At 59.3% G+C, this 114,101-nt stretch carries 110 protein-coding genes, 2 pseudogenes and 1 riboswitch (1 of these 113 only partly in view); of the genes and pseudogenes, 86 read left to right on the top strand and 26 right to left on the bottom strand.

The features are described from left to right. The 45 genes from AB4O36_RS18830 to AB4O36_RS18610 all read left to right on the top strand — a co-directional run. Positions 1-1,009, top strand: the 3' end of a protein-coding gene (locus AB4O36_RS18830; RefSeq protein WP_460142160.1) for a glycosyltransferase. Its footprint begins 2,564 nt before the window's first position; 1,009 of the gene's 3,573 nt are visible here — the last part of the coding sequence; its start codon lies off the left edge, out of view; the stop codon is at positions 1,007-1,009. 73 nt (positions 1,010-1,082) lie between these two features. Further along, positions 1,083-3,842, top strand: coding sequence for a glycosyltransferase family 2 protein (locus tag AB4O36_RS18825; RefSeq protein ID WP_460139997.1), 2,760 nt, complete (start codon positions 1,083-1,085; stop codon positions 3,840-3,842). Beyond that, a complete protein-coding gene (locus AB4O36_RS18820; protein WP_460117169.1) occupies positions 3,839-4,618 on the top strand; it encodes a class I SAM-dependent methyltransferase in 780 nt (259 codons plus the stop codon). Before AB4O36_RS18825 ends, AB4O36_RS18820 begins: the two co-directional genes overlap by 4 nt. A 295-nt stretch (positions 4,619-4,913) precedes the next feature. Further along, complete coding sequence (locus tag AB4O36_RS18815) at positions 4,914-5,840, top strand: ketoacyl-ACP synthase III (protein ID WP_460117168.1); 927 nt, start codon at positions 4,914-4,916, stop codon at positions 5,838-5,840. Between the two features lie 274 nt (positions 5,841-6,114). Beyond that, positions 6,115-6,963, top strand: a complete 849-nt coding sequence (locus tag AB4O36_RS18810) for a flagellin domain-containing protein (RefSeq protein WP_460117167.1) — start codon at positions 6,115-6,117, stop codon at positions 6,961-6,963. Between the two features lie 73 nt (positions 6,964-7,036). Next, entirely contained in the window at positions 7,037-7,402 is a 366-nt protein-coding gene (locus tag AB4O36_RS18805) for a flagellar protein FlaG (RefSeq protein WP_460117166.1), read from the top strand. 82 nt (positions 7,403-7,484) lie between these two features. Next, the gene (fliD, locus tag AB4O36_RS18800; RefSeq protein ID WP_460117165.1) at positions 7,485-8,918 is read left to right on the top strand and encodes a flagellar filament capping protein FliD; all 1,434 of its coding nucleotides are present in this window, start codon (positions 7,485-7,487) and stop codon (positions 8,916-8,918) included. Between the two features lie 130 nt (positions 8,919-9,048). Next, a complete protein-coding gene (gene fliS, locus AB4O36_RS18795) occupies positions 9,049-9,444 on the top strand; it encodes a flagellar export chaperone FliS (protein ID WP_460117164.1) in 396 nt (131 codons plus the stop codon). Positions 9,445-9,454: 10 nt separating this feature from the next. Next, complete coding sequence (locus AB4O36_RS18790; protein ID WP_460117163.1) at positions 9,455-9,751, top strand: flagellar protein FliT; 297 nt, start codon at positions 9,455-9,457, stop codon at positions 9,749-9,751. 172 nt (positions 9,752-9,923) lie between these two features. After that, positions 9,924-11,399: a sigma-54 dependent transcriptional regulator gene (locus AB4O36_RS18785; RefSeq protein ID WP_460117162.1), complete on the top strand. Its 1,476-nt coding sequence runs from the start codon at positions 9,924-9,926 to the stop codon at positions 11,397-11,399. Between the two features lie 110 nt (positions 11,400-11,509). Beyond that, positions 11,510-12,733, top strand: a complete 1,224-nt coding sequence (locus tag AB4O36_RS18780; protein ID WP_460139996.1) for a sensor histidine kinase — start codon at positions 11,510-11,512, stop codon at positions 12,731-12,733. 5 nt (positions 12,734-12,738) lie between these two features. Further along, on the top strand, positions 12,739-14,124 hold the full coding sequence (locus AB4O36_RS18775; RefSeq protein WP_460117160.1) for a sigma-54-dependent transcriptional regulator: 1,386 nt from the start codon (positions 12,739-12,741) through the stop codon (positions 14,122-14,124). 119 nt (positions 14,125-14,243) lie between these two features. Then, entirely contained in the window at positions 14,244-14,573 is a 330-nt protein-coding gene (fliE, locus tag AB4O36_RS18770) for a flagellar hook-basal body complex protein FliE (RefSeq protein WP_460117159.1), read from the top strand. Positions 14,574-14,588: 15 nt separating this feature from the next. Further along, positions 14,589-16,376: a flagellar basal-body MS-ring/collar protein FliF gene (gene fliF, locus AB4O36_RS18765; RefSeq protein WP_460117158.1), complete on the top strand. Its 1,788-nt coding sequence runs from the start codon at positions 14,589-14,591 to the stop codon at positions 16,374-16,376. Further along, the gene (fliG, locus tag AB4O36_RS18760; protein WP_192302130.1) at positions 16,369-17,388 is read left to right on the top strand and encodes a flagellar motor switch protein FliG; all 1,020 of its coding nucleotides are present in this window, start codon (positions 16,369-16,371) and stop codon (positions 17,386-17,388) included. Before fliF ends, fliG begins: the two co-directional genes overlap by 8 nt. Positions 17,389-17,395: 7 nt before the next feature. Then, positions 17,396-18,190 carry a flagellar assembly protein FliH gene (gene fliH / locus AB4O36_RS18755; protein WP_460139995.1) on the top strand — a complete coding sequence of 265 codons (795 nt, stop codon included), beginning with the start codon at positions 17,396-17,398 and terminating at the stop codon, positions 18,188-18,190. Beyond that, a complete protein-coding gene (gene fliI, locus AB4O36_RS18750; protein WP_460117156.1) occupies positions 18,180-19,538 on the top strand; it encodes a flagellar protein export ATPase FliI in 1,359 nt (452 codons plus the stop codon). The genes fliH and fliI overlap by 11 nt, the downstream gene beginning before the upstream one ends. A 6-nt stretch (positions 19,539-19,544) precedes the next feature. Then, positions 19,545-19,994, top strand: coding sequence for a flagellar export protein FliJ (gene fliJ / locus AB4O36_RS18745; protein ID WP_460117155.1), 450 nt, complete (start codon positions 19,545-19,547; stop codon positions 19,992-19,994). A gap of 137 nt (positions 19,995-20,131) precedes the next feature. Then, positions 20,132-20,437, top strand: coding sequence for an STAS domain-containing protein (locus tag AB4O36_RS18740; protein WP_460117154.1), 306 nt, complete (start codon positions 20,132-20,134; stop codon positions 20,435-20,437). A gap of 5 nt (positions 20,438-20,442) precedes the next feature. Then, positions 20,443-22,149 carry an ATP-binding SpoIIE family protein phosphatase gene (locus AB4O36_RS18735; RefSeq protein ID WP_460117153.1) on the top strand — a complete coding sequence of 569 codons (1,707 nt, stop codon included), beginning with the start codon at positions 20,443-20,445 and terminating at the stop codon, positions 22,147-22,149. 30 nt (positions 22,150-22,179) lie between these two features. Further along, positions 22,180-22,542: an Hpt domain-containing protein gene (locus tag AB4O36_RS18730; protein WP_460117152.1), complete on the top strand. Its 363-nt coding sequence runs from the start codon at positions 22,180-22,182 to the stop codon at positions 22,540-22,542. 81 nt (positions 22,543-22,623) lie between these two features. After that, entirely contained in the window at positions 22,624-24,006 is a 1,383-nt protein-coding gene (locus AB4O36_RS18725) for a flagellar hook-length control protein FliK (RefSeq protein ID WP_460139994.1), read from the top strand. Positions 24,007-24,170: 164 nt separating this feature from the next. Further along, positions 24,171-24,674: a flagellar basal body-associated protein FliL gene (gene fliL, locus AB4O36_RS18720; protein ID WP_460117150.1), complete on the top strand. Its 504-nt coding sequence runs from the start codon at positions 24,171-24,173 to the stop codon at positions 24,672-24,674. A gap of 9 nt (positions 24,675-24,683) precedes the next feature. Then, positions 24,684-25,652 (top strand): flagellar motor switch protein FliM, encoded by a 969-nt coding sequence (gene fliM, locus AB4O36_RS18715; RefSeq protein WP_460117149.1) that lies wholly within the window; start codon positions 24,684-24,686, stop codon positions 25,650-25,652. 69 nt (positions 25,653-25,721) lie between these two features. Next, on the top strand, positions 25,722-26,180 hold the full coding sequence (gene fliN, locus AB4O36_RS18710; protein ID WP_460139993.1) for a flagellar motor switch protein FliN: 459 nt from the start codon (positions 25,722-25,724) through the stop codon (positions 26,178-26,180). After that, complete coding sequence (gene fliO / locus AB4O36_RS18705; RefSeq protein WP_460139992.1) at positions 26,181-26,624, top strand: flagellar biosynthetic protein FliO; 444 nt, start codon at positions 26,181-26,183, stop codon at positions 26,622-26,624. Beyond that, positions 26,624-27,382 carry a flagellar type III secretion system pore protein FliP gene (fliP, locus tag AB4O36_RS18700; RefSeq protein WP_053156624.1) on the top strand — a complete coding sequence of 253 codons (759 nt, stop codon included), beginning with the start codon at positions 26,624-26,626 and terminating at the stop codon, positions 27,380-27,382. The genes fliO and fliP overlap by 1 nt, the downstream gene beginning before the upstream one ends. Continuing rightward, positions 27,379-27,648, top strand: coding sequence for a flagellar biosynthesis protein FliQ (fliQ, locus tag AB4O36_RS18695; protein ID WP_460117146.1), 270 nt, complete (start codon positions 27,379-27,381; stop codon positions 27,646-27,648). The genes fliP and fliQ overlap by 4 nt, the downstream gene beginning before the upstream one ends. Positions 27,649-27,651: 3 nt before the next feature. Further along, positions 27,652-28,437, top strand: coding sequence for a flagellar biosynthetic protein FliR (gene fliR / locus AB4O36_RS18690; protein WP_460139991.1), 786 nt, complete (start codon positions 27,652-27,654; stop codon positions 28,435-28,437). Between the two features lie 3 nt (positions 28,438-28,440). After that, the gene (gene flhB / locus AB4O36_RS18685) at positions 28,441-29,580 is read left to right on the top strand and encodes a flagellar biosynthesis protein FlhB (RefSeq protein WP_460139990.1); all 1,140 of its coding nucleotides are present in this window, start codon (positions 28,441-28,443) and stop codon (positions 29,578-29,580) included. 221 nt (positions 29,581-29,801) lie between these two features. Further along, a complete protein-coding gene (gene flhA / locus AB4O36_RS18680; protein ID WP_460117143.1) occupies positions 29,802-31,931 on the top strand; it encodes a flagellar biosynthesis protein FlhA in 2,130 nt (709 codons plus the stop codon). A gap of 11 nt (positions 31,932-31,942) precedes the next feature. Then, a complete protein-coding gene (flhF, locus tag AB4O36_RS18675; protein ID WP_460139989.1) occupies positions 31,943-33,274 on the top strand; it encodes a flagellar biosynthesis protein FlhF in 1,332 nt (443 codons plus the stop codon). A 110-nt stretch (positions 33,275-33,384) separates the two neighbouring features. Then, complete coding sequence (gene fleN, locus AB4O36_RS18670) at positions 33,385-34,215, top strand: flagellar synthesis regulator FleN (protein ID WP_008001746.1); 831 nt, start codon at positions 33,385-33,387, stop codon at positions 34,213-34,215. After that, on the top strand, positions 34,212-34,952 hold the full coding sequence (gene fliA, locus AB4O36_RS18665; RefSeq protein WP_007894214.1) for an RNA polymerase sigma factor FliA: 741 nt from the start codon (positions 34,212-34,214) through the stop codon (positions 34,950-34,952). The genes fleN and fliA overlap by 4 nt, the downstream gene beginning before the upstream one ends. A 167-nt stretch (positions 34,953-35,119) precedes the next feature. Next, positions 35,120-35,491, top strand: a complete 372-nt coding sequence (locus AB4O36_RS18660) for a chemotaxis response regulator CheY (RefSeq protein ID WP_008006721.1) — start codon at positions 35,120-35,122, stop codon at positions 35,489-35,491. A gap of 22 nt (positions 35,492-35,513) precedes the next feature. Next, positions 35,514-36,302 carry a protein phosphatase CheZ gene (locus AB4O36_RS18655; RefSeq protein WP_460117140.1) on the top strand — a complete coding sequence of 263 codons (789 nt, stop codon included), beginning with the start codon at positions 35,514-35,516 and terminating at the stop codon, positions 36,300-36,302. 37 nt (positions 36,303-36,339) lie between these two features. Then, positions 36,340-38,601, top strand: a complete 2,262-nt coding sequence (locus AB4O36_RS18650; protein ID WP_460139988.1) for a chemotaxis protein CheA — start codon at positions 36,340-36,342, stop codon at positions 38,599-38,601. A gap of 50 nt (positions 38,602-38,651) precedes the next feature. Next, entirely contained in the window at positions 38,652-39,770 is a 1,119-nt protein-coding gene (locus AB4O36_RS18645) for a protein-glutamate methylesterase/protein-glutamine glutaminase (RefSeq protein ID WP_460139987.1), read from the top strand. After that, complete coding sequence (locus AB4O36_RS18640) at positions 39,770-40,510, top strand: flagellar motor protein (protein ID WP_192302110.1); 741 nt, start codon at positions 39,770-39,772, stop codon at positions 40,508-40,510. Before AB4O36_RS18645 ends, AB4O36_RS18640 begins: the two co-directional genes overlap by 1 nt. Positions 40,511-40,525: 15 nt before the next feature. Continuing rightward, positions 40,526-41,416 carry a flagellar motor protein MotD gene (gene motD / locus AB4O36_RS18635; protein WP_460117137.1) on the top strand — a complete coding sequence of 297 codons (891 nt, stop codon included), beginning with the start codon at positions 40,526-40,528 and terminating at the stop codon, positions 41,414-41,416. A gap of 43 nt (positions 41,417-41,459) precedes the next feature. Beyond that, positions 41,460-42,248 (top strand): ParA family protein, encoded by a 789-nt coding sequence (locus AB4O36_RS18630; RefSeq protein ID WP_460117136.1) that lies wholly within the window; start codon positions 41,460-41,462, stop codon positions 42,246-42,248. 1 nt (position 42,249) lies between these two features. Further along, the gene (locus tag AB4O36_RS18625) at positions 42,250-43,128 is read left to right on the top strand and encodes a CheW domain-containing protein (protein ID WP_460139986.1); all 879 of its coding nucleotides are present in this window, start codon (positions 42,250-42,252) and stop codon (positions 43,126-43,128) included. A gap of 74 nt (positions 43,129-43,202) precedes the next feature. Next, a complete protein-coding gene (locus AB4O36_RS18620; protein ID WP_192302106.1) occupies positions 43,203-43,688 on the top strand; it encodes a chemotaxis protein CheW in 486 nt (161 codons plus the stop codon). Next, positions 43,689-44,081, top strand: coding sequence for a DUF2802 domain-containing protein (locus AB4O36_RS18615; protein WP_460117134.1), 393 nt, complete (start codon positions 43,689-43,691; stop codon positions 44,079-44,081). A gap of 297 nt (positions 44,082-44,378) precedes the next feature. Then, positions 44,379-44,612, top strand: a complete 234-nt coding sequence (locus tag AB4O36_RS18610) for a hypothetical protein (protein WP_460139985.1) — start codon at positions 44,379-44,381, stop codon at positions 44,610-44,612. A gap of 1,534 nt (positions 44,613-46,146) precedes the next feature. On the opposite strand, the gene AB4O36_RS18605 is transcribed toward AB4O36_RS18610, so the two are convergent. The 4 genes from AB4O36_RS18605 to fliK form a co-directional block, all read right to left on the bottom strand. Beyond that, positions 46,147-47,565, bottom strand: coding sequence for a PAAR domain-containing protein (locus AB4O36_RS18605; protein ID WP_460139984.1), 1,419 nt, complete (start codon positions 47,563-47,565; stop codon positions 46,147-46,149). Continuing rightward, positions 47,565-48,053 carry a PAAR domain-containing protein gene (locus AB4O36_RS18600; RefSeq protein ID WP_460139983.1) on the bottom strand — a complete coding sequence of 163 codons (489 nt, stop codon included), beginning with the start codon at positions 48,051-48,053 and terminating at the stop codon, positions 47,565-47,567. Before AB4O36_RS18600 ends, AB4O36_RS18605 begins: the two co-directional genes overlap by 1 nt. A 183-nt stretch (positions 48,054-48,236) precedes the next feature. Further along, positions 48,237-48,566, bottom strand: a complete 330-nt coding sequence (locus tag AB4O36_RS18595; RefSeq protein WP_460139982.1) for an EscU/YscU/HrcU family type III secretion system export apparatus switch protein — start codon at positions 48,564-48,566, stop codon at positions 48,237-48,239. After that, complete coding sequence (fliK, locus tag AB4O36_RS18590) at positions 48,563-50,137, bottom strand: flagellar hook-length control protein FliK (RefSeq protein WP_460139981.1); 1,575 nt, start codon at positions 50,135-50,137, stop codon at positions 48,563-48,565. Before fliK ends, AB4O36_RS18595 begins: the two co-directional genes overlap by 4 nt. 196 nt (positions 50,138-50,333) lie before the next feature. Between fliK and ccmA the strand changes: the two genes are divergently transcribed. The 12 genes and pseudogenes from ccmA (at position 50,334) to AB4O36_RS18530 (ending at position 58,499) form a co-directional block, all read left to right on the top strand. Beyond that, the gene (ccmA, locus tag AB4O36_RS18585) at positions 50,334-50,969 is read left to right on the top strand and encodes a cytochrome c biogenesis heme-transporting ATPase CcmA (RefSeq protein ID WP_460117129.1); all 636 of its coding nucleotides are present in this window, start codon (positions 50,334-50,336) and stop codon (positions 50,967-50,969) included. Beyond that, positions 50,966-51,634: a heme exporter protein CcmB gene (gene ccmB, locus AB4O36_RS18580; protein WP_266018381.1), complete on the top strand. Its 669-nt coding sequence runs from the start codon at positions 50,966-50,968 to the stop codon at positions 51,632-51,634. The genes ccmA and ccmB overlap by 4 nt, the downstream gene beginning before the upstream one ends. Positions 51,635-51,728: 94 nt before the next feature. Beyond that, positions 51,729-52,484 (top strand): heme ABC transporter permease, encoded by a 756-nt coding sequence (locus AB4O36_RS18575; RefSeq protein WP_460139980.1) that lies wholly within the window; start codon positions 51,729-51,731, stop codon positions 52,482-52,484. Then, the gene (ccmD, locus tag AB4O36_RS18570) at positions 52,481-52,657 is read left to right on the top strand and encodes a heme exporter protein CcmD (protein WP_368553104.1); all 177 of its coding nucleotides are present in this window, start codon (positions 52,481-52,483) and stop codon (positions 52,655-52,657) included. The genes AB4O36_RS18575 and ccmD overlap by 4 nt, the downstream gene beginning before the upstream one ends. Then, a complete protein-coding gene (ccmE, locus tag AB4O36_RS18565) occupies positions 52,654-53,109 on the top strand; it encodes a cytochrome c maturation protein CcmE (RefSeq protein WP_460139979.1) in 456 nt (151 codons plus the stop codon). The genes ccmD and ccmE overlap by 4 nt, the downstream gene beginning before the upstream one ends. A gap of 3 nt (positions 53,110-53,112) precedes the next feature. Beyond that, positions 53,113-55,101 carry a heme lyase CcmF/NrfE family subunit gene (locus AB4O36_RS18560; RefSeq protein WP_460117126.1) on the top strand — a complete coding sequence of 663 codons (1,989 nt, stop codon included), beginning with the start codon at positions 53,113-53,115 and terminating at the stop codon, positions 55,099-55,101. Further along, positions 55,098-55,634: a DsbE family thiol:disulfide interchange protein gene (locus AB4O36_RS18555; protein ID WP_460139978.1), complete on the top strand. Its 537-nt coding sequence runs from the start codon at positions 55,098-55,100 to the stop codon at positions 55,632-55,634. The genes AB4O36_RS18560 and AB4O36_RS18555 overlap by 4 nt, the downstream gene beginning before the upstream one ends. Then, positions 55,631-56,104: a cytochrome c-type biogenesis protein gene (locus AB4O36_RS18550; RefSeq protein ID WP_460139977.1), complete on the top strand. Its 474-nt coding sequence runs from the start codon at positions 55,631-55,633 to the stop codon at positions 56,102-56,104. The genes AB4O36_RS18555 and AB4O36_RS18550 overlap by 4 nt, the downstream gene beginning before the upstream one ends. After that, positions 56,097-57,314, top strand: coding sequence for a c-type cytochrome biogenesis protein CcmI (gene ccmI / locus AB4O36_RS18545; protein ID WP_460139976.1), 1,218 nt, complete (start codon positions 56,097-56,099; stop codon positions 57,312-57,314). The genes AB4O36_RS18550 and ccmI overlap by 8 nt, the downstream gene beginning before the upstream one ends. 13 nt (positions 57,315-57,327) lie before the next feature. Then, a complete protein-coding gene (locus AB4O36_RS18540) occupies positions 57,328-57,732 on the top strand; it encodes a hypothetical protein (protein WP_460117123.1) in 405 nt (134 codons plus the stop codon). Between the two features lie 150 nt (positions 57,733-57,882). Further along, a pseudogene (locus tag AB4O36_RS18535) lies at positions 57,883-58,095 on the top strand (type II toxin-antitoxin system HicA family toxin). Beyond that, positions 58,095-58,499, top strand: a complete 405-nt coding sequence (locus AB4O36_RS18530) for a type II toxin-antitoxin system HicB family antitoxin (protein WP_460139975.1) — start codon at positions 58,095-58,097, stop codon at positions 58,497-58,499. The pseudogene AB4O36_RS18535 and the gene AB4O36_RS18530 overlap by 1 nt, the downstream one beginning before the upstream one ends. Before the next feature lie 21 nt (positions 58,500-58,520). Here AB4O36_RS18530 and AB4O36_RS18525 read toward each other — a convergent pair whose 3' ends face one another. Continuing rightward, positions 58,521-59,726 (bottom strand): MFS transporter, encoded by a 1,206-nt coding sequence (locus AB4O36_RS18525; protein WP_460139974.1) that lies wholly within the window; start codon positions 59,724-59,726, stop codon positions 58,521-58,523. A gap of 159 nt (positions 59,727-59,885) precedes the next feature. Between AB4O36_RS18525 and AB4O36_RS18520 the strand changes: the two genes are divergently transcribed. Next, a complete protein-coding gene (locus AB4O36_RS18520) occupies positions 59,886-60,812 on the top strand; it encodes a class I SAM-dependent methyltransferase (RefSeq protein ID WP_460139973.1) in 927 nt (308 codons plus the stop codon). 83 nt (positions 60,813-60,895) lie between these two features. Here the strand turns inward: AB4O36_RS18520 and AB4O36_RS18515 are convergent, their stop codons facing one another. From AB4O36_RS18515 to gcl, 8 genes are all read right to left on the bottom strand, one after another. Next, the gene (locus AB4O36_RS18515) at positions 60,896-61,891 is read right to left on the bottom strand and encodes a sulfate ABC transporter substrate-binding protein (protein ID WP_460139972.1); all 996 of its coding nucleotides are present in this window, start codon (positions 61,889-61,891) and stop codon (positions 60,896-60,898) included. A 93-nt stretch (positions 61,892-61,984) separates the two neighbouring features. Beyond that, entirely contained in the window at positions 61,985-62,809 is an 825-nt protein-coding gene (locus tag AB4O36_RS18510) for an ion transporter (RefSeq protein ID WP_460139971.1), read from the bottom strand. 21 nt (positions 62,810-62,830) lie between these two features. Then, entirely contained in the window at positions 62,831-63,745 is a 915-nt protein-coding gene (locus AB4O36_RS18505; RefSeq protein ID WP_460139970.1) for an urea transporter, read from the bottom strand. A gap of 102 nt (positions 63,746-63,847) precedes the next feature. Continuing rightward, complete coding sequence (pyk, locus tag AB4O36_RS18500) at positions 63,848-65,263, bottom strand: pyruvate kinase (protein WP_460139969.1); 1,416 nt, start codon at positions 65,261-65,263, stop codon at positions 63,848-63,850. Beyond that, positions 65,253-66,533: a glycerate kinase type-2 family protein gene (locus AB4O36_RS18495; RefSeq protein WP_460117116.1), complete on the bottom strand. Its 1,281-nt coding sequence runs from the start codon at positions 66,531-66,533 to the stop codon at positions 65,253-65,255. Before AB4O36_RS18495 ends, pyk begins: the two co-directional genes overlap by 11 nt. Before the next feature lie 173 nt (positions 66,534-66,706). Further along, complete coding sequence (locus AB4O36_RS18490) at positions 66,707-67,600, bottom strand: 2-hydroxy-3-oxopropionate reductase (protein WP_460117115.1); 894 nt, start codon at positions 67,598-67,600, stop codon at positions 66,707-66,709. 154 nt (positions 67,601-67,754) lie between these two features. Next, a complete protein-coding gene (gene hyi, locus AB4O36_RS18485) occupies positions 67,755-68,537 on the bottom strand; it encodes a hydroxypyruvate isomerase (RefSeq protein ID WP_460139968.1) in 783 nt (260 codons plus the stop codon). Between the two features lie 118 nt (positions 68,538-68,655). Beyond that, positions 68,656-70,431: a glyoxylate carboligase gene (gene gcl, locus AB4O36_RS18480; RefSeq protein WP_460139967.1), complete on the bottom strand. Its 1,776-nt coding sequence runs from the start codon at positions 70,429-70,431 to the stop codon at positions 68,656-68,658. Between the two features lie 268 nt (positions 70,432-70,699). Here gcl and AB4O36_RS18475 point away from each other — a divergent pair, with 268 nt between their 5' ends. Continuing rightward, positions 70,700-71,140, top strand: coding sequence for a GlcG/HbpS family heme-binding protein (locus AB4O36_RS18475; RefSeq protein WP_460139966.1), 441 nt, complete (start codon positions 70,700-70,702; stop codon positions 71,138-71,140). A 102-nt stretch (positions 71,141-71,242) separates the two neighbouring features. Here AB4O36_RS18475 and AB4O36_RS18470 read toward each other — a convergent pair whose 3' ends face one another. After that, entirely contained in the window at positions 71,243-71,851 is a 609-nt protein-coding gene (locus tag AB4O36_RS18470; protein WP_460117111.1) for a TetR/AcrR family transcriptional regulator, read from the bottom strand. A 135-nt stretch (positions 71,852-71,986) separates the two neighbouring features. Between AB4O36_RS18470 and AB4O36_RS18465 the strand changes: the two genes are divergently transcribed. Then, positions 71,987-72,901 carry a DUF808 domain-containing protein gene (locus AB4O36_RS18465; protein ID WP_460139965.1) on the top strand — a complete coding sequence of 305 codons (915 nt, stop codon included), beginning with the start codon at positions 71,987-71,989 and terminating at the stop codon, positions 72,899-72,901. Between the two features lie 128 nt (positions 72,902-73,029). Here AB4O36_RS18465 and AB4O36_RS18460 read toward each other — a convergent pair whose 3' ends face one another. Both AB4O36_RS18460 and AB4O36_RS18455 read right to left on the bottom strand, forming a co-directional pair. Next, positions 73,030-73,818 (bottom strand): MlaA family lipoprotein, encoded by a 789-nt coding sequence (locus AB4O36_RS18460; RefSeq protein WP_460117109.1) that lies wholly within the window; start codon positions 73,816-73,818, stop codon positions 73,030-73,032. Beyond that, complete coding sequence (locus AB4O36_RS18455) at positions 73,811-75,109, bottom strand: alpha/beta fold hydrolase (RefSeq protein WP_460139964.1); 1,299 nt, start codon at positions 75,107-75,109, stop codon at positions 73,811-73,813. Before AB4O36_RS18455 ends, AB4O36_RS18460 begins: the two co-directional genes overlap by 8 nt. Positions 75,110-75,333: 224 nt before the next feature. Between AB4O36_RS18455 and AB4O36_RS18450 the strand changes: the two genes are divergently transcribed. Continuing rightward, on the top strand, positions 75,334-75,693 hold the full coding sequence (locus tag AB4O36_RS18450; protein ID WP_460139963.1) for a hypothetical protein: 360 nt from the start codon (positions 75,334-75,336) through the stop codon (positions 75,691-75,693). 105 nt (positions 75,694-75,798) lie between these two features. On the opposite strand, the pseudogene AB4O36_RS18445 reads toward AB4O36_RS18450, so the two are convergent. Further along, positions 75,799-77,392 (bottom strand): annotated as a pseudogene (locus tag AB4O36_RS18445) (glycoside hydrolase family 17 protein). Between the two features lie 286 nt (positions 77,393-77,678). On the opposite strand from AB4O36_RS18445, the gene AB4O36_RS18440 reads away from it, so the two are divergent. From AB4O36_RS18440 to AB4O36_RS18430, 3 genes are all read left to right on the top strand, one after another. Beyond that, the gene (locus AB4O36_RS18440; protein ID WP_460117106.1) at positions 77,679-78,530 is read left to right on the top strand and encodes a glycine betaine ABC transporter substrate-binding protein; all 852 of its coding nucleotides are present in this window, start codon (positions 77,679-77,681) and stop codon (positions 78,528-78,530) included. A 255-nt stretch (positions 78,531-78,785) separates the two neighbouring features. Beyond that, positions 78,786-79,097 (top strand): DUF485 domain-containing protein, encoded by a 312-nt coding sequence (locus AB4O36_RS18435; RefSeq protein WP_008052644.1) that lies wholly within the window; start codon positions 78,786-78,788, stop codon positions 79,095-79,097. Beyond that, positions 79,094-80,752 (top strand): cation acetate symporter, encoded by a 1,659-nt coding sequence (locus AB4O36_RS18430; RefSeq protein WP_460139962.1) that lies wholly within the window; start codon positions 79,094-79,096, stop codon positions 80,750-80,752. The genes AB4O36_RS18435 and AB4O36_RS18430 overlap by 4 nt, the downstream gene beginning before the upstream one ends. Positions 80,753-81,052: 300 nt before the next feature. Here the strand turns inward: AB4O36_RS18430 and gltA are convergent, their stop codons facing one another. Next, positions 81,053-82,342 carry a citrate synthase gene (gltA, locus tag AB4O36_RS18425; protein WP_421140421.1) on the bottom strand — a complete coding sequence of 430 codons (1,290 nt, stop codon included), beginning with the start codon at positions 82,340-82,342 and terminating at the stop codon, positions 81,053-81,055. Between the two features lie 363 nt (positions 82,343-82,705). Between gltA and sdhC the strand changes: the two genes are divergently transcribed. The 12 genes from sdhC (at position 82,706) to AB4O36_RS18365 (ending at position 97,094) form a co-directional block, all read left to right on the top strand. Next, positions 82,706-83,080: a succinate dehydrogenase, cytochrome b556 subunit gene (gene sdhC, locus AB4O36_RS18420; protein WP_460117104.1), complete on the top strand. Its 375-nt coding sequence runs from the start codon at positions 82,706-82,708 to the stop codon at positions 83,078-83,080. Continuing rightward, the gene (gene sdhD / locus AB4O36_RS18415; protein ID WP_027922414.1) at positions 83,074-83,442 is read left to right on the top strand and encodes a succinate dehydrogenase, hydrophobic membrane anchor protein; all 369 of its coding nucleotides are present in this window, start codon (positions 83,074-83,076) and stop codon (positions 83,440-83,442) included. Before sdhC ends, sdhD begins: the two co-directional genes overlap by 7 nt. Before the next feature lie 3 nt (positions 83,443-83,445). Further along, entirely contained in the window at positions 83,446-85,218 is a 1,773-nt protein-coding gene (gene sdhA / locus AB4O36_RS18410; RefSeq protein ID WP_460117103.1) for a succinate dehydrogenase flavoprotein subunit, read from the top strand. Between the two features lie 11 nt (positions 85,219-85,229). Then, a complete protein-coding gene (locus tag AB4O36_RS18405) occupies positions 85,230-85,934 on the top strand; it encodes a succinate dehydrogenase iron-sulfur subunit (RefSeq protein WP_192302072.1) in 705 nt (234 codons plus the stop codon). A 262-nt stretch (positions 85,935-86,196) separates the two neighbouring features. Next, positions 86,197-89,028, top strand: a complete 2,832-nt coding sequence (locus tag AB4O36_RS18400; protein ID WP_460139961.1) for a 2-oxoglutarate dehydrogenase E1 component — start codon at positions 86,197-86,199, stop codon at positions 89,026-89,028. Positions 89,029-89,070: 42 nt separating this feature from the next. Next, on the top strand, positions 89,071-90,294 hold the full coding sequence (odhB, locus tag AB4O36_RS18395; protein WP_368553157.1) for a 2-oxoglutarate dehydrogenase complex dihydrolipoyllysine-residue succinyltransferase: 1,224 nt from the start codon (positions 89,071-89,073) through the stop codon (positions 90,292-90,294). A gap of 105 nt (positions 90,295-90,399) precedes the next feature. Then, complete coding sequence (gene lpdA / locus AB4O36_RS18390; protein WP_460139960.1) at positions 90,400-91,836, top strand: dihydrolipoyl dehydrogenase; 1,437 nt, start codon at positions 90,400-90,402, stop codon at positions 91,834-91,836. A 177-nt stretch (positions 91,837-92,013) separates the two neighbouring features. Then, positions 92,014-93,180, top strand: coding sequence for an ADP-forming succinate--CoA ligase subunit beta (gene sucC, locus AB4O36_RS18385; RefSeq protein WP_003223015.1), 1,167 nt, complete (start codon positions 92,014-92,016; stop codon positions 93,178-93,180). Next, the gene (sucD, locus tag AB4O36_RS18380; protein ID WP_068587916.1) at positions 93,180-94,061 is read left to right on the top strand and encodes a succinate--CoA ligase subunit alpha; all 882 of its coding nucleotides are present in this window, start codon (positions 93,180-93,182) and stop codon (positions 94,059-94,061) included. The genes sucC and sucD overlap by 1 nt, the downstream gene beginning before the upstream one ends. Positions 94,062-94,424: 363 nt before the next feature. Next, positions 94,425-95,738, top strand: coding sequence for a branched-chain amino acid transport system II carrier protein (brnQ, locus tag AB4O36_RS18375; RefSeq protein WP_460117100.1), 1,314 nt, complete (start codon positions 94,425-94,427; stop codon positions 95,736-95,738). 217 nt (positions 95,739-95,955) lie between these two features. Then, complete coding sequence (locus AB4O36_RS18370) at positions 95,956-96,693, top strand: DUF599 domain-containing protein (protein WP_460117099.1); 738 nt, start codon at positions 95,956-95,958, stop codon at positions 96,691-96,693. Further along, positions 96,693-97,094 (top strand): MAPEG family protein, encoded by a 402-nt coding sequence (locus AB4O36_RS18365; protein ID WP_460117098.1) that lies wholly within the window; start codon positions 96,693-96,695, stop codon positions 97,092-97,094. Before AB4O36_RS18370 ends, AB4O36_RS18365 begins: the two co-directional genes overlap by 1 nt. A 68-nt stretch (positions 97,095-97,162) precedes the next feature. Here AB4O36_RS18365 and AB4O36_RS18360 read toward each other — a convergent pair whose 3' ends face one another. Beyond that, the gene (locus AB4O36_RS18360; protein WP_460139959.1) at positions 97,163-97,396 is read right to left on the bottom strand and encodes a hypothetical protein; all 234 of its coding nucleotides are present in this window, start codon (positions 97,394-97,396) and stop codon (positions 97,163-97,165) included. Between the two features lie 160 nt (positions 97,397-97,556). On the opposite strand from AB4O36_RS18360, the gene AB4O36_RS18355 reads away from it, so the two are divergent. The 3 genes from AB4O36_RS18355 (at position 97,557) to htpG (ending at position 100,468) form a co-directional block, all read left to right on the top strand. Continuing rightward, positions 97,557-98,033, top strand: coding sequence for a PaaI family thioesterase (locus AB4O36_RS18355; RefSeq protein WP_460117095.1), 477 nt, complete (start codon positions 97,557-97,559; stop codon positions 98,031-98,033). Then, positions 98,030-98,482, top strand: coding sequence for a PaaI family thioesterase (locus tag AB4O36_RS18350; RefSeq protein ID WP_460117094.1), 453 nt, complete (start codon positions 98,030-98,032; stop codon positions 98,480-98,482). Before AB4O36_RS18355 ends, AB4O36_RS18350 begins: the two co-directional genes overlap by 4 nt. 81 nt (positions 98,483-98,563) lie before the next feature. Further along, positions 98,564-100,468 carry a molecular chaperone HtpG gene (htpG, locus tag AB4O36_RS18345; protein WP_460139958.1) on the top strand — a complete coding sequence of 635 codons (1,905 nt, stop codon included), beginning with the start codon at positions 98,564-98,566 and terminating at the stop codon, positions 100,466-100,468. Positions 100,469-100,859: 391 nt separating this feature from the next. Here the strand turns inward: htpG and AB4O36_RS18340 are convergent, their stop codons facing one another. Both AB4O36_RS18340 and AB4O36_RS18335 read right to left on the bottom strand, forming a co-directional pair. Further along, complete coding sequence (locus tag AB4O36_RS18340; RefSeq protein ID WP_460139957.1) at positions 100,860-101,720, bottom strand: pirin family protein; 861 nt, start codon at positions 101,718-101,720, stop codon at positions 100,860-100,862. 61 nt (positions 101,721-101,781) lie between these two features. Further along, complete coding sequence (locus tag AB4O36_RS18335) at positions 101,782-102,198, bottom strand: OsmC family protein (protein ID WP_460117091.1); 417 nt, start codon at positions 102,196-102,198, stop codon at positions 101,782-101,784. A 145-nt stretch (positions 102,199-102,343) separates the two neighbouring features. Here AB4O36_RS18335 and AB4O36_RS18330 point away from each other — a divergent pair, with 145 nt between their 5' ends. Further along, on the top strand, positions 102,344-103,354 hold the full coding sequence (locus tag AB4O36_RS18330) for an amidohydrolase family protein (RefSeq protein WP_460139956.1): 1,011 nt from the start codon (positions 102,344-102,346) through the stop codon (positions 103,352-103,354). A gap of 55 nt (positions 103,355-103,409) precedes the next feature. Here the strand turns inward: AB4O36_RS18330 and AB4O36_RS18325 are convergent, their stop codons facing one another. From AB4O36_RS18325 to purM, 3 genes are read right to left on the bottom strand one after another with little or no spacing between them, the layout of a single operon-like run. Beyond that, the gene (locus AB4O36_RS18325; RefSeq protein ID WP_460139955.1) at positions 103,410-104,123 is read right to left on the bottom strand and encodes a DUF3108 domain-containing protein; all 714 of its coding nucleotides are present in this window, start codon (positions 104,121-104,123) and stop codon (positions 103,410-103,412) included. A gap of 8 nt (positions 104,124-104,131) precedes the next feature. Beyond that, entirely contained in the window at positions 104,132-104,782 is a 651-nt protein-coding gene (gene purN / locus AB4O36_RS18320) for a phosphoribosylglycinamide formyltransferase (RefSeq protein ID WP_460139954.1), read from the bottom strand. After that, on the bottom strand, positions 104,782-105,840 hold the full coding sequence (purM, locus tag AB4O36_RS18315) for a phosphoribosylformylglycinamidine cyclo-ligase (protein ID WP_460139953.1): 1,059 nt from the start codon (positions 105,838-105,840) through the stop codon (positions 104,782-104,784). The genes purN and purM overlap by 1 nt, the downstream gene beginning before the upstream one ends. A 371-nt stretch (positions 105,841-106,211) precedes the next feature. Here purM and AB4O36_RS18310 point away from each other — a divergent pair, with 371 nt between their 5' ends. The 6 genes from AB4O36_RS18310 (at position 106,212) to AB4O36_RS18285 (ending at position 111,563) form a co-directional block, all read left to right on the top strand. Further along, positions 106,212-107,270, top strand: coding sequence for a DUF2066 domain-containing protein (locus tag AB4O36_RS18310; RefSeq protein WP_460139952.1), 1,059 nt, complete (start codon positions 106,212-106,214; stop codon positions 107,268-107,270). A 34-nt stretch (positions 107,271-107,304) separates the two neighbouring features. Next, complete coding sequence (locus tag AB4O36_RS18305) at positions 107,305-108,378, top strand: AI-2E family transporter (protein WP_460139951.1); 1,074 nt, start codon at positions 107,305-107,307, stop codon at positions 108,376-108,378. 229 nt (positions 108,379-108,607) lie between these two features. Then, a complete protein-coding gene (hda, locus tag AB4O36_RS18300; RefSeq protein ID WP_460117084.1) occupies positions 108,608-109,312 on the top strand; it encodes a DnaA regulatory inactivator Hda in 705 nt (234 codons plus the stop codon). A 213-nt stretch (positions 109,313-109,525) separates the two neighbouring features. After that, entirely contained in the window at positions 109,526-110,155 is a 630-nt protein-coding gene (locus AB4O36_RS18295) for a C40 family peptidase (protein WP_460117083.1), read from the top strand. Between the two features lie 205 nt (positions 110,156-110,360). Further along, on the top strand, positions 110,361-110,894 hold the full coding sequence (locus AB4O36_RS18290; RefSeq protein ID WP_460117082.1) for a C40 family peptidase: 534 nt from the start codon (positions 110,361-110,363) through the stop codon (positions 110,892-110,894). 15 nt (positions 110,895-110,909) lie between these two features. Next, entirely contained in the window at positions 110,910-111,563 is a 654-nt protein-coding gene (locus AB4O36_RS18285) for an O-methyltransferase (RefSeq protein ID WP_460139950.1), read from the top strand. 126 nt (positions 111,564-111,689) lie between these two features. On the opposite strand, the gene AB4O36_RS18280 is transcribed toward AB4O36_RS18285, so the two are convergent. Both AB4O36_RS18280 and AB4O36_RS18275 read right to left on the bottom strand, forming a co-directional pair. Further along, the gene (locus tag AB4O36_RS18280) at positions 111,690-113,003 is read right to left on the bottom strand and encodes a PQQ-dependent sugar dehydrogenase (RefSeq protein ID WP_460139949.1); all 1,314 of its coding nucleotides are present in this window, start codon (positions 113,001-113,003) and stop codon (positions 111,690-111,692) included. A gap of 68 nt (positions 113,004-113,071) precedes the next feature. Continuing rightward, on the bottom strand, positions 113,072-113,656 hold the full coding sequence (locus tag AB4O36_RS18275; protein ID WP_460117079.1) for a hypothetical protein: 585 nt from the start codon (positions 113,654-113,656) through the stop codon (positions 113,072-113,074). Between the two features lie 154 nt (positions 113,657-113,810). Then, positions 113,811-114,025, top strand: a riboswitch (cobalamin riboswitch). Positions 114,026-114,101 lie beyond the last annotated feature (76 nt).

Here is a 114,101-nt window from a genome sequence, read left to right as displayed (position 1 = left end):
GAATCCGCTGTGCATGCGCAATGTGCCGTCGATTCTCGGTTTGGCGCTCAACAGCTCGGCGATTGGTCATTACCGTGTCAGCCAACCGCTCTTCGAGTTGCAGAATGCCGGGCGAATTGTTGGACGAGTGGCGTATGACATGCCGTCGATCATTGAAGTCGAGCGCCAATCGCCAGACGTCATCATTCTTCAGGGGCGGTATAACCCCAACAAAATCAACGACGTCACTCAGGTGAAGAATTACTCCCGGGCCATGCGAATTTATGAGCTGGACGATTACGTCGTCCGGATTCCGGAGAAAAACGAACACACGCGCAACATGCCTGCAAATATCGAGGCAATGATGCGCAAAGGTATCGCCATGTGCGATCGGGTGGTCGTGTCGACCCATGCGCTGGCCGGTGCCCTGGCGGATATGCACCACAATATTCGCGTGGTGCCAAACATGTTGGCGCCGTATCTGTGGAGCCACCTAACCAGTCAGCGACGGACCTCAAGCAAGCCGCGTATCGGCTGGGGTGGAGGCACCAGTCACCGAGGTGACCTGGAACTGATCGCCGATGTCGTTCGCGAGTTGGCAGATGAGGTCGAATGGGTGTTCTTCGGTATGTGCCCTGACTTGCTCAGGCCCTATATCCACGAATTTCACCAGGGCGTGGCCCTTTCCGCCTACCCGGAAAAACTCGCGAGCCTTAACCTCGATCTTGCGCTGGCGCCGCTGGAGTTCCATATCTTCAACGACTGCAAGAGCAACCTGAGGCTGCTCGAATATGGCGCCTGCGGCTACCCGGTGATTTGTTCGGATACCGAGGCTTATCGCGGGCATTTGCCATGCACCCGCGTTCGCACCAACAGTACGGACGAATGGCTCCAGGCTATTCGCATGCATTTGTCGGACCCGGCGGCCAGCTATCGGATGGGCGACGATTTGCGGGAAGTGGTCTTGCGCGATTTCATGCTGCGCGGCGATAACCTGCAGTACTGGGCCGATGGCTGGTTACCGGATTGATGAAGCTCAACATCAAACTGCCAAAAGAACGTAATGCCGATGATCCGGCAACCCGCTCGTTATAGGAATTGATATGCAAAGCAACTTCTCGAATGGAACAACTGCTGCGTTGAACGAGCGGATGACTCTGGTGCTGCTGGCCCACGAACAACCGGGCGCCGTGCGTCGTGCGTTGCGCTACTACAGCACCTTGCCATGCGCCGTGTTGGTGGTCGACTCTTCTACAGAGCCCGATACCGGTCTGGCTGCGACTTTCTCCGGTATACAGTACCTGCACGCCCCCGTGCCGCGCTTGGAGCATTTCACCGTGACCGTGCGCAAGGTGATAGAGCGCATCTCGACGCCTTACATGGTTGTCGCTGAAGTCGAAAGCTTCCTGCTGCCTGAAGCCCTCGGCCAATCACTGGCGTTCCTTGAAGCCAATACTGACTATGGCACTTGCCAGGGTTATAGCCTGGCGTTCGAAGCCCATGCTGATCGTATCGATTTCTATCGCCGCGACCGAAAGGGTTGCGAGGACTACAACGACGATTCGGCTGAAGCCCGCTTGGTCGTGCTGGAAAACGAAGGCACGTCCCTCGCCAACGCCGTTACGCGTACTGATGTCCTGCGGCGCTGGTATGCGTCTATGGAACAGGGTTTCAACCCGAACGGACGCGGCAACGGTTATTCCAATGGGTTGGCAGCGGGCGCCAAAGTGCGCGTCTTGCCCATCCCTTATGCACTGCACGAGCGGCGCAGCATCACGTTTGGCGAAGTGACCGAGAAACTGTTCGAGTCGACCTGGAGTGCCCAGCTGGGTGGGCCGGTTCGTCGCTTCGAACCTACGCAATACGTCGAGTTGCCGTTCTATAACCAGGCGTTTTTTGAAGTGCTGAGTGAGCTGGAGTTTCTGCTGCACGCAGTGCCGACGAGCCGGATGCAACTTGAAGAGCTTGAGGCCGCGATGCTCAAGCAGAAAGAGTGGTCGCGCATTCACCGCAACACCAGCGCCGAACCGCTCAATGAGCGCTTGCTCAAGGCCTTCGAGCTGTACGCGTTCAATCAGGATGTGGTGCAGCAACTGGCTCGTTCGCTGCAAGCCGATGGCGACAAGGAGCAGGCACAAAAAGTGCTGGCGTGGGGCCAGCGCCTGGGGGCAGCGACGCTTGAAGACAATGGCAGGCTGTTCGATGCCACGCCGTCCGGTCAGCTGCTGCAGTGGCTGGAGGCGCGCGATCCGAGCGCAGCTCAGGTCAAGGACATATCCCGGCACCTTGCGCGTCATGCCGGTGGTCCGACGTTCGGCATTCTGTTGCTGGACCTGGAAGCCGATATTCACAAGCTGCAGGCGACCTTCGACAGCATCATGAATAGCTACTGCCGTGCGTTCAAGATCGTCGTCTTCACCACCGGTGATCTGCCGGCCGAAACCACGCTGAAAAATACGCTGCATTTCGTCAAGGTCAACGAAAGCAATTATGTCGACAAGATCAATCAAGTCGCCGAGCAGACTGACTGCGATTGGTTGATGTTGGCCGAAGCGGGTGATGAGTTGACGCCGAGCGGCCTGTACCAGGCGAGTTTGGAACTGCTGGGCGAGAAAGAGATTCGTGCCGTGGCCATGGATGAATTCCAGCGACAGGAGAACGGCACGTTGACCGGTGTCTTCCGTCCAGGCTTCAATCTCGATCTGTTGCAAAGTTACCCTGGCGTGATGGCTCGTCATTGGCTGATCCGCCGGGAAGTGATGGTTGAAGCCGGTGGATTTGCGCGCGAATTCAAAAAGGCGCTGGAATTCGACCTGCTGCTGCGTTTGATCGAACAAGGCGGGCTTGATGGCTTCGCGCACCTGGCTGAGCCCCTGTTGATTTGCACTGCACCGCAACTGGAGGCCAGCACGGATGAGCGCAGGACGCTGTTGCGTCACCTCGCCACCCGTGGCTACCAGGCCGATGTCGGCACACTGGTGCCGGGCACTCACAAAATCGACTACCGCTTCACCGAGCGCCCCATGGTCTCGGTTATCTTGCATGGCGTCAGCGATCTCGAGACTTTGCAACGCTGCATTCGCAGTATCCTGCAGCGCACTCGCTACCATCGTTACGAAGTGCTGCTGGCGGACGATTCGGCTTACTCGGCGGCTTTGGGCAACTGGCTGGACAGTCAGGGCCCGCACGCCAACCGGGTTCGTCTGTTCAGCGCTGAGACCGGCCTGTCAACGGCCAACCTGATCAACACCGCCAGCCAGCATGCTCAGGGTGAATACCTGGTGACCCTGGCAGCCGATGCACAGGTGGTCAATGTCAACTGGATCGAGTCCTTGCTCAATCAGGTGCTTCGTCCGGAAGTCGGCGTGGCCGGTGCCAAACTGCTCGACGACCAAGGTTTTGTCACGCAGGCGGGTCTGATCCTGGGTTTCAACGGTTTGGTGGGTTCACCGTTCGTTGGCGAGTCGAAGACTGCAAATGGCTACATGAATCGCCTGGCCTTGGAGCAAAACTGCTCGGCCGTTTCCTTTGCCTGCCTGATGATTTCCAAGCAGCTGTTCGAAGCGGCTGATGGCATCGATGTCGAGCAGTTCGGCGAAGCGTTCGGTGATATCGACTTGTGCCTGCGTGTCGGCCAGGCCGGCTATCTGACTGTTTGGACGCCTCACGTACAGGTCATCCAGTCGGGCGTGCTGGCGCAGTCCGAAGTGGCTCGCCAGGCGTTCGGCGAGAAGTGGGCAGCGGTGCTCGGGCATGATCGTTTCTACAACAGGAACCTGTCCGTTGAAGGTACCGGTTTCGCACTTGGGCCAGTTATCAGCGTTGACTGGTCTGAAGTCATGAAAGAGAAGGAGCAGGTATGAAAGTCTGCATTACCCACCGAGAAGCCTTTTATCACCTTCTCCGCGCAGTGTTTACCGCCTACGACAAACAGCCGCTGGTAGCTGAGCTGGGTGTACTGCGTGGTGAGAACGCGTTGAATCTATACAACGCGCTGAACCCCAGACACATGGTCCTGATCGATAGCTGGAGCCCCGCCGCCAACGACGCCTACAGCCCTTTTGATCAGTTGCCACCCTGGGTCGAGCCGGTCGAAAAATACGCTTACTACTACGGTGGCCCCATGTATGACATGGCCACTTACGACAAGCTGTATGAAGAGTGCCTGAACAGGTTCAGCGACAAGGACAACGTGACGCTGATCCGTTCCGAGACGATTGCCGCCATCGACGACATTCAGCCGAGAACCGGTATCGATAAATTCGACCTGGTCTACATCGATGCCAATCATCAGTATGAGTACATCCTGCGTGACTTGATGTACTACCAGAACCTGGTGGCCGACGATGGCTTCATCCTGCTGAACGATTGCTGCCACAGTGTGCAGGGCACCAAGCAGAACCTGGGTGTGCTTGAAGCGATGAGCAGCTTCATCAAGCGATCGGACTTCATCCCCCTGGCGGTCAGCAGTACCGACTGGTCCGACGTGATTCTGGTTAGGAAAAACTCGATCATGGTGCAGCTCGTCGACATCGCGCTGACCAACTCGGACATTCCGTTTGTCGAGATCCCTCACCAGCTCATGCCGGCGGCCCGGGTTGTCTATGGCCAGCGACGGGTCAACCTGAGCTTCGCCTGATTCACCCTGATACAAAGCCCCGTTCGGGGCTTTGTTCATTCTGCGACAGCAACCTCTGGCCCATGGTCCGAGGAGCACGCAAAGTCAGCCCTTTCCTGCAGCATTGTTTCGTTTCGCAGGTGAAATATTACATTCATGCGCTTAACGGCGTGACGCATAGGTCATAAAGTGCATCTTCACTGTATTGTGTTCCTGGGTGCGGGCGATCAGTCCGCCTCCGGAAATCAACCATTTTGATGCGCCCCTGAGCTTTTTCGGGGTGAACCTAGTCGCTGTTTATGATCGGGAAGCCATAATGATTGGCATAAAAAGCATAGCGAGTTACGTGCCGGTGGCCGGCGTGGATAACTACGCTCAGGGTGCCAAATTCGCCAAGGATGAAGAGTTCATCCTGGGCAAGATTGGTTCGGCGTTCCTGCCGCGCAAAGGCGCTGAGCAGGAAACCTCGGACCTGTGCGTTGAAGCCGTCAACGCACTGTTTGCCAACAATCCTGATCTGAAGCGTGAGTCCATCGACGCGCTGATCGTCGTCACCCAGAATGGTGATGAGGAAGGCCTGCCCCACACCGCCGCAATCGTTCAAGATAAACTCGGCTTGCCTACGCATGTGGCTGCGTTCGACATTTCCCTGGGGTGTTCGGGTTATGTCTACGGCATCTACGCCATGAAAGGCTTCATGGAAGCCGCTGGCTTGAAGAATGGTTTGCTGATCACCGCCGACCCTTACTCAAAAATCGTCGATCCGGAAGACCGCAATACCACCATGCTCTTCGGTGATGCCGCCACGGCTACCTGGATGGCGGACGACGCGTCCTGGCAGTTGGGGAAATCCAAGTTCGGCACCGACGGTTCTGGTGCACCACATCTGAAAGTCAGCGACGGTGTGTTCTTCATGAATGGTCGCCAGGTCTTCAACTTTGCGCTGTTGAAGGTGCCTGCGCACCTGCATGAGCTGCTTGACGAATCGGCCCTCCAAGCCAGCGACATCGACGCTTTCTGCATCCATCAGGGCAGTGCGGCCATTGTCGATGCCGTGGCGCGACGCTTTGAAGGCGAACCGGAGAAGTTCATCAAGGACATGGTCGAGACGGGTAACACGGTCTCTTCGAGCATTCCTTTACTGTTGGAAAAACACGTCCTGACGTCTGACTGGAGCCGCGTGGCCATCAGTGGATTCGGCGTGGGCCTGTCTTGGGGCTCTGCGATTCTCTATCGCGACTGATCATTCGAAGTTTTTTCATAGCGCTGCCGGCTTGCCGTCAGCGCTATTTTTTTGCCTGGATCTTTCTGTCGCGGCTTTTTTGGCGCCATTTTTTTATGCCGTACCAGTGGCAAGTCCTTGATTTACGGGGGATGGCAGTCTGCTAGTAATTTTTTTTAAAAAAGCCCTCAAGCAACCTGCCACGACGACGATAACTATTACGAAGGTTCTCTAGGCCATACCCGGCGGTTGCCAGGGCCGGAAGCCGCAGTACCCAACCAACGAGGAATTCGTCATGGCTTTAACAGTAAACACTAACGTTACATCGTTGAACGTTCAGAAAAACCTGAACAAGGCTTCCGATGCTCTGTCGACTTCGATGACCCGCCTGTCGTCCGGCCTGAAAATCAACAGCGCCAAAGACGACGCTGCTGGCCTGCAAATCGCTACCCGCATGACTTCGCAGATCCGTGGTCAGACCATGGCGATCAAGAACGCCAACGACGGTATCTCGATCGCTCAGACCGCTGAAGGCGCGATGCAGGAACAAACCAACATCCTGCAACGTATGCGTGAACTGGCTGTTCAATCCCGAAACGACAGCAACAGCTCCGACGACCGCGACGCTCTGAACAAAGAGTTCTCGCAGATGGCTGCCGAGCTGACCCGTATCGCCGGTTCGACCAACCTGAACGGCAAGAACCTGCTCGACGGTTCCGCCAGCACCATGACCTTCCAGGTGGGTTCCAACACTGGCAGCACCAACCAGATCACTCTGGACCTGACCGCCAAGTTCGACGCCGACAGCCTGGGTATCACCTCCGGTATCACCATTGCCGGTTCGGACAGCACTGTTGCCGAAACCAACTTCTCGGCAGCTGTTGGCGCGATCGACGACGCTCTGAAAACCATCAACTCCAGCCGTGCTGACCTCGGTGCTGCACAAAACCGTCTGACCAGCACCATCTCCAACCTGCAGAACATCAACGAAAACGCCAGTGCTGCACTGGGTCGCGTACAAGATACCGACTTCGCTGCTGAAACTGCACAGCTGACCAAGCAACAAACTCTGCAACAAGCTTCCACCTCGGTTCTGGCACAAGCCAACCAACTGCCATCCGCTGTACTGAAACTGCTTCAGTAATAGCCGGTGACTTTCGGCGGGGGAGTGCGCTTGTCGCGCTCTCTCGCTTTTTTGATTAAGTGAGGTGGTGGACATGGATATGAGCGTGAAGCTGAACTTGTCTTATCCTGCGGTCAAGCCGGCGACGTCTACTGCTGAAGCGGCTGCTGAAAAGCCTCAAGCCGATGTTGCAAAAGTGGCGTTGGTCAAGGATGAGTCCAAGGATGCAATGAGTGATCAGGACAAGCTTAAAACGGCTGTCCAGGAAATTGAAAAATTCGTTCAGTCGATAAAGCGTAACCTGGAGTTCTCGATTGACGAGCCTTCGGGCAAAGTTGTTGTTAAAGTCATTGCCAGTGATTCGGGTGAGGTGATCCGTCAGATCCCCAACGAAGAAGTCCTGAAGTTGGCTAATAGTTTGAATGACGCAAGCAGTCTGCTGTTCAGCGCCAAAGTCTGACAGCTGGCACGAAATTTGTTGCTATGTTCTTTTGGGCGTTGTAGTGGTCAAAAGACCGGCGAGACACTGAAGGGAGATCTACATGGCAAGTCCAATTCTACCGGGCACGGGTTTAGGTTCGGGCCTCGATACCGGTGCTATCGTCAAGGCACTGGTCAACGCTGACAAGGCGGCCAAGCAGGGTCAGATCGATCGTGGCACTACTACCAACACCGCGTCGATCTCCGGTGTCGGCACTCTGAAGTCTTTGCTCGCCACCTTCCAGGCGTCCATGAAGACTCTGGGCAACTCCACGGAGCCTCAATTCACCGGTTTCGTTGCCACGTCGGCCGATACCAAGGTGCTGACCGCGACCGCCAACAATTCGGCTGTCAGCGGCATCTACAAGATTCACGTCGACGCGCTCGCGACCGGTTCGAAAGTGGCCACGCAGGCATTTGCCTCAGGTCCCACTGCGTCCGTGAATAGCGGTGCTGCCGGTGTTCTGACCATCACGCAGGGTACGCCCGACGGTGCCGACAAGACCTACAACCTTGACGTGCCGGCCGGTTCGACACTTGAGTCGGTCGCCAAGGCGCTCAACAGCAAATATCAATTCAGCGGCCTGAGCGCCAGCGTCGTGACGGATAACTTCGGCTCCCGTCTTGTGGTGAGTTCGGCAAACACCGGCGCGGGCAGCGATATTTCGCTTAGCGGTGTTGCTGGCCTGGAGGTCGATGGCAAGGCAGTGATGTCCACTACGCCGCCGTCGGCCACTTCGTCGGGTGCGGTCGGTGCGGTGGCGCAAGACGCCAAGTTCACACTGGACGGAATGCCGATCACGAGCCACACCAACAAGCTGGACAAGACGCTGTCGGGTTTGTCGATGACATTGACAGGCACTGGTGACACTCAGGTTGTCATTGGTGCCAACACTGACGGTCTGAAGGCTTCGATCCAGAAATTTGTCGATGCCTACAACGCCGTGGCCAATGCGATCACCTCGCTGACCAAGCCTTCGCTCGATGATGACGGCAATCCGACCATTGCGGCCGCATTGACCGGTGACTCGATGCCGCGCTCCATCATGGCGGCAATGCGCGGGCCGTTGGCTGAGACCGGTAATGGCGACAAGCTGACCGTGCTCTCGCAGTTGGGTATCACCACCGACCAGAAGACCGGTGCGCTGAACTTCGATTCCAACAAGTTCAACGCTGCCATGACCGACAAAAAGCTTGGCGGCGAAGTGCAGACCCTCTTCACGGGTGACAACGGCCTGCTGGCTCGCATGGACAAGGCCCTCACGCCTTACACTGAGACCGGTGGCATTCTCGACACCCGCACCACGGCGTTGAACAAGACCAAGACCAAGCTGGCGAACGACCAGTTGGCCCTGGATCGCCGCATTGAGTCCCTGACCGCCGTACTGACCAAAAAGTACAACGACATGGATACGCTGGTGGGCAAGCTGAAGGCCACTGCCAGCAACATCACTTCGATGTTCGAAGCGATGAACGCCCAGCAGAAGAACAGCTAACTCGCCAATAACGCCAAAAGCCCGGCAGCGTCGTCAAGCGCTCCGGGCTTTTGTGTTTGGTCATTAAAGTTTTTTGACGCGTCGTCGATACGCTGTTTATACGAACCACCGTTTTTTGATGAGGTAAAACATGAATCCAATGTTAGCCCTTCGCCAATACCAGAAGATTGGCGCGCAGGCGCAGACTTCCGAAGCCAGTCCTCACCGTCTCGTGCAGATGCTGATGGAGGGTGGGCTCGACCGTATCGCCCAAGCCAAGGGCGCGCTGGAGCGCAAGGACATTCCCGCCAGGGGAATTTTGATCGGCAAGGCCATCGGCATCATCGGCGGTCTTCTCGAAGGCCTGGACTTGGAAAATCAGTCGGAGTCAGTCGGCGAGCTGGCCAACCTGTACGAGTACATGATGAAGCGCCTGACCGAAGCCAATGCCAAAGCCGACGCTAAGATCCTCGACGAAGTCGCTGACCTGCTGCGCACGGTCAAGGACGGTTGGGATGCCATCGGCACGCCGGCTCCGCAGTTTTAAGGAGATCACCATGAGTCTTGTATTGCAGCGAATCGAAGAAACCCGTGAAGGCCTGGTCGATGCCCTGGCCAACCGAAACTGGGAAGCCATTGGTGAATTGGACCTGGCTTGCCGTTCCTGCATGGAAGACGTCTTGAGTGAGGCTTCGGTGGACGAGACGGCGTTGCGCGATAACCTTGAGGTTCTGCTGGGGGTCTACAAGCAGCTACTCGAGGCGGCAACGGGGGAGAGGCAAGCGATTGTTGACGAGATGTCGCAGATCCACCAAGCGCAGAACGCGGCGAAGGTATACCATCTGTTTGGTTAATTGAGCTCAGTTAATCCAAGCGAGTGCGCCATAAATTTGACTGTGCACGGTTTTTTGACTTAACTAGTGGCTGGTTGCAGATATCAGGCGTCTACAGGCATAACGTGTCTGCAAGCGTCGAGCTTGCCCCGCATTTTTCGGGCATTGAGTTGACTAGGGAAGTTGCTATTGCATGTGGCGTGAAACCAAAATTCTGCTGATCGATGACGATAGCGTCCGCCGCCGCGATATGGCGGTGATCTTAAATTTTCTCGGCGAAGAAAATTTACCCTGCGGTAGCCATGACTGGCAGCAGGCTGTCGGCTCTTTGTCATCAAGTCGTGAAGTGATCTGTGTCCTCATTGGCACGGTCAACGCCCCGGGCGCACTTCCGGGCTTGTTAAAGACACTCTCAACCTGGGATGAGTTCCTTCCAATTTTGTTGATGGGCGATAATTCTTCCATCGACCTGCCGGAAGACCAGCGTCGCCGAGTGCTTTCGACCCTTGAAATGCCGCCCAGCTACAGCAAATTGCTCGATTCACTGCACCGTGCGCAGGTCTATCGCGAGATGTACGACCAGGCCCGTGAGCGCGGTCGTCAACGCGAACCCAATCTTTTCCGCAGCCTCGTCGGCACCAGCCGGGCGATTCAACATGTCCGCCAAATGATGCAGCAGGTTGCCGACACCGACGCCAGCGTGCTGATTCTCGGCGAGTCCGGCACGGGCAAGGAAGTTGTCGCACGCAACCTCCACTACCATTCGAAGCGTCGTGAAGCGCCTTTCGTGCCCGTCAACTGCGGGGCGATCCCGGCCGAGTTGCTGGAAAGCGAATTGTTCGGTCATGAGAAGGGCGCCTTCACCGGCGCCATCACCAGCCGCGCCGGGCGTTTTGAACTGGCCAATGGCGGCACGCTGTTCCTCGATGAAATCGGCGACATGCCGCTGCCGATGCAGGTCAAGCTGCTTCGCGTTTTGCAGGAGCGCACCTTCGAGCGCGTGGGCAGCAACAAGACCCAGAGCGTCGACGTACGTATCATCGCGGCGACCCACAAGAATCTGGAAAGCATGATCGAGGTCGGCTCCTTCCGCGAAGACCTCTACTATCGCCTGAACGTGTTCCCGATCGAGATGGCACCGCTGCGTGAGCGTGTTGAAGACATCCCGCTGCTCATGAACGAGTTGATCTCGCGGATGGAGCACGAGAAGCGCGGTTCGATCCGTTTCAATTCTGCGGCGATCATGTCGCTGTGTCGTCACGGCTGGCCGGGCAACGTCCGAGAGTTGGCCAACCTGGTGGAACGCATGGCGATCATGCACCCGTATGGGGTGATCGGCGTGGTCGAGTTGCCGAAGAAATTCCGCTACGTCGACGATGAAGACGAGCAATTGGTCGACAGCCTGCGCAGCGACCTGGAAGAGCGTGTGGCGATCAATGGCCATACCCCGGACTTCGCTGCCGGCGCCATGCTGCCGCCGGAAGGCCTCGACCTCAAGGACTACCTCGGAGGTCTGGAGCAGGGCCTGATTCAGCAGGCGCTGGACGACGCAAACGGTATCGTCGCACGTGCTGCCGAGCGCCTGCGCATTCGTCGAACCACGCTGGTCGAGAAGATGCGCAAGTACGGCATGAGCCGCCGTGAAGGTGATGAACAGGCGGATGATTGACGCCCGTTTTTCAAGTCATTCATTTTAAAGCGGTTTTTTTTAGGCACGGGTATTGCTAAGTCCCTCGCAACGTTCCGTTTCACTGACGGTCAGCCAAGCGAGAGAGCACGATGCCCCAAGCCGCCCAGATGTCTCCTGTCCCTGACGCTTCGGGGCACCCGTCCTCCGTAGAGCAGGCCAGTCGTCAAGGCCTTGAGCAGGCATTTGCGCTGTTCAGCCAGATGTCCAGCCAACTGACCGACTCCTACAGTCTGCTGGAAGCCCGGGTCACCGAACTCAAGGGTGAGCTGGCAGTGGTCAGTGCCCAGCGTATGCAGGAGCTGGCGGAAAAGGAACGCCTGGCCAATCGTCTGCAAAACCTCCTCGACCTCCTGCCCGGTGGCGTGATCGTCATTGACGCGCAAGGCATCGTGCGCGAAGCCAATCCCGCCGCTTGTGAATTACTCGGCTTGCCCCTGGAAGGTGAGTTGTGGCGCCACGTCATTGCCCGTTGCTTTGCCCCACGCGAAGACGACGGTCATGAAATTTCTCTGAAGGACGGTCGACGCCTGTCGATCGCGACCCGCTCGCTGGATGCCGAGCCGGGCCAGTTGGTGCTGCTCAATGACCTGACTGAAACCCGTCATCTGCAAGGTCAGTTGGCCCGCCACGAGCGCCTTTCGTCCCTCGGTCGGATGGTCGCGTCGCTTGCCCACCAGATTCGCACGCCGTTGTCTGCCGCACTGCTCTACGCCAGTCATCTCACCGAGCAAGAGTTGCCGGCCGCCACGCAGCAGCGTTTCGCCGGGCGCCTGAAGGAACGACTGCATGAACTTGAGCATCAAGTGCGCGACATGCTGGTGTTTGCGCGCGGCGAACTGCCGCTGACCGATCGTGTCACGCCGAAGGTGTTGATGCAGTCACTTCAGTCGGCAGCTTCGGCGCATGTCCAGGGCCTCGCGATTCGCTGGCAGTGCGACAGCCATGTGGGGGAGTTGCTGTGCAATCGCGACACCCTGGTCGGTGCGCTGCTGAATCTGATCGAGAACGCCGTCCAGGCCAGTGCTGGCGATGTACGCCTCAAAGTCCATCTCTATGCCCGCGACAACACTTTGCGGGTGTCAGTCAGCGACAGTGGCAGCGGCATCGATGCCCAGGTGCTGGCACGTCTGGGCGAACCTTTTTTTACCACTAAGGCGACCGGAACGGGCCTGGGCCTGACTGTGGTCAAGGCGGTGGCCCGTGCACATCAGGGAGAGTTGCACCTGCGCTCGCGACCCGGTCGGGGCACTTGTGCGCAGGTTGTCCTGCCACTTTTTTCCGGTGAAAGGCTCAGCGCTCTGGGAGCGGAGTGAAGGATATGGCTATCAAGGTTTTACTGGTCGAGGACGACCGCGCATTGCGCGAAGCGTTGGCCGATACATTGTTGCTGGCCGGACATGACTTCAAGGCAGTCGGTTCGGCTGAAGAAGCCCTGGATGCTGTAGGAGGAGAAGCCTTCAGCCTGGTGCTTAGCGACGTGAACATGCCGGGCATGGATGGGCACCAGTTGCTGGGCATGCTTCGAACGCGCCAGCCGCAATTACCGGTGTTGCTGATGACCGCGCACGGCGCGGTGGAGCGTGCGGTGGATGCTATGCGCCAGGGGGCGGTGGATTATCTGGTCAAGCCGTTTGAGCCCAAGGCATTGCTGGATCTGGTCAGTCGTCATGCCTTGGGTAATGTCGGGGCGGGTGATAGCGAAGGCCCGATCGCCGTTGAGCCGGCCAGTGCACAATTGCTCGAACTGGCCGCGAGGGTGGCACGCAGTGATTCCACGGTGTTGATTTCCGGCGAGTCCGGCACCGGCAAGGAAGTGTTGGCGCGCTACATTCATCAGCACTCCCATCGAGGGAGCCAGCCGTTCATTGCGATCAACTGTGCGGCGATCCCTGACAACATGCTCGAGGCGACGCTGTTCGGTCACGAAAAGGGATCGTTTACCGGCGCCATCGCGGCGCAGGCCGGCAAGTTCGAGCAGGCAGACGGCGGGACCATCCTGCTCGACGAGATTTCGGAAATGCCCCTGGGGCTCCAGGCCAAGTTGCTGCGCGTGTTGCAGGAGCGAGAAGTCGAGCGAGTGGGGGCGCGCAAGCCCATCACGCTGGACATTCGTGTAGTGGCGACCACCAACCGCGATCTGGCCGGGGAAGTCGCGGCAGGGCGGTTCCGTGAAGATCTCTATTATCGTCTTTCGGTATTTCCGCTGGCCTGGCGTCCGCTCCGTGAGCGTACCGCCGATATCCTGCCGTTGGCCGAGCGTCTTCTGGTCAAGCACGTCAATAAAATGAAGCACGCTGCTGCAAGACTGTCGCCTGAGGCCCGGGCGTGTCTGGTGGGGTACCCGTGGCCGGGTAACGTGCGCGAGTTGGATAACGCGATACAGCGTGCATTGATTCTGCAGCAAGGTGGGTTGATCCAGCCCCAGGATTTCTGTCTTGCCGGGCCTGTCGCCTGTGCACCGTTGTCGGCCGCAGCGCCATCGCCGGTGCGTGCGGTGGAGGTCGATGCAGAGTCGGCGGGGGCGCTGGAGGATGATCTGCGCCGTCGAGAGTTCCAGATGATCATCGACACGCTGCGCGCCGAGCGCGGGCGCCGCAAGGAGGCTGCCGAGCGTTTGGGTATCAGCCCTCGCACCCTGCGGTACAAGCTGGCGCAGATGCGGGACGCCGGGATGGATGTCGAGGCCTATCTGTTCGCCAGTTGAGAATTGCCGTCGGGTAGGGGATTTGTTGAAGTTCCCCCGGAGCTGGCACCCTTGTTGCTAACACCTTGGTATCGCTGAGCGAGTGTCAAAAAAACGCGTGCCGCCATTGAGAGTAGAACATGAGCCAAGGTATTGAATTTAATCGATTGATGCTGGATATGCGCGCCATGCAAATGGACGCCATGTCTGCGCAGAAATCGACTGCCGCCGTCCCTGAAATGAGTGGCAGCAGTTTTTCCGACATGCTCGGTCAGGCCGTCAATAAAGTGAACGATACCCAACAGGCCTCCAGCCAGTTGGCCACGGCTTTTGAAATCGGCAAGAGCGGCGTCGATTTGACGGACGTGATGATCGCCTCGCAAAAGGCCAGCGTGTCTTTCCAAGCCTTGACCCAAGTGCGTAACAAGCTGGTTCAAGCCTATCAAGACATCATGCAGATGCCGGTTTAAGGACGAGATTGAGTCATGGCAGAAGCAGTCGCCGATAACGTTCCGGCCAAGGCCACTCCGATAGACGGCAAACCGCCGCTGTTCGGCTTGTCCTTCCTGGAAAACCTCTCCGAGATGACCATGTTGCGTCAGGTGGGCCTGTTGGTCGGCCTGGCTGCGAGCGTGGCGATTGGCTTCGCCGTGGTGTTGTGGTCCCAGCAGCCGGATTATCGGCCTCTGTACGGCAGCCTTGCCGGTATGGATGCCAAGCAGGTCATGGACACCCTGGCGGCCGCCGACATTCCCTACACCGTGGAGCCGAACTCCGGTGCCTTGCTGGTCAAGGCCGATGACGTTTCGCGTGCACGTTTGAAACTCGCGGCTGCGGGTGTCACCACCGGCGACGGTAACATCGGCTTCGAGATTCTCGACAAGGAACAGGGCCTTGGCACCAGTCAGTTCATGGAAGCGACCCGTTATCGTCGCGGCCTGGAAGGTGAGCTGGCGCGGACCATCTCCAGCCTGAACAACGTCAAGGGTGCCCGTGTGCACCTGGCGATCCCGAAAAGTTCGGTGTTCGTGCGCGATGAGCGCAAGCCCAGTGCTTCGGTTCTGGTCGAACTGTATTCGGGCCGCTCACTGGAGCCTGGTCAGGTCCTGGCCATCGTCAATCTGGTGGCGACCAGCGTTCCTGAGTTGAGCAAGTCGCAGATCACGGTGGTCGACCAGAAAGGCAACCTGCTCTCGGATCAGGCGGAAAACTCCGAGCTGACCATGGCCGGCAAGCAATTCGATTACAGTCGCCGGATGGAAAGCATGCTGACCCAGCGTGTGCACAACATCCTGCAACCGGTCCTGGGTAACGATCGTTACAAGGCCGAAGTGTCGGCCGACGTGGACTTCAGTGCTGTCGAATCCACTTCCGAGCAATTCAACCCCGACCAGCCGGCGCTTCGCAGCGAGCAGTCGGTCAACGAACAACGCACCGCCAGCAATGGCCCACAAGGTGTGCCGGGTGCCCTGAGCAACCAGCCACCGGCACCGGCTTCCGCGCCTCAGACCACGGGCGGGGCGACTGCCCAGGCGGGCATGGTGCAGCCAGGTCAGCCTTTGCTGGACGCCAACGGTCAGCAAATCATGGATCCTGCGACCGGTCAGCCAATGCTGGCGCCGTACCCGGCGGACAAGCGTCAACAGTCGACCAAGAACTTCGAGCTCGACCGTTCCATCAGCCATACCAAGCAGCAACAGGGCCGCTTGAATCGCCTCTCGGTGTCGGTGGTCGTGGACGATCAGGTCAAGGTCAACGCGGCCAACGGCGAAACCACCCGTGCGCCGTGGACCGCCGACGAATTGGCGCGCTTCACCCGTCTGGTCCAGGATGCCGTCGGCTTCGATGCCAGTCGTGGTGACAGCGTCAGCGTGATCAACATGCCGTTTTCGGCTGATCGCGGTGAAGTGGTCGCCGATATTCCTTTCTACTCTCAGCCTTGGTTCTGGGACATCGTCAAACAGGTGCTGGGTGTGTTGTTCATCCTGGTGCTGGTGTTCGGCGTACTGCGCCCGGTGCTCAACAACATCACCGGTGGTGGCAAGGGCAAGCAACTGGCCGGCATCGGCAGCGACGTGGAACTCGGCGGCATGGGCGGCCTGGATGGCGAACTGGGCAACGATCGCGTCAGCCTCGGCGGCCCGACCAGTATCCTGCTGCCGAGCCCGAGCGAAGGCTATGACGCACAATTGAACGCAATCAAGAGTTTGGTGGCAGAAGACCCGGGCCGTGTGGCCCAGGTCGTGAAAGAGTGGATTAACGCAGATGAGTGATAACCGAGCCGTTGCCGCCAAACTGACCCGGGTCGACAAAGCCGCGATTCTGCTGCTGTCCCTGGGCTCTACCGACGCTGCCCAAGTATTGCGCCATATGGGCCCCAAAGAAGTTCAGCGCGTTGGTGTGGCCATGGCGCAGATGGGGAACGTGCATCGCGAGCAGGTCGAGCAGGTCATGAGCGAATTCGTCGACATCGTCGGCGACCAGACCAGCCTGGGCGTCGGTTCCGACGACTACGTGCGCAAAATGCTCACCCAGGCCCTGGGTGAAGACAAGGCCAACGGCCTGATTGACCGCATCCTGCTGGGCGGCAACACCAGTGGTCTCGACAGCCTGAAGTGGATGGAGCCGCGCGCCGTCGCCGACGTGATCCGTTACGAGCACCCGCAGATCCAGGCGATCGTGGTGGCGTACCTCGACCCGGACCAGGCCGGTGAAGTGCTGGGTAACTTCGATCACAAGGTGCGTCTGGACATCATTCTGCGAGTTTCCTCGCTCAATACCGTGCAGCCGGCCGCCTTGAAGGAACTCAACCAGATTCTCGAGAAACAGTTCTCCGGCAACTCGAATGCCTCGCGCACCACCCTGGGTGGCATCAAGCGCGCGGCGGATATCATGAACTTCCTCGACAGCTCGATCGAAGGCCAGCTCATGGACTCGATCCGCGAAGTCGACGAAGACCTGTCCGGTCAGATCGAAGACCTCATGTTTGTATTCAACAACCTGGCCGATGTCGATGACCGCGGTATTCAGGCGTTGCTGCGCGAGGTGTCTTCCGACGTACTGGTCCTGGCCCTCAAGGGCTCGGACGAAGGCGTCAAGGAAAAGATCTTCAAGAACATGTCCAAGCGTGCTGCCGAACTGCTGCGCGACGACCTGGAGGCCAAGGGCCCGGTGCGCGTCAGCGACGTGGAAACTGCACAGAAGGAAATCCTCACCATTGCTCGCCGTATGGCCGAAGCCGGAGAAATCGTTCTCGGCGGGAAGGGCGGCGAAGAGATGATCTAAGTTCACTATGTCGTCCAAACATGATGAGTCCAACACCGACCTGATCCGTGCCAAGGATGTCGGTGGTTTTGATGTCTGGTCGTTGCCCAGTTTCGACCCGCATGTACCGGAGCCGGAACCCGAGCCGGAGCCAGAACCGCCCGAAGTCGAGGAGGTGCCGCTGGAAGAAGTCCAGCCACTGACGCTCGAGGAGCTCGAAGCCATTCGCCAAGAGGCTTACAACGAAGGCTTTGCGACTGGCGAAAAAGAGGGTTTTCACAGCACCACGCTCAAGGTCCGTCAGGAGGCCGAGGCGGCCCTGACGCCGAAGATCGCGGCGCTGGAACAACTGATGGTCAATTTGTTCGAGCCGATTGCCGAACAGGACACGCAGATCGAAAAGTCCCTGGTCGACCTCGTGCAGCACATCGCCCGTCAGGTGATTCAGCGCGAACTGGCCATAGACTCCACGCAGATCGAACACGTCATGCGTGATGCCCTCAAGCTGTTGCCCCTGGGCGTGAACAATGTGCGGCTGTACATCAATCCGCAGGACTTCGAACAGGTTAAGGCCCTGCGCGAGCGCCATGAGGAAACCTGGCGCATCGTCGAGGACGAAGCCTTGCTGCCGGGCGGTTGCCGCGTCGAGACCGAGCACAGCCGTATCGATGCCACCATCGAAACCCGCGTTGCCAGGGTCATGGACAAACTGTTCGATCAGTTGCATGACCAAGCCTTGCATCCCGCAGCGCCGGATCTGAGCCTGGAGTTGCCGATCACGCCAGCGCCTGAACCTGGACCGGAAGAACCCGATGCGCCTTGACCGTACCAGCTTCGCCAAGCGCCTGGGCAGTTACGCCGAGGCCACGGAGCTGGCTGGCGCGCCAATTCTTGAAGGCCGTCTACTTCGCATGGTCGGGCTGACCCTCGAAGCCGAGGGCTTGCGCGCCGCCATGGGCAGCCGCTGCATGGTCATCAACGATGACAGTTATCATCCGGTGCAGGTTGAAGCCGAGGTCATGGGCTTCTCCGGCAGCAAGGTCTTCCTGATGCCCGTCGGCAGCGTAGCCGGCATTGCACCCGGCGCACGCGTGGTACCGCTGGCGGATACCGGTCGTCTACCGATGGGTATGAGCATGCTGGGGCGGGTGCTCGACGGCGCCGGCCGTGCGCTGGACGGCAAGGGCGGCATGAAGGCCGAAGACTGGGTGCCGATGGACGGCCCGACGATCAACCCGCTCAAGCGTCATCCGATCAGCGAACCGCTGGACGTGGGCATTCGTTCCATCAACGGTTTGTTGACCGTCGGTCGCGGCCAGCGTCTCGGTCTGTTCGCCGGTACGGGCGTGGGCAAGAGTGTGCTGCTGGGCATGATGACGCGCTTCACCGAGGCCGACATCATTGTCGTCGGGTTGATCGGTGAGCGGGGTCGTGAGGTCAAGGAGTTCATCGAGCACATTCTCGGTGAAGAAGGCCTCAAGCGCTCGGTAGTGGTGGCGTCTCCGGCGGACGATGCGCCGCTGATGCGCATGCGTGCAGCCATGTATTGCACGCGGATCGCCGAATACTTTCGTGACAAGGGCAAGAATGTCCTGTTGCTCATGGACTCGCTGACCCGTTTCGCCCAGGCCCAGCGGGAAATTGCCCTGGCCATCGGCGAACCGCCCGCGACCAAGGGTTACCCACCCTCGGTGTTCGCCAAATTGCCCAAACTGGTGGAGCGCGCCGGTAATGCCGAGAAGGGTGGTGGCTCGATCACTGCGTTCTACACGGTATTGTCCGAAGGCGATGACCAGCAGGACCCGATCGCCGACTCGGCGCGGGGCGTGCTCGACGGCCACATCGTCCTGTCCCGGCGCTTGGCGGAGGAAGGGCATTACCCGGCCATCGATATCGAAGCGTCCATCAGCCGGGTGATGCCGTCGGTGGTGTCGCCGGAACACATGACCCGCGCGCAGTATTTCAAGCAACTGTGGTCGCGTTATCAGCAAAGTCGCGACCTGATCAGCGTCGGCGCCTACGTCGCCGGTGGTGACCGGGAAACCGACCTGGCGATTTCCCTGCAGCCACAATTGGTCAAATACCTGCGCCAAGGGCTGAACGACAGCATCAGCCTGGGTGAGAGCGAAGCCTACCTCGGCTCGATCTTCGCGCCTGCGGCGGGCGGTTAATCGGTCATGGCACAGAGTCGGGCTGGGCGCCTGGCGCCCGTGGTCGAAATGGCCGAGAAAGAGGAGAAAACGGCCGTCCAGCGTCTGGGGCATTTTCAAGGCCAGGTGCGTTTGGCCGAGAGCAAGCTCGCTGACCTCGAGGCCTTCCGTCTCGATTATCAGGAGCAATGGATCATTCGTGGCAGCAGTGGTGTTTCGGGCCAATGGTTGCTCGGTTATCAGGGCTTTCTGGCGCAACTGGGCGTGGCGATTGACCAGCAGCGCCAAAGCCTGGCCTGGCATCAGAACAATCTGAACAAGGCTCGGGAAACCTGGCAACAGGCCTACGCCCGGGTCGAGGGCTTGCGCAAGCTGGTGCAGCGCTACGCCGATGAAGCCCGGCAACTGGAAGACAAGCGCGAGCAGAAACTGTTGGATGAGTTGTCCCAGCGGTTGCCGCGAGAGCATCCTTACTGAGTCACGTTTTTATCCTGTAGGAACGGGCTCCCCCACCAAGGCGTCCTTGATAACACCAAGACTCAGCCCTTGCCCCCACCTGCACCAAGTGCTAAACCTTGTACAACATTGTTCAATAATGACAAGGAAGCCGTCCAATGTCAGTCGTTACTGAAGTCTCTCCCGATGGGCAAAAACTGACGATATCGATCAAGGGACGATTCGATTTCGCCAAGCATCAGGCGTTTCGCGAGTCCTACGAGCACTTGCATCCAAAGCCCGACTTTTTTGAAGTGAACCTGAAAGACGCCACCTACCTCGACAGTTCGGCGCTTGGCATGCTGTTGTTGCTGCGCGATCACGCGGGTGGCGAGAATGCCGAAATCAGGTTGACCCACGCCAATACGGATGTGCGCAAAATTCTCGCCATCTCCAATTTCGAACAGATCTTCGACGTGGTGTGAGTGTCGTGCAGCCGATGTTCGAAACGTTGACGATACTGATCGCCGAAGACAGCGCGGCCGATCGCATGTTGTTGTCCAGCATTGTCCGCCGTCAGGGCCACGAAGTGCTGACGGCGTCGAACGGCGCGCAAGCAGTCGAAGCATTTCGTCAGCAGCGACCACAACTGGTGTTGATGGATGCGATGATGCCAGTCATGGATGGCTTTGAAGCTGCGCGGCAGATCAAGGCCCTGGCCGGGGAGACCCTCGTACCGATCATTTTCCTGACGTCGCTCAGCGAAAGCGAGGCCTTGGCTCGCTGCCTGGAGGCTGGGGGTGACGACTTTCTGGCAAAACCCTACAACCAGGTGATCCTCGCCGCCAAAATCAAGGCGATGGACCGCTTGCGCCGGTTGCAGGCGACGGTACTGGAGCAGCGCGACCAGATCGCCAGGCACCACGATTACCTGCTCAACGAGCAACGTGTGGCCAAGGCAGTGTTCGACAAGGTCGCTCATTCCGGTTGTCTGAACGCCCCCAACATCCGCTATCTGCAATCGCCCTATGCATTGTTCAACGGCGACTTGCTGTTGGCAGCGTTCACCCCGGCCGGCGACATGCATGTATTGCTGGGAGATTTTACTGGCCATGGTTTGCCCGCTGCCGTCGGGGCCATGCCTTTGGCGGAAGTTTTCTATGGGATGACTGCCAAGGGCTATGGTCTGGCGGAAACCCTGCGGGAAATGAATGCCAAGCTCAAGCGCATACTGCCGGTCGACATGTTCTGTTGTGCGACGCTGCTGAACCTGAGTTTTCAGCGGGGCTCGGTGGAAGTGTGGAATGGCGGGATGCCAGACGGTTACCTGCACAGCGTTGCCAGCAACGAGCGCACGCCGCTGAAGTCTCGATATCTGCCGCTTGGCGTACTGAGTCCGCACGCCTTTGATGACCGGACCGAGGTGTACCCGATGGCCGTGGGTGACCGAGTCTTCCTGTTGTCCGACGGGGTCATCGATACCTGTGACGCCAACGAACACCTGTTTGGGGTCGAGCGTTTGCAGCAAGTGTTTGCCGCCAACTGCGATCCGCAACGCCTGTTCGAAGAGATCGAACAGGCGTTGCGGGATTTTCGCGGTGAGGCTCGCGATGACGTGAGCATGGTCGAAGTGAGTCTGTTGCAAGCGGCTCAACTGACACTGCCGGCACCCGTTTATTCAGACAGTGGCCAGTCCTGTCCGTTGGATTGGTCGGTGAGTTTCGAGTTTCGTGCCGCTACCCTCAAGCGCTTTAATCCGTTGCCGTACCTGCTGCAATTGCTGCTGGAGGTTCACGGTTTGCGCGGCCAGAGCGGAGCGCTCTACAGCGTGCTCGCGGAGTTGTACTCCAATGCCCTGGAGCACGGCGTGCTGGGGCTTGACTCAAGTCTCAAGCGCGACGCCTGCGGATTTGCCCGCTATTACCAAGAGCGCAATGTGCGTCTGGAAGCGTTGCAGGAAGGTTATGTTCGGGTGCATTTGCAGGTGGTGCCAAAGGAGGAGGGTGGCCGTCTGACCGTTCGGGTCGAGGACAGTGGCAAGGGGTTTGATGTGGAGCGAGTCATGGCTCGTCCGGTTGACGGTATCCGTTTGTCGGGTCGTGGCGTCAGTTTGATCCGCCAGTTAGGGCGTAATGCCAACTGGTCCGACGATGGTCGTACCGCCTGCGTGGAGTTTTTCTGGGACGCTCTGGCATAATCCACGCATTCTTGATCAAGGAGTGAACAAGTGGCTGACAAACACCTGAATCGCGACGTCCTCAGCTCGTTGCAAGAGGTCATGGGCGAAGAGTATCCAACGTTGCTCGATACGTTCCTGGCCGATTCCGAAGTACGCCTGAGCCAGTTGCACGAGACTGGTGATGCCGAAGCACTCGGCGCCACTGCGCACAGTTTCAAAGGCAGTTGCAGCAATATGGGCGCGACCCGTCTGGCACAGCTGTGCCATGAACTTGAACAGCGCAGCAAACAGAAGCCCCTGCAAGGCATCGAGAGACTGGTCGGCGAGATCAATGGTGAATTTGCCGTTATTCGCCCTCTCTATGAGGCGGAGCGCAGACGCTCCCTCAATTCGACCGTTCAGCGTTTTTAAATCGGGTTTGTCAAAACTGGCTCAACCTTTGCAGCATTCTGGGGACTGTACCTACGATTCCAGTGCAGCGGAGACCGTTTCATGCCCGTTACCCCCAATATTCTTCTTCAAGCCACTGCGCAGGCCAAGACTCAGGCCGCTTCCGCCAATTCATCGGCGCTGACCGCAGAGACCGGGGACAAGGCGTCCAGCTTCGCTCAGGTCTACGCCAATCAGTCTCAGAACAAGTCCTTCGCTGCGGTTGATGTCCCGGCGAAACCGCTTCGGGACAAGGTCCCGGAAAAGACCGCAGACACCGCCAGCAAAAAGGATGTCGCCGACAAGAAGTCTGCCGCCCCGGAACCGACGGTTGCCGATAGCGGCAAATCCTTGCCCGCCGACAAACCGGCGGCTAACGGCGACACGGCTGCCAGTGATGACGTGACGAATGCGGCTCCTGCGGCCGAGGCCCCAGTCGCTGACGCCGCGCCGGCTGATCCGACCCTCGATCCTGCCTTGTTGCAGGTAGCGTTGCCGGTGGTCACCGAGCCAGCGCCACAAGCAGCACCGGTGGTGGTCACGGTGCAGCCTCAGGTTGAAGCGCCTGTCGCTGCCGCGGTGGTGACTGCGCAGCAGCCTGCGGTCGCGGCTGAAAGTGATTTCGATCCAGAGGCAGACCCGCTCGACGCATTGCCAGCAGTGCGCATGGCCATGGAGCAGGGTGGCCATATTTCCGCCGCCAGTCAGGCACAGCCCAAGGCTGCACCGACGTCCGCCCAAGCGCAGTCGGACGGTGAGCCGACCTCGGCGCAGAACTTTGCCGCCGGTATGGCGAGCATGCTCGACGTGCAGGCTGACAAGGACAGCACCAGCCAGGGTGGGGAGAAGGCGTTCAGCGGTCTGATCAGTGACGGGCTCAAGGACTTGAAGTCCGCCACCAGTGATACCCGCGTCGACGATTTCGCCAACCGTCTGGCGGCGCTGACCCAGGCTGCTACGCCGAAAACCGCCAACGCGTTGCCGGTGAATCAGCCGATTGCCATGCACCAGAACGGCTGGACCGAGGAAGTCGTGAACCGGGTCATGTACCTGTCTAGCGCCAATCTCAAGGCGGCCGACATCCAGTTGCAACCCGCCGAGCTGGGGCGGCTCGATATCCGCGTCAACATGGTTCCGGATCAGCAAACACAGGTGACGTTCATGAGCGCTCATCCAAGCGTTCGCGAAGCGCTGGACGGCCAGATGCACCGCCTGCGCGATATGTTTGCGCAGCAGGGCATGGGCCAGGTTGATGTCAACGTCTCTGACCAGTCCCGAGGTTCGCAGCAGGGGCAGGAGCAGGCTCAACAAAGCCAGAGCGGGCGCGCGACGTCCAATGGTGGGCGAATTGATGCGTCGGAAGACGAGCTTGCAACCGGCATCGCCGAAGCCGCCGCAACGGCGACCCATGTGATTGGCACCAGTGCGGTCGATTATTACGCCTGATCCCTAGTGATCCCCGAGTAGGAGCGAGCTTGTCGAGGCGTCGAACCGTCGCGACAAGCTCGCTCCTACAGTTGTTTGTGCTATTCGGTGGAAGGTTCTGGCATAACACTTGCTCTCCCCAATCCGTGCGACTGTGAACCCCCGAATAGTGACGGATTATTGGCATGGCGAAGAGCGAAGCTGCAGCAGTAAAAGACCCCGCAACCAAAGGCAAACTCAAGCTGATCATCGCGGGCGTGGTGGCTTTGCTGCTGGCGATTGGCTTGTCGGTGGGCGCCACCTGGTACTTCATGCACAGTGCCCAGAGCAAGCCGCAAGCCCCGGTTGATGCCGCCCCGGTTGGCAAACAGGCGGCGGTGTTCGAGGCGATGGCGCCGGCCTTCGTGGCCAACTACAACCAGAACGGTCGCCAGCGCTACATGCAGGTGAGCATCACCATGCAGGCGCGCAGCCAGGCTGATCTGGATGCCCTCAAGGTGCACATGCCGGTCATCCGCAACAACCTCGTCATGCTGTTCTCCGGGCAGGATTTCGCGACCCTGGCATCGCCGGTCGGTCAGGAAATGCTGCGCCAGAAGGCTACGGCCAGCGTCCAGGAAGTGGCGCAGAAAGAACTCGGCAAAGTGGTCATCGAACAGTTGCTTTTCACCAATTTCGTACTGCAGTAGGAACACGACATGGCCGTGCAAGACCTGCTGTCCCAGGATGAGATCGACGCGCTGTTGCATGGTGTCGACGATGGTCTGGTACAGACCGATACCGCTGCCGATCCCGGTAGCGTCAAAAGCTATGACCTGACCAGCCAGGATCGCATCGTCCGTGGACGCATGCCGACCCTGGAAATGATCAACGAGCGTTTTGCCCGCTACACGCGTATCAGCATGTTCAACATGTTGCGTCGCTCGGCGGACGTGGCGGTCGGTGGTGTGCAGGTGATGAAGTTCGGCGAATACGTGCACTCGCTGTACGTACCGACCAGCCTCAACCTGGTCAAGATCAAGCCCTTGCGCGGCACCGCGTTGTTCATTCTCGACGCCAAGCTGGTGTTCAAGCTGGTGGACAACTTCTTCGGCGGCGACGGCCGCCACGCAAAGATCGAAGGGCGTGAGTTCACCCCGACCGAACTGCGTGTGGTGCGCATGGTGCTGGAGCAGGCCTTCGTCGATTTGAAGGAAGCCTGGCAGGCGATCATGGAAGTGAACTTCGAGTACATCAACTCGGAAGTGAACCCGGCCATGGCCAACATCGTCGGTCCGAGCGAGGCCATCGTGGTGTCGACCTTCCACATCGAACTCGATGGCGGTGGCGGCGACCTGCACGTGACCATGCCGTATTCGATGATCGAGCCGGTGCGCGAAATGCTCGATGCCGGCTTCCAGTCCGACCTCGACGACCAGGACGAGCGCTGGGTCAATGCCCTGCGTCAGGACGTGCTGGATGTCGACGTGCCAATCGGCGCCACGGTTGCCCGCCGCCAGTTGAAGCTGCGCGACATTCTGCACATGCAGCCGGGGGACATCATCCCGGTGGAAATGCCCGAAGACATGATCATGCGCGCCAACGGCGTGCCGGCCTTCAAGGTCAAGATGGGCTCCCATAAGGGCAACCTCGCGTTGCAAGTGATCGAGCCGATCGAGCGCCGATAAGCGGCGCTCCCACCTATTTGCTATTAACTGACGGCAGCCCGCGAAGAGGTTGCCTGCCGAGGACACATGATGGCTGACGAAATGAATACCCAGGACGACCAGGCACTGGCTGATGAATGGGCTGCGGCCCTGGAGGAAACCGGTGAAGGTGGCCAGGACGACATCGACGCGCTGCTCGCGGCAGATGCGGCCAGTACTTCATCCAACCGTTTGCCGATGGAAGAGTTTGGCAGCGTGCCCAAGAACAACGAACCGGTGAGTCTGGAAGGTCCGAACCTGGACGTGATCCTCGACATCCCGGTGTCGATTTCCATGGAAGTGGGCAGCACCGACATCAACATCCGCAACCTCCTGCAGCTCAACCAGGGGTCTGTGATCGAGCTTGATCGCCTGGCAGGCGAGCCGCTGGACGTGCTGGTCAACGGCACGCTGATCGCCCATGGCGAGGTGGTGGTGGTCAACGAAAAGTTCGGCATCCGCCTGACTGACGTGATCAGCCCAAGCGAACGCATCAAGAAGTTGCGCTGAGTGAAAAAGGTTCTGGGTTCCTCGTTGTTGCTGGCGCTGTCGTCCGCTGCGCTGGCGGCCGAGCCTGCGGCAACCGCTGCTGCGGCACCGGCTGTCAGTGGTGGTGTCGCGGGGCAACTGACGCAGTTGGTGCTCGGACTGCTGCTGGTGCTGGGGTTGATCTTCTTCCTCGCCTGGTTGTTGCGCCGGGTTCAGCAAGCTGGGCCTGCCGGCAAAGGGCAGGTGATCGAGTTGATCGGTTCCCGTGCGCTGGGTCCGCGGGATCGTCTGATGCTGGTGCAGGTGGGTAATGAGCAGATTCTGCTTGGCCTGAGCCCAGGTACCATCACGGCGTTGCATGTGCTCAAGGAGCCAGTGCAGGTGCCTGTTACCGAAAACGCCACCCCGGAGTTTGCCCAGCGTCTGATGGAGCTGATGGGCAAGGATCAGAAGGATAAGAAGTAATGGGTGCGCTACGCATCGTCTTGACGCTGGCGCTGATGCTGGCGGCGCCGCTGGCCTTCGCCGCCGATCCGTTGTCGATTCCGGCCATCACCCTGGGCACCAATGCCGAGGGTGCGCAGGAGTATTCGGTCAGCCTGCAGATTCTGCTGATCATGACCGCGCTGAGCTTCATTCCAGCGTTCGTCATGCTGATGACCAGTTTCACTCGGATCATCATTGTCTTCTCGATCCTGCGCCAGGCCCTGGGTTTGCAGCAAACGCCGTCGAACCAGATCCTCACCGGCATGGCGCTGTTTCTGACCCTGTTCATCATGGCGCCGGTGTTCGACCGGGTTAACCAGGATGCCTTGCAGCCGTATCTGGCAGAAAAACTCACCGCGCAGGACGCGGTGGCCAAGGCTCAGGTGCCGATCAAGGATTTCATGCTCGCCCAGACCCGCAGCAGCGACCTGGAGCTGTTCATGCGCCTGTCCAAGCGCACGGACATTGCGACGCCGGATCAGGCACCGCTGACCATTCTCGTGCCGGCATTCGTCACGTCTGAGCTGAAAACCGCGTTCCAGATCGGTTTCATGATCTTCATTCCGTTCCTGATCATCGACCTGGTGGTGGCCAGTGTGCTGATGGCCATGGGTATGATGATGCTGTCGCCGCTGATCATTTCCCTGCCGTTCAAGATCATGCTGTTCGTGCTGGTGGATGGTTGGGCATTGATCATCGGAACCCTGGCGAGCAGCTTCGGCGGTGTCTCGCCATGACGCCGGAAGTTGCGGTAGACATCTTCCGGGAGGCGTTGTGGCTGACCACCATGATGGTGGCGGTGCTGGTGATTCCCAGCCTGCTGGTCGGCCTGCTGGTGGCGATGTTCCAAGCTGCCACGCAGATCAACGAACAGACACTGAGCTTTCTGCCGCGCCTGCTGGTGATGCTGGTCACCTTGATCGTGGCCGGTCCATGGCTGGTGCAGACCTTCATGGAATACATTATCCAGCTTTACCACAACATTCCGCTGGTCATCGGTTAAGCCATGTCGTCTCTGCTGCAACTGACCGATACCCAGATCAGTACCTGGGTGGCGACGTTCATGCTGCCGCTGTTTCGCGTCGGGTCCATGTTGATGGTCATGCCGGTGTTCGGTACCAAGATGGTACCCACGCGAGTGCGCCTGTACTTCGCCCTGGCGATCACCTTCGTGATCGTTCCCGCACTGCCGCCCATGCCGGCGGTGAGTCCGCTCGATTTGAGCGGCCTGTTGTTGATTGCCGAGCAGATTCTTATCGGCGCCGTCCTCGGGTTTTCCCTGCAGTTATTCTTCCAGGCCTTTGTGGTGGCCGGGCAGATCGTGGCGGTCCAGATGGGTATGGGCTTCGCCTCCATGGTCGATCCTACCAACGGTGTGTCCGTGGCAGTGATCGGGCAATTCTTCACCATGCTGGTGACGCTGTTGTTCTTGTCCATGAACGGCCATCTGGTGGTCTTCGAAGTGCTGACCGAAAGCTTCACTACGCTGCCGGTCGGCGGTGGGTTGATGGTCAATCATTTCTGGGAGTTGGCCGGCAAGCTGGGTTGGGTGCTCGGTGCCGCATTGATGCTGGTATTGCCGGCAATTACCGCGCTGCTGGTGGTCAATATCGCGTTTGGCATCATGACCCGGGCGGCGCCGCAGTTGAACATCTTCTCCATCGGCTTCCCGCTGACCCTTGTGCTTGGATTGTTCATCGTCTGGGTGGGGCTTGCGGACATTCTCAATCAGTATCAACCGCTCGCCTCCGAGGCCCTGCAGTTTTTACGCGAACTGGCACAGGCGCGCTGAGTCATGGCAGAGAGCGAAAGCGGTCAGGACAAAACAGAAGACCCCACGGAGAAAAAGAAAAGGGACGCCCGTGAGAAGGGGGAAATTGCCCGCTCCAAGGAGCTCAATACGCTGGCGATCATGATTGCCGGGTCTGTTGCGTTGTTGATTTTTGGCGGTGCTTTGGCTCAAGACCTGATGGCGCTGATGCGGCACAACTTCACCTTGCCGCGAGAGGTCATTCTCGACCAGAAGTCCATGAGCACTTATCTCATGAGTTCGGGATTGAGTGCGTTGCTGGCCATCCAGCCGATCATGATTACCCTGGTGCTGGCAGCGTTGATCGGTCCTATTTCCCTGGGTGGGTGGTTGTTCGCGGCCGGCTCGCTGGCGCCGAAATTCAGTCGCATGAACCCGTTGGCGGGCCTCAAGCGGATGTTCTCGATCAAGGCGGTAGTGGAGCTGCTCAAAGCATTCGCGAAGTTTCTGATCGTGTTAATCGTGGCGCTGACCGTATTGTCATCGGACATCGATGACCTGATGCGCATCGCCCATGAACCTCTGGACATGGCTATTATCCATTGCCTGCAGGTAGTGGGCTGGAGCACGTTGTGGATGTCTTGCGGGCTGATCATCATCGCTGCGGTGGACGTGCCAGTACAGCTCTGGGAAAGCCACAAGAAGCTGCTGATGACCAAGCAGGAAGTGCGCGACGAGCACAAGGACTCGGAAGGGAAGCCTGAGGTCAAGCAGCGCATTCGCCAGCTTCAGCGCGAAGTGTCCCAGCGACGCATGATGGCGGCGATTCCCGAAGCCGACGTGGTCATCACTAACCCGACCCACTACGCCGTCGCGCTCAAGTACGACGCGGACAAAGGCGGAGCGCCAGTGCTGCTCGCCAAGGGCAGCGACTTCCTGGCGCTGAAGATTCGCGAAATTGCCGTGGCCAACGAAGTGATGCTGCTCGAATCGCCGGCGCTGGCGCGTTCGATCTACTACTCCACCGAGCTGGAGCAGGAAATCCCTGGCGGCCTGTACCTCGCTGTCGCCCAGGTGTTGGCCTATGTCTACCAGATCCGCCAGTACAAGGCGGGCAAGGGCAAGCGGCCTGAGCCTCTGAAGGATGATTTGCCGATTCCGCCGGATTTGCGGCGCGATTCGTAATCCTTCAATGCTCCCGGCCTTGTAGGAGCGAGCTCGCTCGCGATGGTCGTCAACGATTACGCTGGCAGCCTGGCACACCACGGTGTCTGATCCGCGAGGAAGCCGCTCCTGCAAAACAGCTCTATTCCCACCCTCTGCAAAAGTTGGACAGCTTTTTGCAGTAGCCCCCGTGCGCCTGCTTCAGGCGTCAAAAGTTTGCTTTAAAGGAACGGGGAAAACCGGTGGATCGCTCTCAGTTACTCAACAGTGCCCGCACGAACATGGCCGACCTCAGTCGAGGCAATCTGGGCGTGCCGTTGTTGTTGCTGGTCATGTTGGCGATGATGATGTTGCCGGTGCCGCCGTTCCTGCTGGACGTGTTTTTCACCTTCAACATTGCCTTGTCGATTGTGGTCCTGCTGGTGTGTGTCTACGCCTTGCGGCCGCTGGATTTTGCGGTGTTTCCGACCATTCTGCTGGTGGCGACGCTGTTGCGACTGGCGCTGAACGTGGCTTCCACCCGGGTGGTCATGCTCCACGGCCAGGACGGTCACGCCGCCGCGGGCAAGGTGATCCAGGCGTTCGGCGAGGTGGTGATCGGCGGCAACTACGTGGTTGGTATCGTGGTGTTCGCCATTTTGATGATCATCAACTTCGTCGTGGTGACCAAGGGCGCCGGGCGGATTTCCGAGGTGAGTGCACGTTTTACCCTCGATGCGATGCCCGGTAAGCAAATGGCGATCGACGCCGATCTGAACGCCGGCCTGATCGATCAGGCTCAGGCGAAGGCCCGTCGTTCTGAAGTGGCTCAGGAAGCCGAGTTCTACGGTTCCATGGACGGTGCCAGCAAGTTCGTACGCGGTGACGCCATCGCCGGCCTGCTGATCCTGTTCATTAACCTGATCGGTGGCATGGCGGTTGGTATCTTCCAGCACGGCATGACCTTTGGCGACGCCGGCCGTGTTTATGCCTTGCTGACCATCGGTGACGGTTTGGTGGCGCAATTGCCATCACTGTTGTTATCTACAGCTGCTGCGATCATGGTGACCCGCGCTTCCGGTTCGGAAGACATGGGCAAGCAGATCAATCGCCAGATGTTCGCGTCGCCCAAAGCGCTCGCGGTGGCGGCGGGCTTGATGGCGGTGATGGGCCTGGTGCCTGGCATGCCTCACTTCTCCTTCCTGACCATGGCCGCCCTGGCTGCCGGTGGTGCGTATCTGTTCTGGAAGAAGCAAAATGTCGCCAAGGTCCATGCGCTGCAAGAGGTCAAGCGTCAGCAGGAACTGCTGCCATCGCCAGCCCGAGCCATGGAAACCAAGGAGCTTGGCTGGGATGACGTTACGCCGATTGACATGATTGGCCTGGAGGTCGGTTACCGCCTGATTCCACTGGTGGACCGCAACCAGGGCGGCCAGTTGCTCGCGCGAATCAAGGGTGTGCGCAAGAAGCTCTCCCAGGACCTCGGCTTCCTCATGCCGACGGTGCACATCCGGGACAACCTCGACCTGGCGCCAAGCGCCTACCGCCTGACCCTGATGGGCGTCATCCTGGCCGAAGCGGAGATTTATCCAGATCGCGAACTGGCGATCAACCCGGGGCAGGTCTACGGCTCGCTCAATGGCATCAACGCCAAAGATCCGGCTTTCGGGCTGGAGGCTGTCTGGATCGAAATCAGTCAGCGTGCGCAGGCGCAATCCCTTGGTTACACCGTGGTCGATGCCAGTACCGTAGTGGCGACCCACTTGAACCAGATTCTGTACAAGCACTCCAGTGAGCTGATTGGCCACGAGGAAGTGCAGCAACTCATGCAATTACTGGCCAAAAGCTCGCCTAAGCTGGCAGAAGAGCTGGTGCCGGGCGTGGTGTCGTTGTCGCAGTTGCTCAAGGTGTTGCAGGCGTTGCTGGCCGAACATGTGCCGGTGCGTGACATCCGTAGCATTGCCGAAGCCATCGCGAACAATGCCGCCAAGAGTCAAGATACCGCCGCGTTGGTCGCTGCCGTGCGGGTTGGTGTATCCCGCGCAATCGTGCAAAGCATCGTGGGGACTGAGTCCGAGCTGCCAGTTATCACGCTGGAGCCAAGGTTGGAACAGATTTTGCTCAATAGTCTGCAAAAGGCAGGACAAGGCTCGGAAGAGGGCGTTCTGCTGGAACCAAGCATGGCCGAGAAGCTGCAACGTTCGTTGATCGAAGCAGCCCAGCGTCAGGAAATGCAAGGTCAGCCAGTGATTCTGCTGGTGGCTGGCCCGGTCCGCGCGATGCTGTCGCGATTTGGCCGGCTGGCAGTTCCTGGCATACACGTGTTGGCTTACCAGGAAATCCCGGACAACAAGCAAGTGACCATCGTTGCGACAGTAGGGCCCAACGGCTGAGGTAGTGGTTTATGCAAGTTAAGCGTTTTTTCGCCGCCGATATGCGTCAGGCCATGAAGCTGGTTCGTGATGAGCTGGGCGCTGAGGCCGCCATCATCGGTAATCGCCGGATCGCCGGCGGTGTCGAGCTGACGGCGGCCCTGGATTACAAACTGTCGGCACTGGCCCCGCGTGTTCCCAACATGGAACTCGAGGATGAGCTGCGCAAGACTCAATCGCGGATCGTCACCGCTCAGGCCGAACTGAGCCTGCGCAGCGAAGGCGAGAGCGACAAGTCGACCAATCGCCAGTTGTTCGCCGGCTTGCCGTTGACCGCTGCCGAGCCGCTGATCGAGCCGACGTACAGCGAGCCACGCCGTGCCGCACCTGCGCCTGCGCCCGCTGCACCGGCCGGCGTCGATCCACGGATGCTCGATTCGATGCGTTTCGAGCTCAACAGCCTGCGCGAACTGATGGAAGTACAACTGGGCTCGCTGGCGTGGAGCCAACTGCAGGGTAATGCGCCGGCCCAGGCCAACCTGTGGCGTCGTCTGCAGCGTATTGGTTTGTCCGGCCCGTTGTCGCGCGACCTGCTGGAAATGATCTCTGGCGTTGAGGAGCCTCGGCAGGCCTGGCGCATGTTGCTGGCGCACCTGGCGCGGATGATCAGCATGCCGGAAGTCGAGCCACTGGAAGAAGGGGGCGTGATTGCCATGGTCGGCCCGGCCGGCATGGGCAAGACCACCACCCTGGCCAAACTGGCGGCCCGCTACGTGCTCAAGTACGGCGCGCAGAGCATTGCCCTGGTGAGCATGGACAGCTACCGCATCGGTGCCCAGGAGCAACTCAAGACCCTGGGGCGCATTCTCAACGTCTCGGTCACCCACGTCGATCCGGGCCAGTCCCTGGTTCAGGCACTGGATCCGTTGCTGCGCAAGCGCGTGGTGTTGATCGATACCGCCGGCCTCCAGGCCAGCGATCCAGCGCTGCGCATGCAGCTTGAAAGCCTGGCCGGTCGTGGCATCCGGGCAAAAAATTACCTGGTGCTCGCAACCACCAGCCAGAAGCAGGTTCTAACGGCCGCTTATCATAGTTACAAGCGCTGCGGGCTGGCAGGCTGCATCCTGACTAAACTGGATGAAACGGCTAGTTTGGGCGAGGTGTTGAGCCTGGCAATCAGTCATGAATTGCCGGTGGCTTACCTCACCGATGGACCACGTATTCCGGATGACTTGCATTTGCCGCGCCGTCATCAGTTGGTCAGTCGCGCCGTCAGCGTGCAAATGCAGGAAGAACCCAGCGAAGAAGCCATGGCTGACATGTTCGCTGACATCTACCACAGTCCGACCAAGCAGGTTGGCTGAGGTGAACAGTTTTTGTACCTACATCGATGGTCTGCCAGGCATTGTTCCAGTTGCGAACGCGCAGCCAGTCATGTGGCCTCCGTCTATGCAAGACAAGGTAAAGAAATAACATGGGCAGCATGCATCCCGTACAGGTGATCGCGGTGACCGGCGGCAAGGGTGGCGTCGGCAAGACTAACGTGTCAGTGAACTTGTCCCTGGCTCTAGCGGAGCTAGGCCGGCGGGTCATGCTGCTGGACGCCGATCTGGGGCTGGCGAACGTCGACGTTCTGCTGGGCCTGACACCCAAACGCACCCTGGCCGACGTGATCGAGGGCCGCTGCGAGCTGCGTGACGTATTGTTGCAAGGCCCCGGCGGCATCCGCATCGTTCCCGCCGCCTCCGGCACACAGAGCATGGTGCACCTGAGTCCGGCCCAGCATGCCGGCCTGATTCAGGCGTTCAGCGATATCGGCGACAACCTCGATGTGCTGGTGATCGATACCGCTGCGGGTATTGGTGACTCGGTAGTCAGTTTTGTCCGCGCCGCCCAGGAAGTCCTCCTGGTGGTCTGCGACGAGCCAACGTCCATCACCGACGCGTACGCTCTGATCAAGCTGCTCAACCGTGATTACGGCATGAACCGTTTCCGCGTCCTGGCCAACATGGCCCAGAGCCCTCAGGAAGGGCGCAACCTGTTCGCCAAGTTGACAAAGGTCACGGATCGTTTCCTTGACGTCGCCCTACAATACGTCGGCGCGGTGCCCTACGACGAAAGCGTACGCAAGGCCGTCCAGAAGCAGCGCGCTGTTTATGAAGCTTTCCCGCGTTCCAAGTGCTCGCTGGCTTTCAAGGCCATTGCACAGAAGGTCGATACCTGGCCACTGCCCGCCAACCCGCGCGGGCACCTGGAGTTTTTCGTCGAGCGCCTCGTGCAACAAACGGCAGGACCCGTGCTATGACCGCCAGCGGTTACAACCTCTACAAGAAATCGGCGCGTGACGCGCAGTACGAGCTGATCGAGCGTTACGCGCCACTGGTCAAACGCATTGCGTATCACTTGTTGGCGCGCCTGCCGGCCAGTGTTCAGGTCGAAGACCTGATCCAGGCCGGGATGATCGGCCTGCTGGAAGTGTCCACCAAATACGACGCCAGCAAAGGCGCCAGTTTCGAGACGTACGCGGGCATTCGAATCCGTGGCGCCATGCTTGATGAAGTGCGCAAAGGGGATTGGGCGCCACGCTCGGTTCACCGCAATACCCGCATGGTCAGCGACGCAATTCGCTCGATTGAAGCTAAAACCGGCCGTGACGCTAAAGATCACGAAGTTGCGGCCGAACTCCAATTGAGTCTCGATGATTATTACGGGATTTTGAACGACACCCTGGGCAGCCGGTTATTCAGTTTCGACGATCTTTTGCAGGACGGCGAACACGAAGGGCTGCATGAGGATGGCGCGAGTGCTCATCTCGAGCCGTCACGCGATCTGGAAGACGAACGCTTCCAGGCGGCGCTGGCGGACGCGATTGCCAATTTGCCGGAGCGCGAGCGACTGGTGTTGGCGCTGTACTACGACGAAGAGTTGAATCTCAAGGAAATCGGTGAGGTCCTGGGGGTCAGCGAATCTCGGGTCAGCCAGTTACACAGCCAGTGCGCGGCCCGTTTGCGGGGGCGTTTGGGGGAGTGGCGAGCGCGCTGAAGGCAGTGTGGGGACACTGCGAACGTGGCTGGTGCGGGGTTGAACCGCGCCGGTCTCGATCTGTTGTGCTCCAGACAGTCATTGAGTGCTCTGCCGAATTGATTGAAATGGCGCGTCCAGGTGCTGGGCGCGTTTAAGACTGCTTGGAGGTCGAATTGGACAAGAACATGAAAATCCTCATCGTTGATGACTTTTCAACGATGCGGCGGATCATCAAGAACCTGTTGCGTGACCTTGGGTTCACCAACACGGTTGAGGCTGACGATGGCATCACCGCCATTCCGGTTCTCAACAGCGGAAGCATCGACTTTCTGGTAACCGACTGGAACATGCCTGGCATGACCGGTATCGATCTGCTGCGCCACGTGCGCGCCGACGAAAAACTCAAGCACCTGCCGGTATTGATGGTCACTGCAGAAGCCAAGCGCGAGCAGATCATCGAAGCCGCCCAGGCCGGTGTAAACGGTTATGTCGTCAAACCCTTCACGGCCCAGGCGTTGAAAGAAAAAATCGAGAAGATTTTCGAACGCATCGGTTGAGTCACCGCGCCACGGGGGAGCTATGGACCACAAAGAATCTTCACAGGGCGAGTTCGAGTCGACCCTGAAAAAACACGCGGTCGAATTGGTCGAAAGCCTTGAAAAAGGCAAGTTCGGTGACGCGGTACAACTGATCCATGAGCTCAATCAGACCCGTGACCGCGGCCTGTATCAGGAAGTGGGCAAGCTCACCCGCGAATTGCATAGCGCGATCGTCAATTTCCAGATTGATCCGCACATGCCGCAAGCCGAGGAAGTGTCCCAGATCACGGATGCCACCGAGCGCCTGGGGTATGTTGTCAAGCTGACCGAGGCCGCTGCGAACCGCACCATGGATCTGGTCGAAAGCTCAACGCCTCTGGTCAACAGCCTTGGCGATGAAGCCCAGGCGTTGAGCACGGACTGGGGGCGTTTCATGCGCCGCGAAGTCGGGGCCGAAGAGTTTCGCGAACTGGCGCGGCGTGTCGACGGTTTCCTGGCTCGCAGCAGCAAGGACAACCGGGCGGTATCGAGCAACCTCAACGACATTCTGCTCGCGCAGGATTACCAGGATCTCACCGGTCAGGTGATCAAGCGTGTGACGCAATTGGTCACGGACGTTGAAACCAATCTGCTCAAACTTGTGCTCATGGCCAGTCAGGTGGACCGCTTTGCGGGCATCGAACATGACCGGGAAGCGATGCTTGCAGAAAAAGATCCACAAAAACATCTCTCTCAGGGTGAAGGTCCGCAGATTCATGCCGATAAAAGAGAAGACGTTGTGTCCGGTCAGGACGATGTGGACGATTTGCTATCCAGCCTTGGATTTTAGGTTTTATTAGACCTGTTCTGTTAGGAGCACACCATTAATGAGCTTCGGCGCCGATGAAGAGATCCTTCAGGATTTCCTGGTTGAGGCCGGCGAGATTCTAGAGCAACTGTCCGAGCAGCTGGTCGAGCTGGAAAGTCGACCTGATGATGCGGACTTGCTCAATGCAATTTTTCGCGGTTTTCACACTGTAAAAGGGGGCGCCGGCTTCCTCCAGCTCAATGAGCTGGTGGAGTGCTGTCACATCGCCGAGAACGTGTTTGACATCCTGCGCAAGGGTGAACGTCGCGTCGACTCGGAATTGATGGACGTGGTTCTCGAAGCACTGGACTCGGTGAACAGCATGTTCAGCGAAGTTCGCGACCGTAGCCCGATTACGGCTGCTACGCCTGAATTGCTCGCCGCGCTGGCTCGTCTGGCCGAGCCGCAATCGGCTGATGAGGCCGCGCCGGTTGTAGCCGTGGCTGAAGAGCCACAAGCAGCGGCGCAAGCCGAATCAGGCGACATCACCGACAACGAATTCGAACAGTTGCTGGACTCGCTGAACGCCGTCAAGGCCGAAGCCGAGGCGCCGGTGGCCGCTGCGGTCGAAACGTCCGAGGTGGTCAGTGATGAGATCACCGACGCCGAGTTCGAGTCGCTGCTCGACCAGTTGCACGGCAAGGGCCAGTTCGCCGCCGATGCGGTCGGTGCCGCGCCAGCCGCACCTGCGGCCAGCGCGAGCGCGAAAGAGCCGGGCGACAGCTCCGACATCACCGACGACGAGTTCGAGGCACTGCTCGATCAGTTGCATGGCAAAGGTAACTTTGCGGTCGACGCATTGGAGTCGGCCATCGCATCGGTCCCTGCGTCGGCTGCGCCAAACGCTGCCGCTGCCGGCAGCGATCTGATCACCGATCACGAATTTGAATCGTTGCTCGATGATTTGCACGGCAAAGGCAAGTTCACCGATGTGAACGGCGGTGCGTCTGCTGCTTCGGTGGCAACACCTGTGGCCAAGGCTCCGGCGGCTGCCAAGGCGTCCGAGCCCAAGGCCGAAACACCGAAGCCTGCTGCCGCAGCCAAACCAGCTGCCGCACCGGCACCTGCTCGCGCGGCAGCGGCGCCGCCGGCGGAAAAACCGGCGAGCGAAGCCGAGACCACCGTGCGGGTCGACACCGCGCGCCTCGACGAAATCATGAACATGGTCGGCGAACTGGTGCTGGTGCGTAACCGCCTGGTGCGCCTGGGCGCCAACAGCGCCGATGAAGCCATGTCCAAGGCCGTGTCGAACCTCGACGTGGTCACTGCCGACTTGCAGACCGCGGTCATGAAGACCCGGATGCAGCCGATCAAGAAAGTCTTCGGGCGCTTCCCGCGCCTGGTTCGTGACCTGGCTCGCCAGCTCAAGAAAGAGATCAACCTGGAGTTGGTCGGTGAAGAGACCGACCTCGACAAGAACCTCGTCGAGGCCCTGGCCGATCCGCTGGTCCACTTGGTGCGAAACGCCGTCGACCACGGTATCGAGTCGCCGGAAGAGCGCGAAGAGTCGGGCAAGGCCCGGGGTGGCAAAGTCATCCTCGCCGCCGAACAGGAAGGCGACCACATCCTGCTGTCGATCTCCGATGACGGCAAGGGCATGGACCCGAATGTCCTGCGCGCCATCGCGGTAAAACGCGGGGTGATGGACAAGGACGCGGCCGACCGCCTGAGCGACACCGAGTGCTACAACCTCATCTTCGCCCCGGGTTTCTCGACCAAGACCGAGATCTCCGACGTGTCGGGTCGTGGCGTGGGCATGGACGTGGTGAAAACCAAGATTTCCCAGCTCAACGGTTCGATCAACATCTACTCGACCAAGGGCCAGGGTTCGAAGATCGTCATCAAGGTGCCGTTGACGCTGGCGATCATGCCGACGCTGATGGTCATGCTCGGCAACCAGGCGTTTGCGTTCCCGCTGGTAAACGTCAACGAGATTTTCCACCTCGACCTGTCGACCACCAACGTGGTGGATGGCCAGGAAGTGGTGATCGTGCGGGACAAGGCGCTGCCGTTGTTCTACCTCAAACGCTGGCTGGTCAGTTCTGCCGCTCACGAAGAGCAGCGTGAAGGCCACGTGGTGATCCTCTCGGTGGGCACACAGCGGATCGGCTTCGTCGTCGATCAACTGGTGGGCCAGGAAGAGGTGGTCATCAAGCCATTGGGCAAAATGCTCCAGGGAACCCCAGGCATGTCGGGCGCCACCATCACCGGTGACGGTCGCATCGCACTGATTCTCGATGTTCCGAGCATGCTCAAGCGTTACGCCGCACGGCGTATTTGATTCAGGGGGAGCGGGGCGCTAGTGCCCCGCCGCCGCCTAACGGAGTGTTTATGGCAGTCAAGGTCCTGGTGGTGGACGATTCGGGTTTTTTCCGCCGCCGCGTCTCGGAAATTCTTTCAGCAGACTCCAACATCCAGGTCGTCGGTACGGCGACCAACGGTAAAGAAGCGATCGATCAGGCGCTGGCCCTCAAGCCGGACGTGATCACCATGGACTACGAGATGCCGATGATGGATGGCATCACGGCGGTGCGGCACATCATGCAGCGCTGCCCGACTCCGGTGTTGATGTTCTCCTCGCTGACGCACGAAGGCGCCCGGGTCACCCTGGATGCGCTGGACGCTGGTGCGGTGGATTTCCTGCCGAAGAATTTCGAAGACATCTCGCGCAACCCCGAGAAGGTCAAGCAACTGCTGTGCGAGAAGATCCTGAGCATCTCGCGCAGTAATCGTCGTGGCAGTGCCTACAGCGCACCGGCACCGACGCCAGGGCCGAGTTCTGTGTCTTCCAGTCTTGGTGGTAGCAGCACCCCTGCGCGTGTGGCGGCTACACCAACCCGCACAACGGCACCGGCCCACGCACCGTCTTCGCCGGCGCCCAAGCGCAAACCCTACAAACTGGTGGCCATCGGTACGTCTACCGGTGGTCCGGTTGCCCTGCAACGGGTGTTGACCCAGTTGCCGGCCAGTTTCCCGGCGCCGATCGTGTTGATCCAGCACATGCCGGCAGCGTTCACCAAGGCGTTCGCCGAACGTCTGGACAAGCTCTGCCGTATCAGTGTCAAGGAAGCCGAGGATGGCGACATCCTGCGTCCGGGCTTGGCGTTGCTGGCACCGGGTGGCAAGCAGATGATGATCGACGGCCGGGGAGCGGTGAAAATCCTGCCCGGTGACGAGCGTCTGAACTACAAGCCGTGCGTGGATATCACCTTCGGTTCGGCGGCCAAGTCGTACGGCGACAAAGTTCTGGCGGTAGTTTTGACCGGCATGGGCGCTGACGGTCGTGAAGGCGCGCGCCTGCTCAAGCAGGGTGGCAGTTCGATCTGGGCGCAGGATGAAGCCAGTTGTGTGATCTACGGCATGCCGATGGCCATCGTCAAAGCTGAACTCGCCGACGCGGTGTACAGCCTCGACGATATTGGCAAGCACCTGGTCGAGGCGTGCATCTGATGGACGTACTCAGCCTTATCGGGATCATCATGGCGTTTGTCGCCATCATCGGCGGCAACTTCCTTGAAGGCGGTCACCTGGGTGCGCTGGCAAACGGTCCTGCGGCGCTAATCGTGCTCGGCGGGACCATCGGCGCGGCGCTGCTGCAATCTCCCATGAGCGCCTTCAAGCGCGCCATGCAGATTCTCGGCTGGATCCTGTTCCCGCCGCGCGTTGACCTGGCCGGCGGCATCGATCGCGTGGTGAACTGGAGCCTGACCGCGCGCAAGGAAGGCCTGCTCGGTCTGGAAGGCGTGGCCGATGCCGAACCCGATAGCTACTCGCGCAAGGGCCTGCAACTGCTGGTCGATGGTGCCGAGCCTGAAGCGATTCGCAGCATTCTTGAGGTGGATTTCTACACTCAGGAAAGCCGCGACATCGAAGCCGCCAAAGTCTTTGAAAGCATGGGCGGTTACGCGCCAACCATCGGCATCATCGGTGCGGTCATGGGCCTGATCCACGTCATGGGCAACCTGGCTGATCCGGCGAACCTGGGGAGCGGCATCGCCGTGGCCTTCGTCGCCACCATCTACGGTGTGGCCAGCGCCAACCTGGTGCTGCTGCCAATCGCTGCCAAGCTCAAGTCCGTGGCTTTGCGTCAGTCGCGTTATCGCGAAATGCTGCTCGAAGGCATCCTGTCCATCGCCGAAGGTGAAAACCCTCGCTCTATCGAATTGAAGCTTCAGGGCTTCATGGATTGATGGGGGTAATGGGCAATGGCACGACGTCGACATCGTGAAGAGCATGTAAACCATGAGCGTTGGCTGGTTTCCTACGCCGACTTCATCACTTTGCTCTTCGCCTTCTTCGTGGTGATGTACTCGATTTCCTCGATCAACGAAGGCAAGTACAAGATTATTTCGCAAGCGCTGGTCGGCGTTTTCACCGATGCGGATCGCTCGCTGCAACCGATTCCCATCGGCGAGGAGCGGCCCAAGACCGTGACCCCGGCCAAGCCGCTGGTCAAGGACAGCGAGCAGGTGGATGCCGGTATCGCCGGGTCCACCGATCCGCTGAAAAGCATCGCCGATGACATCAGCGCCGCGTTTGGCGACCTGATCAGCTCCAACCAGATGACGGTTCGTGGCAACGAACTGTGGGTCGAGATCGAACTTAACTCCAGCCTGTTGTTCGGTAGTGGTGATGCCATGCCCAGCGACGTCGCGTTCAATATCATCGACAAGGTCGCGGGCATCCTGAAGCCGTTCGACAACCCGATCCATGTCGAAGGTTTTACCGACGACCAGCCGATCCGCACCGCGCAATACCCGACCAACTGGGAACTGTCCTCGGCGCGCTCGGCAAGCATCGTGCGCATGCTGGCGATGCAGGGCGTCAACCCCAGTCGGATGGCGTCAGTGGGTTACGGCGAGTTTCAGCCAGTGGCCAACAACACCACGGCAGAGGGCAGGGCGCGTAACCGCCGCGTGGTATTGGTGGTGTCTCGCAATCTCGATGTGCGTCGCAGCCTGACCGGCACCGGAACGGCCAATGCGCAACCGGATGCGGCGTTGAAGCGTGCTGGCACACAAACTGCACCTGCACCGGTCAAACCGCCGGTACGTGAGAGCTCCGTCAATTCTCCGTCACCCGTATTAACACGTTGAGCTATTTCTCGGTCGACCGGTGCGGCCGGGAGGAACAATCCGAATGAGAGTCTGGGCAGTTGCCAATCAAAAGGGTGGTGTTGGTAAAACCACTTCCTCCATCGCGTTAGCCGGGTTACTGGCCGATGCGGGCAAGCGCGTGGTCGTTGTCGATCTCGACCCACACGGCTCGATGACCAGCTACTTCGGTTACGACCCCGACAGCCTGGAGCACAGCAGCTACGATCTGTTCCTGCACAAGGGCAGCGTGCCGCAAGGCCTGCCTGGGCAGTTGCTGTTGCCCACCAGTCACGCCAGCATATCCCTGCTTCCGTCGAGCACTGCGTTGGCGACCCTAGAGCGTCAGTCGCCAGGGCAGAGTGGCCTGGGCCTGGTCATCGCCAAGAGCCTCGCGCAACTGTGGCAGGACTTTGATTACGCAGTGATCGACAGCCCACCGCTGCTCGGCGTGTTGATGGTCAATGCCTTGGCGGCCAGTCAGCAATTGGTTATTCCGGTACAGACCGAGCACCTGGCCGTCAAAGGCCTGGAGCGCATGGTCAATACCCTCGCAATGATCAATCGCTCGCGCAAGCAGCCACTGGCGTTCAATATCGTGCCGACCCTGTTTGACCGCCGCACTCAGGCGTCCCTGGGCACCTTGCGCGTCTTGCGCGACAAGTACCCGGATGAAATCTGGCAGGGCTATATCCCGGTCGACACGCGCTTGCGCGACGCCAGCCGTGCCGGTGTCACGCCTTCGCAGTTCGACGGCAAGAGCCGTGGCGTCTTGGCCTACCGTGCCCTGCTCAAGCAATTGCTGGCGCAGCAATCCGTCGCGCAGGTGGCGTAAGATGAATCGCCCGGTCAAAATCACGTCTCGTCCACAACTGGCACTCCAGTCTTATCTGGACAGCTTGCTGATGGATGCGACCGAAGAATTGCCGCCAGAAGTCGAGGTGGTTGCCGAGGTGCCCGAGGTCGAAGCGGCACTCGACGAATTCCAGGCCGCAGTGCTCGAAGAGCAGGCTCGTGATGCCCAGAAGGCGCCCGAGAAACCAGCGCCTGTCGCTGCCCCAGTGGCAGCGCCGGTCGTGAAAGCGCCGGTCGCGTTGGTGGATGCACCCGCCCCGGTAATGGCGCCGGTGTCAACCATTGCGCCGTTGCTGCAGGCGCTGGTGCCACCGATCGTTGAAGTCCACCTGCCGCCGAGCAACACACCGCCACCGGTGGAGTCCGACGGTCGTCCAGCATGGGCGGCCGACGCGTTCGAATGCCTGTTATTCGATGTGGCCGGGCTGACCCTGGCAGTGCCGCTGGTGTGCCTGGGTTCGATTTATTCCCTGGCCGGCCAGGAACTGACACCCTTGTTCGGGCAACCGGAGTGGTTCCTCGGCATCCTGCCGAGCCAGGCCGGTAACCTGAAGGTGCTGGACACCGCCCGCTGGGTCATGCCTGATCGTTATCGCGATGACTTCCGCCAAGGCTTGCAATACGTAATTTCTGTTCAGGGCTACGAGTGGGGCCTGGCGGTGCATCAGGTCAGCCGCTCATTGCGCCTGGACCCGAACGAAATCAAATGGCGCACCCATCGAGGCCAGCGACCGTGGCTGGCAGGCACGGTCATTGAGCACATGTGCGCGCTGCTCGACGTTGCCGCACTCGCCGAGCTGATTGCCAGCGGCGGTGCAAAGCACATGGGCGGCGTCAAGCCGATCCACAAACCAACATAAAAACACGCGGGGGCAAATGACTTGCCATCGCACCGAACACACACCGCCAGGGCGGTTTTTCGAGGGGTCAGGGTATGAATGATAAGGCGTCGTCTGCAAAGGGTTCCGAAGATCCGATCCTGCAATGGGTAACCTTCAAGCTGGACAATGAAACCTACGGCATCAACGTGATGCGCGTTCAGGAAGTCCTGCGCTACACCGAGATCGCGCCGGTTCCGGGTGCTCCAAGCTATGTGCTGGGTATCATCAACCTGCGTGGCAACGTGGTGACCGTGATCGATACTCGCCAGCGTTTCGGCCTGATGAACGCCGAGATCAGCGACAACACCCGTATCGTCATCATCGAAGCCGACAAGCAAGTGGTTGGCATAATGGTCGACAGCGTGGCCGAAGTGGTTTACCTGCGTCAGTCGGAAATCGAAACCGCACCTAATGTCGGTAACGAAGAGTCCGCCAAGTTCATTCAAGGCGTGTGCAACAAGAACAACGAGTTGCTGATCCTGGTCGAGCTGGACAAGATGATGAGCGAAGAGGAATGGTCGGAACTGGAGAATATCTGATTGATTCTCGAGGTTGCGGTCATTGTCCTGTTCCTTTTCTGGGCAGGCACGCTGGCAATGTTCCTGGCGTACATTCGTGGTCAGCGGCAGATCGCCGCGCAACAGGCCCAGGGCGATGCGCTGCGTGATCAGCGCATCAAGGAACTGGCCAGGCTGGTCGAAAACTATCAGAGCGGCAACGTGCGCATGGGCGAAGACCTGCATGAACTGCGCGCGGTGGTCGCTCCGCTGCCCGACAAGCTGGCTCAGCTGGAGCAGCGTGACCCCTCCAGCCTGTCATTTGCCCAGGCGGCACGATTGGTCGGGATGGGCGCAAGCGTCGACGAACTGACCCAGTCCTGCGGCCTGACCCAGGCCGAGGCGGAATTGATGAGCAAGTTGCACAGAGGCTGAATCCCTCCCTGACCCGCGACGTCTGCCTCGCTCCCAAGGTGACACTCAAACCTGTAGGAGCGAGCTTGCTCGCGATGGACTTAAACTATGACGCTACATGCCTGATGCACCGCGTTGTTTGGTCCTCCATCGCGAGCAAGCTCGCTCCTACAGATGCTGTTCATATCAGGCAATACTCGGATCCAGCCCGGTTTTGCTAACAGATCTGCCAGGTTACACCTGCTGTTACTCTCTTTAAGATGCGTGTTCGCTCACTAGCGATATCCTCCTCGGACTTAACCACGCTGGAGAGTAACGATGAGCAAAGTTGTTCGGGTTAAAGGTGTCATCACGACATGTGATCTGGAAAAGTCCCTTCTAGGTTTAATTACCGGTGAGGATGGACAAGAGCTAAAATACTTTAAGAAGTCTTTTCTTGACTGGGATGGTAATTTTGATAATCCTCCCGAAGTAGGCCAGAAGGTGACCTATGAAGTTCAACTCAGTCACCCCCATGGCCATATAGCGGGTCAGATTCGCAGGGAAAATTGAATGCCCTGTCGATAAATCTTCAGAACGCGCCATCTTTCAACAGGTATGGCGCGTTTTGTACTGTGCTCCGAATACAATGCCATGTAGAAGGTATTGGATGTTGTCGAAGTACAGTATGAGGCTAAATTTTGATAAATATGACGAGGTCGGCGCAGAAGGTCGTAGTTGCCGAGGGTGAGCGGTTTGTTCAGGAAGGTGGTTGTTCAGCGGGTTGTAGCGTTTTGATAGTGTTCAAGCTATTTCATCTGTAAGTCTTAAAAAAATATTGAACGCAGTCAGCCAAAATAACCCGATGTATAATAACCAGCACGTCGAGAGTAAGCGAATCTTTAAGTATTTGGGGAAGTCTTTTAAGTCAACGGGGTTTAGTAGTTCGCGACGAAGACTGAGTTTTTTATGAAAAATCAAAGCGCTCATAGAGTTAACGGTATAACACTTGGATATTAATTTTTGGTCTGAAAATCTTATTAGAGGATGCCCAGTTGCCTTGCTTTTTGAAAGCGCCGTAATCATTCGATGAAAGTCACGGCTCTGCGCAATGTAAGCAGTAATCGCTACGCTCGATAGGACAAGCACGAATGGTGCTAAACCCAAAAAAATCCTCACGTATGGGTGCCATAACTTGAAATCAGTCATTTAATCACCTTGTAAACTTGTTCGCCCGACCATTCCCCAATAGAGTCTCCTATCTTGCTCCCTACGTAACTTCCTGCCCCGACCATTATCAAAACACAAGCGATTCCCCCTACTCCAGCAGTAGTAACTCCTAGACCAATACATAAAGCGCTTGCTTTACCACCCAAAATAGCTCCACCCGCACCACCCCCCCCCCCTCCCACCCACAAAACTCCCCGTCTCCGTAAACCGCACTTTTTCACATTCCTCAGTTTCTCCGGCCCGACACACTTCCTGAACTTTCATATACGACGCAGCGCCTCCCAGCGTGGTGCCGACATATCCGCCGTATTTAAGGTACTTGGCCGTTTTGGCGATCTGCTCCATGTGGGTGGCATAACCCGGTATCGGCCCCGAGACGCCTGCCTTGTTCCAGTGATGAACGAGGCTGCGTGTGGATATTCCGAGGTCTCGGCGCAGGAGGTCGTAGTTGCCGACGCTTAATGACGTTTCGGTTGGGTTTAAACTACCTCATCTATAAATTTAAGAAGCAATGCACCTGCAACTCCCCAGGAAAATGCGATATATACTAACCAGCAAGATGCAAGTAGTCGACATTTTAAACTATTTGGGAAGTTTTCCAGGTCCGTAGGGTTTAATAGTCCGCGACGAATATTCAAATTTTTATGCAGCAGTAAACCGCTGATCGCGGCTACTGTATAGCATCGGGATATCAGGTTATCGTCTGAGAACCTGAACAGAGGATGCTCAAGGGCTTTGCTATTGGAGAGTGCGGTTCTCATTCGGTGAAAATCGTTTGTGCCAGCAATGTAGGCGCCCAAAGCCATGCCAGACCAACCGATTATGAATGGAGTGACGCCGAAAGCTATTTGCACATACAACCAAAACTTGTATTCGCTCACTTCGTGGCCTTATAGGTTGTTTCACCTATCAATTCGCCGAACCATTCTCCTACTTCACCCCCTAGGTAGCTGCCTGCTCCAACCAATATTAAACCGCACACCACCCCGCCCACACCTGCGGTGGCAGCTCCAACTCCAACGCAAACAGTGGACGCCGCGGTGCCGCCACTCCATGCGCCGAACCCACCGAACCCCATCCCACCCACAAAACTCCCCGTCTCCGTAAACCGCACTTTTTCACATTCCTCCGTTTCTCCGGCCCGACACACTTCCTGAACTTTCATATACGACGCAGCGCCTCCCAGCGTGGTGCCGACATATCCGCCGTATTTAAGGTACTTGGCCGTTTTGGCGATCTGCTCCATGTGGGTGGCATAACCCGGTATCGGCCCCGAGACGCCTGCCTTGTTCCAGTGATGGACGAGGCTGCGTGTGGATATTCCGAGGTCTCGGCGCAGGAGGTCGTAGTTGCCAAGGTTGAGCGGTTTGTTCAGGAAGGTGCTTTTCAGTTGCCCATCCAGTTGCTGGTAAAGCTCACGGCGCGCGTTAAAAAACGCCGGGCTTTTCAGGTGGCCGTGGGCGTTGAACTCGCGTTGGTGCAGATGCTCGAGGCTGCGCACCGTGTCCTTTATCCGTTGCAGACCACTGTCGAGTATGTCTTTGCTGACGCCCAGCGATTGACTGACGCCCGACATGATGGCGATCTCGACCTGGTGACGGGCCATGAAGTCGGCTTCATCCTCGCTCAGGGGCGCCAGGGCCGAGCGCACTTGTTCCGCGGCGGCCATCATTGCGGCTTCTTCGCGGGTGCACATCATGGGCGCGTGGGAATCGCCCAGCACAAAGAGTTCACCGGCCTTGTAGCCTTTTTCGAATGTCGGGTTGAGCATCAGCAGCCGGTCGGTCGGCTGCGCAGGGGAGGAGGGGAGTAACCGAGCCAGCAATTGCGAGCCGGACATGCTGAACGGAACGACGTGGAAGCCCGGTTCCAGAATAGGCGAGTCTGTCGGTTGAGCAGGCGCAGGGGCATGCAGACTGGATGGACGATTTGCCGGTTGAGCCCCAGAGGTGGCCGCAGCAGGCAAGTCGCTCACCGCTGTACGACCAGCGCTGGTGCGTAATCTGGCCGGTCGCTCAAGCGGAGCTTTCAGCCGGTTGGTACCCGGCGGGCACCCACAGCGGATTTGCGCCCCGTCCAGCACCGTCGGAATGCCGCGCCACTTCATGGCCGGCATACTGTCGGTGATAACGCCGGGTTCACCGCACCTCGGGCACGGCGTGGTTTTATCCCCAAGCCTCAATACGGCTCGCCCTCCCTGAGTAGCACAGGGGAGGCTACTGATACAGACCGCACCGGTAGTCGTCCGGTCTTCGTGCAGTCCCTGACCCAACCCGTTGACGCTTTGTCGACCCATTATTCATTCCCTACGCAGGGGAGAAAGTCTTCGGGCATGGGGGAGCCGTCGCGAATCACGAACAGACTGACGTTTTGCGGCGTGTTGATGATGGTATCGCCGTTATCCAGTTGACTGCCGACCAGCGCGACGTGGCTATTACTTTGCCCGGCACCTGTCACGATTCTTGCGGTTTGGCCATTCGCATACAGCGCGTAGTCTCCAACGCGGGCAACTCGCACCTCTTGGTCGTCTTCGAGCGTGATCTGTACAACACCTGAGGCCTGAACGATGACGCCGCCGTAGCGGGTCTGACTGCCTTCAGTTGCCATCCTGCGAATGGCTATCGGGGGGTGGTTCTCGCAGAAAATCAAATTCTGGCGATGACAGGCGAGGGCTTGTTCACTGAACCCTTCGAGTTGTTGCTCGGTAAAGGGAGCTTGGTCCAGTGATTGGAGAAATTCAGAAGACACTTCGTTGGTGTAGAAGCGGCGAGAAAGTGCGTTCATTCCATGATCCTGACTTTTTTTGATTAACAGAACACAGAGTTCGCTTCACAAGCGTGTGTCCTGCGTTCGGCGAATGGCCGAAAGCTACCAGCCAACCCCGAAGCTAAAAAGTCGTTACTAAAAAATCAGAAACTACGCACACTGACCCAGCCCAATTCCTACAAAATCGGGTCGAAACCGACCTTAATAATCATCCCCGCGGTCGGTTACATCCTTCTCCACCATCGGCGCATCCGGATCGTGCCCCTCGGGAAACCTGCCCTTCAGGTTCCACGCGAACGCAATGATCTCGGCGATCGTGCGGTACAACTCCTCCGGAATGCTGTCCCCCAGTTCCATGCGTGCCAGCAATCGAACCAATTCGGGGTTCTCGTAGATTGGCACTTCATAGTCGCGGGCGATCCGCAGAATCTCTTCGGCCAGCTCCTCGTCGCCCTTGGCGGTCAGGGTTGGCGCGTGGCTGCCGTCGTATTTGAGGGCGATGGCCTGGCGTGGAGTGTGGAAATCAGTCATGCCGTTTCGTCCACCCAACGTTGTTCCAGACGGGTTTGCGGCCCCTGGGGAGGTTTGCCGTGATGGCAGTCGAGGTCGCCCACATTGAGGCCCGAATCCAGCAGGCGCTGGCGCAGGGCAACCAGGTTGTTTTCGATCAGGCTGGCGGTGTACGGGCGTTCAGCCCATAGCTGGCTGGACAGGCTGCCGGCGATCAACTGCGCCTGAACCTGCAAAGGGCCCAGCGGCTCCATGTCGAACGCCAGATCCACACGCCACAATTGCTGCTTGGGTTCGCGTTCGTCACGACGTTCCTGGGGCTGTTCTTTCTCCGGTGCTTCCTCACGCTGGAACTTGACTTGCAAGGGCACGATGTCCTGCATATTGCGCATCGGGATTTCCAGCTGCCAGGTGCTCATCAGGCGACCATCGCTGGTCACGCCGGTCTGCTCCAGGCTCGACAGCTGATGGCTTTGCAGGCGCGATACCGCAGCGGCGGCAAGGCGCAGCAGGTGTTCGAGATCGCCTTCACCTTCAGCGCTTTGCAGCAGGCGCTCGGGTATCGGGAAACTGGTGGGCGACGGCTTGGCGCTGACTTGCCCGAGCATGCCCAAGGCATTACGCACGAAGCTGGGCATGGCCTGGGCGAGTGTATTGGCGGCAATGATCGCGCCGAGACTGGTGTTGGCCGGCAGGCCCTGCGCGGCTTGTGCAATCAGCTTGAGCAAATCGCCTTTCACGTCCGGCGCCAACGTCGGGTTTTGCCCGCCGAGCAGCTTCGACTCCAGGAAGGCGCCGCTGCTGGCGAGGGCCAGGGCCAGGCCTTTGGGCGTGGTCAGTTGCGCAACGTCCGGCAGGCCAGCGAGCAACCGGCTGGCGGCGGCACGCAGGTCGCTGGAAGTCTGGTCGCTGGCCGGCAGGTTTTGCAGCAGTTTGAGCACACCGTCCAGCGAACCCTGGCGGCTCTGCTGGCCGGCCAGTTGCTGGGTAACAGCCAACTGCTCCTGGCGATTGCTCAGAGGGACGAACTTCAGGGTCTGGCTGTCCTGCACCTGGGCACTGAGCAAAGTGCCGATGCGCAAGGGCGTCGGGCTATCGATGGTGAGCGTCTTGCCGCTCAACGCGGTGTTGAGCAGGCTCACCAGCGAACGGAAGACCGTCGGCTGACCGGGTACTTGCGGCAGCACCTGGGCCGTCAGCACCTTGCCTTGCAGCAATGTGCCCACCGGCAATTGAGCGGTGTCGATGCGGGTGAGGGTGGCGACGCTGGAGGCAATCGCCTGTTGTACCGTGACCGCCAGATTGCCCGCCGAAGGCTGGGTGATTGCCAGGCTGGTGCCTTGGGGGAGCGGCTGGTTGCTGGTGGCCTGGACCGTGGTCTGCCGGCCGCCCTCTAGGGTCACCTTGAGCAGCAGCTGAAACGTCTGATCCGCCTGCTTTAACGACAGTACTTCAGCCTTGGCCGATTGCCCGGCGCTGATCAGGCCTTCCACCGGCGTCAGCAATTTGAGCAACTCACCGCTCGTCACCAGCGGCCGTGAGGTCGCGGGGGTGGGTTGGGGGAGCGGGAGGATGTTCATTTCGCCTGTCATACGCGGTCACAACCTGAAGAAATTGCCCTCTTGAGAGTAGGGCATGACATGTATAATGCCGCCCGTCTTTCAGAGAGTGGCAAAAACATTGCAATTGTTTGACGCAGCTCTCTAGAACAGGCCGCCAATGCGACTATGCTGCACCCCTTTAGCGGCCGCCGAGCTGCCGACTTGAACCGTAAAGGCCCGTGATCTCTTGACCAGTCCAGTCCTGCAAACCGTCGCCCTCGCCTGTGAGCGAGACCTCCGACTGCTGTTCGAAAATCTCGATTTGAGACTGGCCAGTGGCGAAATGGTGCAAATCAGCGGTCCCAACGGCAGCGGCAAGACCAGCCTGCTGCGCTTGTTGTCCGGCCTGATGCAGCCGACGGCTGGTCAAATCCTGCTAAACGGCCAACCGCTTAACGAGCAGCGCAACGAACTGGCACGTAACCTGTTATGGATCGGCCATGCCGCCGGCATCAAGGACCTGCTGACGCCGGAAGAAAACCTCAGTTGGCTCTGCGCCCTGCATCACCCGGCCAACCGTGAGTCCATTCAGGATGCGCTCGCCCTGGTCGGACTGCGCGGATTCGAGGATGTTCCCTGTCACACCCTGTCCGCCGGCCAGCAACGTCGCGTCGCTCTGGCACGGTTGTACCTGGACAGCCCGCCGCTGTGGATCCTTGACGAACCGTTCACCGCACTCGACAAACAGGGCGTGGCGCAACTCGAAGCTCATCTGGCCGGCCACTGCGAACGCGGCGGCATGGTGGTGTTGACCACTCACCACACACTGACTCGCAAGCCGGTCAATTATCGCGACATCGATTTGGGGAATTGGGCCGTATGAGTGTGTTCGGTCTGCTGGTGGCCCGTGAGGCGCGTCTGTTGTTCCGCCGTCCTGCGGAGTTGGCCAACCCGCTGGTGTTCTTCGCCATTGTGGTTTCCCTGTTTCCACTGGCGGTCGGACCCGAGTCTCAATTGTTGCAAACCTTGTCCCCGGGGCTGGTGTGGGTAGCGGCCCTTTTATCGGTCCTGCTCTCGCTGGACGGGCTTTTCCGCAGTGATTTCGAGGACGGTTCCCTCGAACAGTGGGTCCTTTCGTCGCACCCCCTGCCTCTTCTGGTTTTGGCCAAGGTACTGGCACACTGGGCCTTCTCTGGCCTGGCCCTGGTTTTACTCGCTCCACTGCTGGCACTGATGTTGGGTTTACCCGCCGCCTGTCTGCCGGTGTTGCTGCTTTCCCTGTTACTGGGTACACCCGTGCTGAGCCTGCTGGGTGCAGTGGGTGCAGCCCTGACGGTGGGGCTGAAGCGCGGCGGCCTGCTGTTGGCTTTGCTGATTCTGCCGCTGTATATCCCGGTGTTGATTCTCGGCAGCGGCGCCTTGCAGGCCGCGTTGATGGGCATGCCGGCGACCGGTTATCTGCTGTGGCTTGGCAGCCTGACCGCCCTGGCAATAACCCTGACACCGTTTGCAATCGCTGCTGGCCTGAAGATCAGCGTCGGCGAATAATAATGAGGTCTGATCAAAAACTGATCACTTCTTTGAACCAAAGAATGACCCACGCTCCTCGTGATGGCGAGTGGCAACCGTGATGGAAACAGCAATGAACTGGACCTGGTTTCATAAGCTCGGCTCACCCAAGTGGTTCTACGGCATCAGCGGCAAGCTGCTGCCCTGGTTGAGCGTCGCCGCCGTGCTGCTGATTGGCGTCGGTGCCGTCTGGGGCCTGGCCTTCGCGCCGCCTGACTATCAGCAAGGCAACAGCTTTCGCATCATTTATATTCATGTCCCCACCGCGCTGCTGGCCCAGTCCTGCTACGTGATGCTCGCGGTGTGCGGCATCGTCGGGCTGGTATGGAAAATGAAACTGGCCGATGTTGCCCTCCAATGCGCGGCCCCCATCGGCGCCTGGATGACCGCCGTGGCGCTGGTCACCGGAGCGATCTGGGGCAAGCCGACCTGGGGATCATGGTGGGTCTGGGATGCCCGACTGACGTCCATGTTGATCCTGCTTTTCCTGTACTTCGGTCTTATTGCACTGGGCAACTCCATCAGTAATCGTGACAGTGCGGCCAAGGCCTGCGCGGTGCTGGCGATTGTCGGCGTGATTAACATTCCGATCATCAAGTACTCGGTGGAGTGGTGGAACACCCTGCATCAGGGCGCCACCTTCACCCTCACTGAAAAACCGGCGATGCCCGTGGAAATGTGGTTGCCGCTGCTACTGATGGTGCTGGGTTTCTACTGTTTCTTCGGCGCCGTGCTGTTGCTGCGCATGCGTCTTGAAGTGCTCAAGCGCGAAGCCCGCGCCAGCTGGGTCAAAGCAGAAGTGCAGAACAGCCTGGAGGCCGCTCGATGAGTTTTGCTTCATTTGGCGATTTCCTCGCCATGGGCCATCACGGCCTGTATGTCTGGTCGGCCTATGGCATCTGCCTGGCGGTGCTGGTTCTGAACGTGGCGGCGCCGGTCCTGGCCCGCAAGCGGTATCTGCAACAAGAGGCGCGTCGTCTGCGCCGGGAGAGCGGCAAGTGAATCCGTTGCGTAAAAAGCGTCTTATCATCATTCTGGCGATTCTGGTCGGTGGCGGTGCTGCGGTTGGCCTGGCGCTGAGCGCCCTGCAGCAGAACATCAACCTGTTCTACACGCCCACCCAGATCGCCAACGGCGAAGCGCCGCTTGACACGCGCATCCGCGCCGGCGGCATGGTCGAGAAGGGGTCGCTGCAACGTTCAGGCGATTCGCTGGACGTGAAATTCGTCGTTACCGATTTCCAGAAGTCCGTCACGGTCACCTATCGCGGCATCCTCCCGGACCTGTTCCGTGAAGGACAGGGCATCGTCGCCCTGGGCAAGCTCAACGCCGATGGCGTGGTGGTCGCCGATGAAGTGCTGGCCAAGCATGATGAAAAATACATGCCCCCGGAAGTGACCAAGGCGCTTAAAGAAAGCGGTCAATCTGCCCCAACACCCGTGAAGGAGGGTTGATCGATGACTTCCGGTCTGTTTATTCCAGAGCTGGGTCACCTGGCGATGATCCTGGCGTTGTGTTTTGCCCTGTTCCAGGCCGTGGTGCCATTGTTGGGTGCCTGGCGCGGTGATCGCTTGTGGATGAGCCTGGCTCAGCCCGCAGCCTGGGGGCAGTTTGCCTTCCTGGCGTTTGCCTTCGGTTGCCTGACCTACGCGTTCATGACCGACGATTTCTCGGTCGCCTACGTCGCCGGCAACTCCAACAGCGCATTGCCCTGGTATTACAAATTCAGCGCCGTATGGGGCGCGCACGAAGGTTCGTTGTTGCTGTGGGCGTTCATCCTCGGCGGCTGGACCTTTGCCGTGTCGGTGTTCTCGCGCCAATTGCCGCAAGTCATGCTGGCGCGGGTGCTGGCAGTGATGGGCATGATCAGCAGCGGTTTCCTGATGTTCCTGATCATCACCTCCAACCCGTTCTCGCGCATCCTGCCGCAGATTCCCACAGACGGTCGTGACCTCAATCCGTTGTTGCAGGACATCGGCCTGATCGTGCACCCGCCGATGTTGTACATGGGGTATGTCGGTTTCTCCGTCGCCTTCGCCTTTGCGATCGCCGCGTTGCTTGGCGGTCGCCTCGATGCGGCATGGGCGCGGTGGTCGCGTCCATGGACTATCGTCGCCTGGGCCTTCCTGGGCATCGGTATCACCCTCGGCTCGTGGTGGGCTTACTACGAGCTCGGCTGGGGTGGCTGGTGGTTCTGGGACCCGGTGGAAAACGCCTCTTTCATGCCATGGTTGGTGGGAACAGCGTTGATTCACTCGTTGGCGGTCACGGAAAAACGTGGCGTGTTCAAGAGCTGGACCGTGCTGCTCGCCATTGCGGCCTTCTCCTTGAGCCTATTGGGTACGTTCCTCGTGCGTTCCGGCGTGTTGACCTCGGTTCACGCCTTCGCCGCCGATCCAGAGCGCGGCGTGTTCATCCTGTTTTTCCTGTTGTGCGTCGTCGGTGGCTCCTTGACCCTGTTCGCTCTGCGGGCACCGGTGGTCAAGAGCCAGGTCGGCTTTAATCTCTGGTCTCGGGAAACCCTGTTGCTGGGCAACAACCTGGTACTGGTGGTGGCTGCCTCGATGATTCTGCTGGGCACTTTGTATCCGCTGGTCCTCGACGCGATGACCGGGGCCAAGCTGTCGGTCGGTCCGCCGTACTTCAATGCGCTGTTCATTCCGTTGATGGCCGTGTTGATGGTGGTCATGGCGGTCGGTGTGTTGGTGCGCTGGAAAGACACCCCGGTGAAATGGCTGACAAGCATGCTCACCCCTGTGTTGCTCGGCAGTGCTGCGCTAGCGGTAGTGGCAGGCATCGCTTATGGCGATTTCAACTGGGCGGTGATTGCGACGTTCATGCTGGCGGCGTGGGTATTGCTGGCCGGCGTGCGCGATATCCTCGACAAGACGCGTCACAAAGGCCTGATCAAAGGTCTGCCGACCCTGACCCGCAGCTACTGGGGCATGCAAGTCGCGCACCTGGGCATCGCCGTGTGCGCACTCGGTGTCGTGCTGTCGAGCCAGAACAGTGCCGAACGTGACCTGCGCCTCGCTCCGGGCGAGTCCATGGACCTGGGCGGTTATCAGTTTGTGTTCGAAGGTGCCAAGCACTTCGAAGGCCCGAACTTCACCTCCGACAAGGGCACCATCCGAGTCATCCGTGACGGTCGTGAAATCAGTGTGCTCCATCCGGAAAAACGCCTGTACACCGTGCAGGGCTCGATGATGACCGAAGCCGGGATCGATGCCGGTTTTACCCGCGACCTCTACGTTGCCCTGGGCGAGTCGCTGGGGGATGGTGCCTGGGCCGTGCGAGTGCACGTCAAACCGTTCGTTCGCTGGATCTGGTTCGGCGGGTTGCTCACCGCGTTCGGCGGGTTGCTGGCAGCGATGGATCGTCGTTATCGGGTCAAGGTAAAAAGCCGCGTGCGTGAAGCACTGGGCATGAGTGGAGCCACTGCATGAAACGTTGGTTGATGCTGTTGCCACTGGCGATTTTTCTGGTGGTGGCTGTTTTCCTGTATCGCGGGCTGTACCTGGACCCCGCCGAGCTGCCTTCGGCGATGATCGGCAAGCCATTCCCCGAGTTTTCGCTGCCTGCTGTGCAGGGCGACAAGACCCTGACCCGCGCCGACATCGTGGGTAAACCGGCGCTGGTCAATGTCTGGGGCACCTGGTGCATTTCCTGCCGGGTCGAACACCCGGTACTGAACAAACTGGCCGAGAAGGGCGTGGTGATCTACGGCATCAACTACAAGGACGTCAACGCCGATGCCTTGAAGTGGCTGGCGGAGTTCCACAACCCCTATCAGTTGGACATCCGTGACGACGAAGGCACTTTGGGCCTGAACCTGGGCGTGTACGGTGCGCCGGAAACCTTTTTCATCGACGCCAAGGGCATCATCCGCGACAAATTCGTCGGGGTGATCGACGAACAGGTCTGGCGTGAAAAACTGGCGGCCAAGTACCAGGCCCTGGTGGACGAGGCCAAGCCATGAAGCGCTGGATTGCAGCGGCCATTCTCGGTTTGAGCATCGCCGGCGTGGCGCACGCCGCCATCGATACCTACGAGTTCGCCAAGGAAGGCGATCGCGAGCGCTTTCGCGAGTTGACCAAAGAGCTGCGTTGCCCAAAGTGTCAGAATCAGGACATTGCCGACTCCAATGCCCCCATCGCCGCTGACCTGCGCAAAGAGATTTTCCGCATGTTGGGTGAGGGCAAGGACAATCAGCAGATCATCGACTTCATGGTCGACCGCTACGGTGATTTCGTCCGCTACAAGCCGGCGCTCACCGCCAAGACCGCGTTGCTGTGGTTCGGGCCCGCCGGCCTCTTGCTGGGCGGTGTGGTGATCATTGCCGTCATCGTCCGCCGTCGTCGCTTACAGCGCGCCGACAACCGCGCCGAGCTTTCCTCTGATGAGCGTGAGCGTCTCGACCACCTGTTGGATAAAACCAAGAATGATTGATTTCTGGCTCGCTGCAGGTCTGCTGCTTCTGGTAGCCCTGAGTTTTCTGCTGATTCCCGTTCTTCGTGGCCGTCGTGCCCAGCTCGAAGAAGATCGCACTGCGCTCAACGTCGCACTCTATCAAGAGCGCGTGGCCGAGCTGCAGGCTCAGCAGCAAGAAGGTGTTCTCGACAGCGCGCAAATGGACAGTGGTCGCGCCGAAGCCGCCCGTGAGCTGTTGGCCGACACCGAGGGCGCAGACACTTCCCGGGTTTCTCGCCTGGGCAAACCGTTGCCTCTGTTGGCGGCGATCCTGGTGCCGCTGCTCGGCTTGGGGCTATATCTGCATTTTGGTGCCAGCGACAAGGTCGAGCTCACCCGTGAGTTCGCCCATGCACCGCAATCGATGGAAGAAATGACCCAGCGCCTGGAGCGAGCGGTCGAGGCGCAGCCGGATTCGGCGGAAGGCCTGTACTTCCTTGGCCGTACCTACATGGCACAGGATCGTCCTGGGGACGCGGCGAAGATCTTCGAGCGCACCGTCAATCTGGCGGGTCGCCAACCTGAGCTGTTGGGGCAGTGGGCTCAGGCCCAGTATTTCGCCGACGGCAAGAAGTGGTCGGACAAGATCCAGGCCCTGACCGACGAAGCCTTGAAGGCCGACCCGAAGGAAGTCACCAGCCTTGGCCTGTTGGGCATCGCCGCGTTCGAGAGCGCGCGTTACCAGGACGCCATCGACTATTGGACACGCTTGTTGACGCAACTGCCGCCGCAAGACAATTCCCGCGCAGCCTTGCAGGGCGGCATTGATCGTGCGACCGAGAAGCTCCAGGCCAGCGGCGGTAAAGTGGCGCAGGCACCTTCGCAAAAGCCACCTGTGGCCAAGGGCCCAGCGCTGCTCAAGGTCAGTGTTGACCTGGCGCCGGAGCTCAAGGCCAAGGTCCAGCCAGGTGACAGCGTGTTCATTTTTGCCCGCGCCGTTTCCGGACCTCCGGCACCGCTGGCCGCCAAACGACTGACCGTGGCGGACCTGCCGGCGACTGTCGAACTGGGCGATGCCGATGCAATGATGCCGCAGTTGAAACTGTCGAACTTCCCTGAAGTCCAACTGGTTGCACGCATCTCCCGCGCTGGTCAGCCGGCAGCCGGTGAGTGGATCGGTCGCAGCCAGCCTCTGGCCAGCAGTACCACCGCGGCGCAAACACTGATCATCGACAGCCCGGACAAATAACAGGAACGCCACCATGACCGCTATCGCACGTATCACTCTGCTCAGTCTTGTCATGGGGTTAAGTGCGTGTGCGGTCCAGCGGCCCGAGCCGACTCCGCTGCCGCCGATCCCGCCCTCGCAGCCGAGCCCGACACCGTCGACGAGCCCGGCACCCGGCAAACCGGGTGTGCCAGCCAAACCGGCCAAACCGGTGCCACGCACCTCTGCCAGCTTCGCGCCGCCGCCGGGTGGCAACAGCCACTGGGATCAGAAGATGGGTGTGTATGTGCTGGACGACCAACCCAATACCTTCTACCGCCAGCGTACCTATTACCGCTGGAACAACGGCTGGAGCCGTTCGATCAGCCCAAATGGGCCATGGGAAGACACCGATATCCATGGCGTGCCGGGTGGCCTGGGACGGCAATTCGGGCAGTAGTAACAAGGCGACCTTCGGGTCGCCTTTTTTGTGGTCGCTCCTTCAAGGACTTCACAATCGGCAACACAACCGAACGTCGTGAACCGGGTTTTTGTGCTTGTATATATAACTCTAGAGTTACTTTTATCGAGCCGAAGCAAGGAGGCGTTGGTGCAGAGCAGGTTATTGATCAAGGAATTGGAGGAGGCCGGTTGGAGGCAGGATCGAGTCACAGGCAGCCATCATTTGTTCACTCACCCCTACAGCCCGTTCATCGTCCCGGTTCCTCACCCGAAAAAGGATTGACCCATCGGCACGGTCAAGAGCATCAGACGGCGAGCCGCTCTGCACCACCCGCTAGCCAGTCACGCAGGAGATCCATAATGCAATATCCCATCTGTATCGAATGGGGCGACGAGAACACCGCCATCGGTATTCAGATCCCCGATATCCCGGGGGCCGTCACCGCCGGGGACACCTTCGAAGACGCCTATAACGCGGCCATCGAGATTGCCCACATCATGCTTCAGGAAATAGCCGCCGACGGCGAGGCGATTCCAATGCCAACCTCGGCAGCTGTCCACCGCAGTAATCCGGACTTCGCTGAAATGGGCTGGGGCATGCTCGAACTGGACATCGCGCCCTACATGGGTAAAACCGAGAAGGTCAACGTGACATTGCCCGGTTATGTCATCCAGCGCATCGACCGCTACGTGCGCGAGCACAACGTGAAGAGTCGCTCTTCCTTCCTGGCCGACGCTGCGCTGGAGAAGCTGGTCCGGCAATGAACATCAGCGGGAAGCTGGCGGTCATGCCGCCGCCAGCGAATGCTCTCGCGAAGCGCTCAGGAAGCGCAACAACGCCAGCAATGGGAACGCGCTACCAACGATCACGATCCACAACCAGCCACCGTGCTCGTACACCACACTGGCCACCGACGACCCGAACGCGCCGCCAATGAAAATGCTGGTCATGTAAAGCGCGTTCAGGCGACTGCGACTTTTGCCGTCGAGGGCATAGACCGCCCGTTGGCCCAGGACCATGTTCATCTGGACGCAAAAGTCGAGCACTACACCGGTGACGGCCAGGCCGATGACGCTGTAGGCCGGGTGGATGAAGGCGGGCAGGAAACTCAGGCTGGCGAACAGCAGGGCCAGCAGCGAGGCGATACGCGTGTGCCCGGCGTCCGCCAGCCGGCCGGCGATGGGGGCGGCGATGGCACCGATGGCACCTACCAGGGCGAAGATTGCGATCTGCGTTTGCGACAGGCCATGATGACGCGCCAGTTCCAGCGGCGCGGCCGTCCAGAACAGGCTGAAGGTGGCAAACATGCAACCCTGGTAAAACGCTCGCTGGCGTAAAACCGGCTGTTGCCGCAGCAGCGTCCACAACGACCCCAGCAACTGGCCGTAGGAGGCACTATGGTCAGGCTGCCGTTTGGAAATGGTGAGCGCCAGCACAAGGCTGATGGCTGCCATCAGCGCTGCCGCAATCACGAACATCGCACGCCAGCCGAAATGGTCGGCCACGATGCTGGATACGGGGCGGGCCAAGAGAATCCCCAACAGCAAGCCGCCCATGATGCCACCGACCACTCGGCCACGGCTTTCCTCGGGGGCCAGGTGGGCGGCCAGAGGAATGAGGATCTGCACTGACACGGAGCTGAAACCCACCAGCAGCGAGATCAGCAAGAAGACGTTCGGTTGGTCCGTGAAGGCGGCACCCAGCAGGCTGGCAATCGCCACCAGCGTGGTGAGGATCATCAGTCGGCGGTTTTCCAGCAGATCGCCCAGCGGCACCAGGAAAAACAGGCCCAGGGCGTAACCGATCTGGGTCAGCGACACGATCAGACTGGCCAGGGTGCTGCTTAGGCCAACGTCCGGTGCGATCAGTTCGATGATCGGTTGCGCGTAGTAGATGTTGGCGACAATGGCGCCGCAGCAGAAGGCAAACAGCAGCACCCTGCCTTTGGTCATGGTTGCGGCGCCGTGGGGGGCGGTGTGGGCTGGTGTCATCAGGTTTCTCGTTGCGCAGGGTGGTATGCATGCAGCCCCGAAAAATAGGGCGAAACGCATTCTTGCTCAATGTTTTTTTGCGCTTGCCGATAGTTTGAAGGCGTAGGTACGTTTCTCTTTTTTTCCATTAAGCAGGTCTCTCAGGGATTTGGAGTCGATATGAATGTGCAGGGCATGGCGTTGGCCAGCAAGTATTGTCAGGGCGCAGGCCTGGAGGTCGGTGCCGCTGCGCACAATGCGTTTTATCTGCCCAATTGCATCAACCTGGGTCCCAGCGATGGCGAAGCCTTTCTGTATCCACAGGATCTCGTCGACTACGGTCACTACAAAAAGGAGCAGGCAAATTACAACGTCGAGTCCGCCAGGGTTGATGCGCTGGGCGATTTTATGGACATTCCATTTCTTGATGCGACTTTCGATTACCTGATCAGCTCACATGTGATCGAGCATGTCCCGAACTTGTTTGCCGCTTTCATTGAGTCTTCCCGGGTGGTGAAGGACGGTGGGGTGTTCTTCTGCATTTTTCCGAAAAGAAACGCCGAACCCACCGACCGACCGCGAGCGCTGACCACTCTGGATCAGATGATCGACAGCTATGAAAAGCGTGTCGACATGAACACCGTGGACCTGGAAACGTGGAGATGTCACTACCTGGTGTTATCGTTGCAAAGCATGCTCCGCGCAATCAACCTGATGAACTCGGTCGGCCTCGGGCATTGGCTGATCGAATGCATTGAAGAAACCGATACCAAAGTCGGAAACGGTCACACGGTGGTGTTGAGAAAACAGGTCGGCTTGTCCGCTTCGCTTTACAAGGACATCAAACTGTTCAACGAAGCGTTCAATGCGCACCTGACTGCACAGGACTTTGGCAAGGCGCTGCACTTGGTCAAGGTCGCTCTGTCATTCGACTTCTTCAATGCTCATTTCTTGTATCTGGCATTTGCACTCAACTGCCAGATGGACAATATTCGCGAAGGTATAGAATTTTTGCGTCAGGCCTTGGTCATCGATCCTGAGAACGAAGAGTATCGTCGATTGTTCATCCAGTTCACGGGCGGGCCTTATATCAACCCTGTGCAATAAGGCTGTCAGCCAGCCACCCCTGATTGCCTGATACGCTGGCGAAAAAAAGGCGACCTTTACAGGTCGCCTTTTTCATTGCTGGCTTACTGCGTGTAGATCTGATCGAAAATCCCACCATCATTGAAGTGGGTTTTCTGCACGGTACGCCAGTCGCCGAAGGTCTTTTCCACCGACAGGAAGTCCACTTTGGGGAAGCGATCGGTGTATTTGGCCAGCACGGCCGGGTCGCGCGGACGCAGGTAGTTGGCAGCGGCAATTTCCTGCCCTTGCGGCGACCACAGGAATTTCAGGTATTCCTCGGCGGCAGCACGAGAACCTTTTTTCTCAACCACTTTGTCGACGACGGACACCGGTGGCTCGGCTTCGGCGGAGACGCTTGGGTAGATGACTTCGAACTGATCGCGACCGAACTCGCGGGCAATCATTTCCGCTTCGTTTTCGAAGGTCACCAGCACGTCGCCGATCTGGTTGGTCATGAAGGTGGTCGTGGCGGCACGGCCACCGGTGTCGAGCACAGGTGCCTGCTTGAACAGTTTGCCAACGAATGCCTTGGCCTTGTTCTCATCGCCACCGTTTTTCAGCACGTAGCCCCAGGCGGACAGATAGGTGTAGCGGCCGTTGCCCGAGGTTTTCGGGTTGGGCACGATCACTTGTACGCCGTCCTTGAGCAGGTCAGGCCAGTCTTTCAGGGCTTTGGGGTTGCCTTTGCGCACGATGAAAACGGTGGCGGAGGTGAATGGCGCGCTGTTGTTCGGCAGACGGGTGACCCAGTTCTCCGGAACCAGTTTGCCGTTGTCGGCCAGTGCGTTGATGTCGGTAGCCATGTTCATGGTGATCACGTCAGCCGGCAGGCCGTCGATGACCGAACGAGCCTGTTTGCTGGAACCGCCGAAAGACATCTGCACGGTGATGTTTTCGTTGTGCTCGGCTTGCCAGTGTTTCTGGAAGGCAGTGTTGTAGTCCTTGTAGAAATCTCGCATCACGTCGTAGGACACGTTGAGCAGGGTCGGTGCGGCCTGGGCCACGCTGGTCAGGGCCAGGCCAGCGGCCAGAAGTGAGGCGCCAAAGAGTTTTTTCACTGCGCATTCCTTGTTCGATATTTGAGATGAGGCATTTTGCCAGCGACTATAACCGGCGCCGCATAGGCGTTTAAAGATTAAAAAGCACTTTGCTTATTCCAGTTTCTTAAACAACGCATTGCCGCAACGGGAACAGAATGCAGCGCCGTGCTCGTGGCTGTTTTTCTTGCACACCGGGCAGTCGTGTTGGAGCTGTTCGCCACGCATGGCATTGGCCAGTTCGGCGGTAAAAATCCCCGTCGGTACGGCGATGATCGAGTAACCGGTGATCATCACCAGCGACGAAATGACCTGCCCCAGCGGCGTCTTTGGCACGATGTCGCCGAAGCCCACGGTGGTCAGCGTCACGATAGCCCAATAGATGCCTTTGGGGATGCTGGTAAAGCCATGTTCCGGACCTTCGATGACATACATCAGGGTGCCGAACACCGTTACCAGTGTGCAGACGCTGACCAGGAACACCACGATCTTCTGTTTGCTGCCGCGCAACGCCGACATCAGGTAGTTGGCTTGCTTGAGGTACGGGCTGAGCTTGAGCACCCGGAAGATCCGCAGCATCCGGATGATGCGGATAATCAGCAAATACTGGGCGTCGGAGTAATAGAGGGCGAGGATGCCGGGGACGATGGCCAGCAAGTCCACCAGGCCGTAAAAACTGAAGGCATAGCGCAACGGCTTGGGCGAGCAATACAGGCGCAGGATGTACTCGCCGAGGAAGATCACCGTGAAGCCCCACTCGATGTACGCCAGCACATCGGCGTAGTTCTTGTGGACGGTGTCGATGCTGTCGAGCATCACGATCACCAGGCTTGAGAGGATGATCAACAGCAGAATGCCGTCGAAGCGCCTGCCAGCCTTGGTGTCGGTCTGGAAAATCATGACGTAAAGCTGATCACGCCAGTTTTTGCTGCTGTCCATGGATAACGCCTGACTCGTAGATCAGCGCAGCCTAGGTTGATTGTCCCTGTGAGCGCAAGGCGTGTCATCACGCGGGGTTTTGCCGAACATTTGCATGCCGGTACGAATGAGCCAGCAGGCGAGGATGAAGGGTGCGGTCAGCGTCGCCAGGCCAATGGCAGCGAACAGCGGCGTCAACAACAGCACCATGACGACGCCCAGCAGCGGCAGCCACGGGTGCTGGCGCTGCGTGCTGAGGGCTAGGGCGGTCAGCACGGCGTTGTAGCCACCAAGGCCGAGCAGGGCGGTGCCGGTTTCGTGATGCAGCAAGCTGGAGCCTAGGCCGAGCAGAGACGCCGTCATCGCCCAGCAGAAGGCTCGACGATCAGCAATCAGCAAACCGCTGGCAATCATTGCCCCGGCCAGCGGATGGTCGAGAAACATCACCTGGCCGATCCCCCGGAGCGATGCTGCCAGCAGGTCCACGGTGTTCATTTCGATGAGCGGTGTGGGGACCGATGGCGTGGCGAAACACAGCAGTAACCAGCTCAAACCCACGAATGGTGCGGTATAGGCGGGAACACATTGATTGACCCGGGCACGCTTGAGCCATTGCTGGGTGATCATCGCGCTCAGGCCGCCGGCTGCCAGGATAAGCGGTGGCATTATCGCCGACCAAGGGAAATACAAGCTCAACATCAGGCCGAGCAACACGCCGTTGTAGCTGAACAATCCAGCCTGGCGATCAGCCTTCGCATAGTTGCGCCGTTGCGCGGTCAGCAGTCCGGCGACGCCGCCCAGCAGCGCGCCACCCAGTAGCGCCGGCGCAGTGAACAGGATCGCACACAGGCACAGCAGGCCGCATAACGGATGGCGCTGGAGGAATATCTGGCTGAAGCCATTGAGCAGGGCTTCGGCCCAGTCGGGGCAGTGGGTATTGAAGTGATTGGCAGGCATGGCAGTTAAAAAATAAGAAGTGGCACCGAGTCGCCTGCATCGCGGGCAAGCCCGCTCCTACTGGAGCGGGGCTGTTCCGGCGATGAGGCTGGTAAGGGCGTTCTAGATCAACGTCTCGATACGCAGCGAGTTAGTCGACCCAGGCTGCCCAAACGGCACACCCGCCGTGATCAACAGGGTATCGCCCCGTTCGGCCATGCCCTGGGCCTGGGCAATTTCCAGTGCGGTGGAGCACACCTCGTCCACCTGGCGCAGGCGGTCATTGACCACCGACTGCACTCCCCACGCTACCGTCAGGCGCCGTGCTGTTTGCAGATTTGGCGTCAGGTTGAGAATCGGCACCGTCGGCCGCTCCCGCGCCGCCCGCAGGCTGGAGGCCCCCGACTCGCTGTAATTGACCAATACCGCCACGGGCAGCACATTGCTGATGCGGCGGATCGCGCAACTGATCGCATCGGCCACTGTGGCTTGCGCCTTCGGTCGGCTCACGTCCAGTTGTGTCTGGTAGTCCGGGCCGTTTTCCACCTGGCGGATGATCTTGCTCATCATCTGCACGGCTTCCAATGGGTACTCGCCGGACGCGGTTTCCGCTGACAGCATCACCGCATCGGCGCCCTCGGCCACGGCATTGGCCACATCGGTGACTTCGGCGCGGGTCGGCGCCGGGGAAAACCGCATCGACTCCAGCATCTGCGTCGCCACCACCACCGGTTTGCCGAGCTGGCGGCAGATGCCAATGATGTTCTTCTGGATCTGCGGCACGCTTTCGGCCGGTACCTCCACGCCCAGATCACCCCGGGCGACCATGATCGCGTCGCTCAACTCCGCGATTTCCCGCAGATGAGTGACTGCCGACGGTTTCTCGATTTTCGCCATCAAGAAGGCTTTGTCGCCGATCAGCGTGCGGGCCTCGCGGATGTCTTCCGGGCGCTGCACGAACGACAGCGCCACCCAGTCCACGCCCAGCTCAAGTCCGAAGCTCAGGTCGCGGCGATCCTTGGCGGTCAACGGGCTCAACTCCAGCACCGCTTGTGGCACGTTTACGCCCTTGCGGTCGGACAGTTCACCACCATTGAGCACCGTGGTGTCGATGGCGTCGCTGTACTTGCTGACCACCCGCAAGCGCAACTTGCCGTCGTCCAGCAGCAGGTCCATACCGGGTTCGAGCGCGGCAATGATTTCCGGATGCGGCAGGTTGACCCGGCGCTCGTCGCCCGGCGTCGGGTCCAGGTCCAGGCGCAGGGCCTGCCCGCGATGCAGTTGAACGCGGCCTTCGGCGAACTTGCCAACGCGCAGTTTCGGGCCTTGCAGGTCCATCAGGATGCCCAGCGGATAGTTGAGCTGTCGCTCGACTTCACGAATCCATTGGTAGCGCTGGGCGTGGTCGGCGTGATCACCGTGGCTGAAGTTCAGGCGGAAGATGTTCACCCCGGCCTGAACCAGTTCACGTATGCCGTCGATCCCGTCGATGGCAGGACCCAGCGTGGCGAGGATTTTGACCTTTTTATCAGGCTTCATGATGAGGGTTCTCGAGTATCAGGATGGCGCGAAAGTCGTTGACGTTGGTGCGCGTCGGCTCGGTGACGATCAGGGCGTCGAGTGCCGCGAAGTAGCCGTAGCCGTTGTTGTTATCCAGCTCGTCGCTGGCGCTGAGGCCCAGGGCGGTGGCGCGGGTGTAGCTGTCCGGGGTCATGATCGCGCCGGCGTTGTCTTCGGAACCGTCGATGCCATCGGTGTCACCGGCCAGGGCGTAGACGCCGGGCAAGCCCTTGAGGCTGTCGGTCAGGCTCAGCAGGAATTCGGCATTGCGTCCGCCACGGCCATTGCCACGCACGGTGACGGTGGTTTCGCCGCCGGAGAGAATCACGCAGGGCGCTGCCAGAGGCTGGCCGTGTTGCACCACCTGACGGACGATACCGGCATGGACTTTCGCCACTTCGCGCGATTCACCTTCCAGGTCGCCCAGGATCAGCGGGCTGAACCCGGCCTGACGGCACTTCACCGCCGCCGCTTCCAGCGATTGCTGCGGGCGCGCGATCAACTGGAAGTGACTGCGGGCCAGGCTTGGGTCACCGGGTTTGACGGTTTCCGATTCCGGGCTTTGCAGCCAGTTGCGCACCGACGCTGGCACGTCGATGCCGTAGCGCTTGAGGATCGCCAGTGCTTCAGCGCTGGTGCTCGGATCCGCCACGGTGGGGCCGGAAGCAATGACAGTAGCAAGATCGCCCGGTACATCGGAAATCGCGTAGGTGTATACAGTCGCCGGCCAGCAGGCCTTGCCCAGGCGTCCGCCCTTGATTGCAGAGAGATGCTTGCGCACGCAATTCATCTCGCCGATGGAGGCGCCGGACTTGAGCAGGGCCTTGTTGATCGATTGCTTGTCGGCCAGGGTGATCCCGACGGCCGGCAAAGCCAGCAACGCCGAACCGCCACCCGACAACAGGAAAATCACACGGTCCTCTTGCGTCAGGTTGCTGACCAGCTCGAACACGCGCTTGGCAACGGCCTGGCCAGCGGCGTCAGGCACCGGGTGGGCGGCCTCGACCACTTCGATTTTCTCGCAAGGGGCGCCATGACCGTATCGCGTCACGACCAGGCCGGATACCTCTCCCTGCCAGCAGCGCTCGACCACTTGAGCCATGGCCGCTGCGGCCTTGCCGGCGCCTATGACGATGACCCGCCCCGTGCGATCGGCGGGCAGATGGGCTTCGAGCACTTGCTGCGGATGGGCGGCGTTGATGGCTGTGGTGAACAGCTCGCGCAGCAATTGTTGCGGATCGACCGACATGGCGGGCTCCCGGGATTCTTGTTATTTGGAGTAGGGCGATAACTTCTGGGCGCCTGGTCTCTTGTGGGAGCTGGCTTGCCTGCGATTCAGACGCTGCGGTCGTACAGGTGGACCGAGGTGATTTCATCGCGGGCAAGCCCGCTCCCAGAGGACCGGGTTGGAACGGGCAGGGCTTACGGCTTCTCGCGAATCGAAAAATTCGCCATGTGTTCCAGGCCCTTGATCAGTGCCGAGTGGTCCCAGTTACTGCCGCCGATGGCCGCGCAGGTGCTGAACACCTGTTGGGCGTTGGCGGTATTGGGGAGGTTGATGTTCAGCTCCCTGGCGCCTTGCAGGGCCAGGTTAAGGTCCTTCTGGTGCAGGCTGATGCGGAAGCCCGGATCGAAGGTGCCCTTGATCATGCGCTCGCCGTGCACTTCGAGGATCTTCGAGGACGCAAAACCACCCATCAACGCTTCACGAACCTTGGCCGGATCGGCACCGTTTTTCGAAGCGAACAGCAGGGCTTCCGCGACGGCCTGGATGTTCAGCGCGACGATGATCTGGTTCGCCACTTTTGCGGTCTGGCCATCGCCATTACCGCCGACGAGGGTGATGTTTTTGCCCATGGCCTGGAACAGCGGCAGGGCGCGTTCGAAGGCATCGGCGTCGCCGCCGACCATGATGCTCAATGTGGCAGCCTTGGCACCGACTTCGCCGCCGGAGACTGGCGCGTCGAGGTACTGAGCGCCTTTTTCATTGATTTTCGCGGCAAAGGCCTTGGTGGCGGTCGGCGAGATCGAGCTCATGTCGATCACTACCTTGCCTTTACCGACACCGGCGGCTACGCCGTCGGCGCGGAACAGCACGTCATCGACCTGCGGGGTGTCCGGCACCATGACGATGATGAATTCGGCTTCCTGCGCCACTTCTTTCGGGTTGGCCAGGGCGATGGCACCTGCGGCGACCAGATCGGCCGGGGCAGCATCGTGGTGCGCTGACAGGAACAGGCTGTGACCGGCTTTTTGCAGGTTCGCCGCCATTGGGTGGCCCATGATGCCGGTGCCGATGAATCCGATTTTAGCCATGAGAAATTCCTCTTGTTTTAATTAATGGTGCCGCGTGCCCCTGTAGGAGCGAGCACGCTCGCGATGGACGTCAACGATTACGCGGGCTGTCTGATACCCCGCGTTGTCCGGTCCTCCATCGCGAGCATGCTCGCTCCTACAGGAACGGCTTGTGTCAGATCGCGTTATGGGTTTTCAGCCAGCCCAGGCCCGCTTCGGTCGTGGTCAGTGGCTTGTATTCGCAACCGACCCAGCCCTGATAACCGATGCGATCCAGGTGTTCGAACAGGAAGCGGTAGTTGATCTCACCTGTGCCTGGTTCGTTGCGCCCCGGATTGTCGGCCAACTGGATGTGGTTGATCTCGCTCAGGTGCGTGGCCATGGTGCGGGCGAGGTCCCCTTCCATGATTTGCATGTGATAGATGTCGTATTGCAGGAACAGATTGGCGCTGCCCACCTGTTCGCGAATCGACAGGGCCTGCGCCGTGTTGTTCAGGTAGAAGCCTGGAATGTCGCGGGTGTTGATCGCCTCCATCACCAGTTTGATGCCCGCCGCTTGCAGCTTGTCGGCCGCGTACTTGAGGTTGGCGACGAAGGTCTTTTCCACGGTGGCATCATCGACGCCTTGCGGGCGGATGCCGGCCAGGCAGTTGACCTGGGTATTGCCCAGTACTTGCGCGTAAGCAATCGCCAGGTCGACGCCGGCGCGAAACTCTTCAACCCGGTCCGGCAGGCAGGCCAGGCCGCGTTCGCCCTTGGCCCAGTCACCGGCGGGCAGGTTGAACAGCACCTGGGTCAGGCCGTTGGCATCAAGCCGGGCCTTGATTTCGGCGGAGCTGAAATCGTAGGGGAACAGGTACTCGACGCCACTGAAGCCGGCCTTGGCGGCCGCTTCGAAACGGGCGAGAAAATCCTGCTCGGTGAACAGCATGGACAGGTTGGCTGCGAAACGCGGCATGGTGGTCTCCTGTAAATCTTGTGAGGACCCCCTGCAGGAGCGAGCTTGCTCGCGATAGTGCATATCTGACACACCGCTATCACGAGCAAGCTCGCTCCTACAGGGGGAGCTTCAATTGTTAATCAAGCATCGAAATCGCCGTCGGCGCATCGTTGCCGACCAGCGCCAGGTCTTCGAACTCGTTGACCGCGTTGATTTCGGTGCCCATGGAAATGTTGGTCACGCGCTCCAGGATAATCTCGACGATCACCGGCACCTTGAACTCTTCGATCAGCGCCTCGGCCTTGCGCAGGGCAGGGGCGATGTCAGCCGGTTCGAACACCCGCAGCGCCTTGCAGCCCAGGCCTTCGGCCACCGCGACGTGATCGACGCCATAACCGTTGAGCTCTGGCGCGTTCAGATTATCGAAGGACAGCTGCACGCAGTAGTCCATTTCGAAACCGCGCTGGGCCTGGCGGATCAGCCCCAGGTATGAGTTGTTCACCACCACGTGGATGTACGGCAGCTTGAACTGCGCGCCCACGGCCAGTTCTTCGATCATGAACTGGAAGTCATAGTCGCCCGACAACGCCACGACCTTGCGGCTCGGGTCGGCCTTGACCACGCCCAGTGCTGCCGGAATGGTCCAGCCCAGCGGGCCGGCCTGACCGCAGTTGATCCAGTGACGTGGCTTGTAGACGTGCAGGAACTGCGCGCCGGCAATCTGAGACAGGCCGATGGTGCTGACGTAGCAGGTGTCCTTGTCGAACACCTGGTTCATTTCTTCGTACACACGTTGCGGCTTGACCGGCACGTTGTCGAAATGGGTCTTGCGTTGCAGGCTGGCCTTGCGCTGCTGGCAATCCTGCAACCAGGCACTGCGGTTTTTCAGCTTGCCAGCGGCTTGCCATTCGCGCGCGACTTCAATGAACACGGTCAGTGCCGAGGCCGCGTCGGAGACGATGCCCAGGTCCGGGGTGAACACGCGGCCGATCTGCGTGCCCTCGATATCGACGTGAATGAACTTGCGGCCTTCGGTGTAGACATCGACCGAGCCGGTGTGGCGGTTGGCCCAACGGTTGCCGATGCCCAGCACCACGTCGGACTTGAGCATGGTCGCGTTGCCGTAGCGATGCGAGGTTTGCAGGCCGACCATGCCGACCATCAACGGGTGATCGTCGGGGATCGTGCCCCACCCCATCAAGGTCGGGACGACCGGGATACCGGTCAGCTCGGCGAATTCGACCAGCAGGTCGCTGGCGTCGGCGTTGATGATGCCGCCGCCGGCCACCAGCAGTGGGCGTTCGGCCTGATCGAGCAGGGCCAGGGCTTTTTCCACTTGCACGCGGGTGGCGCAGGGCTTGGCCAGGGGCAGCGGCTGATAGGCATCGATGTCGAATTCGATTTCGGCCATCTGCACGTCGAACGGCAGATCGATCAGCACGGGGCCTGGACGACCGGAGCGCATTTCATAAAAAGCTTTCTGGAACGCGTACGGCACCTGGCCCGGCTCCAGGACCGTGGTTGCCCACTTGGTCACTGGCTTGACGATGCTGGTGATGTCGACAGCCTGGAAGTCTTCCTTGTGCATACGGGCGCGCGGAGCCTGGCCGGTGATGCACAGGATCGGAATCGAGTCGGCGGAGGCGCTGTACAGGCCCGTGACCATGTCGGTACCGGCAGGACCGGAAGTGCCGATGCACACGCCGATATTGCCGGCCTTGGTGCGGGTGTAGCCCTCGGCCATGTGCGAGGCGCCTTCAACGTGGCGAGCGAGGACGTGATCGATGCCGCCGACCTTTTGCAGGGCGGAGTACAACGGGTTGATCGCGGCGCCGGGAATGCCAAAGGCGGTTTCAACCCCTTCACGGCGCATCACCAGAACGGCGGCTTCGATTGCTCTCATTTTGCTCATGGTTTTGTGCCTCTTTACGTTTTGTAATTGTATACAAGTGGCTTTGTGTGGAGTTTATTCACGACTGGCTGCGAAGGTCAATCCATTTTCTCAAGCGCCTGTTTCATTCGTCGGAAGGCCAAATTGCTGTGGCTTTTCGTCACATGTAACGTTTTACGCGAATTATTGTATACAAAAAGATAATTTACTGTGTTCTATTTGTTGCATGAGGCTGCGACGTAAACGCGCAGCTCGACCGCTTTCCCTATAACAAAATGAGGACAGCACCATGAGCGCTTTAACCTTGAAAGTGGCAGTCAACCTGGTCAACGAGGCCATCAACGCCGGGCGGGCCATTGCGGCCGCCCCCCTGACCATCGCGGTGCTCGATGCCGGCGGGCATCTGATCGCCCTGCAACGTGAAGACGGCGCCAGCCTGCTGCGTCCGCAGGTCGCCATCGGCAAAGCCTGGGGCGCCATCGCCCTGGGCAAGGGGTCGCGCCTGCTGGCCTCGGACGCCCAGCAACGCCCGGCGTTCATCGCCTCCTTGAACACCATGGGGCAGGGCAGCGTCGTGCCAGCTCCAGGCGGCGTACTGGTGAAAGACCAGGAGGGCATTGTGTTGGGAGCGGTGGGGATCAGCGGAGATTTGTCGGATGTCGACGAGCAGTGCGCGATCAATGCGATCGAGGCGCTGGGGTTGCGGGCGGATGCGGGGGTGGTGGTTTGAGACTTGTTTGACTGTTATACCGCTTTCGCGAGCAAGCCCGCTCCCACAGGGGAATGCATTCCAATGTGGGAGCGGGCTTGCTCGCGAAGGGGGCGCCGCGATCTACCGATCCAGCTCACATCCCTTGAGCACCAACCGGATAATCGTCTGTGCCGCCGCTTCATAATCGGCTTCGTCCAGCTTTTCCTTGCCGGTGACGGCGGTGATTTGCCAGTCGAAGTCGGCGTAAGTCTGGGTGGCCGCCCAGATGCTGAACATCAGGTGGTTGGGGTCGAGCGGGGCGATCTGGCCGCGGTCGATCCAGGTCTGGATGCAGGCGATGTTGTGCCGGGCCTGGCTGTTGAGCTGTTCGACCAGGTCGCTGCTCAGGTGCGGGGCGCCGTGCATGATTTCGCTGGCGAACACTTTCGAGGCAAAGGGCAGGTCGCGGGAAATGCGGATTTTCGAACGGATGTAGCCGCTCAGTACATCATTGGGTTCGCCTTCAGGGTTGAAGGGGGTCGAAGCCTGCAGAATCGGCTCAATGATGCTTTCCAGGACCTCGCGGTAGAGGTTTTCCTTGGTCTTGAAATAGTAATAGACGTTGGGCTTGGGCAACCCGGCCCTGGCGGCGATGTCGCTGGTTTTGGTCGCAGCGAAGCCTTTGTCGGCAAATTCTTCACTGGCGGCACGCAGTATCAGTTGTTTGTTGCGCTCGCGGATCGTGCTCATAAACCAGGGGGTTCCTTGCCTGTTCTGGCGGTTGCGCATGGTAGCACCGGGCTTCGGCGGCGCTCAAGAATGCTCCATGCGGCGCGCCGCCGCGCTATGCTGCTTGGCATCCATACAAAGAAGGAAGCGTGATTCATGGCAGGAAGCAGCCTACTGTTGCTGATCGACGACATTGCCGCCGTGCTGGACGACGTGGCGTTGATGACCAAAATGGCCGCCAAGAAAACCGCCGGCGTGTTGGGCGACGATCTGGCGCTCAATGCCCAGCAGGTGAGCGGTGTGCGGGCCGAACGGGAAATCCCCGTGGTGTGGGCGGTTGCCAAGGGATCGTTCATCAACAAACTGATCCTGGTGCCTTCGGCTCTGGCCATCAGCGCATTCATCCCCTGGCTGGTGACGCCTCTGTTGATGGTCGGTGGCGCTTACCTGTGTTTCGAAGGATTCGAAAAACTCGCTCACAAAATCCTGCACAGCAAGGCCGAAGAACAGACGGAGCACGCGCAATTGGTCGAGGCCGTGGCAGACCCGGCAGTGGATCTGGTGGCGTTCGAAAAGGACAAGATCAAGGGTGCGATCCGCACCGACTTCATTCTCTCGGCGGAAATCATCGCCATCACCCTTGGCACGGTGGCGGGGGCGTCTCTGACCCAGCAAGTCATCGTGCTATCGGGCATCGCGATCGTCATGACCATCGGCGTCTATGGCCTGGTGGCGGGGATCGTCAAACTCGACGACCTGGGCTTGTGGCTGACGCAAAAGCCAGGGCAGATGGCCCGTAGCGTCGGTGCCGGGATTCTGCGCGCGGCACCGTACATGATGAAAAGCCTGTCGGTGATTGGTACGGCGGCGATGTTCCTGGTAGGCGGCGGGATTCTCACCCACGGGGTGTCGGTGGTGCATCACTGGATCGAGAGTGTCAGTGCCGGGGCCGGTGGGGCCGGGTTTATCGTGTCGATGTTGCTCAATGGCGTGGCGGGGATTATCGCGGGGGCGGCGGTGCTGGCGGTGGTGATGGCTGTTGGCAAAATCTGGAAGGCGTTCAAAGGTTGAATTGAAACACTGAACGGATGTGGGAGCGGGCTTGCTCGCGAAGGCGGTGCATCATTCGACTCAAACGTCGACGGATACAATGTCTTCGCGAGCAAGCCCGCTCTCACAGGTTTATCTGTTGCCTTTGGTTACTCGGCAATCTGCAACTTGCGCGACTCGGTATACACGTAACGCACCTTTTCATACTCGAACGGCGAGTTCAGCTGACCGTAGCGGAAGCTGGTCTGATAGCGCTTGTCCACAGCCCGCAAGGCCCACACTTCCGGGTGGTTTGAGCTGACTTCGGCCACGTTGAGGAAGTTGATCGCGTTCTCGGCGCTGAAGTCCACCACCAAACCGCCGGTATCGCGCAGGTTCGACGGCCCGAGTATCGGCAGTACGAAGTAGGCACCGGCCGGCACACCGTAGAAGCCCAGCGTCTGGCCGAAGTCTTCGCTCTGTCGCTGGAGCCCCATGGCGGTGGCCGGGTCCCACAGGCCGGCGATGCCGATGGTGGTGTTGAGCAGCAGGCGTCCGGTGATTTCCATCGAACGCTGGCCCTTGAACTGCAACAGGCTGTTGAGCAGGTTCGGCACGTCGCCAAGGTTGTTGAAAAAGTTGCTGACCCCGGTGCGCACGAAGCTCGGAGTGATGTAGCGATAACCATCGACCACCGGCAGGAATACCCACTCGTCGAAGCGATAGTTGAAGTGGTAGACGCGACGGTTCCAGGATTCCAGCGGGTCATACACATTCAACGCACTCAGCGTGGAGCGTTCGAACTCGCGCTGGTCCAGCCCCGGGTTGAACTTGAGTTTGCTCAACGGCTCCTTGAACCCATCACTGTCGATGACCACAGGCGCGTTGGCCTTGCTGTTGTCAGCATTGGCGGTGGTTGCACAGAGGAGCGCGGCGATAAGCAGGAGGTATTTAGCCACGGAAGAACTCCAGCATGGCGTCGCTGTTGACGCGGTAGTTAAGGTTGCCGCAATGGCCGCCCAGTGGGTAAACAGTCAGGCGATCGCCGAAAGTGCGGCGCAGGAAACCGAGATCGCCCGGGCCCAGGATCACGTCATCGGCGTTGTGCATGACGGCAATTTTAGGGCTCTTGTGCAGGTAATCCGCCAGTGCGTACAGGCTCACCTGGTCGATCAGTTGCAGCAGGCTGCCGCCATCGGTGCGGGCGCGCCACATCGGGATGACCTGTTCGGTGATGTAGCAGTCGAAGTCGCATTGCAACGCACGCTTGAGGTACGGCGTAAGGCTGGTGCCCTCGGTGATCGGCGTCTTGGGCGGCGTGATCAGGCCGCGACGGTTGATCAGGTCCGAGGTAAAAGCGATATCGGCGGCCGAGAAGCGGAACGAGGTGCCGATCAGCATTGCCATCTGCTCGTTGCTCAAATGCTGCTTGGACTGCTGGAAGTCATAGAGCAGCGCATCGTTGAGGTCGATGTAGCCTTTCTGCTGGAAGTAGCGGGTCAGTTTGTTCAGCACCAGCTCATAGAAGGTGGTGGTGTTGTTGATGCCCTTGACCTCGGTTTGAACAAGCTTGTCGAGGTTTGTGATCGAGGTGTAGAGGTTGACCGGCGGGTTGAGCAGCAGGACTTTCTTGAAATTGAAACTGCGGCGGGTTTCGTCCAGATGGGCGACGAATGCCGCATCCAGTGCGCCCAGGCTGTACCCCGTGAGGTAGTAATCGGTGACCGGCAACTTCGGGTTTTGCGCCCGCACGGCCTGCATGACGCGATACATGTCTTCGGCATCGTCCTTGGTGATGCCTGGCGTGGCAAAGCGCGACGCCGCGCTGATGAAGTCGAAGCTGGTGGGCGAAGACAGCTGTACTACGTGGTAGCCAGCCTTGTAATACAGCTTTTTCAAATACTCGTTCAGGGTGCTGTCATAACGCGCGCCAGTGCCGGCGATCAGGAAGATCAGCGGGGCAGGTTTGTCCTGGGTAGCGATGCGATAGGTGAGTTTTTTCACTGGCCAGAAGTTCTCTGGCAGCTGGAACTCACGCTCAGGGCGTAGCCTGAGGGTGTGATCCGATTGATCGATGTCGTCGTCCAGTGGCAACTCCGGACGCAAGTCCGGTGGCGTCGTGGCGATGGTCGCTTCAAACGGGTTGGTCAAGGGGTAGCCATAACTGGCGGGGTCGATATCTGCCGCCAGTGCGGACGCACTCAGGATAAGGCCACCCAACAGGGCGGCGAAGCGCAAGGAACGGAGCATGACTGAATCCCTTAAGAAAGGTGCCGAATGAAGTTCGCAGGCTATGACCACCGGGTTTGCGCCAAAGTGCCACGCAGCGGCACCAAACAGGCCTGATTTCGGAGTAATAGTAGCTGGACGATACACTTTGCAGCGATTGGATAGCCAGTTAACAGTTGTTAGCGTTTTGCTTAACGCTGACCTGCGATTAAGCTGGCCTCCGTTTTCGATGATTGGAGTGCTTCATGTCCCGCCGCCTGCCCGTGATTCTTCTGCTCATTCTGCTGCCGTTATGGCTGGCCGCAAGCTATGGCGCACGTTACGGCTTCATGGAGGATGCGCAGTGGGTCGGCCTCTGTGTCGATGAGGCGAGCCGTTGGGAGTGCCAGGTCCGTTCGAACCTGGGGTTGATGATTCACTTCAAGGTATTGGGCTGGGGAGCAGTCGCCGCCGCCTTGATCGGCTTTGTGCTGCCGGGACGAGCAGGGTGGTGGCTGGCGGTGCTGGCGCTGGTGCTCGGGTTTCCGGCGCTGGCGCTGTACAACACCACGCTGGCGGTGTTTGCGGTGGTGATTGCGGGGTTGCGTCTGGTTCGCGGCGCCTGATAGGCCGCCATCGCGGGCAAGCCCGCTCCTACAGGTCTTGTGTACGCCACAAATACCTGTAGGAGCGGGCTTGCCCGCGATGAGGCCAGTAAATTCACCGAAAATTCAAGCCTTGCGCAGGCGCAATGATCGCCACAACGCCGCCACCATCAACACGCTCACCAGCGCCCAACCCCAGGCCTGCTGGTTCTGCAGCCCTTCACGAAACAGCTGCGGCGCTATTCCGGCGCCAATGATGAAAGTCAGCAACGCAATTTCCCGACGTGGCACGCTGACCGGACGACACAGATAGACCAGCGCCGGCACGATGAATGCCACGCTCGGAAAGCTGCGATAGCGCGGGTCGAAGACCAGTTCCAGCATCGACACCGCCGCTGCAAATCCAATCAACGCCACCAACACGCCTGAGCGACGTTCGAGCACGTTGAATGCACGCCCACGCCAGCCGCTGCGCGGGCTCAATGCCAGTGCCCCATGTGCCAGCGCCAGCAGATTCGACGCTGTCAGCAATCCGACCCACAGCCATTCACTGGAAAATCGCGTGGTCACTCGGGCCAAGTCGCCCCATACGCCGAGCGAACCGGCGGCAAGCGCCCCCAGCAGCGGCAACACAAGGGCGGCACGTGTATCACGCACGCGCCCGCCCAGGATCAGTGTGCCGATGAAGATCAAGCCACCGACAATCAACCACTGCGACCAGTACGGCACATTCGTGACCGGCCCTGCCAGCACGCCCTTGTCCTGGCGGTCGGCATCGAACAATCCCCAGTAACCGCCAACCGCCCCTTCGCTGGCGCGTTTCCATGGTTGGTCGAAGGCCTCGATCAGGTTGTAATGCCAGCCTTGCTGCTCGGCCATGGCGACAAAACCGCGAATGAACTTGGCTTCGTTGACTCGGCTCGGTAATGCCGTTTCACGTTGGCGGCCTTCGCTGGGCCAGCCGGTTTCGCCGATCATCACGTCCTTGGGCGCGAACTTGTTGCCGAATACTTGGCGTACCTCGGCCACATGCTGCAAGGCGGCATCGATATTGGAAGGGTCGTCTTCCCAGTACGGCAGCAGATGGATGGTCAGGAAGTCCACCGCCGGTGCGATTTCGGGATGCTTGAGCCAGAACTCCCAGACATCGGCGTAAGTGACCGGTTGTTTGACCTGGCTTTTAACCTTGTTGATCAGTCTGGCGAGTTGTGGGCCGGTCACCTCTTTGCGCAACAATGCTTCGTTGCCGACGATCACTGCGCTGACCACATCCGGGTTGGCGTTGGCGGACGCGATCAGCAGGTCGACCTCTTTCTCGGTATCCACCGGGTTGCTGTTGACCCAGGCGCCAATCATTAACTTCAGGCCGTGTTTGCGTGCGAGATCCGGTAGGGCGTCGAGACCCGTCATCGAGTAGGTGCGGATGCACTCAAAGCGCGTGGACAGCAGGGCCAGGTCGGCGTCCATGCGCTCGGGACGCAGCTTGAACGGCTGATCGAACGGTGATTGATCCTTGTCGAACGGGGTGTAGGACGCGCATTGAAGCTTGTGCGTGGCGCTGGCGACATCGGGCAGGATCACCGGCTGGCCGATGCCATACCAAAAGCCACCCAGGGCAAACAGGCCCAGCAGGCAAGCGAACAAATAGGCAAAAAAGGAAAGCGTGAGGTCGCGGGCATGGTCAGCCGTCCGGAAGCAAAGCGGCGCATGTTACCTGCATTTGCAGCGCGCTTGGTGCCTGCACGATTTTGACATGCAAAGTTCAGGCTGATCGTCCGAGACATTTATATGGCGTGTGGTTAATGGCGTTCTGATGTCGTTTCTCGATGCCTTGAGGTCGCTGGCAGCACAGGTTCAGGTTGGCGTCAGGTTGATGATCAAAGCGTCAGTACTCCGCTGATGTTCGAATGAGTTTGCGGTGAAGCGTGATGGGGGCGCTGTGCACCATAACAATACGTTGACGCGGCTCGGCACCCGTCGAGCGCAGCACTTTCGGGGAAGTAACGATGAAGATGCGACGACTTTTAGGCGCAGGTGCCGCTCTGGTACTTGCGATGGGTTCGACATTCGCCAACGCAGAAAAGCAGACCCTGAGCATCGGTTACGTTGACGGCTGGTCCGACAGCGTTGCGACGACTCATGTGGCAGCAGAAGTGATCAAGCAGAAGCTCGGTTATGACGTGAAGCTGCAAGCCGTCGCCACCGGCATCATGTGGCAAGGCGTGGCCACCGGCAAACTCGACGCCATGCTGTCCGCCTGGCTGCCGGTGACTCACGGTGATTACTGGGCGAAGAACAAGGACCAGGTCGTCGACTACGGCCCGAACTTCAAGGACGCCAAAATCGGCCTGATCGTGCCGGAGTACGTCAAGGCCAAGTCCCTTGAAGACCTGAAAACCGATGACAGCTTCAAAAAGCGCATCGTCGGCATCGACGCCGGTTCAGGCGTGATGCTCAAGACCGAGCAGGCCATCAAGGATTACGACCTGACCGGCTATCAACTCAAGGCCAGTTCCGGCGCCGGCATGATTGCCGAGCTGACCCGTGCCGAGAAGAAAAATGAATCCATTGCCGTGACCGGCTGGGTGCCGCACTGGATGTTCGCCAAGTGGAAACTGCGCTTCCTCGAAGACCCTAAAGGTGTGTATGGCGCGGCTGAAACCGTGAACAGCATCGGCAGCAAGGAGCTGGATACCAAGGCGCCGGAAGTAGCCAAGTTCCTGAAAAACTTCCAGTGGGCTTCGAAGGATGAAATCGGTGAAGTGATGTTGGCCATCCAGGAAGGCGCCAAACCTGACGCTGCCGCTAAAGACTGGGTCGCCAAACACCCGGATCGTGTGGCGGAGTGGGTCAAGTAAGCGGTTGAGTTAATCAGACAAGCTTTACCCCCCCCTGTAGGAGCGAGCTTGCTCGCGATAGCGGATTGTCAGGCACGCAAATGTTGACTGACACACCGCCATCGCGAGCAAGCCCGCTCCCACATTTATGTTCCCATGTTTGAAATTGGCGACTCTGTAATGGCGATCTAAGACTAAGGTCGTCTGGAACCCGGCTCGCAGCCGAATAAAGTGGGTACCGTTCCAACAATAATCTGTGCTGCGAGGATAAAAACAATGAACGACAGCATTTACCTCTCGATTCAAAACAGCCCCCGATTCAAGGAGCTGGTGAGCAAGCGAGAAAGGTTCGCCTGGATTCTTTCGGCGATCATGCTTGGGCTTTACTCTGGCTTCATCCTTCTGATCGCTTACGGGCCGCAGGTGCTGGGGGCGAAAATCAGCCCTGAGTCATCCATTACCTGGGGTATTCCAATTGGTGTCGGCTTGATCGTTTCGGCGTTCATCCTCACCGGGATCTACGTGCGACGCGCCAACGGCGAGTTCGACGACCTGAACAATGCGATTCTCAAGGAGGCTCAGCAATGATCCGGCGTCTAATGGCTCTTTTGAGTATCGCGGCCTTTGCACCGGGCGCCTGGGCAGCTGATGCCCTGACCGGTGCCGTGCAAAAACAACCTCTCAACGTATCCGCGATCCTGATGTTCGTCGCGTTCGTCGGCGCGACCTTGTGCATCACCTACTGGGCGTCCAAGCGCAACAAGTCGGCTGCCGACTACTATGCGGCGGGCGGCAAAATCACCGGTTTCCAGAACGGTCTGGCGATTGCTGGTGACTACATGTCCGCAGCGTCCTTCCTGGGGATTTCCGCGCTGGTGTTCACCTCCGGCTACGATGGCTTGATCTATTCGATCGGCTTCCTGGTGGGCTGGCCGATCATTCTCTTCCTGATCGCCGAGCGTCTGCGTAACCTGGGTAAATACACGTTTGCCGATGTGGCGTCCTATCGCCTGGGCCAAACCCAGATTCGCTCGCTGTCCGCCTGTGGTTCGCTGGTGGTGGTGGCGTTCTACCTGATTGCGCAAATGGTCGGTGCCGGTAAGCTGATCCAACTGCTGTTCGGCCTCGACTACCACGTTGCGGTGATCCTGGTGGGTATCCTGATGTGCGCCTACGTGCTGTTCGGCGGCATGCTGGCAACCACTTGGGTGCAGATCATCAAGGCGGTGCTGCTGCTCTCGGGCGCTTCCTTCATGGCGCTGATGGTCATGAAGCACGTCAACTTCGACTTCAGCACCCTGTTCGCCGAGGCGATCAAGGTTCACCCTAAAGGTGAGGCGATCATGAGCCCTGGCGGTCTGGTGAAAGATCCGATCTCCGCATTTTCCCTCGGTCTGGCACTGATGTTCGGTACCGCTGGTCTGCCGCACATCCTGATGCGCTTCTTCACCGTGAGCGACGCCAAGGAAGCGCGCAAGAGCGTGCTGTACGCCACTGGCTTCATTGGCTACTTCTACATCCTGACCTTCATCATCGGCTTTGGCGCAATCCTGCTGGTGAGCACCAACCCTGCATTCAAGGATGCGGCTGGCGCGCTGTTGGGCGGTAACAACATGGCGGCGGTGCACCTGGCCGACGCAGTGGGCGGCAGTATCTTCCTGGGCTTCATCTCGGCGGTAGCGTTCGCGACCATCCTGGCGGTGGTAGCCGGCCTGACCCTGGCCGGTGCATCGGCGGTGTCCCACGACCTGTATGCCAGCGTGATCAAGAAAGGCAAGGCCAACGAGAAGGACGAGATCCGCGTCTCGAAAATCACCACCATCGCCCTCGCGGTGTTGGCGATTGGCTTGGGCATTCTGTTCGAAAGCCAGAACATCGCGTTCATGGTGGGCCTGGCGTTCTCCATTGCCGCGAGCTGCAACTTCCCGGTGCTGCTGCTTTCCATGTACTGGAAGAAACTGACCACCCGCGGTGCGATGATCGGCGGCTGGCTGGGGCTGCTCAGTGCCGTGGGCCTGATGATCCTCGGTCCAACCATCTGGGTGCAGATCCTGCATCACGAGAAGGCTATCTTCCCGTATGAGTACCCGGCGCTGTTCTCGATGATCATTGCCTTCGTGGGGATCTGGTTCTTCTCGATCACCGACAAATCGACTGCAGCCGACAACGAGCGGGCGCTGTTCTTCCCGCAATTCGTTCGCTCGCAGACCGGTCTGGGCGCGAGTGGGGCGGTTTCGCACTAAGGCTTGATACTTTTATATAGATAGACAAACTTGAAGAAATACCCCGGTCGAGAGATCGGGGTATTTTTTTGCCCGCCCGTCCCCCGGCTTCCCCGCCCCCTGTAGGAGCGAGCTTGCTCGCGATGGAGGCCCAGGCACCACGGGCATCCAGGCATCCAGCGGTGTCCGGGCTACCATCGCGAGCAAGCTCGCTCCTGTCGGGGGGGGGGGCTGTGTCCGTATCGGCCACAAACAAAAACGGCCTCTATAGGGATAGAGGCCGTTCTTGGTGCAACTCAACACGCTAGAGCAAGACAGGTCTTACTTGCGGTCTTCCAGCTTGGTGATGTCACGCGACTCGTAGCCGGTGTACAGCTGGCGAGGGCGGCCGATCTTGTACGGGCTGGAGAGCATTTCTTTCCAGTGCGAAATCCAGCCTACGGTACGCGCCAGGGCGAAGATCACGGTGAACATGCTGGTTGGAATGCCGATCGCCTTGAGGATGATCCCCGAGTAGAAGTCGACGTTCGGGTACAGCGAGCGCTCGATGAAGTACGGGTCGGTCAAGGCAATCTCTTCCAGGCGCATGGCCAGCTCGAGTTGCGGATCGTTGTTGATGCCCAGTTCCTTCAGCACTTCGTCGCAGGTCTGCTTCATGACGGTGGCGCGTGGGTCGCGGTTTTTGTAAACGCGGTGACCGAAGCCCATCAGCTTGAACGGATCGTTCTTGTCCTTGGCCTTGGCGATGAACTTGTCGATGTTCGAGACATCTCCGATTTCATCGAGCATGGTCAGCACGGCTTCGTTCGCACCGCCGTGGGCAGGGCCCCACAGTGCGGCGATGCCGGCGGCGATGCAGGCGAACGGGTTGGCACCCGAAGAGCCGGCCAGGCGCACGGTGGAGGTCGAAGCGTTCTGCTCGTGGTCGGCATGGAGGATGAAGATCCGGTCCATGGCCTTGGCGAGCACCGGGCTGATCGGTTTGATCTCGCACGGGGTGTTGAACATCATGTGCAGGAAGTTTTCGGCGTACGACAGGTCGTTGCGCGGGTACATCATGGGTTGTCCCATGGAGTACTTGTAAACCATCGCTGCCAGGGTCGGCATCTTGGCAACCAGGCGGATCGCGGAGATTTCGCGATGCTGCGGGTTATTGATGTCCAGGGAGTCGTGGTAGAAGGCCGAGAGGGCGCCGACTACGCCGCACATGACGGCCATCGGGTGGGCGTCGCGACGGAAGCCGTTGAAGAACGTTTTCAGCTGTTCGTGAACCATGGTGTGGTTCTTGACGGTGCTGACGAACTGGGCCTTCTGTTCTGCGGTCGGCAATTCGCCGTTGAGCAGCAGGTAGCAGGTTTCCAGATAGTCCGACTTCTCAGCCAGTTGCTCGATCGGGTAGCCGCGATGCAGCAGGATGCCATTGTCGCCGTCGATATAGGTGATCTTCGACTCGCAGGAGGCGGTCGACATGAAACCTGGGTCAAAGGTGAAACGGCCCGTGGCCGTCAGGCCCCGTACGTCGATAACATCGGGACCAACGGTGCCGGTTAAAATGGGCAGCTCGACGGGGGCTGCGCCCTCGATGATCAACTGCGCTTTTTTGTCAGCCATGTGGCCTCCTATTTATGCTTGAAATCATCAGACAGACCCCCCACGCAGGGCCCGCACCACTATAGTGAGATAAATTCGAATGTCAATTTGCCTAAAGTCTTGCTCCAGAAGGCTTTAACCCTACTTTTTTCTCGAAATTGCCTGCCATTTACGCCTTTTATCCAACTTGCGCAATCCGCTATTAGGGGAAGGTGAACGCGTTGTCATTAGTAGCCTAACTGTCTATACTCGGCAGCCGACCGCCAAGGGCTTTTGGGCTTGCGTTATTGGGGGTCGCCTCCCTGGGTGGTGGTTACCTGACCAGTGCACTCCCCAACAACTTTGCCCTGATTGTTAGGGGCTCTTCAGTGTGAAAAATAAGCCGTGAAAAGCCAACGACCTGTAAACCTAGACCTAAGGACCATCAAACTCCCAGTCACTGCTTACACGTCCATTCTTCACCGTATTTCCGGTGTCATCCTCTTCGTGTGCCTTGCCATCATGCTTTTTGCATTGGACAAGTCGCTCAGCTCCGAGGAAGGCTTCGGCGAGGTGAAAGCGTGTCTGACCAGTCCGCTAGCCAAGCTAGTGATTTGGGGCATCCTGTCCGCTCTGCTGTATCACCTGGTAGCCGGTGTGCGCCACTTGATCATGGACATGGGCATCGGTGAGACGCTGGAAGGCGGCAAGCTGGGCTCGAAAATCGTTATCGCCGTTTCCGTGGTGGTAATCGTTCTGGCAGGAGTTTGGATATGGTAACTAACGTCACGAACCTCTCGCGTTCGGGCCTCTATGACTGGATGGCGCAACGTGTGTCGGCGGTCGTTCTCGCGGCTTACTTCATTTTCCTGATCGGATACGTCGTTGCCCACCCTGGCATCGGCTACGCCCAATGGCATGAACTGTTCGCAAGCAACTGGATGCGTATTTTCAGTCTCCTGGCCCTTGTTGCCCTCGGCGCTCACGCCTGGGTCGGCATGTGGACCATCGCGACCGACTACCTGACGCCAATGGCGTTCGGCAAGTCCGCGACTGCAATCCGTTTCCTTTTCCAGGCAGTATGCGGCGTTGCGATGTTCGCTTACTTCGTCTGGGGTGTGCAGATTCTCTGGGGTATCTGAGTCATGGCTAACATTCCAACGATTTCTTTCGACGCCATCATCATTGGTGGCGGCGGCGCCGGCATGCGCGCAGCGCTGCAGCTGGCACAGGGCGGTCACAAGACTGCCGTGATCACCAAGGTGTTCCCGACGCGTTCGCACACCGTATCGGCTCAAGGCGGCATCACCTGCGCCATCGCCTCTGCGGATCCGAACGATGACTGGCGCTGGCACATGTACGATACCGTCAAGGGTTCCGACTATATCGGTGACCAGGACGCTATCGAATACATGTGTCAGGAAGGTCCTGCCGCGGTTTTCGAGCTGGACCACATGGGTCTGCCGTTCTCCCGTACCGAGCAAGGCCGTATCTACCAGCGTCCGTTCGGCGGTCAGTCCAAGGACTACGGTAAAGGCGGCCAGGCTGCCCGTACCTGTGCGGCATCCGACCGTACCGGTCACGCCCTGCTGCACACCCTTTATCAAGGCAACCTGAAAGCCGGTACCACGTTCCTGAACGAGTACTACGCCGTTGACCTGGTGAAGAACGACGCAGGCGAGTTCGTCGGCGTTATCGCCATCTGCATCGAAACCGGTGAAACCACCTACATCCGTGCAAAAGCCACTGTGCTGGCGACCGGTGGCGCTGGCCGTATCTACGCTTCGACCACCAATGCCCTGATCAACACCGGTGACGGCGTCGGTATGGCCCTGCGTGCAGGCGTACCGGTGCAAGACATCGAAATGTGGCAGTTCCACCCAACCGGCATCGCCGGCGCCGGTGTACTGGTCACCGAAGGGTGCCGTGGTGAAGGTGGTTACCTGATCAACAAGCACGGCGAGCGTTTCATGGAGCGTTATGCTCCGAACGCCAAAGACCTGGCAGGTCGTGACGTGGTTGCTCGCTCGATGGTTAAAGAGATCATCGCGGGTAACGGTTGCGGTCCGAACGGCGACCACGTAATGCTTAAACTCGACCACTTGGGCGAGGAAGTGTTGCACAGCCGTCTGCCTGGTATTTGCGAACTGTCGAAAACGTTTGCTCACGTTGACCCAGTCGTTGCTCCGGTTCCGGTTGTTCCAACCTGCCACTACATGATGGGCGGCGTTGCCACCAACATTCACGGCCAGGCGATCACCCAGAATGGCGAAGGCGTGGACACCATCATCCCGGGCCTGTTCGCTGTAGGCGAAGTGGCTTGCGTATCGGTTCACGGTGCCAACCGCCTGGGCGGCAACTCGCTGCTCGACCTGGTGGTATTCGGCCGTGCTGCCGGTCTGCACCTGGAAAAGGCGCTGACCGACGGTATCAACTACGACGACGCCACCGAAGCCAACATCAATGCCGCTCTGGCCCGTCTGTCCGCCCTCAACGAGCGTACTGATGGCGAAGACGTGGCTACCCTGCGTCGCGAGCTGCAAAGCTGCATGCAGAACTACTTCGGTGTATTCCGTACCGGCGAATACATGCAGAAGGGTATTGCCCAACTGGCCGACCTGCGCAAGCGCATTGCCAACGTCAAGATCAACGACAAGTCGCAAGCGTTCAACACGGCTCGTATCGAGGCACTGGAACTGCAAAACCTGCTGGAAGTGGCTGAAGCTACCGCCATCGCTGCCGAAGTACGTAAAGAGTCCCGCGGTGCTCACGCCCGTGAAGACTTCGAAGACCGTGACGACGAAAACTGGCTGTGCCACACCCTGTACTTCCCGGGTGACAAGCGCGTTGCCAAGCGTGCCGTGAACTTCTCGCCGAAGACGGTTCCGACTTTTGAACCTAAGATTCGGACTTATTAAGGGTGGCCGCCATGTTGCAAGTCAGTGTTTATCGCTACAACCCTGATCAGGACGCTGCGCCGTTCATGCAGGAATTCCAGGTCGATACCGGTGGTAAGGACCTGATGGTGCTGGACGTGCTCGCGCTGATCAAGGAACAGGACGAGGGTTTCTCCTATCGTCGCTCCTGCCGTGAGGGCGTTTGCGGCTCCGACGGCATGAACATCAACGGCAAGAACGGCCTGGCGTGCATCACGCCGCTGTCCGCTGTCGTAAAAGGTAACAAGTTGATCGTTCGTCCTCTGCCAGGTCTTCCGGTGATCCGTGACCTGGTCGTCGATATGAGCATCTTCTACAAGCAATACGAGAAGGTTAAGCCATACCTGCAGAACGACACGCCGGCTCCGGCCATCGAGCGTCTGCAGTCCCCTGAAGAGCGCGAAAAGCTCGACGGTCTGTACGAGTGCATCCTGTGCGCCTGCTGCTCGACCTCTTGCCCGTCCTTCTGGTGGAACCCGGACAAGTTCCTGGGTCCAGCTGCCCTGCTGCAAGCGTACCGCTTCCTGGCAGACAGCCGCGACACCAAGACTGCCGAGCGTCTGGCTTCGCTGGATGACCCGTTCAGCGTATTCCGCTGCCGCGGGATCATGAACTGCGTCAACGTTTGTCCGAAAGGCCTGAACCCGACTAAGGCCATCGGTCACGTACGTAACATGTTGCTGCAAAGCGGCGTGTGATTCAGCTGCAGTACCCGTAGGACTGTTGTACCCGTAGATGCTGCGGCGCAGGCTTCAACCGGCGCCGTAGTTTTAACCTGAGCAGCAGCTCGTGAAGTTGCGGCTCTTATTTTGAAGAAATGAGACAAGCAGGGGCATCCGGGCTGGTACCCGGACTATCAGCGTGATCCTAGGTGGCTTGTTTTGGTCGCTGCATTCGGACTTCTGCAAGTTTGCTCGGTGTCGACGCCGGTGGTGTTCCCCTAACCGAGGGTGACCAAGCATGCAAGAAAGCGTGATGCAGCGCATGTGGAACAGCGCGTACCTTTCCGGAGGTAACGCTGCCTATGTGGAAGAGCTTTACGAGCTCTACCTGCACGACCCTAACGCTGTGCCAGAAGAGTGGCGCACCTACTTTCAGAAGTTGCCGACCGAAGGCAACTCTGCCACCGATGTTTCGCACTCGACAATTCGCGATCATTTCGTCTTGCTGGCAAAGAACCAGCGCCGCGCCCAACCGGTTTCCGCCGGCAGCGTGAGCAGTGAGCACGAGAAGAAGCAAGTTGAAGTGCTGCGATTGATCCAGGCCTACCGTATGCGTGGCCACCAGGCAGCCCAGCTTGACCCGCTGGGGCTGTGGCAGCGTCCTGCACCAGCAGACCTGTCGATCAATCATTACGGCTTGACCAATGCCGATCTTGATACGACCTTCCGTGCCGGCGACCTGTTCATCGGCAAAGAGGAAGCGAGCCTACGCGAAATTCACGAAGCGTTGCAGCAGACATATTGCCGCACCATCGGCGCTGAATTTACGCACATCACCGATTCCGAGCAGCGCCAGTGGTTCCAGCAGCGTCTGGAAAGCGTGCGTGGCCGTCCAGCGTATTCCGCGGACATCAAGAGCCACTTGCTCGAGCGCGTGACCGCCGGTGAAGGCCTGGAAAAATACCTGGGCACCAAATACCCGGGCACCAAGCGTTTCGGTCTGGAAGGCGGCGAAAGCCTCATTCCAATGCTCGACGAACTGATCCAGCGTTCCGGCTCCTACGGCACCAAGGAAATCGTCATCGGCATGGCCCACCGTGGTCGTCTGAACGTACTGGTCAACACCTTCGGCAAGAACCCGCGCGAGCTGTTCGACGAGTTCGAAGGCAAGAAGAAGGTCGAGCTGGGTTCCGGTGACGTTAAATATCACCAGGGCTTCTCGTCCAACGTCATGACCACCGGCGGTGAAGTTCACCTGGCGATGGCGTTCAACCCATCCCACCTGGAAATCGTTTCCCCAGTGGTCGAGGGTTCGGTGCGTGCCCGTCAGGATCGTCGTAACGATTCCACCGGTGAGAAGGTCCTGCCGATCTCCATCCACGGTGACGCGGCATTCGCCGGTCAGGGCGTGGTGATGGAAACCTTCCAGATGTCGCAAACCCGCGGTTTCAAGACCGGCGGTACCGTGCACATCGTGATCAACAACCAGGTTGGTTTCACCATCAGCAACCCGCTGGACTCGCGCTCCACCGAGTACGCGACCGACGTTGCGAAAATGATCCAGGCGCCGATCCTCCATGTAAATGGTGATGATCCGGAAGCCGTCCTGTTCGTGACTCAGCTGGCCATCGATTACCGCATGCAGTTCAAGCGTGACGTGGTGATTGACCTGGTCTGCTACCGTCGTCGCGGCCACAACGAAGCTGACGAGCCAAGCGGCACCCAGCCTCTGATGTATCAGCAGATCACCAAACAGCGCACCACCCGTGAGCTGTATGCCGACAGCCTGACTCAGAGCAGCGTGCTGGATCTAGAGCGTGTTCAGGCGAAAGTCGACGAATACCGCAATGCGCTGGACAACGGCCTGCACGTTGTAAAAAGCCTGGTCAAGGAACCGAACAAAGAGCTGTTCGTGGACTGGCGTCCGTACCTGGGCCACGCCTGGACCGCGCGTCATGACACTCGCTTTGATCTGAAAACCTTGCAGGAGCTGTCCGCCAAGTTGCTGGAAGTTCCGGAAGGCCTGGTCGTTCAGCGTCAGGTCGCCAAGATCTACGAAGACCGCCAGAAGATGCAAGCCGGTGGCCTGCCGATCAACTGGGGCTTCGCCGAAACCATGGCGTACGCGACCCTGTTGTTCGAAGGTCACCCGATTCGCATGACCGGCCAGGACATCGGCCGCGGTACGTTCTCGCACCGTCACGCTGTCCTGCACAACCAAAAAGACGCCAGCACCTACGTACCGCTGAAGAACCTGTACGACGGTCAGCCGCGTTTCGAAATGTACGACTCGTACCTGTCCGAAGAAGCCGTACTGGCATTCGAATACGGCTACTCGACCACCACGCCGGATGCGCTGGTGATCTGGGAAGCCCAGTTCGGTGACTTCGCCAACGGTGCCCAGGTGGTTATCGACCAGTTCATCACCAGTGGCGAGCACAAGTGGGGCCGTCTGTGCGGTCTGACCATGCTGCTGCCGCACGGTTATGAAGGTCAGGGTCCGGAGCACTCGTCGGCGCGTCTGGAGCGTTACCTGCAATTGTGTGCCGAGCACAACATTCAGGTGGCGGTACCGACTACGCCAGCCCAGATCTACCACTTGCTGCGTCGTCAGGTGATCCGTCCGCTGCGCAAGCCGCTGATCGTGTTGACTCCGAAGTCGCTGCTGCGTCACAAGTTGGCCATCTCGACCCTGGAAGACCTGGCCGAAGGTTCGTTCCAGACCGTTATCCCGGAAATCGATGCCCTGGACCCGACAAAGGTCGAGCGCGTTGTTCTGTGTAGCGGCAAGGTCTACTACGACCTGCTGGAAAAACGCCGTGCCGAAGGCCGTGACGATATTGCCATCGTGCGTATCGAACAGTTGTACCCATTCCCTGAGGACGACTTGAAAGAAGTCCTGGCTCCTTACACCAACGTCAAGCATGCCGTCTGGTGCCAGGAAGAGCCGATGAACCAGGGTGCCTGGTACTGCAGCCAACATCACCTGCGTCGTAGCATCGCAAACCTCAACAAGTCTCTCGTACTCGAGTACGCGGGCCGTGAGGCTTCTGCTGCACCAGCATGTGGTTACGCATCGATGCACGCCGAGCAGCAGGAAAAACTGCTGCAAGACGCCTTTACTGTTTAACGCCTTCGCGCACCTGAAACCGAATTTAAGGAACCACAGACAATGGCTATCGAGATCAAAGCCCCCACTTTCCCGGAATCGGTTGCCGATGGCACCGTTGCCACCTGGCACAAACAACCGGGCGACGCGGTCAAGCGCGACGAGCTGATCGTCGACATCGAAACCGACAAAGTCGTACTGGAAGTGTTGGCCACCGCTGACGGCGTGCTGGGCGCAATCGTCAAGAACGAAGGCGACACCGTTCTGTCCGACGAAGTGCTGGGCTCGATCGTTGAAGGTGGCGCTGCTGCCGCCGCTCCGGCTGCCGCTGCTGCTCCGGCCGCTGCCCAGGCTGCTGCTCCAGCTGCCGAAGGCGAAGACGATCCAGTAGCTGCCCCGGCTGCTCGCAAGCTGGCTGAAGAAAACGGCATCAACATCGCTTCCGTTGCCGGCACCGGCAAAGGCGGTCGTGTGACCAAGGAAGACGTGGTTGCAGCCGTAGCCGCCAAGAAAGCCGCTCCGGCCGCTGCACCTGCCAAGGCTGCCGCACCGGCCGCTGCTGCTCCTGTGTTCGCTGCTGGCGACCGCATCGAGAAGCGCGTGCCGATGACCCGCGTTCGTGCAACCGTGGCCAAGCGCCTGGTAGAAGCCCAATCGAACATGGCCATGCTGACCACTTTCAACGAAGTCGACATGACCGAAGTCATGGCCCTGCGTTCGAAGTACAAGGACCTGTTCGAGAAGTCTCACAACGGCGTGCGCCTGGGCTTCATGTCGTTCTTCGTGAAAGCGGCCACCGAGGCGCTGAAACGCTTCCCGGCTGTCAACGCGTCGATCGACGGTGGCGACATCGTTTACCACGGCTACGCCGACATCGGTGTTGCCGTGTCCAGCGACCGTGGCCTGGTTGTGCCGGTCCTGCGTAACGCCGAACTGATGAGCCTGGCCGAAATCGAAGGCGGCATCGCCACTTTCGGCAAAAAAGCCCGTGACGGCAAACTGTCGATGGACGAAATGACCGGTGGCACGTTCACCATCACCAACGGTGGTACCTTCGGTTCGATGATGTCGACTCCGATCGTCAACCCGCCGCAGGCCGCGATTCTGGGCATGCACAACATCATCCAGCGTCCTATGGCAATCAACGGCCAGGTCGTTATCCGTCCGATGATGTACCTGGCGCTGTCCTACGATCACCGTCTGATCGATGGCAAAGAAGCTGTAACCTTCCTGGTGACCATCAAGAACCTCCTGGAAGATCCGGCTCGTCTGTTGCTGGATATTTAAAAAGCAGCGGCAAGCCGCAAGCGACAAGCCCCAAGCTCAAGCCGAGCGGGCTTTGAACTTGCGGCTTGCGGCTTGTAGCTTGTTGCTAAAAGAGGATTCTTTTACATGTCGCAGAAATTTGACGTAGTAGTGATCGGCGCGGGCCCTGGCGGCTATGTGGCCGCCATCAAGGCCGCACAATTGGGCTTTTCCGTTGCTTGCATCGAGAAATATACCGATGGCGAGGGCAAACTGGCCCTGGGCGGCACCTGCCTGAACGTCGGCTGCATTCCATCCAAGGCGTTGCTGGACAGCTCCTGGAAGTACAAGGAAGCCAAAGAAAGCTTCAACGTCCACGGTATCTCCACTGGCGAAGTCAAAATGGACGTCGCTGCGATGGTTGGCCGCAAGGCTGGCATCGTCAAGAACCTGACCGGCGGTGTTGCCACCCTGTTCAAGGCCAACGGCGTTACTTCGATCCAGGGCCACGGCAAGCTGCTGGCCGGCAAGAAAGTCGAAGTCACCAAGCCTGACGGTTCGGTTGAAGTCATTGATGCCGAGAACGTGATTCTGGCCTCCGGCTCGCGTCCGATCGACATTCCGCCTGCTCCAGTCGACCAGAAAGTCATCGTCGACTCCACTGGCGCCCTGGAATTCCAGGCCGTGCCTAAGCGCCTGGGCGTGATCGGCGCCGGCGTCATCGGCCTGGAACTGGGTTCGGTATGGTCGCGTCTGGGTGCAGAAGTGACTGTCCTGGAAGCCCTGGACACCTTCCTGATGGCTGCTGACACCGCCGTTTCCAAGGAAGCGCTGAAAACCCTGACCAAACAGGGCCTGGACATCAAGCTGGGCGCTCGCGTGACCGGTTCGAAAGTCAACGGCGACGAAGTCGTGGTTAACTACACCGACTCCAACGGCGAACAGACCATCACTTTCGACAAGCTGATCGTTGCCGTTGGTCGCCGTCCAGTGACCACTGATCTGCTGGCTGCCGACAGCGGCGTGACCATCGACGAGCGTGGTTTCGTATTCGTCGACGACCATTGCGCCACCAGCGTACCGGGCGTCTACGCCATCGGTGACGTGGTTCGCGGCATGATGCTGGCACACAAGGCCTCGGAAGAGGGCATCATGGTCGTCGAGCGCATCAAGGGCCACAAAGCCCAGATGAACTATGACCTGATCCCTTCGGTTATTTATACTCACCCGGAAATCGCATGGGTCGGTAAAACCGAACAGGCCTTGAAAGCTGAAGGCGTAGAAGTTAACGTCGGCAGCTTCCCGTTCGCAGCATCCGGCCGTGCCATGGCCGCCAACGATACCGGCGGTTTCGTCAAGGTCATCGCCGATGCCAAGACTGACCGTGTATTGGGCGTCCACGTGATTGGCCCGAGCGCTGCAGAACTGGTTCAGCAAGGCGCGATCGCGATGGAATTCGGCACCAGCGCTGAAGACCTGGGCATGATGGTTTTCTCCCATCCGACCCTGTCCGAAGCCTTGCACGAAGCAGCTTTGGCTGTGAATGGCGGCGCCATCCACATCGCCAACCGCAAGAAGCGTTAAGACAATAAGAAACCACGGCGGTATGGCCCGTCGTGAGCCTTGCGTGCAAGACTCACCGCGGAATATCCGCTGGACGCAGTCTTGCGTAGCCCAGGCTACGCAAGCAGCAGTCACAGGTGGTGCGGCACTCTGAGTGCAGCACCGAATGCGCAGTACCTAACGAAGACGGTAATAAGCATGAATCTTCACGAGTATCAGGGTAAGCAGCTGTTCGCTGAGTACGGCCTGCCAGTATCCACCGGTTACGCGGTAGACACCCCGGAAGCAGCAGCAGAAGCTTGCGACAAAATCGGCGGCAGCGAGTGGGTTGTCAAAGCCCAGGTCCACGCCGGTGGTCGCGGTAAAGCGGGCGGCGTCAAGCTGGTTCGCAACAAAGAAGACGCCAAAGCCTTCGCACAGCAGTGGCTGGGCAAGCGTCTGGTGACTTACCAGACTGACGCCAATGGTCAGCCTGTCACCAAGATCCTGGTTGAATCGTGCACTGATATCGCTAAAGAGCTGTACCTGGGCGCTGTCGTTGACCGTTCGAGCCGTCGCATCGTGTTCATGGCTTCCACCGAAGGTGGCGTGGACATCGAGAAAATCGCTCACGACACTCCAGAAAAAATTCTGAAGGCCACTATCGATCCACTGGTTGGTGCTCAGCCATTCCAGGGTCGCGAGCTGGCGTTCCAACTGGGTCTGGAAGGCAAGCAAGTTGCCCAGTTCGCCAAGATCTTCGTTGGTCTGGCCAAACTGTTCCAGGATCACGATCTGGCCCTGCTGGAAGTGAACCCGCTGGTGATCAAGGCTGATGGCGATCTGCACTGCCTGGACGCCAAGATCAACATCGACGCCAACGCCATGTACCGTCAGCCTAAGCTGAAGACTTTCCACGATCCGTCCCAGGACGATCCGCGCGAAGCGCACGCTGCCAAGTTCGAACTGAACTACGTAGCGCTGGAAGGCAACATCGGTTGCATGGTCAACGGTGCTGGCCTGGCCATGGGTACCATGGACATCGTCAACCTGCACGGCGGCAAGCCAGCCAACTTCCTCGACGTGGGCGGCGGTGCTACCAAAGAACGCGTTACCGAAGCATTCAAGATCATTCTGTCCGACACCAACGTCGCTGCAGTACTGGTTAACATCTTCGGCGGCATCGTTCGTTGCGACATGATTGCCGAAGGCATCATCGGTGCAGTGAAAGAAGTCGGCGTGAAAATCCCGGTTGTTGTTCGTCTTGAAGGCAACAACGCTGAACTGGGCGCTAAAGTACTGGCAGAAAGCGGTTTGAACATCATCGCTGCTACCAGCCTGACCGACGCTGCTCAACAAGTCGTTAAAGCTGCGGAGGGCAAGTAATGAGCGTCCTGATCAATAAAGACACCAAAGTTATCTGCCAGGGTATTACCGGTTCGCAAGGTAGCTTCCACACCCAGCAAGCCATCGAGTACGGCACCCAGATGGTGGGTGGTGTAACTCCGGGCAAAGGCGGCACCGAACACCTGGGCCTGCCAGTGTTCAACACCGTGAAAGACGCTGTAGCTGCCACTGGCGCTACCGCCAGCGTGATCTACGTTCCGGCTCCTTTCTGCAAGGACTCGATCCTGGAAGCAGCTTTCGGCGGCATCAAGCTGATCGTCTGCATCACCGAAGGCATTCCTACCCTGGACATGCTGGACGCTAAAGTTAAGTGCGACGAGCTGGGTGTTACCCTGATCGGCCCTAACTGCCCAGGCGTGATCACTCCAGGCGAATGCAAGATCGGCATCATGCCAGGTCACATTCACTTGCCAGGCAAGGTCGGTATCGTTTCCCGTTCCGGCACCCTGACCTACGAAGCTGTGAAGCAGACCACTGACGCCGGTTTCGGTCAGTCGACTTGCGTCGGCATCGGCGGTGACCCGATCCCAGGCTCGAACTTCATCGACATCCTGAAGCTGTTCCAGGAAGACCCGAAGACCGAAGCGATCGTCATGATCGGTGAGATCGGCGGTTCGGCTGAAGAAGAAGCGGCTGCCTACATCAAGGCACACGTGACCAAGCCGGTTGTTTCCTACATCGCTGGTGTGACTGCTCCTCCGGGCAAGCGCATGGGCCATGCTGGCGCAATCATCTCCGGCGGCAAAGGCACTGCAGACGAGAAATTCGCTGCTCTGCAAGACGCAGGCGTGAAAACCGTGCGTTCGCTGGCAGACATCGGCAAGGCCCTGGCCGAGCTGACTGGTTGGGCTGTCAAGTAAGCCTCGCGCTTGGCTGACGCTTTACCAAACAAAGGCCACCTTCGGGTGGCTTTTGTCGTTTTGAAGCAGTTGCGAGCGGTAAGCTCCAAGCTGCAAGCAGTCCCAGCGCGAACGAGCTTGTAGCTTGCAGCTCGCTGCTTGAAGCTGCCTTTTTGCGACACAAAGATGTCGTAGATCGGAATGTTTGCCCTCAATCAGTGCGTTTTCCTGCCAGATTCGTTAGTCTAGCCGCGATTTTTTCGCGTGAAGCCCAAAAGGCAGTCTCACGCCAACCGGGTCGGTCCTATACGGATTGACAGCATTTCCCTCACCCATAGGGAAATCCCCCTCTAAATTCCGATTCAGTAGTGTGGTATTTCCTTAATGAAAGTGTTGAAAGGTCAGGACATCCTGGCACTTGGTTTTATGACGTTTGCCCTGTTTGTCGGGGCCGGTAACATCATCTTCCCGCCTATCGTCGGTTTGCAGTCCGGGCCTCATGTCTGGATGGCGGCGCTAGGCTTTCTGATCACGGCAGTCGGCCTGCCGGTCATCACCGTCGTCGCCCTGGCCAAGGTCGGGGGTGCCATGGACGCCCTGAGCAGTCCCATCGGCAAAATCGCCGGTGGCTTACTGGCGGCCGCCTGCTACCTTGCCGTGGGCCCGTTGTTCGCGACGCCGCGCACCGCGACCGTGTCGTTCGAAGTCGGCCTGGCCCCGTTGACCGGCGAGAGCCCGCTGGCATTGTTCCTGTATAGCGCCGTGTATTTCCTGCTGGTGTTCTTCATTTCGCTCTACCCGGGCCGCCTGCTGGATACCGTTGGGCGCTTCCTCGCGCCGCTGAAGATCATCGCCCTGGCTGTGCTGGGCATTGCGGCTTTCGCGTTGCCGGCCGGTGACATTGGCGTGGCCACGCCCGAATATGTCGCGGCGCCATTTTCCCAGGGCTTCATCAATGGTTACCTGACCATGGATACGCTCGGCGCACTGGTGTTCGGCATTGTGATCGTCAATGCCATCCGTTCCCGTGGCGTTGAATCGCCAGCGCTGATCACCCGTTACGCGATCATTGCAGGCCTGATCGCTGGCGTTGGCCTGGCCCTTGTGTATGTCAGCCTGTTCCGTCTCGGTTCGGGCAGCCATGAAGTGGCGGCCGGTGCGACCAACGGTGCGGCCGTGCTGCATGCTTACGTCCAGCACACTTTCGGCTCGCTGGGCAGCGGGTTCCTCGCGGTGCTGATCTCGCTGGCGTGCCTGGTGACGGCGGTTGGCCTGACCTGCGCCTGCGCCGAATACTTCAGCCGTGTACTGCCGCTCTCCTACAAGACGCTGGTGGTGATCCTGGCCGCATTCTCATTGCTGGTATCCAACCTGGGCCTCACCAAGCTGATTGCGTTCTCGATCCCGGTGCTGACCGCGATCTATCCGCCGTGCATCGCCCTGGTCGCCCTGAGCTTCTGCAAGGACTTCTGGCATGAGCAGGGTCGTATTGTCGGCCCGGTCATGCTGGTGTCGTTCCTCTTCGGTGTGATTGATGCCCTCAAGGGAGCCGGCCTGGCGGACTGGATGCCGGCCCAACTGGCTCATCTGCCACTGAGCGAGCAAGGCCTGGCCTGGCTGGTACCGTCGGTGATGACCCTGGTCGTCGCGGTGGTGTGCGACCGTATGCTGGGCAAGCGAGCCGAAGCACTGGCGTAAGCGCGAGAGCCCGCCATGCGCGGGCCGGCAATCCTGGAAATGCCCCGTATCAAACGATACGGGGCATTTTTTTCGCTTCACGCAAATCATTGTGGGAGCGGGCTTGCTCGCGAAGGGGGCTTATCATTCAATAGTTGCATCGACTGATACACCGCGATCGCGAGCAGGCTCGCTCCCACAGGACTCGGTGTTTTGCCATTTCATCACAAGGACCTGCATGTCGTTCATCCAAGCCAACCTGATCCACATCATCGCCGCTGCCTGGTTTGTCATTTGCTGGGGCGGCTACACCCGCTACGCGACGTGGAAGGGCCGCGACACCGCGTGCCTGGCCAGTGTGTTGCACTTGTATCGCGAAGACTGGATGCGTCGGATGCTGCTGCGCGACAACCGCATCGCCGATGCGAGCGTGATCGGCAACCTGGAGCGCAACGCGTCGTTCTTCGCGTCCAGTACGCTGATTATCCTGGCGGGCATTCTGACCGTGTTGGGGGCGTCGGAGAGGGCCGTGTCGTTGCTGGCCGATATCCCCATGGTGCAACAGGCTTCCCAGGGCATGTCGGAGATCAAGCTGCTGTGTCTGGCGCTGGTGTTTGTCTATGCGTTTTTCACGTTCAGTTGGTGCATGCGCCAATACAACTTCGCCGCGATCCTGGTGGGCTCGGCACCGATGATCGGCGAGCGTCACGTCTCCGAACAGGAGCGCAAGGCCTTTGCGGCCCGGGCGGCGAGGGTTATTTCCATGGCCGCCAACCAGTTCAACTTTGGCCTGCGTTCCTACTATTTCGGCATGACGATGCTGGCCTGGTTTGTCAGTCCGTGGCTGTTCATGTTGTTGAGTGCCGGGGTGGTGCTGGTGCTCTATCGCCGGGAATTTCATTCCGACGTACTCGATGTGATGGTCTATACCCCTACAGAGGCGCCATTGCCTGACACACCTAAAGAGGTCGTTTGATGAGTATCCCGTTCTGGTGTGTGTTGATCAGTGCTCTATTGATTTACGTGGCCCGCATGCCGGTCACCAAGGCCATGAAGGAGCAGGGTGGTTACAACAACCATCTGCCGCGCCAGCAGCAGGCGCAACTCACCGGGTTCGGTGCCAGAGCGCTCGCCGCGCACCAGAACAGTATCGAGGCGTTCATTTTGTTTGCGGTGGGGGTATTGATGGCGCATACCACGCAGACGGCGGGGTGGCTGATCGATTCGCTGGCAATCATCTTTGTCATCACCCGCATTCTGTACTTGTTCTGCTACTGGCGGGATCTGGCTTCGCTAAGAAGTCTGATGTGGTTGATCGGGCTGGTATGTTCGTTACTGCTGATGATTAGTCCGACTTTTAGAACTATCTTGATCTAAGCATGTAAAACAAACGGACAAAAGAAAACCCGCGATTGGCGGGTTTTCTTATCGCACTGAAAGAACGGTTAGTTCTTTTTGGCTTCGTCAGCAGCGGCTTCGTTCGATTCAGCCTGATCTTTGGCGGCTTCGGCGTTTTCCTTCGCGGCGTCGTTCACTTTATCCTGAGCTTCGTTCATTTTTTCCTGAGCTTGCTCGGCGTGTTGGTTGGCATCTTGAGCTTTGTCCTCGGATTTTTTATCGCAGGCAGCGAGACCGAGGGAAGCGGTCAACATCAAGGCAATAGCTAAAGTCTTACGCATGGGGTGTTTCTCCTTATGGAAATCATCTACTTGCCCTTTCGAGCGCGACTCTCATGGTTAAGTTCCTTGAATCGTTCAGATATATAAGTTTGAAGCTGCGCGGAACTTTTACCGAACGTGCCAAGTGCGATGTCTGACTATTAACAAGAGTACTTTTCAAATGGCCGCAAACCCCGTTTTTGAGCGCGCGACGCGATTTCTGTCGGCCCTTCGCCACTGTCACGTGCTTGGCTTGCGCGTACACAGCGCGAGCAACGACGGCCTTACCGTGATATTGCCGTACAGCCCGCAAATCGTCGGAAATCCCGAGACCGGGGTCATTCATGGTGGTGCTTTGACGTCGTTGATGGACACCGCTTGTGGCATGTCCACGCTTTGCGTGTTGCCGGAGTTCGAGGTCTGTCCGACCCTCGACTTGCGCATCGACTACATGCATGCCGCTGAACCACATAAGGATGTCTATGGTTTCGCCCAATGCTATCGGGTCACCACGGACGTGATCTTTGCCCGAGGGTTCGCGTATCAAGACGATCCCGAGCAACCCATTGCTCACGTGGTGGGTACGTTCATGCGCATGGGCAAGGGCGCGAAAGGCACCAAGGGCTTTGGCGGTGTTATCACGGGGGCTGCGCAATGATCGAGAACCTCACGGAGCAACTGCAACAAGCTCACGAGAAAGGCGACTACACCGAACTGCTGCGACGGATCCCCTACGCCCAACTGATCGGTGTCGAATGTTCGCGGGTGGGAGATGACCTGTTGTTTCGTCTGCCAGCCAACAAGGACAACATTGGTAACCCTTTACTGCCGGCGATCCATGGTGGCGTGATTGCCGGGTTCATGGAGCTGTCAGCAGCGCTGCACTTATTGATATTCACTGGGTCTGCGGACGTACCGAAAATCATCGACTTCTCCCTGGATTATCTGCGTGCCGGGCAGTTTCGCGATACCTGGGCCCGTTGCCAGGTGTGTCGCCAGGGGCGTCGTGTCGCGAATGTGGCCGTGACAGCCTGGCAGAGCACCGAAGGCGAGCCCATCGCCACGGCCCGCGCGCATTTCAAAGTCAATGAGCCCTTGAAATCCTGATCGCTGCCCCCAACTTTGATGACAACCCGCCGCCGACCCTCTAGGACGCGGCCACTGCCATCTGATTGGAGTTTGATGACCATGAGTGTGGAAACTCAAAAGGAAACCCTGGGCTTCCAGACCGAGGTGAAGCAACTGCTGCACCTCATGATCCATTCGCTGTATTCCAACAAGGAAATCTTCCTTCGCGAATTGATCTCGAACGCCTCTGACGCTGTCGACAAATTGCGCTTCGAAGCCCTGTCCAAGCCTGAGTTGCTGGAAGGTGGCGGCGAACTGAAAATCCGCGTGAGCTTCGACAAGGACGCCAAGACCGTCACCCTCGAAGACAACGGCATCGGCATGAGCCGTGAAGATGTGATCACCCACCTGGGGACGATCGCCAAGTCCGGTACCGCCGACTTCATGAAGAACCTGTCGGGCGACCAGAAGAAGGATTCGCACCTGATCGGTCAGTTCGGTGTCGGCTTCTACTCGGCGTTCATCGTTGCCGACAAGGTCGACGTCTTCAGCCGTCGCGCCGGCGCTGCCGCCAGTGAAGGCGTGCACTGGTCGTCCAAGGGCGAAGGCGACTTCGAAGTGGCGACCGTCGAGAAAGCCGAGCGCGGCACTCGCATCGTATTGCACCTCAAGTCCGGTGAAGACGAGTTCGCCGACGGCTGGCGCCTGCGCAACATCATCAAGAAGTACTCCGACCACATCGCTCTGCCGATCGAATTGCCCAAGGAAGTCACGGCTGCCGAAGGTGAAGAGCAACCGGCCGCCGAATGGGAAACCGTCAACCGCGCCAGTGCCCTATGGACCCGTCCTCGCACCGAGATCAAGGACGAGGAATACCAGGAGTTCTACAAGCACATCGCTCACGATTTCGAGAACCCGCTGAGCTGGAGCCACAACAAGGTCGAAGGCAAGCTTGAGTACAGCTCGCTGCTCTACGTGCCGGCCCGTGCTCCGTTCGACCTGTACCAGCGTGAAGCGCCAAAAGGCCTCAAGCTTTACGTGCAGCGCGTGTTCGTCATGGATCAGGCCGAGTCGTTCCTGCCGCTGTACCTGCGTTTCATCAAGGGTGTGGTCGACTCCAACGACCTGTCGCTGAACGTGTCGCGGGAAATCCTGCAGAAAGACCCGATCATCGATTCGATGAAATCGGCGCTGACCAAGCGTGTGCTGGACATGCTGGAAAAGCTGGCGAAGAACGAGCCTGAGCAATACAAGGGCTTCTGGAAGAACTTTGGCCAGGTCATGAAGGAAGGCCCGGCAGAAGACTTCGCCAACAAGGAAAAAATCGCCGGCCTGCTGCGTTTCGCCTCGACCCACGGCACCGATGAAGAGCAGAACGTTGGCTTGGCCGAGTACCTGGCGCGTGCCAAGGAAGGTCAGGACAAGATCTACTTCCTCACCGGTGAATCCTACGCCGCCGTCAAGAACAGCCCGCACCTGGAAGTCTTCCGCAAGAAAGGCATCGAAGTGCTGTTGCTGACCGACCGTATCGACGAGTGGCTGATGAGCTACCTCAGCGAGTTCGACGGCAAGAGCTTTGTTGACGTGGCACGCGGTGACCTGGACCTGGGCAACCTGGACTCGGAAGAGGACAAGAAAGCCGCAGAAGAAGTCGCCAAGTCCAAAGAGGGCCTGGTCGAGCGCCTGAAAACCGCTCTGGGTGACGCTGTTGCCGAAGTACGGGTTTCCCATCGCCTGACCGACTCGCCGGCGATTCTGGCCATCGGTGAACAAGACCTGGGGCTGCAAATGCGCCAGATCCTCGAAGCCAGTGGACAGAAGGTGCCGGACTCGAAGCCGATCTTCGAATTCAACCCGGCTCACCCGCTGATCGAGAAGCTCGACAGCGAGCAGAGCGATGAGCGTTTTGGCGATCTGTCGCACATCCTCTTCGACCAGGCCGCCCTGGCGGCGGGCGACAGCTTGAAAGACCCGGCCGCGTACGTGCGCCGTCTCAACAAGCTGTTGGTTGAGCTCTCGGCTTAACCGCGCTGCAACAAAAAACCCGCTTCGGCGGGTTTTTTTGTGGGAACGGGCTTGCCCGCGAAAGGGCCGACACATCCAACATCTTCGCTGCTGACATACTGCCATCGCGAGCAAGCTCGCTCCTACAAGGGCTCAACGGTGACATCGAGTTCCCCTGTAGGAGCGAGCTTGCTCGCGATGGGGCCTGCACATCCACCATCATTGGCGCCTGATACTCCGCTATCGCGAGCATGCTCGCTCCTACAGGGGGAACAGTGTCGACCACACATTTTTTGGCCGCTGAGATTCACTGTAGGAGCGAGCTTGCTCGCGATGCGGTCAGCACATCCACCATCTTCGCTGGCTGACACACCGTTATCGCGAGCAGGCTCGCTCCTACAGAGGCTCGCTCTCAGGGCAGTTCGATGCGCTCCACTTCTCCTGGTACGGTTGGCCAGTCTCCGGCGGCCCATCGGCGGCGGGCTTCGTCGATGGCTGCCGGGTCGCTCGCGACGAAGTTCCAGTTGATGCGTCGCGGTCCATCCAGGGGCGCGCCACCGAACACCACCGCATGCGCGTCGCTTTCGGCGAACAAAGTCATCTCCTGCCCTGGCGGCAATACCACCAGCGCGTGGGGCTCGATCAGCTCGCCATCGAGCTGTACGGCGCCTTCGAGCACATACAGCGCACGCTCTTCGTGCTCGGTCGGGATCAGCAATGTCGTCGCAGTTTGCAGGTGCAATTCGGCATACAACGTAGGAGAAAGCACCGGTACCGGGGATTCCAGGCAAAAGCCTGATCCGGCGATCATGCGGATTTTCACCCCCAGGTTGTCGCTAAACGGCAACGTCGCCGCCGGGTGATGGCTGTAATGCCCAGGACCCTGCTCATGGTCCTTGGGCGAAGCCAGCCAGATCTGCAAGCCGTGCAGGGTAAACCCGCTGGCTTTCAAGGCTTCGGGCGTGCGCTCGACGTGGGCAATGGCGCTGCCCGCCGTCATCCAGCTGACATCGCCGGCATTCACCACCTGATCGGAGCCGAGGCTGTCCTTGTGCTGTACCGAACCTTCGAACAAGTAGGTCAGGGTCGACAGGCCAATGTGCGGGTGCTGACGGATGTTCATGCCTTTACCTGCCGGATAGCGGGTTTCGAGCATGTGGTCGAAAAACACGAAAGGCCCCACGTTGCGGCATTTGGCGGATGGCAGAGGGCGAAGTATCGGTTGGCCTTCGACATCTTCGGTGCGGGGACGGATCACAAGCGGAGAGTTCATGGTGCATTCCAGGCTGAGCGGGTGACGCGTGGAGCATAACCCGCTTGCCCGTGCGTTGCTGCTATTGGCTGAAAGCGCCTTCGGACAGATGAGTCTCGATGCTGACATCAGTGGTGGTCATCAGTTTGTGGATCGGGCAGCGATCGGCCACACGGTGTAACTCATCGCGCTGGGCGTCGGTGAGCACACCCTTGAGGGTCAATTTGACGTGCAGCGCATACTTGCCCTTGAGTTCCTCGCTGTTGTCGCGTTTGACTTCAACGCTAACGCCGGTCAGCGGGATGTTCTTTTTCTTCGCATACAGTTTCAGGGTCAGGGCCTTGCAAGCGCCGAGGGCCGCGTCGAAATAGTCGTGTGGCTCGGGTGCCGAGCCTTCACCACCGGCGGAGGGCGGTACATCGGCAAACAGCTCGTGCTCATCTATTTGCACGCTATGGCGAAAACCCTCGGCGGAAACGGTATTGACGGTGACGGTCATGAGATACCTCAGTAGTCGGAAAAGTCATTGGGTCGCAGACCCTGCTGTTATAGAGCATTACGACCCTTTTACGTTGCACTTTCTTGTTGGTGAACCCAGGTCCATACGCTGGGGTCTACGCTGTTCATGACCCTGGAGATTGCCCGTGCCCTTGAATCGCTTGAGTCTCGCCTGGTTGGGGGCGTTGTGCAGCCTGTGCGTTGAAGCCCGCGAATATTCCTATAGCGATGCGCACCTGCATTACGTGGATTTTTTCCAGGAAACGGCGGGCATGCCGAAACTGCTCAAGGCCATGGCGGACAATCGCATCGAACATGTGATGATTTCGGGCATTCCGGTGGCCAAGAAATGGCACGAAGACGAACCCAAGCGCCCGCGTTACTACGCCGGCGACGACGCCGATGCCTACTGGTACAGCGCAACCGACACCATCGTCGCTGCGGCGGTAAACGGGCTGACGGTCGAGCAGCGCCAGCACTTTCACCCATTCCTGTCCGGCTTCAATCCCAACGACAAGAACTCCGCCACGCATATCCAGCGCATGCTCGATCTCAATCCAGGCCTGTGGCAGGGCATCGGCGAAGTCTTTACCCGCCATGATGACCTGACCGCGCTGACGTCCGGCGACACGCCTCGGGCGAATAACGAGGCGATGACACGCATCTACCACCTGGCCGCCGAGAACGACCTGCCGGTGATGCTGCATTCGAACATGACTTCCAAGCGCGAGCGCAACCCGCTGTATCTAGCCGAAGTTGAGGAGCCGCTGCGTAACCACCCGCATACCCGTTTCATCTGGGCTCACGCCGGAACCAGTGCCGAAATCCACCGGCATCAGACTCGCCTGGATTTTCTGCTGCCAACCCTGACGCGGATGCTGGAGGCGTACCCCAATCTGTATATCGATCTGTCCTGGAGCCTGCTGACGCCTTATCTGCTGGACGAACAAGGCACCCCGCGTCGGGAGTGGGTGCAGTTGGTGGAGCGCTTCCCAGACCGCTTCATGATCGGCTCGGATGTCGTTGGGCGTTTCAACAAGCTTGGAAAGGAAATGCGCAGCTTCGATCCGTTTCTGGACGCGCTGCCGGAGGAGGTGGCGAGAAAGGTCGCCCGGGACAACTTCCTGTCGATCCTGCCGCGAACGGTTCAGCACTGAACAAAAAAAGCCCCGCATTGGCGGGGCTATTTCGGATCGGGGGGGGGCAGCGGTCTCAGTTGCCTTTGACCGGCTTGCCGTTGACCTTGCCGTCCTGGAGCATGATGTTGTACTCCTTGCCGTCGGTTTCGACCTGTTGCAGGCGAACCAGCAGGTAATCCCAGTCCTTGGCAAACCACAGTACGGTGATGCGCTTGCTTTGTGTCGGGTCGCGTACGCGTTCGACCTTGATTGCATCGATCTGGCCGGCCTTGGTATCGACCTTTTCCGATCCCAGCACGCGGAAATCATAGGTGTCGACTTCGCCATCATCCACAACCTGATAGCTCATGCTTTTCTTGCCGGCGGCCACGTCGTGTTGCAGGGCCAACTGGTAAGTGGACTTGTCGACCATGCCACGGTTGAGCGGAATGTTGACCGCATCGCCGCGATCAGTACCGGTCACCTTTTTCGCGGTCCAGTCAAAGTCCAGGTCGGCTTTCTTGGCTTTGCCCAGGCCGCCACGTTCAAAGTGATAGGACTGTGGCAGCAGGGTGTCCTTGTCCAGCGTGAGGGTGCTTTCTTCGGACAGGCTGGCGATCATCATCGACGCCTTGAAGCTGAGTTTCCAGACGCCGTTGGCTTCCTTGGTCAGGCTGCGCTCGGCTGTGCCGCTCATGGGGAGCTGCTTCCAGTCGGCGGTGTAGCTGGCGGAGAAGGGTTGAAGGTCTGCAGCCTGCACGAAAGGCAGGGCGAACAGAGCGCAAGCGAAGAGCAGGGCGCGACGCATAAAATCTCCTAGGTTCGAATCAAGTGGCCGCTGGCCGCGAGTAACTGGCCATCGAGTAAAGCACCTTGTTCGCCGAGTGATAAACGACCTTCGGCAAACCAGCGTACCGCCATCGGGTAGATCAGGTGTTCCTGGGTATGAACTCGCTGCGCCAGACTCTGCGGTGTGTCGTGCAACTCTACCGGCAATACTGCCTGTACGACCAGTGGTCCGCCATCGAGTTCCTCGGTGACGAAGTGTACGGAGCAGCCATGTTCAGTGTCGCCGGCTTCCAACGCCCGCTGATGAGTGTGTAACCCTTTGTATTTGGGCAGCAACGAGGGGTGGATGTTCAGCAGGCGGCCCGCGTAATGGCGGACGAAGTCAGCACTGAGGATGCGCATGAAACCGGCCAGGACGACCAGTCTCGGTTGGAAAGCGTCGATCAGTTCCATCAGCGCGGCATCGAAGGCCTCGCGGCCCTCGTAAGCCTTGTGGTCCAGGGAGCGGGTGGCAATACCTGCGTCCCTGGCACGTTGCAGGCCGTAGGCGTCGGCGCGGTTGGAAATCACCGCAGCGATGCGGGCCGGGCTGTCGCCGGTCCGCGTGCTGTCGATCAAGGCCTGCAAGTTACTGCCGGTGCCGGACAGCAGCACCACGACATCACAGGTGGCAGGCATCAGTGCGCCTTGAGGTTCTTCAGTTCAACCTGGGCCGCGCCTTCGGCAGCGGTGGAGATCTGGCCGATGACCCATGGCTGCTCGCCGCCTTCACGCAGGACGTTCAGCGCGGTCTCAACGTGCTCTTGCGCCACGCAGATCACCATGCCAACGCCGCAGTTCAGGACGCGGTGCATTTCGTTCTCGTCGACGTTGCCTTTCTCTTGCAGCCAGTCGAAAACGGCAGGACGGGTCCAGCTCGCGACGTCGACCACCGCTTGTGCGCCTTTTGGCAGTACGCGCGGGATGTTGTCCAGCAGGCCGCCGCCGGTGATGTGAGCCATGGCCTTGACTGCGCCGGTTTCCTTGATCAGCTTCAACAGCGGCTTCACGTAGATACGGGTCGGGGCCATCAGCAGGTCGGTCAGCGGTTTGCCGTCGAGCTGGGTGTTTTCGATGTCGGCGCCGGACACTTCGATGATCTTGCGGATCAGCGAGTAGCCGTTGGAGTGCGGGCCGGAAGAAGGCAGGGCGAGCAGGGCATCGCCAGCAGCGACTTTCGAACCGTCGATGATTTCGGATTTCTCCACGACGCCGACGCAGAAGCCGGCCAGGTCGTAGTCTTCGCCTTCGTACATGCCAGGCATTTCAGCGGTTTCGCCGCCGACCAGGGAGCAGCCGGACAGTTCGCAGCCAGCGCCGATGCCGGTCACCACTTGAGCGGCGGTGTCGACGTTCAGTTTGCCGGTGGCGTAGTAGTCGAGGAAGAACAGCGGCTCCGCGCCGCAGACCACCAGGTCGTTCACGCACATGGCGACCAGGTCGATGCCGATGCTGTCGTGCTTGTTAAGGTTCAGCGCCAGACGCAGCTTGGTGCCCACGCCATCGGTGCCGGAAACCAGCACAGGCTGCTTGTAGCCGGCCGGGATTTCGCAGAGGGCGCCAAAACCGCCCAGGCCGCCCATGACTTCCGGGCGCGCAGTGCGCTTGGCGACGCTCTTGATGCGTTCGACCAATGCTTCACCGGCGTCGATGTCTACACCGGCGTCCTTGTAGCTCAGGGAGGGTTGCTTGCTCATGATCCAGGCCTTTAGGGGGGATTCAGGGGTAACGACCGAGTCCAGTGGGGCCGCCGAAACAACGATGGGCAGATGCCATGCGCGGATTTCGGGGGGGCCCGGCTGTTGCCGGTCTGCGAAGGCGCGCGATTTTATCAGGCTTGAGCACCAGCGGCCATCCTCAGGCCGACAGCAGGGGCATATCGACACAAAAAAACCGCGTTGTTCGGCTCCGTGCCTATATAAGGTAGGACCAGGAACCGTCTATCGTTAGGGTTGTACGAAAAACATAAGCGGAACAGGTGAATGTTTTGCGTCGGGCGATGGTCACAGCCTTGCTCGATTGTCTTCATGCGGTCAGTTCCAGCCGCTCTTGTCGTCAGGAATTCTTCATGCGCTTTTTCAGATCATTGTTTGTGGGTTGCTTGTCTGTGGTGAGCCTGGCGAGCCATGCCGAAACCGTCAAAAGCCTTTATCAGGTGCGTGAGCCCGTTACCAGCCAGACCCCCGATGAGCGCGATCAAGCCACCCAGCGTGCACTCGACACATTGGTGTTGCGTCTGACCGGCGATCCCAAGGCGGCGCAAAACCCGGGCCTGGCTGACATTCGCAAGGATCCGCAGCAAATCATCAGCCAGTATGGTTTCGATGCGGGCCCGCCGGAAGTGCTGAAGGTCGATTTCGACCCCGCCAGCACCGCGCAGGCATTGCGTCGCGCCGGGCTGTCATTGTGGGGGGCGAATCGGCCATCGATCCTGGCCTGGTGGTTGAACGACTCCACTGAAGGTTCGAGCCTGGTGGGAGATGGCCAGGCGAGCGCCGAACCGCTACGACGTGCGGCTCAACACCGAGGGTTGCCGCTGCGGCTGCCCTTGGCGGACCTCAGTGAGCAACTGGTTGCCACGGCGCCGACGCTCGAAGGAGCCGATGCCACGCCGTTGCGTGATGCTTCCGAGCGTTACAACGCCGATGCCTTGCTGGCGGTGCATGCCCGTGAGGAGGGCGGCCAATGGCAAGCCAAATGGCACCTCTGGCTGGGTGACCAGAAGGAGGCGGGCAGCGTTCAGGGCGCGGACCAGGCAGCACTGGCGGATGCAGTGATGCTGGCGGTCAATCAGCGGCTGGCACCCCGATTCGTGGTCAAACCAGGCGCATCCGGCGAGCAGTTGCTGGAAGTACAGGGCATGAACCTGGAGCGTTATGCAACGCTGGGACGCCTGTTGGACCCCTTCGGTGCGCGCCTGGTGACTGTCGACGCCGACCGGATTGTGTACCGGGTCAATGCCAGTGCCGAACAGTTGCGCTCGCAGTTGTCGCTGGCGAAGTTGCAGGAGGTTCCGGTGAGTGATGCGCCAGCGCCCACGGCGCCTGTGCAGTCCGCTGCCGAAGGGGCCGCGCCAGCCGTGGCCGCCACACCGGCCCTGGTGCCGCAATTGCGTTTCCGTTGGTAATTTTTTCTCTGGATAGATGCAGGTGGAGTGGTACATGGCCGATACGCGGCGTTGGTTCTGGTTGGGTGGAGTGGTCCTGCTCTGTGCTTTTATCTGGTTGTTGCATCCGATTCTGACGCCATTTTTGGTGGCGTTGCTTTTGGCTTACCTGTTCGACCCGCTGGTGGATCGGCTGGAACGGGCCGGGTTATCCCGTACCTGGGGAGTGGTGGCGGTGTTTACCCTGTTCACCTTGATTGTGGTTGCCTTGCTGCTGGTGCTGGTGCCGATGCTCGCCAAACAGCTCGTTCGCCTGTATGAGCTGGCACCGCAGATGCTCGACTGGCTGCAGCACACCGCGCTGCCGTGGGCGCAATCGAAGTTCGGCTTGTCGGATGGTTTCTGGAAGTTCGACAAGGTGAAGGCCGCTATCAGTGAGCACATGGGCCAGACCACTGACATCGTCAGTGTGGTGCTGAGTCAAGCAACGGCCTCCAGTCTCGCGTTGATCGGTTGGCTGGCCAATCTGGTGTTGATCCCGGTGGTGAGCTTTTACCTGCTGCGTGACTGGGATTTGATGATGGCCAAGATTCGCAGCCTGCTGCCCCGTGATCGCGAAGAGCGAGCCGTTGCGCTGGCGGGTGAGTGCCATGAAGTGCTGGGCGCTTTTGTGCGCGGGCAATTGCTGGTGATGCTGGCGTTGGGCGTGATCTACGCCGCGGGCCTGATGCTGGTCGGATTGGAGCTGGGCCTGTTGATTGGCCTGATTGCCGGGTTGGCGGCCATCGTGCCGTACATGGGCTTCGTCATCGGGATTGGCGCCGCGCTGATTGCCGGCCTGTTCCAGTTCGGTGGCGATCTGTACCCGATGATCGGCATCGTCGCCGTATTCATGGTGGGGCAGGCGCTGGAGGGCATGGTGCTTACGCCGTTGCTGGTGGGGGACCGGATTGGCCTCCACCCGGTGGCGGTAATCTTTGCGATCCTGGCCGGCGGCGAGTTGTTCGGCTTTACCGGTGTGCTGCTGGCGCTGCCGGTGGCGGCGGTGATCATGGTGCTGGTGCGCCACGTGCACGACTTGTACAAGGATTCGGATATCTACAGCGGCGCCGATGACCCTGAGCTCTAGCGCCTGTCGATGCGCTGCTTGGGGTGGCCTGGTTCATGACCGGGCTGCCCCATGCCTTCGCGTGGCTGTCACATGCGCCGCCAAAGAAACCCTCGGAAATACGGCGTAATAACGCAAACCTTTGATTTTGCTTGTGGTCTGTCGGATTGTGCGGCCAGCCTCACGGGTATAAACTTCGCGAACTTTACACAGAGGCCACTAACGGTTCATTTGGAACCGTTCAGTCAGCATGAAACCGATTCAGCTGCCCCTAGGTGTGCGTCTGCGTGATGACGCTACCTTTATCAACTACTACCCAGGCGCCAATGCCGCTGCACTCGGCTATGTCGAGCGGCTTTGCGAAGCCGACGCCGGCTGGACCGAAAGCCTGATTTACCTCTGGGGCAAGCACGGGGTAGGGCGTACGCATCTGCTGCAGGCCGCGTGCCTGCGTTTCGAACAGATGGGTGAACCAGCGGTTTACCTGCCGCTGGCCGAGTTGATGGATCGCGGCGTTGAAATTCTCGACAACCTCGAACAGTACGAACTGGTCTGTCTGGACGATTTGCAGTCGGTGGCCGGGCATGCGGACTGGGAAGAGGCCCTGTTCCATCTATTCAACCGTCTGCGCGACAGCGGGCGGCGGCTGTTGATTGCAGCTTCGACCTCTCCGCGCGAATTGCCGGTGAAGCTCGCCGACCTCAAATCACGCCTGACCCTGGCACTAATCTTTCAGATGCGACCCTTGTCCGACGAAGACAAACTGCGCGCGTTGCAGCTACGCGCGTCTCGTCGCGGCCTGCACCTGACTGACGAAGTCGGGCATTTCATCCTGACTCGAGGCACTCGCAGCATGAGCGCATTGTTCGACCTGCTCGAGCAGCTCGATCAGGCCTCCCTGCAAGCCCAGCGCAAGCTGACCATCCCTTTCCTGAAAGAAACATTGGGCTGGTGAGCCCCGGTTTTTCAGGGCTTTCGGCATATTTCAGGCGTCAACAAACCCGCGTTCCTACAGGGTGTAGGCCGCGTAAGCGTCTAAATGGGGCTTAAGCGCTTAGATGTAAACGCGAAAACGAAAAGTCACAAAAGTTTCGATTGAATTTGCAAATGAGGTCGATAGCGGGCATAGTCTCGGCTTCTTTACAACTATGAAGTCACGGTCGTGCCCATGCTAAAGCGCTTCGCACCCCTCGTGCCCCTCGCACTCGTTACCCTGTTGTTCGGTTGCGCCGCCCACACCCCAGTGTCGGAGCAGGCTCCTCAACAGCAGGTCAGCAAAAATTCGGTTACCGCACAATCTTCCGCCGAGCGTTTCCAGCAAGAACTGGAAACCGACAAGGAACTGGCCAACTTCGCCGACGGCAAGTCGTACCAGCTTCCGGTCCTGGCGGACAGCATCCTCGAGCGCGGTATGTCCCTGATCGGTACCCGCTACCGTTTCGGCGGCACCTCCGAGGCTGGCTTTGATTGCAGCGGTTTCATCGGCTATCTGTTTCGTGAAGAGGCTGGCATGAACCTGCCACGCTCCACTCGCGAAATGATCAACGTCGATGCGCCACTGGTTTCCCGTAGCGCGCTCAAGCCGGGCGATCTGCTGTTCTTCGCTACCAACGGCCGTCGCGGTCGTGTGAGTCACGCCGGGATCTACCTGGGCGACAACCAGTTCATCCACTCCAGCAGCCGCAAAAGCGGTGGTGTACGGGTCGATAGCCTGGGCGACAGCTACTGGAGCAAGACCTTCATCGAAGCCAAGCGTGCACTCGCCATGGCGCCGACAGTGGTTACCGCACGCAAGTAATGCTTCATTCGGTCGGTGGCGACCACTGCCGGGCAGTAACCGCACTGGTTACATGGTGAACTTAAAGTCTTACTTGAAGTTTGCCCCATAGGCGCTAGAATCCTGATCTATTATTGATGGCAAACCGCCTGCGCCTTGCGCAGGCGGTTTTCTTTTCTGTCGCTTGGGCAGAAAAAAGCCGCAGACAGATCAGGATGCTCTGCTTATGACGATGTCGGCCCGCCTCGCACTCATGCTCCTCGCCGCGCTGCTCAGCGCTTGCGCCAGCCGCACGCCACCTGCGCCTGTGGTTCGCGCGCCGATTGTCTTTGGTACGCCACAGCCGTCCTCACCCGAGGCAGAAGACGTGTTGTTTCGCGCTCTGGGCCTGGTCGGCACACCTTATCGCTGGGGTGGCAACACACCGGATTCCGGTTTCGATTGCAGTGGCCTGATTGGTTACGTCTATCGCGACGCCGCCGGTATTTCGTTGCCGCGTACGACTCGCGAAATGATCAGCATGCAGGCGGCCGATGTCGGCAAAGAAGGCCTGCAAAGTGGTGATCTGGTGTTCTTCGCCACCAACGGCGGCTCTCAGGTGAGTCACGCCGGGATCTACGTTGGTGAGGGTCGATTTGTCCATGCGCCGGCCACCGGTGGCACGGTCAAGCTCGACAGCTTGTCCAAGGCGTATTGGCAGAAAGCCTACCTGAGCGCAAAGCGTGTTCTGCAACCCGAGCATCTGGCGCGCAACCCCTAGTCTGGAGAGGTTGTCATGACCGCTCGCACGCTGAATCTCGATGATGCCCTGTACCAATACCTGCTCGACGTTTCCCTGAGGGAAACGCCGCTGCTCAAACGGCTGCGCGACGAAACCCAGGCGCTGCCCATGGCGCGCTGGCAGGTGGCGCCGGAACAGGGGCAATTCCTTGCCTTGCTGGTCAGGCTGATCGGTGCAAGACGAATTCTGGAAGTCGGCACTTTCACCGGTTACAGCGCGTTGTGCATGGCGGCCGCCTTGCCGGATGACGGTGCACTGATCTGCTGTGATGTACCTGGCGACTACAATGCCACCGCGCGCCGTTACTGGCAGGAAGCGGGTCTGGCCGAGCGGATTGATCTGCGGCTGGCGCCTGCGCTGCACACCCTGTCTCAGTTGGATGAGCCAGGGCAGTTCGATCTGATCTTCATCGATGCCGACAAGGCCAACTACCCCCACTATCTTGAGCATGCCCTGCGTCTGTTGCGCGTTGGCGGCCTGGCGGTGTTCGACAACACGCTGTGGAGTGGGCGGGTGCTGGAGTCAGCGCCCGAAAGCGCTGACACCCGCGCGATCCAGGCGCTCAATCGTGCGTTGAAGGATGACGCGCGAGTGGACCTGTCGCTGTTGCCACTGGGGGATGGGTTGACGCTTTGTCGTAAGCGCTAGAGGCCTTCACGCGCGCCCTGTAGGAGCGAGCATGCTCGCGATGGACTGGAAAACGCCGCTGGGTGTCAGATAGCCAACGTTTTCGTTGACGATCATCGCGAGCATGCTCGCTCCTACAGGGGAAGGTCATTTCGCGGCAGACACCCGCCACACCTTGTTCCCCACATCATCGGCCACCAGCAGGTCGCCCTGCTGATCAATCACCACGCCCACCGGGCGACCCATGGCTTTCTCTTCGTCATTGAGAAAACCCGTGAGCACATCCACTGGCGCGCCGCTCGGTTTGCCAGCGCTGAAGGGCACGAAGATCACTTTGTAGCCACTGTGCGGTTTCCGGTTCCACGAGCCATGCTGGCCGACGAATGCGCCTTCCTTGAATTGGGCCGGCAACGTATTGCCTTCTGCGAAGGCCAGGCCCAATGAGGCGGTATGCGGGCCGACTGCGTAATCCGGTGCAATAGCCTTGGCCACCAGGTCCGGATTTTGAGGTTCTACGCGTACATCGATGTGCTGGCCGTAGTAACTGAACGGCCAGCCATAGAACGCACCTTCCTTCACCGAAGTGATGTAGTCCGGCACCAGGTCACTGCCGATTTCATCGCGCTCGTTGACCGCTGTCCACAGCGTGCCGCTCTGCGGTTCCCACGCCATGCCGTTGGGGTTGCGCAAGCCCGAGGCGAATATCCGGTGGTTGCCAGTGGCGCGATCCACTTCCCAGATCGCCGCGCGTCCTTCTTCCTTGTCCATGCCGTTTTCGCCGACGTTACTGTTGGAGCCCACCGTGACGTACAGCTTGCTGCCGTCCTTGCTTGCGAGGACGTTTTTTGTCCAATGGTGATTCAGCGTGCCACCCGGCAGGTCAATCACCTTCATGGGTTGGGATTTGATCGTGGTGTCGCCTTGCTGGTAATTGAAACGCAGCAGTCTGTCGGTGTCGGCGACGTACAGGTCATTACCCACCAGTGTCATGCCGAAGGGCGAGTTGAGGTTTTCCAGGAACACGGTACGGATTTCGGCGATGCCATCGTGGTCTTTGTCGCGCAGCAACGTGATGCGGTTGGGGCTGGGTACGGCAGCCCCGGCACGGCTCATGACTTTCTTGGTGATCCAGCCCTTGATGCCTTTATCGTCATCGGGTTTGGGCGGCGCATTGGTTTCGGCCACCAGCACGTCGCCGTTGGGCAGTACGTAGAGCCAGCGTGGGTGATCGAGGCCTTCGGCAAACGCAGCCACCTGAGTGCCCGCTGCTGCCGTCGGTTTGGCGCCGACCGGCCAGCCGATGGCCGGGGCGATGTTCATTGTCGGGAACAGTGTCTTGTTCGGTTCTGGCAGTTGCGGGGATGGGCCGGTGCCGTCGGAGACCTGCAGGGTGGAAGTTTCACCGCAGGCAGCGAGCCCGGCGGCCATGGTGATGACGAGAGCGAGCTGGGGCTTGCGCATGCTGAACTTCCCTAAGAATGCAGTGACCTGATCAGTAGAGAAGCGCAAGCCCGAGATGGTTCAACCGGTCAGCCGTGAGCTTCCTTGAACAACACCGCGATGCCCGGATGATAGTTGCCCGCTTCGTTGCGTAATTTGCGGTAGGCGTAGGGGAAGTACCAGGCGACCGCGCAGGAATGTTCTTTTTGCAGGTCATCGACCATGTCCTGCAGCTCTTCCGGCGTTGCGCCGTGCTGGGCTTTTTGCGGGGCCACGAACAGGCAGCCCAGTTTCAGGTCGCTGCTGTAGCTGATGCGTTTGGCATCGCTGGTGATTTCCGCCAACGCCTGGGTCAGGTTGAGGCTGTTGACGCGTGGCCAGCGTTGGGTGGCCTGAAGATACGCGCGCGTTTCGCTGGAGGCGATGAACAGATTGGCGCGGGCGTTGCGTTCGCCTTCCTCGAGCTGCTTGCGGGTCTGGGTGTCTTGCAGGGTGACCATTTCGGCCATCCAGGCGGCGGCCGCGAGCAAACCCAGATTGGCTTTTTCGTCGTACCAGTAAGGCGTGTCGTTATCGCCCCGTACGGCGTTGTAGCGGTCTATACAGTCAAACCAGCGTTCCAGCAGCGGGCGCAGGAATTCCAGTCGCGGATTGCTGATAATCATGCCTTGCATGGTGCTCACCCTTGTTCTTGTGATGTGGGGTTGTGGCTCTTTGATATCACTGCTGGGAGTCTGGCACAAGATTGGCGTCATTTTATTGATCGACGGCAGTTATTCATCCGCCAGCCTCCCGGCTTTAATTGACGCTCCACCCCCAACCCTCTAACCTTCGCGGCTTGTTTCAGGTGCTCTGTGACCCAGGTCGGCAGAGTGAAACAGGGAAGCCGGTGAGTGCGTGCACGATCCCGGCGCTGCCCCCGCAACGGTAAATGAGTGAAAGCTGCGCCTTGAGCCACTGTGTCGATCGCGACATGGGAAGGCGCGCAGTCCGGCGTGATGCCGCTCATGAGCCCGGAGACCGGCCTGATTCAATCCAGCGACATCACGGTGGGCGATGTCGGGCTTCTTGCCATCTGTTTCTTGTGCCTGCCCGCCGTTATCCCGCCTCAACGGAGAG

The organism is Pseudomonas sp. S2_E01, from assembly GCF_054668365.1.
Note: the sequence above shows the minus strand (reverse complement) of the source record. Positions and strands in the feature narration are given on the sequence as shown.

Coding starts and splice junctions, on each gene's coding strand:
- AB4O36_RS18825 (WP_460139997.1), top strand. CDS start 1,083: ATGCAAAGCAACTTCTCGAATGGAACAACTGCTGCGTTGAACGAGCGG.
- AB4O36_RS18820 (WP_460117169.1), top strand. CDS start 3,839: ATGAAAGTCTGCATTACCCACCGAGAAGCCTTTTATCACCTTCTCCGC.
- AB4O36_RS18815 (WP_460117168.1), top strand. CDS start 4,914: ATGATTGGCATAAAAAGCATAGCGAGTTACGTGCCGGTGGCCGGCGTG.
- AB4O36_RS18810 (WP_460117167.1), top strand. CDS start 6,115: ATGGCTTTAACAGTAAACACTAACGTTACATCGTTGAACGTTCAGAAA.
- AB4O36_RS18805 (WP_460117166.1), top strand. CDS start 7,037: ATGGATATGAGCGTGAAGCTGAACTTGTCTTATCCTGCGGTCAAGCCG.
- fliD (WP_460117165.1), top strand. CDS start 7,485: ATGGCAAGTCCAATTCTACCGGGCACGGGTTTAGGTTCGGGCCTCGAT.
- fliS (WP_460117164.1), top strand. CDS start 9,049: ATGAATCCAATGTTAGCCCTTCGCCAATACCAGAAGATTGGCGCGCAG.
- AB4O36_RS18790 (WP_460117163.1), top strand. CDS start 9,455: ATGAGTCTTGTATTGCAGCGAATCGAAGAAACCCGTGAAGGCCTGGTC.
- AB4O36_RS18785 (WP_460117162.1), top strand. CDS start 9,924: ATGTGGCGTGAAACCAAAATTCTGCTGATCGATGACGATAGCGTCCGC.
- AB4O36_RS18780 (WP_460139996.1), top strand. CDS start 11,510: ATGCCCCAAGCCGCCCAGATGTCTCCTGTCCCTGACGCTTCGGGGCAC.
- AB4O36_RS18775 (WP_460117160.1), top strand. CDS start 12,739: ATGGCTATCAAGGTTTTACTGGTCGAGGACGACCGCGCATTGCGCGAA.
- fliE (WP_460117159.1), top strand. CDS start 14,244: ATGAGCCAAGGTATTGAATTTAATCGATTGATGCTGGATATGCGCGCC.
- fliF (WP_460117158.1), top strand. CDS start 14,589: ATGGCAGAAGCAGTCGCCGATAACGTTCCGGCCAAGGCCACTCCGATA.
- fliG (WP_192302130.1), top strand. CDS start 16,369: ATGAGTGATAACCGAGCCGTTGCCGCCAAACTGACCCGGGTCGACAAA.
- fliH (WP_460139995.1), top strand. CDS start 17,396: ATGTCGTCCAAACATGATGAGTCCAACACCGACCTGATCCGTGCCAAG.
- fliI (WP_460117156.1), top strand. CDS start 18,180: ATGCGCCTTGACCGTACCAGCTTCGCCAAGCGCCTGGGCAGTTACGCC.
- fliJ (WP_460117155.1), top strand. CDS start 19,545: ATGGCACAGAGTCGGGCTGGGCGCCTGGCGCCCGTGGTCGAAATGGCC.
- AB4O36_RS18740 (WP_460117154.1), top strand. CDS start 20,132: ATGTCAGTCGTTACTGAAGTCTCTCCCGATGGGCAAAAACTGACGATA.
- AB4O36_RS18725 (WP_460139994.1), top strand. CDS start 22,624: ATGCCCGTTACCCCCAATATTCTTCTTCAAGCCACTGCGCAGGCCAAG.
- fliL (WP_460117150.1), top strand. CDS start 24,171: ATGGCGAAGAGCGAAGCTGCAGCAGTAAAAGACCCCGCAACCAAAGGC.
- fliM (WP_460117149.1), top strand. CDS start 24,684: ATGGCCGTGCAAGACCTGCTGTCCCAGGATGAGATCGACGCGCTGTTG.
- fliN (WP_460139993.1), top strand. CDS start 25,722: ATGGCTGACGAAATGAATACCCAGGACGACCAGGCACTGGCTGATGAA.
- fliP (WP_053156624.1), top strand. CDS start 26,624: ATGGGTGCGCTACGCATCGTCTTGACGCTGGCGCTGATGCTGGCGGCG.
- fliQ (WP_460117146.1), top strand. CDS start 27,379: ATGACGCCGGAAGTTGCGGTAGACATCTTCCGGGAGGCGTTGTGGCTG.
- fliR (WP_460139991.1), top strand. CDS start 27,652: ATGTCGTCTCTGCTGCAACTGACCGATACCCAGATCAGTACCTGGGTG.
- flhB (WP_460139990.1), top strand. CDS start 28,441: ATGGCAGAGAGCGAAAGCGGTCAGGACAAAACAGAAGACCCCACGGAG.
- flhF (WP_460139989.1), top strand. CDS start 31,943: ATGCAAGTTAAGCGTTTTTTCGCCGCCGATATGCGTCAGGCCATGAAG.
- fleN (WP_008001746.1), top strand. CDS start 33,385: ATGGGCAGCATGCATCCCGTACAGGTGATCGCGGTGACCGGCGGCAAG.
- fliA (WP_007894214.1), top strand. CDS start 34,212: ATGACCGCCAGCGGTTACAACCTCTACAAGAAATCGGCGCGTGACGCG.
- AB4O36_RS18660 (WP_008006721.1), top strand. CDS start 35,120: ATGAAAATCCTCATCGTTGATGACTTTTCAACGATGCGGCGGATCATC.
- AB4O36_RS18655 (WP_460117140.1), top strand. CDS start 35,514: ATGGACCACAAAGAATCTTCACAGGGCGAGTTCGAGTCGACCCTGAAA.
- AB4O36_RS18650 (WP_460139988.1), top strand. CDS start 36,340: ATGAGCTTCGGCGCCGATGAAGAGATCCTTCAGGATTTCCTGGTTGAG.
- AB4O36_RS18645 (WP_460139987.1), top strand. CDS start 38,652: ATGGCAGTCAAGGTCCTGGTGGTGGACGATTCGGGTTTTTTCCGCCGC.
- AB4O36_RS18640 (WP_192302110.1), top strand. CDS start 39,770: ATGGACGTACTCAGCCTTATCGGGATCATCATGGCGTTTGTCGCCATC.
- motD (WP_460117137.1), top strand. CDS start 40,526: ATGGCACGACGTCGACATCGTGAAGAGCATGTAAACCATGAGCGTTGG.
- AB4O36_RS18630 (WP_460117136.1), top strand. CDS start 41,460: ATGAGAGTCTGGGCAGTTGCCAATCAAAAGGGTGGTGTTGGTAAAACC.
- AB4O36_RS18625 (WP_460139986.1), top strand. CDS start 42,250: ATGAATCGCCCGGTCAAAATCACGTCTCGTCCACAACTGGCACTCCAG.
- AB4O36_RS18620 (WP_192302106.1), top strand. CDS start 43,203: ATGAATGATAAGGCGTCGTCTGCAAAGGGTTCCGAAGATCCGATCCTG.
- AB4O36_RS18610 (WP_460139985.1), top strand. CDS start 44,379: ATGAGCAAAGTTGTTCGGGTTAAAGGTGTCATCACGACATGTGATCTG.
- AB4O36_RS18605 (WP_460139984.1), bottom strand. CDS start 47,565: ATGGGTCGACAAAGCGTCAACGGGTTGGGTCAGGGACTGCACGAAGAC.
- AB4O36_RS18600 (WP_460139983.1), bottom strand. CDS start 48,053: ATGAACGCACTTTCTCGCCGCTTCTACACCAACGAAGTGTCTTCTGAA.
- AB4O36_RS18595 (WP_460139982.1), bottom strand. CDS start 48,566: ATGACTGATTTCCACACTCCACGCCAGGCCATCGCCCTCAAATACGAC.
- fliK (WP_460139981.1), bottom strand. CDS start 50,137: ATGACAGGCGAAATGAACATCCTCCCGCTCCCCCAACCCACCCCCGCG.
- ccmB (WP_266018381.1), top strand. CDS start 50,966: ATGAGTGTGTTCGGTCTGCTGGTGGCCCGTGAGGCGCGTCTGTTGTTC.
- AB4O36_RS18575 (WP_460139980.1), top strand. CDS start 51,729: ATGAACTGGACCTGGTTTCATAAGCTCGGCTCACCCAAGTGGTTCTAC.
- ccmD (WP_368553104.1), top strand. CDS start 52,481: ATGAGTTTTGCTTCATTTGGCGATTTCCTCGCCATGGGCCATCACGGC.
- AB4O36_RS18560 (WP_460117126.1), top strand. CDS start 53,113: ATGACTTCCGGTCTGTTTATTCCAGAGCTGGGTCACCTGGCGATGATC.
- AB4O36_RS18555 (WP_460139978.1), top strand. CDS start 55,098: ATGAAACGTTGGTTGATGCTGTTGCCACTGGCGATTTTTCTGGTGGTG.
- AB4O36_RS18550 (WP_460139977.1), top strand. CDS start 55,631: ATGAAGCGCTGGATTGCAGCGGCCATTCTCGGTTTGAGCATCGCCGGC.
- ccmI (WP_460139976.1), top strand. CDS start 56,097: ATGATTGATTTCTGGCTCGCTGCAGGTCTGCTGCTTCTGGTAGCCCTG.
- AB4O36_RS18540 (WP_460117123.1), top strand. CDS start 57,328: ATGACCGCTATCGCACGTATCACTCTGCTCAGTCTTGTCATGGGGTTA.
- AB4O36_RS18530 (WP_460139975.1), top strand. CDS start 58,095: ATGCAATATCCCATCTGTATCGAATGGGGCGACGAGAACACCGCCATC.
- AB4O36_RS18525 (WP_460139974.1), bottom strand. CDS start 59,726: ATGACACCAGCCCACACCGCCCCCCACGGCGCCGCAACCATGACCAAA.
- AB4O36_RS18520 (WP_460139973.1), top strand. CDS start 59,886: ATGAATGTGCAGGGCATGGCGTTGGCCAGCAAGTATTGTCAGGGCGCA.
- AB4O36_RS18510 (WP_460139971.1), bottom strand. CDS start 62,809: ATGGACAGCAGCAAAAACTGGCGTGATCAGCTTTACGTCATGATTTTC.
- AB4O36_RS18505 (WP_460139970.1), bottom strand. CDS start 63,745: ATGCCTGCCAATCACTTCAATACCCACTGCCCCGACTGGGCCGAAGCC.
- pyk (WP_460139969.1), bottom strand. CDS start 65,263: ATGAAGCCTGATAAAAAGGTCAAAATCCTCGCCACGCTGGGTCCTGCC.
- AB4O36_RS18495 (WP_460117116.1), bottom strand. CDS start 66,533: ATGTCGGTCGATCCGCAACAATTGCTGCGCGAGCTGTTCACCACAGCC.
- AB4O36_RS18490 (WP_460117115.1), bottom strand. CDS start 67,600: ATGGCTAAAATCGGATTCATCGGCACCGGCATCATGGGCCACCCAATG.
- hyi (WP_460139968.1), bottom strand. CDS start 68,537: ATGCCGCGTTTCGCAGCCAACCTGTCCATGCTGTTCACCGAGCAGGAT.
- gcl (WP_460139967.1), bottom strand. CDS start 70,431: ATGAGCAAAATGAGAGCAATCGAAGCCGCCGTTCTGGTGATGCGCCGT.
- AB4O36_RS18475 (WP_460139966.1), top strand. CDS start 70,700: ATGAGCGCTTTAACCTTGAAAGTGGCAGTCAACCTGGTCAACGAGGCC.
- AB4O36_RS18470 (WP_460117111.1), bottom strand. CDS start 71,851: ATGAGCACGATCCGCGAGCGCAACAAACAACTGATACTGCGTGCCGCC.
- AB4O36_RS18465 (WP_460139965.1), top strand. CDS start 71,987: ATGGCAGGAAGCAGCCTACTGTTGCTGATCGACGACATTGCCGCCGTG.
- AB4O36_RS18455 (WP_460139964.1), bottom strand. CDS start 75,109: ATGCTCCGTTCCTTGCGCTTCGCCGCCCTGTTGGGTGGCCTTATCCTG.
- AB4O36_RS18450 (WP_460139963.1), top strand. CDS start 75,334: ATGTCCCGCCGCCTGCCCGTGATTCTTCTGCTCATTCTGCTGCCGTTA.
- AB4O36_RS18440 (WP_460117106.1), top strand. CDS start 77,679: ATGAAGATGCGACGACTTTTAGGCGCAGGTGCCGCTCTGGTACTTGCG.
- AB4O36_RS18435 (WP_008052644.1), top strand. CDS start 78,786: ATGAACGACAGCATTTACCTCTCGATTCAAAACAGCCCCCGATTCAAG.
- AB4O36_RS18430 (WP_460139962.1), top strand. CDS start 79,094: ATGATCCGGCGTCTAATGGCTCTTTTGAGTATCGCGGCCTTTGCACCG.
- gltA (WP_421140421.1), bottom strand. CDS start 82,342: ATGGCTGACAAAAAAGCGCAGTTGATCATCGAGGGCGCAGCCCCCGTC.
- sdhD (WP_027922414.1), top strand. CDS start 83,074: ATGGTAACTAACGTCACGAACCTCTCGCGTTCGGGCCTCTATGACTGG.
- sdhA (WP_460117103.1), top strand. CDS start 83,446: ATGGCTAACATTCCAACGATTTCTTTCGACGCCATCATCATTGGTGGC.
- AB4O36_RS18405 (WP_192302072.1), top strand. CDS start 85,230: ATGTTGCAAGTCAGTGTTTATCGCTACAACCCTGATCAGGACGCTGCG.
- AB4O36_RS18400 (WP_460139961.1), top strand. CDS start 86,197: ATGCAAGAAAGCGTGATGCAGCGCATGTGGAACAGCGCGTACCTTTCC.
- odhB (WP_368553157.1), top strand. CDS start 89,071: ATGGCTATCGAGATCAAAGCCCCCACTTTCCCGGAATCGGTTGCCGAT.
- lpdA (WP_460139960.1), top strand. CDS start 90,400: ATGTCGCAGAAATTTGACGTAGTAGTGATCGGCGCGGGCCCTGGCGGC.
- sucC (WP_003223015.1), top strand. CDS start 92,014: ATGAATCTTCACGAGTATCAGGGTAAGCAGCTGTTCGCTGAGTACGGC.
- sucD (WP_068587916.1), top strand. CDS start 93,180: ATGAGCGTCCTGATCAATAAAGACACCAAAGTTATCTGCCAGGGTATT.
- brnQ (WP_460117100.1), top strand. CDS start 94,425: ATGAAAGTGTTGAAAGGTCAGGACATCCTGGCACTTGGTTTTATGACG.
- AB4O36_RS18370 (WP_460117099.1), top strand. CDS start 95,956: ATGTCGTTCATCCAAGCCAACCTGATCCACATCATCGCCGCTGCCTGG.
- AB4O36_RS18365 (WP_460117098.1), top strand. CDS start 96,693: ATGAGTATCCCGTTCTGGTGTGTGTTGATCAGTGCTCTATTGATTTAC.
- AB4O36_RS18360 (WP_460139959.1), bottom strand. CDS start 97,396: ATGCGTAAGACTTTAGCTATTGCCTTGATGTTGACCGCTTCCCTCGGT.
- AB4O36_RS18355 (WP_460117095.1), top strand. CDS start 97,557: ATGGCCGCAAACCCCGTTTTTGAGCGCGCGACGCGATTTCTGTCGGCC.
- AB4O36_RS18350 (WP_460117094.1), top strand. CDS start 98,030: ATGATCGAGAACCTCACGGAGCAACTGCAACAAGCTCACGAGAAAGGC.
- htpG (WP_460139958.1), top strand. CDS start 98,564: ATGAGTGTGGAAACTCAAAAGGAAACCCTGGGCTTCCAGACCGAGGTG.
- AB4O36_RS18340 (WP_460139957.1), bottom strand. CDS start 101,720: ATGAACTCTCCGCTTGTGATCCGTCCCCGCACCGAAGATGTCGAAGGC.
- AB4O36_RS18335 (WP_460117091.1), bottom strand. CDS start 102,198: ATGACCGTCACCGTCAATACCGTTTCCGCCGAGGGTTTTCGCCATAGC.
- AB4O36_RS18325 (WP_460139955.1), bottom strand. CDS start 104,123: ATGCGTCGCGCCCTGCTCTTCGCTTGCGCTCTGTTCGCCCTGCCTTTC.
- purN (WP_460139954.1), bottom strand. CDS start 104,782: ATGCCTGCCACCTGTGATGTCGTGGTGCTGCTGTCCGGCACCGGCAGT.
- purM (WP_460139953.1), bottom strand. CDS start 105,840: ATGAGCAAGCAACCCTCCCTGAGCTACAAGGACGCCGGTGTAGACATC.
- AB4O36_RS18310 (WP_460139952.1), top strand. CDS start 106,212: ATGCGCTTTTTCAGATCATTGTTTGTGGGTTGCTTGTCTGTGGTGAGC.
- AB4O36_RS18305 (WP_460139951.1), top strand. CDS start 107,305: ATGGCCGATACGCGGCGTTGGTTCTGGTTGGGTGGAGTGGTCCTGCTC.
- hda (WP_460117084.1), top strand. CDS start 108,608: ATGAAACCGATTCAGCTGCCCCTAGGTGTGCGTCTGCGTGATGACGCT.
- AB4O36_RS18295 (WP_460117083.1), top strand. CDS start 109,526: ATGCTAAAGCGCTTCGCACCCCTCGTGCCCCTCGCACTCGTTACCCTG.
- AB4O36_RS18290 (WP_460117082.1), top strand. CDS start 110,361: ATGACGATGTCGGCCCGCCTCGCACTCATGCTCCTCGCCGCGCTGCTC.
- AB4O36_RS18285 (WP_460139950.1), top strand. CDS start 110,910: ATGACCGCTCGCACGCTGAATCTCGATGATGCCCTGTACCAATACCTG.
- AB4O36_RS18280 (WP_460139949.1), bottom strand. CDS start 113,003: ATGCGCAAGCCCCAGCTCGCTCTCGTCATCACCATGGCCGCCGGGCTC.
- AB4O36_RS18275 (WP_460117079.1), bottom strand. CDS start 113,656: ATGCAAGGCATGATTATCAGCAATCCGCGACTGGAATTCCTGCGCCCG.